General features: G+C 45.4%; 91 protein-coding genes, 4 tRNA genes and 2 pseudogenes (1 of these 97 running past the window's edge). 18 read left to right on the top strand and 79 right to left on the bottom strand.

The genetic code is table 11. The annotated features are described in order from the left end of the window. Positions 1-808, top strand: partial view of a MutS family DNA mismatch repair protein gene (locus HMPREF9446_RS08415; protein ID WP_009125156.1) — the 3' end only. Its footprint begins 1019 nt before the window's first position; the window shows 808 of its 1827 coding nt (coding positions 1020-1827); its start codon lies beyond the left edge, outside the window; the stop codon is at positions 806-808. A gap of 47 nt (positions 809-855) precedes the next feature. On the opposite strand, the gene HMPREF9446_RS08410 is transcribed toward HMPREF9446_RS08415, so the two are convergent. From HMPREF9446_RS08410 to rpsU, 52 genes are all read right to left on the bottom strand, one after another. Continuing rightward, a complete protein-coding gene (locus HMPREF9446_RS08410; protein ID WP_009125155.1) occupies positions 856-1395 on the bottom strand; it encodes a hypothetical protein in 540 nt (179 codons plus the stop codon). A 110-nt stretch (positions 1396-1505) separates the two neighbouring features. After that, entirely contained in the window at positions 1506-1916 is a 411-nt protein-coding gene (locus HMPREF9446_RS08405) for a hypothetical protein (protein WP_009125154.1), read from the bottom strand. A gap of 294 nt (positions 1917-2210) precedes the next feature. After that, positions 2211-2696 (bottom strand): 50S ribosomal protein L17, encoded by a 486-nt coding sequence (rplQ, locus tag HMPREF9446_RS08400; protein ID WP_009125152.1) that lies wholly within the window; start codon positions 2694-2696, stop codon positions 2211-2213. Between the two features lie 3 nt (positions 2697-2699). Next, positions 2700-3692: a DNA-directed RNA polymerase subunit alpha gene (locus HMPREF9446_RS08395; RefSeq protein ID WP_009125151.1), complete on the bottom strand. Its 993-nt coding sequence runs from the start codon at positions 3690-3692 to the stop codon at positions 2700-2702. Positions 3693-3703: 11 nt separating this feature from the next. After that, complete coding sequence (gene rpsD / locus HMPREF9446_RS08390) at positions 3704-4309, bottom strand: 30S ribosomal protein S4 (protein WP_009125150.1); 606 nt, start codon at positions 4307-4309, stop codon at positions 3704-3706. A gap of 112 nt (positions 4310-4421) precedes the next feature. Then, positions 4422-4811 (bottom strand): 30S ribosomal protein S11, encoded by a 390-nt coding sequence (rpsK, locus tag HMPREF9446_RS08385; protein ID WP_002558049.1) that lies wholly within the window; start codon positions 4809-4811, stop codon positions 4422-4424. Positions 4812-4822: 11 nt separating this feature from the next. Next, on the bottom strand, positions 4823-5203 hold the full coding sequence (gene rpsM / locus HMPREF9446_RS08380) for a 30S ribosomal protein S13 (RefSeq protein ID WP_009125149.1): 381 nt from the start codon (positions 5201-5203) through the stop codon (positions 4823-4825). Positions 5204-5237: 34 nt separating this feature from the next. Continuing rightward, entirely contained in the window at positions 5238-5354 is a 117-nt protein-coding gene (gene ykgO / locus HMPREF9446_RS18275) for a type B 50S ribosomal protein L36 (protein WP_002558051.1), read from the bottom strand. 9 nt (positions 5355-5363) lie between these two features. After that, entirely contained in the window at positions 5364-5582 is a 219-nt protein-coding gene (gene infA, locus HMPREF9446_RS08375; RefSeq protein ID WP_002558052.1) for a translation initiation factor IF-1, read from the bottom strand. Between the two features lie 9 nt (positions 5583-5591). Beyond that, a complete protein-coding gene (gene map, locus HMPREF9446_RS08370) occupies positions 5592-6392 on the bottom strand; it encodes a type I methionyl aminopeptidase (RefSeq protein WP_009125148.1) in 801 nt (266 codons plus the stop codon). Positions 6393-6405: 13 nt separating this feature from the next. Continuing rightward, complete coding sequence (secY, locus tag HMPREF9446_RS08365; RefSeq protein WP_009125147.1) at positions 6406-7749, bottom strand: preprotein translocase subunit SecY; 1344 nt, start codon at positions 7747-7749, stop codon at positions 6406-6408. A gap of 4 nt (positions 7750-7753) precedes the next feature. Beyond that, the gene (gene rplO / locus HMPREF9446_RS08360) at positions 7754-8200 is read right to left on the bottom strand and encodes a 50S ribosomal protein L15 (protein WP_009125146.1); all 447 of its coding nucleotides are present in this window, start codon (positions 8198-8200) and stop codon (positions 7754-7756) included. A gap of 30 nt (positions 8201-8230) precedes the next feature. Continuing rightward, entirely contained in the window at positions 8231-8407 is a 177-nt protein-coding gene (gene rpmD, locus HMPREF9446_RS08355; RefSeq protein ID WP_004291222.1) for a 50S ribosomal protein L30, read from the bottom strand. A gap of 9 nt (positions 8408-8416) precedes the next feature. Next, positions 8417-8935 carry a 30S ribosomal protein S5 gene (gene rpsE, locus HMPREF9446_RS08350; protein ID WP_009125145.1) on the bottom strand — a complete coding sequence of 173 codons (519 nt, stop codon included), beginning with the start codon at positions 8933-8935 and terminating at the stop codon, positions 8417-8419. Positions 8936-8940: 5 nt separating this feature from the next. Next, positions 8941-9285 carry a 50S ribosomal protein L18 gene (rplR, locus tag HMPREF9446_RS08345; protein ID WP_039968799.1) on the bottom strand — a complete coding sequence of 115 codons (345 nt, stop codon included), beginning with the start codon at positions 9283-9285 and terminating at the stop codon, positions 8941-8943. 20 nt (positions 9286-9305) lie between these two features. Continuing rightward, positions 9306-9875: a 50S ribosomal protein L6 gene (rplF, locus tag HMPREF9446_RS08340; protein ID WP_009125143.1), complete on the bottom strand. Its 570-nt coding sequence runs from the start codon at positions 9873-9875 to the stop codon at positions 9306-9308. Between the two features lie 15 nt (positions 9876-9890). Continuing rightward, positions 9891-10286 carry a 30S ribosomal protein S8 gene (rpsH, locus tag HMPREF9446_RS08335; RefSeq protein ID WP_004291226.1) on the bottom strand — a complete coding sequence of 132 codons (396 nt, stop codon included), beginning with the start codon at positions 10284-10286 and terminating at the stop codon, positions 9891-9893. A gap of 54 nt (positions 10287-10340) precedes the next feature. Continuing rightward, a complete protein-coding gene (gene rpsN / locus HMPREF9446_RS08330; RefSeq protein WP_009125142.1) occupies positions 10341-10640 on the bottom strand; it encodes a 30S ribosomal protein S14 in 300 nt (99 codons plus the stop codon). Positions 10641-10646: 6 nt separating this feature from the next. After that, the gene (gene rplE / locus HMPREF9446_RS08325; RefSeq protein WP_009125141.1) at positions 10647-11204 is read right to left on the bottom strand and encodes a 50S ribosomal protein L5; all 558 of its coding nucleotides are present in this window, start codon (positions 11202-11204) and stop codon (positions 10647-10649) included. Continuing rightward, positions 11204-11536, bottom strand: coding sequence for a 50S ribosomal protein L24 (rplX, locus tag HMPREF9446_RS08320; protein ID WP_009125140.1), 333 nt, complete (start codon positions 11534-11536; stop codon positions 11204-11206). Before rplX ends, rplE begins: the two co-directional genes overlap by 1 nt. A gap of 20 nt (positions 11537-11556) precedes the next feature. Next, entirely contained in the window at positions 11557-11922 is a 366-nt protein-coding gene (rplN, locus tag HMPREF9446_RS08315) for a 50S ribosomal protein L14 (protein ID WP_005656528.1), read from the bottom strand. A gap of 2 nt (positions 11923-11924) precedes the next feature. Next, the gene (gene rpsQ / locus HMPREF9446_RS08310) at positions 11925-12194 is read right to left on the bottom strand and encodes a 30S ribosomal protein S17 (RefSeq protein WP_009125139.1); all 270 of its coding nucleotides are present in this window, start codon (positions 12192-12194) and stop codon (positions 11925-11927) included. Continuing rightward, positions 12191-12388: a 50S ribosomal protein L29 gene (gene rpmC / locus HMPREF9446_RS08305; RefSeq protein ID WP_009125138.1), complete on the bottom strand. Its 198-nt coding sequence runs from the start codon at positions 12386-12388 to the stop codon at positions 12191-12193. Before rpmC ends, rpsQ begins: the two co-directional genes overlap by 4 nt. A gap of 5 nt (positions 12389-12393) precedes the next feature. After that, positions 12394-12828 carry a 50S ribosomal protein L16 gene (gene rplP / locus HMPREF9446_RS08300; RefSeq protein WP_004291234.1) on the bottom strand — a complete coding sequence of 145 codons (435 nt, stop codon included), beginning with the start codon at positions 12826-12828 and terminating at the stop codon, positions 12394-12396. A gap of 21 nt (positions 12829-12849) precedes the next feature. After that, positions 12850-13581, bottom strand: coding sequence for a 30S ribosomal protein S3 (rpsC, locus tag HMPREF9446_RS08295; protein WP_009125137.1), 732 nt, complete (start codon positions 13579-13581; stop codon positions 12850-12852). Between the two features lie 5 nt (positions 13582-13586). Continuing rightward, a complete protein-coding gene (rplV, locus tag HMPREF9446_RS08290; RefSeq protein ID WP_009125136.1) occupies positions 13587-13997 on the bottom strand; it encodes a 50S ribosomal protein L22 in 411 nt (136 codons plus the stop codon). Between the two features lie 36 nt (positions 13998-14033). Further along, positions 14034-14303: a 30S ribosomal protein S19 gene (gene rpsS, locus HMPREF9446_RS08285; protein WP_009125135.1), complete on the bottom strand. Its 270-nt coding sequence runs from the start codon at positions 14301-14303 to the stop codon at positions 14034-14036. A gap of 20 nt (positions 14304-14323) precedes the next feature. Beyond that, positions 14324-15148 (bottom strand): 50S ribosomal protein L2, encoded by an 825-nt coding sequence (rplB, locus tag HMPREF9446_RS08280; RefSeq protein WP_009125134.1) that lies wholly within the window; start codon positions 15146-15148, stop codon positions 14324-14326. Between the two features lie 6 nt (positions 15149-15154). Continuing rightward, positions 15155-15448, bottom strand: coding sequence for a 50S ribosomal protein L23 (rplW, locus tag HMPREF9446_RS08275; RefSeq protein WP_009125133.1), 294 nt, complete (start codon positions 15446-15448; stop codon positions 15155-15157). Between the two features lie 16 nt (positions 15449-15464). Continuing rightward, positions 15465-16091: a 50S ribosomal protein L4 gene (gene rplD / locus HMPREF9446_RS08270; RefSeq protein WP_009125132.1), complete on the bottom strand. Its 627-nt coding sequence runs from the start codon at positions 16089-16091 to the stop codon at positions 15465-15467. Next, entirely contained in the window at positions 16091-16708 is a 618-nt protein-coding gene (rplC, locus tag HMPREF9446_RS08265) for a 50S ribosomal protein L3 (protein WP_009125131.1), read from the bottom strand. Before rplC ends, rplD begins: the two co-directional genes overlap by 1 nt. Positions 16709-16727: 19 nt before the next feature. Next, complete coding sequence (rpsJ, locus tag HMPREF9446_RS08260; protein ID WP_004291244.1) at positions 16728-17033, bottom strand: 30S ribosomal protein S10; 306 nt, start codon at positions 17031-17033, stop codon at positions 16728-16730. Between the two features lie 85 nt (positions 17034-17118). Next, positions 17119-19236: an elongation factor G gene (gene fusA, locus HMPREF9446_RS08255; protein ID WP_009125130.1), complete on the bottom strand. Its 2118-nt coding sequence runs from the start codon at positions 19234-19236 to the stop codon at positions 17119-17121. A gap of 58 nt (positions 19237-19294) precedes the next feature. Further along, positions 19295-19771 (bottom strand): 30S ribosomal protein S7, encoded by a 477-nt coding sequence (gene rpsG / locus HMPREF9446_RS08250; protein WP_022161689.1) that lies wholly within the window; start codon positions 19769-19771, stop codon positions 19295-19297. A gap of 153 nt (positions 19772-19924) precedes the next feature. Continuing rightward, positions 19925-20326: a 30S ribosomal protein S12 gene (gene rpsL / locus HMPREF9446_RS08245; RefSeq protein ID WP_005825712.1), complete on the bottom strand. Its 402-nt coding sequence runs from the start codon at positions 20324-20326 to the stop codon at positions 19925-19927. A gap of 117 nt (positions 20327-20443) precedes the next feature. Next, entirely contained in the window at positions 20444-20755 is a 312-nt protein-coding gene (locus tag HMPREF9446_RS08240; RefSeq protein WP_009125128.1) for a DUF3467 domain-containing protein, read from the bottom strand. A gap of 1130 nt (positions 20756-21885) precedes the next feature. Next, entirely contained in the window at positions 21886-26178 is a 4293-nt protein-coding gene (rpoC, locus tag HMPREF9446_RS08235; protein WP_009125126.1) for a DNA-directed RNA polymerase subunit beta', read from the bottom strand. 44 nt (positions 26179-26222) lie between these two features. Continuing rightward, complete coding sequence (rpoB, locus tag HMPREF9446_RS08230) at positions 26223-30035, bottom strand: DNA-directed RNA polymerase subunit beta (protein ID WP_009125125.1); 3813 nt, start codon at positions 30033-30035, stop codon at positions 26223-26225. Positions 30036-30140: 105 nt separating this feature from the next. Further along, on the bottom strand, positions 30141-30518 hold the full coding sequence (gene rplL, locus HMPREF9446_RS08225; protein WP_004291279.1) for a 50S ribosomal protein L7/L12: 378 nt from the start codon (positions 30516-30518) through the stop codon (positions 30141-30143). 62 nt (positions 30519-30580) lie between these two features. Continuing rightward, complete coding sequence (gene rplJ, locus HMPREF9446_RS08220) at positions 30581-31102, bottom strand: 50S ribosomal protein L10 (protein WP_009125124.1); 522 nt, start codon at positions 31100-31102, stop codon at positions 30581-30583. Positions 31103-31117: 15 nt separating this feature from the next. Beyond that, positions 31118-31816, bottom strand: coding sequence for a 50S ribosomal protein L1 (rplA, locus tag HMPREF9446_RS08215; RefSeq protein ID WP_009125123.1), 699 nt, complete (start codon positions 31814-31816; stop codon positions 31118-31120). 15 nt (positions 31817-31831) lie between these two features. Further along, the gene (gene rplK / locus HMPREF9446_RS08210; RefSeq protein WP_009125122.1) at positions 31832-32275 is read right to left on the bottom strand and encodes a 50S ribosomal protein L11; all 444 of its coding nucleotides are present in this window, start codon (positions 32273-32275) and stop codon (positions 31832-31834) included. A 57-nt stretch (positions 32276-32332) separates the two neighbouring features. Further along, entirely contained in the window at positions 32333-32875 is a 543-nt protein-coding gene (nusG, locus tag HMPREF9446_RS08205) for a transcription termination/antitermination protein NusG (RefSeq protein ID WP_009125121.1), read from the bottom strand. 12 nt (positions 32876-32887) lie between these two features. Next, entirely contained in the window at positions 32888-33076 is a 189-nt protein-coding gene (secE, locus tag HMPREF9446_RS18270) for a preprotein translocase subunit SecE (RefSeq protein ID WP_009125120.1), read from the bottom strand. Positions 33077-33090: 14 nt separating this feature from the next. Next, positions 33091-33163 (bottom strand) — tRNA-Trp (locus HMPREF9446_RS08195). A 56-nt stretch (positions 33164-33219) separates the two neighbouring features. Then, entirely contained in the window at positions 33220-34404 is a 1185-nt protein-coding gene (gene tuf / locus HMPREF9446_RS08190) for an elongation factor Tu (protein ID WP_009125119.1), read from the bottom strand. Between the two features lie 50 nt (positions 34405-34454). Next, positions 34455-34526: transfer RNA gene (locus HMPREF9446_RS08185), tRNA-Thr, on the bottom strand. A 16-nt stretch (positions 34527-34542) separates the two neighbouring features. Beyond that, positions 34543-34625: transfer RNA gene (locus HMPREF9446_RS08180), tRNA-Tyr, on the bottom strand. A 106-nt stretch (positions 34626-34731) separates the two neighbouring features. Then, a tRNA-Thr gene (locus HMPREF9446_RS08175) sits at positions 34732-34805 on the bottom strand. A gap of 94 nt (positions 34806-34899) precedes the next feature. Continuing rightward, complete coding sequence (hpf, locus tag HMPREF9446_RS08170; RefSeq protein WP_009125118.1) at positions 34900-35199, bottom strand: ribosome hibernation-promoting factor, HPF/YfiA family; 300 nt, start codon at positions 35197-35199, stop codon at positions 34900-34902. A 16-nt stretch (positions 35200-35215) separates the two neighbouring features. Then, on the bottom strand, positions 35216-36100 hold the full coding sequence (locus tag HMPREF9446_RS08165; protein WP_009125117.1) for a tyrosine recombinase XerC: 885 nt from the start codon (positions 36098-36100) through the stop codon (positions 35216-35218). A gap of 72 nt (positions 36101-36172) precedes the next feature. After that, complete coding sequence (gene rpsU, locus HMPREF9446_RS08160) at positions 36173-36364, bottom strand: 30S ribosomal protein S21 (protein WP_005825735.1); 192 nt, start codon at positions 36362-36364, stop codon at positions 36173-36175. A 496-nt stretch (positions 36365-36860) separates the two neighbouring features. Here rpsU and HMPREF9446_RS08155 point away from each other — a divergent pair, with 496 nt between their 5' ends. Then, entirely contained in the window at positions 36861-38648 is a 1788-nt protein-coding gene (locus HMPREF9446_RS08155; RefSeq protein ID WP_009125116.1) for an aminopeptidase P family protein, read from the top strand. 40 nt (positions 38649-38688) lie between these two features. Then, entirely contained in the window at positions 38689-39201 is a 513-nt protein-coding gene (locus tag HMPREF9446_RS08150; RefSeq protein ID WP_009125115.1) for a gamma carbonic anhydrase family protein, read from the top strand. A 45-nt stretch (positions 39202-39246) separates the two neighbouring features. Here HMPREF9446_RS08150 and HMPREF9446_RS08145 read toward each other — a convergent pair whose 3' ends face one another. Then, positions 39247-40467, bottom strand: a complete 1221-nt coding sequence (locus HMPREF9446_RS08145; RefSeq protein ID WP_009125114.1) for a 3-deoxy-D-manno-octulosonic acid transferase — start codon at positions 40465-40467, stop codon at positions 39247-39249. A 54-nt stretch (positions 40468-40521) separates the two neighbouring features. Further along, entirely contained in the window at positions 40522-42048 is a 1527-nt protein-coding gene (gltX, locus tag HMPREF9446_RS08140) for a glutamate--tRNA ligase (protein ID WP_009125113.1), read from the bottom strand. 97 nt (positions 42049-42145) lie between these two features. Here gltX and HMPREF9446_RS08135 point away from each other — a divergent pair, with 97 nt between their 5' ends. Both HMPREF9446_RS08135 and HMPREF9446_RS08130 read left to right on the top strand, forming a co-directional pair. Next, the gene (locus HMPREF9446_RS08135; RefSeq protein ID WP_039968813.1) at positions 42146-44203 is read left to right on the top strand and encodes an HD family phosphohydrolase; all 2058 of its coding nucleotides are present in this window, start codon (positions 42146-42148) and stop codon (positions 44201-44203) included. A gap of 5 nt (positions 44204-44208) precedes the next feature. Beyond that, entirely contained in the window at positions 44209-44976 is a 768-nt protein-coding gene (locus HMPREF9446_RS08130) for a hypothetical protein (RefSeq protein WP_009125111.1), read from the top strand. On the opposite strand, the gene HMPREF9446_RS08125 is transcribed toward HMPREF9446_RS08130, so the two are convergent. The 3 genes from HMPREF9446_RS08125 to HMPREF9446_RS08115 all read right to left on the bottom strand — a co-directional run bounded on the left by HMPREF9446_RS08125 (position 44973) and on the right by HMPREF9446_RS08115 (position 48697). Beyond that, positions 44973-45455, bottom strand: coding sequence for a low molecular weight protein-tyrosine-phosphatase (locus HMPREF9446_RS08125; protein WP_039968811.1), 483 nt, complete (start codon positions 45453-45455; stop codon positions 44973-44975). The genes HMPREF9446_RS08130 and HMPREF9446_RS08125 overlap by 4 nt on opposite strands. Before the next feature lie 81 nt (positions 45456-45536). Beyond that, positions 45537-48008 carry a replication restart helicase PriA gene (gene priA / locus HMPREF9446_RS08120; protein WP_009125109.1) on the bottom strand — a complete coding sequence of 824 codons (2472 nt, stop codon included), beginning with the start codon at positions 48006-48008 and terminating at the stop codon, positions 45537-45539. 140 nt (positions 48009-48148) lie between these two features. Further along, on the bottom strand, positions 48149-48697 hold the full coding sequence (locus tag HMPREF9446_RS08115; RefSeq protein WP_009125107.1) for a porin family protein: 549 nt from the start codon (positions 48695-48697) through the stop codon (positions 48149-48151). Positions 48698-48960: 263 nt separating this feature from the next. Between HMPREF9446_RS08115 and HMPREF9446_RS08110 the strand changes: the two genes are divergently transcribed. The 4 genes from HMPREF9446_RS08110 to HMPREF9446_RS08095 all read left to right on the top strand — a co-directional run bounded on the left by HMPREF9446_RS08110 (position 48961) and on the right by HMPREF9446_RS08095 (position 59236). Next, entirely contained in the window at positions 48961-52941 is a 3981-nt protein-coding gene (locus HMPREF9446_RS08110; protein WP_009125105.1) for a two-component regulator propeller domain-containing protein, read from the top strand. Positions 52942-53022: 81 nt separating this feature from the next. After that, positions 53023-55236, top strand: coding sequence for a beta-N-acetylglucosaminidase (locus tag HMPREF9446_RS08105; RefSeq protein ID WP_039968810.1), 2214 nt, complete (start codon positions 53023-53025; stop codon positions 55234-55236). A 2-nt stretch (positions 55237-55238) separates the two neighbouring features. Next, positions 55239-57419, top strand: a complete 2181-nt coding sequence (locus HMPREF9446_RS08100) for an alpha-N-acetylglucosaminidase (protein WP_009125103.1) — start codon at positions 55239-55241, stop codon at positions 57417-57419. A gap of 65 nt (positions 57420-57484) precedes the next feature. Continuing rightward, the gene (locus tag HMPREF9446_RS08095) at positions 57485-59236 is read left to right on the top strand and encodes a right-handed parallel beta-helix repeat-containing protein (RefSeq protein ID WP_245532259.1); all 1752 of its coding nucleotides are present in this window, start codon (positions 57485-57487) and stop codon (positions 59234-59236) included. 697 nt (positions 59237-59933) lie between these two features. On the opposite strand, the pseudogene HMPREF9446_RS19520 reads toward HMPREF9446_RS08095, so the two are convergent. The 5 genes and pseudogenes from HMPREF9446_RS19520 to HMPREF9446_RS08075 form a co-directional block, all read right to left on the bottom strand. Continuing rightward, positions 59934-60051 (bottom strand): annotated as a pseudogene (locus tag HMPREF9446_RS19520) (IS982 family transposase); the annotation flags it as partial. Between the two features lie 63 nt (positions 60052-60114). Then, complete coding sequence (locus HMPREF9446_RS08090) at positions 60115-63033, bottom strand: glycoside hydrolase family 2 TIM barrel-domain containing protein (RefSeq protein WP_009125098.1); 2919 nt, start codon at positions 63031-63033, stop codon at positions 60115-60117. A gap of 22 nt (positions 63034-63055) precedes the next feature. After that, a complete protein-coding gene (locus HMPREF9446_RS08085; RefSeq protein ID WP_009125097.1) occupies positions 63056-65314 on the bottom strand; it encodes a glycosyl hydrolase family 95 catalytic domain-containing protein in 2259 nt (752 codons plus the stop codon). 45 nt (positions 65315-65359) lie between these two features. Then, entirely contained in the window at positions 65360-66628 is a 1269-nt protein-coding gene (locus HMPREF9446_RS18960) for a sialate O-acetylesterase (RefSeq protein ID WP_009125096.1), read from the bottom strand. A 53-nt stretch (positions 66629-66681) separates the two neighbouring features. After that, entirely contained in the window at positions 66682-68520 is a 1839-nt protein-coding gene (locus tag HMPREF9446_RS08075; protein WP_009125095.1) for a heparinase II/III domain-containing protein, read from the bottom strand. A gap of 270 nt (positions 68521-68790) precedes the next feature. Between HMPREF9446_RS08075 and HMPREF9446_RS08070 the strand changes: the two genes are divergently transcribed. From HMPREF9446_RS08070 to HMPREF9446_RS08040, 7 genes are all read left to right on the top strand, one after another. Then, positions 68791-71952, top strand: a complete 3162-nt coding sequence (locus tag HMPREF9446_RS08070; RefSeq protein ID WP_009125094.1) for a SusC/RagA family TonB-linked outer membrane protein — start codon at positions 68791-68793, stop codon at positions 71950-71952. A gap of 13 nt (positions 71953-71965) precedes the next feature. Further along, positions 71966-73675, top strand: a complete 1710-nt coding sequence (locus HMPREF9446_RS08065; RefSeq protein ID WP_009125093.1) for a RagB/SusD family nutrient uptake outer membrane protein — start codon at positions 71966-71968, stop codon at positions 73673-73675. Between the two features lie 55 nt (positions 73676-73730). After that, positions 73731-74981: a glycoside hydrolase family 88 protein gene (locus HMPREF9446_RS08060; RefSeq protein WP_050797290.1), complete on the top strand. Its 1251-nt coding sequence runs from the start codon at positions 73731-73733 to the stop codon at positions 74979-74981. A 236-nt stretch (positions 74982-75217) separates the two neighbouring features. Beyond that, positions 75218-76990 (top strand): SGNH/GDSL hydrolase family protein, encoded by a 1773-nt coding sequence (locus HMPREF9446_RS08055; RefSeq protein WP_009125091.1) that lies wholly within the window; start codon positions 75218-75220, stop codon positions 76988-76990. 474 nt (positions 76991-77464) lie between these two features. Continuing rightward, entirely contained in the window at positions 77465-77755 is a 291-nt protein-coding gene (locus HMPREF9446_RS08050) for a hypothetical protein (RefSeq protein WP_009125089.1), read from the top strand. Between the two features lie 7 nt (positions 77756-77762). Further along, positions 77763-79028 (top strand): DUF2264 domain-containing protein, encoded by a 1266-nt coding sequence (locus tag HMPREF9446_RS08045; protein WP_009125088.1) that lies wholly within the window; start codon positions 77763-77765, stop codon positions 79026-79028. A 113-nt stretch (positions 79029-79141) separates the two neighbouring features. After that, positions 79142-79639: an N-acetyltransferase gene (locus tag HMPREF9446_RS08040; protein WP_009125087.1), complete on the top strand. Its 498-nt coding sequence runs from the start codon at positions 79142-79144 to the stop codon at positions 79637-79639. A gap of 3 nt (positions 79640-79642) precedes the next feature. Here the strand turns inward: HMPREF9446_RS08040 and HMPREF9446_RS08035 are convergent, their stop codons facing one another. The 11 genes from HMPREF9446_RS08035 to HMPREF9446_RS07985 all read right to left on the bottom strand — a co-directional run bounded on the left by HMPREF9446_RS08035 (position 79643) and on the right by HMPREF9446_RS07985 (position 102211). Beyond that, positions 79643-82072 (bottom strand): DEAD/DEAH box helicase, encoded by a 2430-nt coding sequence (locus HMPREF9446_RS08035; protein WP_009125086.1) that lies wholly within the window; start codon positions 82070-82072, stop codon positions 79643-79645. A 173-nt stretch (positions 82073-82245) separates the two neighbouring features. After that, on the bottom strand, positions 82246-82467 hold the full coding sequence (locus HMPREF9446_RS08030; protein WP_002558131.1) for a DUF2795 domain-containing protein: 222 nt from the start codon (positions 82465-82467) through the stop codon (positions 82246-82248). Between the two features lie 71 nt (positions 82468-82538). Continuing rightward, positions 82539-83093: a cob(I)yrinic acid a,c-diamide adenosyltransferase gene (locus HMPREF9446_RS08025; RefSeq protein WP_009125085.1), complete on the bottom strand. Its 555-nt coding sequence runs from the start codon at positions 83091-83093 to the stop codon at positions 82539-82541. Positions 83094-83141: 48 nt separating this feature from the next. After that, positions 83142-83774 carry a hypothetical protein gene (locus HMPREF9446_RS08020; protein WP_009125084.1) on the bottom strand — a complete coding sequence of 211 codons (633 nt, stop codon included), beginning with the start codon at positions 83772-83774 and terminating at the stop codon, positions 83142-83144. A 35-nt stretch (positions 83775-83809) separates the two neighbouring features. Further along, positions 83810-85312 carry a 3-succinylated cholic acid synthase gene (gene bas-suc, locus HMPREF9446_RS08015; RefSeq protein WP_009125083.1) on the bottom strand — a complete coding sequence of 501 codons (1503 nt, stop codon included), beginning with the start codon at positions 85310-85312 and terminating at the stop codon, positions 83810-83812. A 219-nt stretch (positions 85313-85531) separates the two neighbouring features. Then, entirely contained in the window at positions 85532-88036 is a 2505-nt protein-coding gene (locus tag HMPREF9446_RS08010; protein WP_009125082.1) for a glycoside hydrolase family 95 protein, read from the bottom strand. Positions 88037-88244: 208 nt separating this feature from the next. Next, positions 88245-90458, bottom strand: a complete 2214-nt coding sequence (locus tag HMPREF9446_RS08005) for a glycoside hydrolase family 3 C-terminal domain-containing protein (RefSeq protein WP_039968805.1) — start codon at positions 90456-90458, stop codon at positions 88245-88247. A 74-nt stretch (positions 90459-90532) separates the two neighbouring features. Further along, complete coding sequence (locus HMPREF9446_RS08000; protein WP_009125079.1) at positions 90533-93121, bottom strand: glycoside hydrolase family 2 TIM barrel-domain containing protein; 2589 nt, start codon at positions 93119-93121, stop codon at positions 90533-90535. 32 nt (positions 93122-93153) lie between these two features. Then, entirely contained in the window at positions 93154-96030 is a 2877-nt protein-coding gene (locus HMPREF9446_RS07995; RefSeq protein ID WP_039968796.1) for a TIM-barrel domain-containing protein, read from the bottom strand. A gap of 136 nt (positions 96031-96166) precedes the next feature. Further along, complete coding sequence (locus HMPREF9446_RS07990; protein ID WP_009125077.1) at positions 96167-100225, bottom strand: hybrid sensor histidine kinase/response regulator transcription factor; 4059 nt, start codon at positions 100223-100225, stop codon at positions 96167-96169. A gap of 240 nt (positions 100226-100465) precedes the next feature. Next, complete coding sequence (locus HMPREF9446_RS07985) at positions 100466-102211, bottom strand: cellulase family glycosylhydrolase (protein WP_009125075.1); 1746 nt, start codon at positions 102209-102211, stop codon at positions 100466-100468. Positions 102212-102452: 241 nt separating this feature from the next. On the opposite strand from HMPREF9446_RS07985, the gene HMPREF9446_RS07980 reads away from it, so the two are divergent. After that, the gene (locus HMPREF9446_RS07980; protein WP_009125074.1) at positions 102453-104021 is read left to right on the top strand and encodes a glycoside hydrolase family 43 protein; all 1569 of its coding nucleotides are present in this window, start codon (positions 102453-102455) and stop codon (positions 104019-104021) included. A gap of 133 nt (positions 104022-104154) precedes the next feature. On the opposite strand, the gene HMPREF9446_RS07975 is transcribed toward HMPREF9446_RS07980, so the two are convergent. From HMPREF9446_RS07975 to HMPREF9446_RS07955, 5 genes are all read right to left on the bottom strand, one after another. Beyond that, positions 104155-105957 carry a hypothetical protein gene (locus HMPREF9446_RS07975; protein ID WP_009125073.1) on the bottom strand — a complete coding sequence of 601 codons (1803 nt, stop codon included), beginning with the start codon at positions 105955-105957 and terminating at the stop codon, positions 104155-104157. Between the two features lie 32 nt (positions 105958-105989). Next, positions 105990-107669: a RagB/SusD family nutrient uptake outer membrane protein gene (locus HMPREF9446_RS07970; protein WP_009125072.1), complete on the bottom strand. Its 1680-nt coding sequence runs from the start codon at positions 107667-107669 to the stop codon at positions 105990-105992. 42 nt (positions 107670-107711) lie between these two features. Continuing rightward, positions 107712-110888: a SusC/RagA family TonB-linked outer membrane protein gene (locus HMPREF9446_RS07965; protein ID WP_009125070.1), complete on the bottom strand. Its 3177-nt coding sequence runs from the start codon at positions 110886-110888 to the stop codon at positions 107712-107714. Between the two features lie 347 nt (positions 110889-111235). Next, the gene (locus HMPREF9446_RS07960; RefSeq protein ID WP_009125069.1) at positions 111236-111631 is read right to left on the bottom strand and encodes an L-rhamnose mutarotase; all 396 of its coding nucleotides are present in this window, start codon (positions 111629-111631) and stop codon (positions 111236-111238) included. An 11-nt stretch (positions 111632-111642) separates the two neighbouring features. After that, positions 111643-112785 (bottom strand): acyltransferase family protein, encoded by a 1143-nt coding sequence (locus HMPREF9446_RS07955; protein WP_009125068.1) that lies wholly within the window; start codon positions 112783-112785, stop codon positions 111643-111645. A 427-nt stretch (positions 112786-113212) separates the two neighbouring features. On the opposite strand from HMPREF9446_RS07955, the gene HMPREF9446_RS07950 reads away from it, so the two are divergent. Next, complete coding sequence (locus HMPREF9446_RS07950; RefSeq protein ID WP_009125067.1) at positions 113213-114865, top strand: alpha-galactosidase; 1653 nt, start codon at positions 113213-113215, stop codon at positions 114863-114865. 142 nt (positions 114866-115007) lie between these two features. Here the strand turns inward: HMPREF9446_RS07950 and HMPREF9446_RS07945 are convergent. After that, positions 115008-115274, bottom strand: a pseudogene (locus HMPREF9446_RS07945) (Fic family protein); the annotation flags it as partial. Positions 115275-115343: the final 69 nt, after the last annotated feature.

Genomic DNA, 115343 nt, shown 5'->3' with positions numbered 1-115343 from the left:
TTGGGAACTGCGCCAGATCATGCGCATTGAAGCCTGGAAGAAGCAATATGCCTCCGAATTGCCCCGTTGGCTGACTGCCATCGGACGGATAGATGCTCTCAACGCATTGGCTGCTTTTGCCTATAATCATCCGGATTATATATATCCTGCCATAGTCCAAGAAAAGGTAGGGCACAGCCCCTTCCGCCTCCGGGCCGAGGCTTTAGGACATCCGTTGATGCAACGCGACCGTTGTGTGCGCAACGGCATCGACATGGAGAAACAGCCATTCTTCATCATCATTACCGGAGCCAATATGGCCGGAAAAAGTACCTATCTGCGTACGGTAGGTATCAATTATCTCCTTGCCTGCATCGGCAGTCCTGTCTGTGCCAGCCAGATGGAGGTTTATCCCGCCCGGCTCATCACCAGCTTGCGTACTTCCGACTCATTGAACGACAACGAGTCTTATTTCTTTGCCGAACTGAAACGGCTGAAACTGATTATCGACAAACTGCAGTCCGGCGAGGAACTGTTCATTATCCTTGACGAAATATTGAAAGGGACCAATTCCAAGGACAAGCAAAAAGGTTCATTTGCCCTCATCAAACAGTTCATGGCATTACAGGCCAACGGCATCATTGCTACCCACGACCTGCTATTGGGTACGCTCATCGATCTTTTCCCCGAAGATATCCGGAACTATTGCTTTGAGGCAGATATCACCGATAATGAATTGACATTCTCCTATCGCCTCAGGCCGGGCATCGCCCGGAACATGAATGCCTGTTTCCTTATGAAAAAGATGGGGATTGCCGTTACCGACTAATCCCCACCTCCCAATTTAGTTAAGTCTATAGTTATCTTATCACGAGGTCATGCCATTGTGCTTTTCATCAGGAAAGCGGATACTGCAGCAGCCTCCCCTCCCGTGAAATAAAACACGGTTGTCACCGGAGTGTAAGTATAGGGAACAAACTGGAACAGTTGCACAGCTGCAAATTTGTTGTCTTGCGAAAGCATGATATCCATACGTACATTTCCGCTGGCATCACTCTTTATCTCCGATTCGCCATTCAGCATCTTGTGCTCAATCATTTCTGTCAACTTGCCTAAATGCTTCAAATCGAAGTATATACTCCGTTCTTTTGCCACACTTCCGGTAGGCAAATAGACGATCTCTTTTGATTTCCAAAACAAACGGAAAACACCGAATAGAATCAAAGCCGTACCTGCCACCATCAGTGTCATGCTGACTGTAGAAGACTTGTCATTCATCTCAAAAAGAGATACAAAAAGTAGAATTCCCACTACCAGCATAGTTACTGAAAAAATAAGTCCGGAAACACTGGTACGCTTTACAATATCGGGGTGAGTCGATGCAAAAAGGGTTGCATCAATAGTTTGGGTTGCCATAATTAGAATCTGTTTTAATGAATTTATTTAATATAGAAAATACAATCTTACCCCCTGCACACATCACTCGATGCAAACGGGATAAATAAAAACTGAATTCAATAAAAACACTAAATGATTATTCGCCTTAGCGTGAAAATGTAATATTCACACACAGGTTGACAACGATAGTATGCCGTAGAATCGTAAAGTTTTTCACGATGCAAGGATAGAGCTGCCTCTCGCTGGGCCAGTTTGTCAACCCAATCTTTCAATGAGAAAATATACTCAGTAGTAATAAAACGCTGCACACGGGAAAAAGACAATAATTGCGACTGCCCGGACATACCTGCCAATTCAGCATCCGGCAAATAAGGCAACTGAGGTGCCGATACACAAGTCTCTTCCTGCTGATATACGGCAACGTTTTCAGACATAGGCTTTCCTGCATCTGCTTCCCTATCGGCAAATGTATCGCTTGCTGTCTGCCAAAGGGACAAGACAAGCACCAAAAATCCTATAAGTCTTAAAAATTTAGCCATATCTACCTGCAAATATAACAGTTTCTTTCATAGGATTGTTTTACTCACACATCTTTTAATGTTTGTTCAATGATTTAGGGGAAATATAAAAGAAACGGTCTTCCTGACCTGCTTTCCTCGCCTTTTACCTATTTCCACAGAATCTGGCGGAATGAAGACAGAAATATACCCGGAAAAAGAATAACGGGAAAGAATAACGGGAAAGATAAAAATGGATACTCAAAGAATGGCATAAAAAAGAAGGCATCCGTGACGGGATGCCTTCTTTCTATATATAAAAAAGAATAGTTGAATTTATTCTGCCTTAGCTTCTTCAGCAACAGGAGCAGCAGTTTCTGCAGCAGGCGCAGCTTCAGCAGCAGCTTTCTTTGAACGACGGGTACGAGTAGCTTTCTTAGCAACTTTGTCCTTAGCCATGTTGTCGTTGTAGTCAACGAGTTCAATGAAGCACATTTCTGCATTGTCACCCAAACGGTTACCAGTCTTGATAATACGAGTGTAACCACCCGGACGATCGGCAATCTTCACAGAGATTTCTTTAAACAATTCAGTTACAGCATACTTGTCTTGCAAATTGCTAAATACAACACGACGGGAATTAGTCGTATCATCTTTAGACTTAGTTATCAAAGGCTCAACAAACTTCTTCAAAGCTTTAGCCTTTGCAACGGTCGTAGTGATTCTTTTGTGCTTAATCAAAGAACACGCCATATTAGCTAACATAGCGTTTCTATGAGAAGCAGTACGACCCAAATGGTTGAATTTTTTATTATGTCTCATTTTTTATTCTTTATCTAATTTATATTTAGAAATATCAGTTCCAAACGACAGACTCAGACTCTCCAGCAAATCATCAAGCTCGGTGAGCGATTTCTTTCCGAAATTTCTGAACTTCAGCAAATCAGTCTTGTTGAACTGTACCAAGTCACCAAGGGTCTCTACATCAGCAGCTTTCAAGCAGTTGAGAGCACGAACCGAAAGATCCATATCAACAAGTTTGGTTTTCAACAACTGACGCATATGCAGAACTTCTTCGTCAAATTCTTCATTGCCGTCAACATCGTTGCTTTCCAATGTAATCTTCTCGTCAGAGAAAAGCATGAAATGATAAATAAGAATCTTTGCGGCTTCTTTCAGAGCTTCTTTCGGATGAATGGAACCGTCGGTAGCAATTTCAAGCACCAGCTTCTCGTAGTCAGTCTTCTGCTCTACACGGAAGTTTTCTACCTGATACTTCACATTGCGTATCGGAGTATAAATAGAATCGATAGGAATTACGTTTACGTCGGTACAATATTCGCGGTTCTCGTCAGCAGGAACATAACCACGACCTTTGTTAATCGTAATGTCTATCTGCATAGTTGACTTTGAATCTAAATGACAAATAACTAATTCAGGATTTAACACTTCAAATCCAGTCAGATACTTACCTATGTCACCTGCCTTAAATTCACTTGAATTCTCGATTGTAATACTTACTTTTTCACTCTCGAACTCTTCAACTACTTGCTTGAATCTCACCTGTTTCAGATTCAAGATAATGTTAGTAACATCCTCTTTAACTCCCGGAACACTGGAGAATTCGTGCTCAACACCATCAATCTTGATAGTAGTGATAGCAAAACCTTCCAATGACGAAAGTAGGATGCGGCGCAGTGCATTACCAACGGTAATACCAAAACCGGGCTCCAACGGACGGAATTCGAATTTACCGAATCTTGAATCCGCTTCCAACATTAATACTTTATCAGGTTTTTGAAATGCTAATATCGCCATGAAATTAATTATTATTTAGAATACAATTCTACGATCAAATGTTCTTTAATGTTTTCAGGAATGTCTGCTCTTTCAGGTACATGCAACAATTTACCAACCTTAGAGTTATCATCCCATTCCAACCAAGGATATTTGCTGTGATTAAAGCCAGCCAATGAGTTAGCGATTACTTCCAAAGATTTAGATCTTTCACGAACTCCAATCACTTGACCTGGTTTTACAGCATATGAAGGAACATTTACTACCTCACCGTTCACAGTAATGTGCTTGTGACTTACCAACTGACGGGCAGCAGCACGAGTAGGAGCAATACCTAAACGGAATACGATGTTGTCAAGACGACCTTCAAGCAACTGGAGGAGAATTTCACCGGTAATACCTTTAGCTGTTTCTGCCTTCTCAAACAAATTGCGGAATTGTTTTTCTAAAACTCCATAGGTGTATTTGGCTTTCTGTTTCTCACGAAGTTGAACACCATATTCAGAAGTTTTTCTTTTTCTTGAATTACCATGCTGTCCGGGAGGATAGTTCTTCTTTGACAATACTTTATCTGCTCCAAAGATACCTTCACCGAATTTACGGGCTATTCTTGATTTTGGTCCAGTATATCTAGCCATTTCTTTTAAATATTTAATTGTTTATTCATGAACTCAATTTGTTGCAGCCGCGATTGCAGAGAAGAATTACAATCCAATAACAAAATCAAGTGTCATTTTTATTAAAGGTAAATTAAACTCTACGTCTTTTCGGAGGACGACAACCATTATGTGGAAGCGGAGTTACATCAATGATTTCAGTAACTTCGATACCTGCACCGTGGATAGTTCTAATAGCAGACTCACGTCCGTTACCTGGACCCTTCACATATGCTTTTACCTTTCTCAAACCAAGATCGTATGCTATCTTAGCACAATCTTGTGCAGCCATCTGTGCTGCGTAAGGAGTGTTCTTCTTAGAACCTCTAAATCCCATCTTTCCAGCAGAAGACCAAGAAATAATCTGACCTTCACTATTTGCCAGAGAAACAATAATGTTGTTGAAAGATGAATGAACATGCAACTGTCCATTAGCATCTACCTTTACATTTCTCTTTTTTGCTGCAACTGTTTTTTTTGCCATATCAACAATTATTATTTAGTAGCTTTTTTCTTATTAGCAACGGTTTTCTTTCTACCCTTACGAGTACGAGCATTATTTTTTGTGCTCTGACCCCTCACGGGAAGACCGATACGGTGACGTACACCACGGTAGCAACCGATATCCATTAAACGCTTAATGTTCAATTGAATTTCAGAGCGAAGATCACCTTCAACTTTATACTCTGCACCAATGATCTCACGAATCTTGGCAGCTTGATCATCCGTCCAGTCTTTTACTTTCAGGTCTTTGTCAACACCTGCTTTTTCCAAAATCTTTGCTGAACTACTACGACCTATTCCATACACATAGGTCAACGCAATTTCACCTCTCTTGTTCTGAGGCAAATCGACACCAACTATTCTTATAGCCATATACTAAATTATTTTTTTTGCAAAAATAATAATATTATCCTTGACGTTGTTTATACTTAGGATTTTTCTTGTTAATAACATACAAACGGCCATTACGTCTAACGATCTTACACTCTGGCGTACGTTTCTTTAAGGATGCTCTTACTTTCATATCTTAATTTTATTTATATCTAAATACAATTCTTCCTTTCGATAAATCGTAAGGAGACATTTCGACTCTTACTTTATCACCCGGCAGGATTTTGATGTAATGCATCCGCATCTTACCGGAAATATGCGCAGTAATCTCATGTCCGTTTTCTAATTCAACACGAAACATTGCATTAGACAATGCTTCAACTATAACTCCATCTTGTTCTATTGCAGATTGCTTTGCCATATTAATTTCTTAAATTGCTTTATCTCCTAATACTTCCTCAATGAATCTGAATGATGACAAAATATCAGCTTCACCAGCTCCCACTGCTATTGTATGCTCAAAATGAGCAGCACACTTGCGGTCTCTTGTTCTCACTGTCCAACCATCACGCTCCATTACAATTTGTCGGCTACCCAAGGTTATCATCGGTTCTATCGCAATGCAAAGCCCTTTCTTCAACATTGTCCCGTAACCACGTTTACCATAATTAGGAACTTGAGGATCCTCATGCATCTCCTTTCCGATACCATGACCGACGAACTCACGAACCACTCCATAAGAATTAGATTCACAATGCTGTTGTATCGCATATCCGATATCACCCAACCTTTTACCTTGGACGGCATTCTGTATCCCTATATAAAGTGCTTCTTTAGTAACCTTCAATAATTTGCGAACCTCCTCATTCACTTCACCAACACAAAACGTATAGGCCGAATCACCACAAAAACCATTCATGTAAGTGCCACAATCAACAGAGACGATATCACCCTCATTCAGCACTACATTCTCACCCGGAATACCATGCACAACCTGATCATTGACAGATGTACAAACAGAAGCCGGAAACGGATCGCCATATTGATTGGGAAACCCTTTAAAGGTAGGGACAGCTCCATTATCTCTAATGAATTCTTCTGCTACCTTATCCAGCTCTTTTGTCGTTACTCCCGGCTTGATTATCTTAGCTATCTCAGCCAACGTTCTTCCAACAAGCAAATTACTCTTGCGGAGCAGCTCTATTTCATCTTCTGTCTTAAGAAATATCATTCTTCAAAAAGGATTAATATGCAGCCACATTGCCACTACGTCCTTTAATACGTCCCGATTTCAGCAGACCGTCATAATGTCTCATCAACAAATGACTTTCAACCTGTTGGAGAGTATCCAGAACAACACCTACAAGAATCAACAAAGATGTACCACCGAAGAATTGAGCAAACTCAGCTTTCACACCGAATACACCGGCAAATGCAGGCATAATGGCAACCAAGGCCAAGAAAAAAGATCCTGGCAGAGTGATACGAGACATAATGTCATCAATATACTCGGCAGTCTTCTTACCTGGTTTGATACCCGGGATGAAACCGTTATTTCTCTTCATATCCTCAGCCATCTGAGTCGGGTTTATTGTTATTGCAGTATAGAAATACGTAAAGAGTATAATCATTACTGCAAAAACCAAATTATACCAGAAGCTTGTATGATCCGTAAATGCACGTACGAAACCGCTCGCATTATTTACATTTGAGAACCCGATAAAAGTAATAGGAATAAACATGATTGCCTGAGCAAAGATGATAGGCATAACACCAGCAGCATTTACCTTTAAAGGGATGTACTGTCTTGCACCACCATATTGCTTGTTGCCCACAATCTTCTTTGCATACTGTACAGGAATTTTTCTTGTACCTTGTACCAAAAGAATAGCAGCAGCTATGACAACCAATAATACTACTATCTCAATCAAGAACATCACCAAACCACCAGTCTTGTCAGTCATACGGGAAATCAATTCCTGAAACAAAGACTGAGGCAGACGGGCGATAATACCAATCAAGATAATGAATGAAATACCGTTACCAATACCCTTATCCGTGATTCTCTCACCAAGCCACAAAATAAACATACTTCCAGCCGCTAAAATAATGGTAGAAGTAGCCATAAACAGAGTCCAATCTAATGAAGCATTTAAAGAAGGACCAGCCTGCATTTTAAGATTGAGCAAATAAGAAGGAGCCTGAACCAAAAGAATAAGAATCGTCAGATAACGAGTATATTGGTTCATTTTTCTTCTACCGCTCTCACCTTCACGCTGCAACTTTTGGAAATACGGAACCGCAATACCTAGCAACTGAATCACAATGGAAGCGGAGATATACGGCATGATACCCAATGCAAAAATGGATGCATTGGAAAATGCTCCCCCGGAAAACATGTTTAACAAGGCTAAAAGACCCTCACTTGTTTGTTGATGCAATTGTGTCAACATTGACGGGTTGATACCCGGCAACACCACATACGAACCGAAACGGTAAATTGCTACAAACAATATGGTAATGAGGATCCGTTGTCTCAGATCCTCAATTTTCCATATATTCTTTAATGTTTCAATAGCTTTTCTCATTGAATTAGAGTTTTACTACTTGTCCACCAGCAGCTTCGATGGCAGCAACAGCAGTCTTAGAGAATGCGTGTGCTTGTACATCCAACTTAGCAGTCAAAGTTCCGTTACCTAATACTTTTACCAACTGGCTTGCAGAAATGAAACCGGCAGCAATGAAATCATTCACACTTACAGTTTGCAGATTCTTAGCTTCAGCCAGTTTCTGAATTGTATCCAAGTTGATGGCTTTATATTCTACACGATTGATATTTTTAAAGCCAAACTTAGGAACACGACGTTGAAGAGGCATCTGACCACCTTCAAAACCAATTTTCTTAGAGTATCCAGATCTTGATTTAGCTCCTTTATGACCTCTCGTAGAAGTACCTCCCAAGCCAGAACCAGGACCACGTCCAATTCTCTTTCTTGTTTTAGTAGATCCCTCCGCAGGTTTTAAATTACTTAAGTTCATATTGTAATTCGTTTTATATTCAACAAATAATTACTTAACAATGGTAACCAAGTGTTTAACCTTATCCACCATTCCAAGAATTGAAGGAGTACATTCGTGTTCAACCACACGATTCAACTTATGAAGCCCCAGTGCATCAAGAGTTCTCTTCTGATCAGCAGGAGCACCAATTCTACTTTTAACTTGTTTAATCTTTATAGTCGACATAATTCCTCCTTATCCTCTAAATACTTTTTCCATACTAATTCCTCTGTTCTGAGCAACCATACGGGCATCACGCATCTCGCTTAATGCCAAGATAGTAGCCTTCACCAAGTTGTGCGGGTTAGAAGAACCTTTTGACTTGGCCAAAACATCCGTTACACCAACACTCTCCAATACTGCACGCATTGCACCACCAGCCACAACACCAGTACCGTGAGAAGCCGGTTTGATAAACACCTCAGCACCACCAAACTTAGCAGACTGCTCGTGAGGAACAGTACCCTTCAATACAGGCACCTTTGTCAGATTCTTCTTCGCAGATTCAACACCTTTGGCAATCGCAGCTGTTACTTCACCTGCCTTGCCAAGACCCCAACCGATGATACCTTCTTCATTCCCCACTACCACAATAGCAGAGAAACTAAAAGTTCTACCACCTTTGGTTACTTTGGTTACACGATTAATAGCAACCAATCTGTCTTTCAGTTCTATATCGTTCGTAATCTTAACTCTATTATTAAGTCCTGCCATAATGATTAAAATTTAAGTCCACCGTTACGGGCAGCATCAGCCACCTCTTTTACTCTCCCATGATACAAGTAACCATTACGGTCAAAAACAACAGTAGTAATACCTGCTTCTTGAGCTTTTTTCGCAATCAGTTCACCTACTTTAGCAGCTTGCTCTTTTTTAGGCATTTTATCAGTCATACCCAAAGAAGAAGCGGCAGCCAAAGTCTTACCAGACAAGTCATCGATAATCTGAACATAGATTTGCTTATTACTTCTAAATACACTCATACGCGGGCATTCAGTAGAACCTGAAATTTTATTGCGTACTCTATATTTGATCTTAATTCGTCTTTCTATTTTTGTTGTCATAATACTATCAATTTAAATGATTATTTAGCACCGGCTGATTTACCAGACTTTCTACGAATTTCTTCGCCAACAAACTTAATACCCTTACCCTTATACGGTTCAGGCTTACGGAAAGAACGTATTTTAGAGCAAATTTGACCAAGTAACTGCTTGTCGCAAGATTCCAAAATAATAAGAGGATTCTTATTTCTTTCAGACTTAGTCTCAACCTTCACTTCAGGAGGCAACTGTATAAAGATATTATGAGTATAACCTAAAGCCAGTTCAATGATATTACCTTGGTTAGAAGCACGGTAACCTACACCGACCAATTCCAACTCTTTCTTATATCCTTCAGATACGCCAACAACCATATTGTGAACCAATGAACGGTACAAACCGTGGAATGCATGCTTCTGCTTGGGGTTATCCAACATTGCATTTTCATTCTCTGACAAAACAATATGACCTTCTTCGACGGCAACATTGATAGCAGGATTTACATATTGGCTCATTTCACCTTTGGGTCCCTTTACGGTAACCACATCATCCTTCAGAGTAACTGTTACTCCAGTGGGAATACTAATGGGTAATTTTCCTATTCTTGACATTGCTATTTCCTCCTATTAATATACATAACACAAAACTTCACCACCGATTTTCAGTTCAGCGGCTTCTTTGTTGGTCATTACACCTTTGGAAGTAGATATTATAGCAATACCCAAACCATTAATAACACGCGGCATGTCTTTATAACCAGTATATTGACGCAAACCCGGAGAAGAAATTCTTTCCAGTTTCTTGATAGCGTTAACTTTGTTAACCGGATCATACTTCAAGGCAACCTTAATCGTGCCTTGGGGACCATCTTCTACAAACTTATAATTAAGGATGTAGCCTTTTTCAAAAAGAATCTTAGTGATTTCTTTTTTCAAATTAGAAGCCGGAACTTCCACAACTCTGTGCTTCGCTTGAATAGCGTTCCGCAACCTCGTCAAATAATCTGCTATTGGATCAGTCATATAAAAATAAATTAAATTAATCAGGCCTTCCCTGACAATATTTAAAAACAATAATTACCAGCTTGCTTTTTTTACACCGGGAATAAGACCATTGGAGGCCATTTCACGGAACTGGATTCTTGAAATACCGAACTGACGGATATATCCTTTCGGACGACCAGTCAACTTGCAACGGTTGTGCAAACGGATCGGATTAGAATTCTTCGGCAGTCCCTGAAGTTTCTGTGCAGCTTCAAAAGCGTCAGCAGGTTCACCTGTTCTAACGATTTCTTTCAGCGCAGCTCTCTTCTCGGCATATTTGGCTACTAATTTAGCACGTCTTACTTCACGTGCTTTCATTGATTCTTTTGCCATAATTTATCAATCTTTTTTAGCGTTCTTAAACGGTAAACCGAATTCTTTCAACAAGGCATACCCTTCTTCATCTGTTTGCGCAGAGGTTACAAAGGTAATATTCATTCCGAGAATTCTGGTAATACTATCGATATTAATTTCAGGGAAAATGATTTGTTCCTGAATACCAAGGGTATAGTTTCCCTTACCATCAAACTTACTTTCGATGCCTTTGAAGTCACGGATACGCGGAAGAGCTACACGAACCAATTTCTCAAGGAATTCGTACATTCTTTCACGACGCAAAGTTACCATAACACCAATCGGCATTTTCTTACGCAACTTAAAGTTTGCAATATCTTTACGAGATATGGTTGCTACGGCTTTTTGACCTGTGATAGCACTCATTTCGTTAATTGCCACTTCGATAATCTTCTTATCAGCAACAGCCATACCTAATCCCTGATTGATAACAATCTTCTTAAGTACGGGTACCTGCATTGAAGAAGAATACTGGAACTGTGATTTCAATGCAGGCGCAATACGCTCTGCATATTCTTTCTTAAGGCTAGCAGTATTACTCATTACTTAATCTCCTCTCCTGATTTTTTAGAATAACGCACTAAAGTCTTCTTCCCATTGGAATCAGTACTTACTTTTCTACCAACACGCGTTGCTTTGCCAGTCTTTGGATCAACCGGATTCAAGTTTGACAAATGGATCGAAGCTTCTTGCTTCACAATACCACCTTGCGGGTTCTTTGCATTAGGTTTTGTGCTCTTAGACACCATGTTGATACCTTCAACAATTGCACGGTTTTTATCAACAAGAACCTTCAATACACGACCAGTCTTGCCCTTGTCTTCACCAGCATTTACGTAAACTGTATCGCCTTTTTTAATATGTAATTTACTCATTACTTAAATCTTTTACAATATTAAAGTACTTCAGGAGCGAGTGACACAACTTTCATGTTAGCAGCACGAAGTTCACGAGCTACCGGACCGAAAATACGACTACCTCTAATTTCACCTGCATTGTTCAACAAAACGCAAGCATTATCATCAAAACGTATGTAAGAACCATCAGCACGACGGATTTCTTTCTTAGTACGTACGATCAGAGCCTTAGACACTGCACCTTTTTTAATATCACTTGAAGGGATAACGCTCTTTACAGAAACAACAATCACGTCCCCTACAGAAGCATAGCGACGACCTGTACCGCCTAAAACGCGGATACAGAGAGCCTCTTTTGCCCCACTGTTATCACATACTGTAAGTCTGGATTCTACTTGTATCATAATTACTTAGCTCTTTCAATTATTTCTACCAATCTCCATCTCTTAGTCTTGCTCAAAGGACGAGTTTCCATGATGCGTACAGTATCACCGATATTGCACTCATTCTTTTCATCATGAGCATGGTACTTCTTCGTCTTGCTAACGAACTTACCATATATGGGGTGTTTCTCCTTAAACTTAGCTGCTACTGTGATGGTTTTTTCCATCTTATTGCTCAGCACAACCCCAGTTCTTTCTTTTCTTAAATTTCTTGCTTCCATCAAGCTCATCATTTATTATTAAGTTCTCTTTCGCGCAATACAGTTTTCATACGCGCAATAGTCCTGCGTAATTGTTTGATCTGAGCAGGATTATCCAAAGGAGAAATAGAATGATTTAAAACCATTTGGTTGTAATTAGCTACTTCTGCTTCTACTCTTTCCACCAAATCACTGGTAGTCATCTCTTTAATTTCTGCTATTTTCATACTTCTTACGCATTTTGATTTTGAATATCATAATCACGTCTTACCACGAACTTAGTTGTGATAGGAAGCTTCTGTGCTGCCAAGCGCAAAGCTTCTTTGGCGATTTCATAAGATACTCCTTCGGCTTCGATAATAATTCTACCCGGTGTAACAGGAGCAACAAACCCTTCCGGTGCACCCTTACCTTTACCCATACGTACATCAGCAGGTTTTCTGGTAATAGGCTTATCCGGGAAAATACGAATCCAAATCTGTCCTTGACGTTGCATATATCTTGTCACTGCAATACGCGCAGCTTCAATCTGACGGCCTGTAATCCATTTCGTTTCCAAGGCCTTAATACCAAAAGAACCGAAAGCCAGCTGGTTTCCTCTTTGGGCATTACCTTTTTGACGGCCTTTTTGTTGTCTTCTGAATTTTGTTTTTTTCGGTTGTAACATAATTCCTAAAAATCAAATCAGTTAGCGATTATTTTTCTTTCTTTTGAAGTTCTTTCCGCCATTGCTTCCGCTATTGCTTCCACGACCACTTTCCTTGCTTTGTGTAAAGTTTGGGGCCAATTCCTTCTTGCCATAAACTTCACCTCTACAAATCCAAACTTTAATACCGAGAAGACCGACTTTGGTCAATGCTTCTGCATGACAATAGTCAATATCTGCTCTGAAAGTGTGCAACGGAGTTCTTCCTTCCTTATACATTTCAGAACGGGCCATTTCTGCGCCATTCAAACGTCCTGAAATCTGAATTTTGATACCTTCCGCCCCCATACGCATTGTATTGGCAATAGCCATCTTAATAGCGCGACGATAGGCAATTTTACCTTCAACCTGACGAGCGATGTTATTAGCCACGATAACAGCATCCAACTCAGGTCTTTTAACTTCGAAGATATTAATCTGAATATCTTTATCAGTGACCTTCTTCAACTCTTCTTTCAACTTGTCAACTTCTTGGCCACCTTTACCGATAATGATACCCGGACGTGCTGTACAAACGGTAATAGTCACGAGTTTCAGTGTACGTTCGATTACAATTCTTGAAACGCTGGCTTTTACAAGACGAGCATTCAAATATTTACGAATCTTGCTATCTTCCAACAGAGAATCGCCGTAATTCTTTCCACCATACCAATTGGAATCCCATCCTCTGATAATTCCTAAACGGTTACTTATTGGATTAACTTTTTGTCCCATTTACCTTAATTTTGATCTTCGTTATTACTTTTAGAACCAACGAACAACGTCACATGATTTGAACGTTTACGAATTCTGTAACCTCTACCCTGCGGAGCCGGTCTCATTCTTTTGAGTGTAGCACCACCATCAACAAAAATCTTGGTTACGAATAACTCACCACTCTCAGCTTTACGTTCGTTTTTCTGCTCCCAGTTAGCTATTGCAGAGCGCAGCAACTTTTCTACTCTAGCGGCAGCCTCTTTAGAAGAGAACTTCAAAACGCCGAGTGCTCTGTTCACCTCCATCCCGCGAATCATGTCAGCCACAAGACGCATTTTACGAGGGGAAGTAGGAACATTTTGCAATTTCGCAAAATACATGGTCTTAAGGGCTTCTTTTCTTTTATCAGCCGATATTTTTTTTCTTGCTCCCATTATATTATTACTTTATAATTTCAGATAAATCCTGTTTTATTTTTTCTTGTTACCAGCGTGTCCTCTGAATGTGCGAGTTGGAGCAAATTCGCCCAACTTGTGCCCTACCATATTTTCGGTAACATAAACAGGAATAAATTTATTTCCATTGTGAACTGCAATAGTATGGCCTACAAAATCAGGCGAAATCATTGAAGCTCTGGCCCAAGTCTTAACTACCACCTTCTTGCCCGATTCATTCATGGCAAGCACTTTGTTTTCAAGCTTAACGTTAATATACGGACCTTTTTTTAATGAACGACTCATAATTTACTCAATTAATCAGATTACTTCTTTCTTCTCTCAATAATATACTTAGACGATTGTTTCTTCGGAGCTCTTGTTTTAAGACCCTTAGCATACAATCCCTTGCGAGATCTCGGGTGTCCTCCTGAAGCACGTCCTTCACCACCACCCATCGGGTGATCAACCGGGTTCATTACAACACCACGGTTACGCGGACGGCGTCCTAACCAACGAGAACGTCCAGCCTTACCAGAACTTTCCAATCCATGATCTGAGTTACCTACACTACCGACAGTAGCCTTGCAGGTACTGAGAATCTGACGAACCTCACCTGAAGGTAACTTGATAACGCAGTATTTACCTTCTCTTGAAGTCAATTGAGCAAAGTTACCAGCCGAGCGAACCAAAGCAGCACCTTGCCCCGGGCGTAATTCAATATTGTGAATTACAGTACCGACCGGAATATTCTGAAGAGGAAGCGCATTTCCTATTTCTGGAGCAGCATTTTCGCCTGACATCAAAGTCGCACCAACTTGCAATCCATTGGGAGCAATAATATATCTCTTTTCTCCATCTGCATAAAACAACAAAGCGATACGAGCCGAGCGGTTCGGATCGTATTCAATTGTTTTAACCACTGCAGGCACACCGTCTTTATTTCTCTTGAAGTCAACGATACGAATAATCTTCTTACTGCCGCCACCGATGTAGCGCATGGTCATTTTACCAGTATTGTTACGACCACCAGTAGATTTCTTACCAAATACAAGAGACTTTTCTGGTACTCGTGCAGTAATCTCTTCGAAAGTACCAATAATTTTATGTCTTTGCCCCGGTGTTGTGGGCTTAAATTTACGTACTGCCATTTTTTTTTAAATATTACTATAAAAATCAATAGTATCTCCTTCTTTCAACGTAACAATAGCTTTCTTATAAGCATTCGTACGACCATTGATGATACCAGCACGAGTATAACGGCTTTTGTTCTTGCCTGCATACTTCATTGTATTCACATCAACTACTGTAACGTTGTAAAGAGCTTCAACTTCTTTCTTAATTTCCAGTTTATTAGCTTCAGGACGCACGATAAAGCCGAAACGATTGTTCGCCTTATCAGTAATTGCAGTCATCTTCTCTGTCACTAACGGTTTAATAATAATTCCCATTATTTAAGCCTCCTTTTTACATTAAGATATTGTCGATAGCAGAAAGCGTACTTTCAGCAAGCACAACAACCCCAGCGTCCAATACTCTATAAGTATTTAACCCTGAGATAGTCTGCACATTAGCACCCTTCACGTTACGAGCCGACAAATATACGTTTTTATTTGCTTCTGGTAAAATCACAAGCAGCTTTTTGTCAGAAACTTTAAGATTTTTTGTCATTGCAACGAAATCTTTAGTCTTCGGAGCTTCAAAATTGAAGTCTTCCACTACAATAATCGCGTTGTTCTGAGCCTTATATGACAAAGCTGACTTACGAGCCAGAGCCTTTACTTTTTTATTCAATTTGAAGTAGTAATCCCTTGGTTTCGGACCAAATACACGTCCACCACCAACAAGCACCGGTGAATTCATGTCACCACGACGTGCACCACCGCCACCTTTCTGGCGACCGATTTTACGAGTAGAACCACTGATTTCGCTTCTTTCCTTTGACTTGTGTGTGCCTTGACGCTGATTAGCCATAAACTGTTTAACGTCCAAGTAAATAGCGTGGTCGTTGGGCTCAATTCCGAAGATAGACTCGTTTAACGTAATCTTTCTCCCAGTGTCTTCACCTTTAATGTTATATACGTTAACTTCCATTATTTTTCAATTATTACGATTGAACCTTTGCAACCAGGAACAGAACCTTTAATCAAGAGAAGATTGTGCTCCGCGATTACCTTTAATACTTGCAGGTTTTGAACAGTCACTCTGTCACCACCAAGCTGTCCGCCCATGCGCATTCCTTTGAACACCTTTGCAGGGTAAGAACAAGCACCAATAGACCCCGGCTTACGAGCACGGTTATGTTGACCGTGAGTAGTCTGACCTACACCACCAAAGCCATGGCGTTTTACAACACCCTGAAAACCTTTACCCTTAGAAGTACCAACAACGTCAACGAAAGCTGCGTCATTAAAGAGTTCTACAGTAACAGTGTCACCCAGATTCAACTCTGTCTCAAATTCTTTGAACTCAGCCAAGTGTTTCTTGGGAGTTACTCCAGCTTTTTTAAAGTGCCCCATCAGAGGCTTTGTAGTATGCTTCTCTTTTTTATCCTGGAAGCCCAACTGAACAGCTTCATAGCCATCCTTTTCTACAGTTTTCACTTGAGTAACAACACAAGGACCTGCTTCGATAACAGTGCATGGTACATTTTTACCCTCGGCACTGAAAACGGATGTCATTCCGATTTTTTTTCCTAATAATCCTGGCATTTCACTTAATTTTTAATACTTACACTTTGATTTCTACTTCCACACCACTCGGTAACTCCAACTTCATTAGAGCATCTACAGTCTTAGCTGTTGAGCTATAGATGTCAATTAGTCTCTTGTAAGAAGAGAGTTCGAATTGTTCACGTGACTTCTTATTAACAAAAGTCGAACGGTTTACGGTAAAGATACGCTTGTGCGTAGGGAGAGGAATCGGACCGCTAACGATGGCGCCCGTTGTCTTCACCGTTCTTACAATCTTCTCAGCTGACTTGTCAACCAAGTTGTGGTCGTAAGATTTCAGTTTGATTCTAATTTTTTGACTCATTACTGTCTTTAATTATTAAATAGTTATATAAAATGAAGTTCCGCAGGTTAAGAGTCATTCGCTAACCTACGGGACTTCAAGTTTTTTAAATCAAATCAACACGTCCTTTTACTTCCTCCAACACTGCCTTAGCAATAGAGTTAGATACCTGAGCGTGGTGAGAATATACCATTGAAGAAGTTGCACGACCAGAAGTAATGGTACGTAAAGCTGTTACATAACCGAACATTTCTGCCAGCGGAACCATCGCCTTCACGATACGGGCACCTGAACGGCTGGATTCCATACCTTCTACCTGTCCACGACGCTTATTCAAGTCACCGATAACGTCACCCATATTTTCTTCCGGAGTAACAACCTCCAACTTCATAATAGGTTCCATCAAAACCGGACCTGCCTTGGCACAAGCATTTTTGTATGCCTGAATGGCACAGATTTCGAATGACAACTGGTCAGAGTCAACCGGGTGGAATGAACCATCAACCAAAGTCACTTTCAGTGAATCCAATGGATAGCCAGCCAATACACCGTTCTTCATTGCAGTAGTGAAACCTTTCTGTACAGACGGAATAAATTCCTTAGGAATATTACCCCCCTTCACTTCGTCAACAAACTGCAGACCACCTTGAGTAAAGTCTTCATCAACCGGACCGATGTTCACGATGATATCAGCAAACTTACCACGACCACCGGACTGCTTCTTGTAAACCTCACGCAAATTGACAGTCTTAGTAATAGCTTCCTTATAGTTTACCTGCGGCTTACCTTGGTTACATTCAACCTTAAATTCACGTTTCAAACGGTCAATAATGATATCCAAGTGAAGTTCACCCATACCGGAGATTACAGTCTGACCTGTTTGTTCGTCAGACTTCACTGTAAATGTCGGATCTTCTTCTGCTAGTTTAGCCAAACCATTAGACAGTTTATCCATATCCTTCTGAGTCTTAGGCTCAACAGCGATACCAATTACTGGTTCCGGGAAATCCATAGATTCCAATACTATCGGAGCCGTTTCATCGCACAAAGTATCACCTGTATGAATATCTTTAAAGCCCACTCCTGCACCAATATCACCAGCACCGATTACCTCTACAGGGTTTTGCTTGTTTGAATGCATCTGGAACAAACGGGATACGCGTTCTTTTTTGCCTGAGCGACTATTATAAATATAAGAACCAGCTTCAATCTTACCGGAATAAACACGGAAGAAAGTCAAGCGCCCCACATAAGGATCGGTAGCAATCTTGAATGCCAAAGCAGATGTCTTTTCATCATCATCCGGTTTACGGTCTTCTTCCTCACCTGTATTAGGGTTAGTACCAATAATATTCGGAGTATCCAACGGAGAAGGCAAGAATGCACAAACATAATCAAGTAAAGTCTGTACACCTTTATTCTTGAATGAAGAGCCACACAACATCGGAACAACCGCCATTTGCACAGTAGCATTGCGAAGAGCTCTCAATATTTCCTCTTCTGTGATAGTAGAAGGATCTTCAAAATATTTCTCCATCAAGGCATCATCAAACTCAGCTACCTTTTCAAGCATTTTGTCTCTCCATTCATTAGCTTCGTCAACCAAATTGGCGGGAATTTCCTCTACAGTATAGTCAGCACCCATTGTTTCGTCATGCCAATAGATAGCTTTCATTTTAATAAGGTCAACCAGCCCTTTGAAAGATTCTTCAGCACCGATAGGAATAACAATCGGACACGGATTAGCACCCAGAACGTCCTTCATTTGGCGGACAACTTCGAAGAAATCAGCGCCTGAACGGTCCATCTTATTAACATAAGCAATACGCGGTACGTTATATTTGTCAGCCTGACGCCATACTGTTTCAGACTGCGGTTCAACACCACCTACTGCACAATATGCAGCTACGGCACCGTCCAATACACGAAGTGAACGCTCTACCTCAGCAGTAAAGTCAACATGCCCCGGAGTATCAATCAAGTTAATCTTATAAGTATCGCCTGCATATTTCCAACGAGTAGTGGTAGCTGCAGAAGTAATAGTGATACCACGTTCTTGCTCTTGTTCCATCCAGTCCATCGTAGCCGCGCCATCATGCACCTCACCGATTTTGTGAGTCAGACCTGTATAGAACAGGATACGTTCAGAAGTTGTTGTTTTTCCGGCATCAATATGAGCCATGATACCGATATTACGCGTCAAATGTAAATCATGCTTTGCCATTTTCTAATTCCTTTTACTTTAAGTTTTTAATCGTTAATTGGTTAGTCTCTTATAAGTATTAGAATCTAAAATGAGCAAACGCACGGTTAGCTTCAGCCATTCTGTGCATATCTTCTTTACGTTTGAAAGCGCCGCCTTGTTCATTGAAAGCATCCATGATTTCAGCAGCCAATTTATCAGCCATTGACTTTCCGCCACGTTTGCGAGCGAAGATAATCAGATTCTTCATGGAAATTGATTCTTTACGATCAGGACGGATTTCTGTCGGAACCTGAAAAGTGGCACCACCCACACGGCGAGATTTTACTTCCACTTGAGGAGTTACATTATCCAGAGCTTTTTTCCAGATTTCAAGTGCAGACTTTTCTTCATTCTGCATCTTGTTTTTCACTGTTTCCAAAGCTGCATAGAAGATTTCGTAAGAAGTATTCTTCTTTCCATCGTACATCAAGTGATTCACGAACTTGGAAACTTTTACATCATTGAACACGGGATCCGGCAGGATAACGCGTTTTTTTGGTTTTGCTTTTCTCATTTTCTGAAAGAATAATGTTTTTCGTTCTTGGTTGTTTACTTCTGTCTTCTTCAACTCTCCCTCCGGAGAATTTACTCAACCTTTAGCATTTCCAACAAACTAAAACGTAAGTTATTACTTTTAATTTCTACTTTTGGGTATCAGACTGCCAGATTATTTCTTCTTAGCAGGAGCTGCTTGACCCGGCTTCGGACGTTTTGCACCGTACTTGGAACGTCTTTGTGTACGACCTGCAACACCTGCGGTATCCAATGTACCACGAACGATGTGGTAGCGTACACCTGGAAGGTCTTTTACACGACCACCACGTACCAATACAATAGAGTGTTCCTGCAGATTATGACCCTCTCCCGGAATATAAGAGTTTACCTCTTTCCCGTTAGTCAAACGTACACGAGCTACTTTACGCATAGCTGAATTCGGTTTCTTCGGAGTGGTAGTGTACACTCTCACGCAAACGCCACGTCTTTGAGGACAGGAATCCAAGGCGGGAGATTTACTTTTCTCTACCAACACCTCGCGTCCTTTTCTTACTAATTGCTGAATTGTAGGCATTTTAATTGTTTTTAGTTATATATTATTGTTTATATTAATTCAAAATTACACACTTTTGGGCTGCAAAGATACGAATAAGTTTTGAATAATCAATGCACTACAAGTTTTTTTTCGATTTTATGCTTCTCCCTTAATATTGGGTAACGGTGGAAGCGGTTGTTCATCCGGCATACGAATCGCCCCAAAAGAGCGTTCATATTTGCCTATATTTTCTTCAAGGGCACGCAGCAATCGCTTTGCATGCTCTGGAGCCAACACTATGCGAGACTTCACTCCAGCCTTAGGCATCCCCGGCATCACGCGTACAAAATCAAGGATAAATTCAGAACTTGAATGAGTGATGATAGCAAGATTGGCATATGTTCCCTGTGCCACCTCTTCTTTCAGTTCTATCTGTAACTGTCCGTTATTGTTTTCCTGATTTCCCATTTTATTGATATATTAATGATTCTTGTTTTAAAAGTCACAAATATACCTCATTCTTCCAAACATACAAAGCTACTTGAAAAAAAAAGGTTCATGCCGCCACAAACTCATCTCAAACAATCTTTTACCTCAGTCATAGCGTGCTCAATGACAGTCCTAAACCTTCGTCTATTTCGTTTTCAATGAAAAGACTTCCGCATGCATCTTCTTTATTCAAGGTTCAGTACTAAATAATCTTTCAACACTTTTTCCAGTTGAGTAACAAAAATATATATTGCCTCATTATCAACACACTGAAATCCTCCATTTCCTTAATTTTCTTCCTTCCTCTCTTGGACAAGAAAGCGTTATACGAAAATTCCGTCACTGCCTGCCGGAAGGCTCCTTCAAGAGGAAAATCCCCTGGAATTGGTAGAATAGAATGCCCAAAAACTCTTACCTACATCCACTTCATGCGCTATCCCCTCCTGCCTTCTGAATGTAGAGGCGTGAAACCTACTCCTTTCTGGAACCGCTAATATAAAAGATGTTCTACCACGAACGGAGAGCAGGAACTCTTCATCACTATCGAGGCGGTGTTTCACCACAACGAACCGGTAAGCGTATTGATCGTAAAGAAAATGCTACACTAGAGAGGTAAAGTGAAAGAAACTGGAAGTATATGCAGGCTCCTCCTTCTCCCCTAAGAAATAGAAAGTTATACACATATCGAGAAGCACACTGTTCTCATCAAGAACATCTATACCACTACCCCAAAACCAAATCTACACAGAAAACAGACTGAACACCTTACACCAACCTACAGAGCGTATCGAAACCCGTTACCTAGACACAGCAGCCGTGTTTCATGAAGCAATTCATGATAGATACACTTTCCGAAACACATATACAATAAAAACAGAGTTTACCCTAATCCTACTGTACATAATCTAAAGGAAACGGATTAAAGCAATCAGCTTTCTTTAGATTTTTACTCATTTCTGTAGGATTACTCCTCAAGAGAGATTTGAGAGAGCCTAAATATTTTAAATAGAAATAAATAATAAACTGACTGTATGACAAAAAAAAGGCATCCCGTGAGGGACACCTTCTTTACTCAATATAAAAAATGAATTGATTGTATTAACGTAATGTTATTCTTCTTTTTCATCTACTGCATAATCGAGTACCGTTTTCTTGTTGGCAAGCATACGGTCATACTCTTCTTTGGAACCGACAATAATCTTCTCAAATTCACGTTGTCCGGTACCAGCAGGGATCAAATGACCGCAAATAACGTTCTCCTTCATACCCTCCAAACGATCCACCTTACCATTGATGGCAGCCTCGTTAAGCACCTTCGTAGTTTCCTGGAAGGAAGCGGCAGACATAAAGCTTGAAGTCTGCAAAGCTGCACGAGTAATACCTTGGAGAATCTGTGTAGAAGTAGCGGGCACTGCATCGCGTACCTCAACCGGTTTCAAGTCACGGCGTTTCAGCATGGAGTTCTCGTCACGGAGCTTGCGGGCAGTCACAATCTGTCCGGCCTGCATAGTCTGAGAGTCCCCGGCATCAAGGACAACTTTCTTGCCCCAAATACGGTCATTCTCTTCCATGAATTCCAACTTGTCCACTACCTGTTGTTCCAAGAAACGGGTATCGCCCGGCTCGTCAATTTCCACCTTACGCATCATCTGACGAACGATAATCTCAAAATGCTTGTCGTTAATCTTCACACCTTGCAGACGGTAAACATCCTGTACTTCGTTCACAATATATTCCTGTACAGCCGTTGGACCCTTGATAGCAAGGATGTCAGCAGGTGTAATGGCACCATCGGACAACGGAGTACCAGCACGAACATAGTCATTCTCCTGTACCAGAATCTGCTTAGACAACGGTACGAGGTACTTCTTGACCTCGCCAGTCTTAGAAGTAACAATGATTTCGCGGTTACCACGTTTCACCTTACCCATTGTAACCTCACCGTCGATTTCAGAAACCACGGCAGGGTTGGATGGGTTACGAGCTTCGAATAGTTCGGTAACACGGGGAAGACCACCCGTGATATCACCTGCTTTACCAACAGCACGCGGAATCTTCACAATTACCTCACCAGCTTTCACCTTCTCACCATCTTCCACTACCACATGGCCCCCCACAGGCAGATTGTAAGTACGAATCAACTCGCCGTCCTCAGTCATGATATGGGCAGTAGGCACCTTTGTCTTATCTTTAGACTCAATAATAATGATTTCACGCAGACCGGTAGATTCATCTGATTCCACCTTATAGGTTACGTTCTCAATTACACCTTCGAACTCAATCTTACCACTGGCTTCTGTAATGATAACTGCGTTGAACGGATCCCAACGAGCAATCAACTTACCTTTCTCAACCACTTCACCATCAGCTGCATACAACGTAGATCCATAAGGCACATTATGAGTAGAAAGTACAATGTTCGTATTCTCATCCACAAAACGCACTTCAGCCAGACGACCTACCACTACCTTGGCCGGTTCACCTGCTTCATCAATGACATCCACCGTACGGAGTTCCTCAAATTCCAAACGTGCAGGATTCTTGGCCACAATGCTTGCATTCGCAGCGATATTCGCCGCCGTACCACCAGCATGGAATGTACGCAATGTCAACTGTGTACCCGGCTCACCGATAGACTGTGCAGCGATGACACCAACAGCTTCTCCCTTCTGAACCATACGGCTAGACGCCAAGTTACGTCCGTAACACTTGGCACAGACGCCCTTCTTGGATTCACAAGTCAATACCGAACGAATTTCAACACTTTCTATCGGAGATTCTTCAATCTTCTGTGCAATGTCCTCAGTAATTTCATCACCGCCAGCCACAATCAATTCGCCTGTTGTAGGATGCACGATATCGTGTACCGATACACGTCCCAAGATGCGTTCGTACAGTGTAGCAATAGTTTCATCATTGTTTTTCAGAGCTGTACAAACCAATCCACGGAGCGTACCGCAGTCTTCTTCATTAATAATCACATCATGTGAAACATCCACCAGACGACGGGTCAAATATCCGGCATCGGCCGTCTTCAAGGCTGTATCGGCCAAACCCTTACGAGCACCGTGGGTAGAGATAAAGTACTCCAACACGGACAAGCCCTCCTTAAAGTTAGAAAGAATCGGGTTTTCAATAATCTGGCCACCTTCGGCACCAGCTTTCTGCGGTTTCGCCATCAAACCACGCATACCGGAAAGCTGGCGAATCTGTTCCTTAGAACCACGGGCACCGGAATCCAACATCATGAATACAGAATTGAAACCCTGGTCATCACTTGAAATAGTCTTCATCAGGATGTTGGACAACTCGGAATTTACGTGTGTCCAAATATCGATTACCTGATTATAACGCTCGTTATTGGTAATGAAACCCATGTTATAGTTGTTGATTACCTGCTCAACTTCTTCGTACCCCTTCTGTACCAACGCCTCCTTCTCTTTCGGAATGATGATATCACCCAAATTGAACGACAGACCGCCTTTGAAGGCCATCTGATAACCGAGGTTCTTGATTCCGTCGAGGAAGTCGGCGGCCTTGGCAACACCACACACCTTGATTACGTGGCTGATGATGTCACGGAGAGATTTCTTGGAGATAATCGTATTGATGTATCCCGCTTCTGCCGGAACAATTTCATTGACAATCACACGACCTACGGAAGTATCATGCATCATCTTGTCTATAATGAGACCGTTCTCGTCAACATCCTTGACCACAACGCTTACCGGAGCATGAATATCCACTCTGCCTTCATTGTAGGCGATAAGTGCTTCCTCGGGACCGTAAAACACCAGTCCTTCCCCCTTAGCACCCTTACGCAACTTGGTAATGTAGTACAAACCAAGAACCATATCCTGTGCAGGCACAGTGATAGGAGCACCGTTAGCCGGGTTCAATATATTGTGTGACTGAAGCATCAGCATTTGCGCTTCCAAAATCGCTTCATTACTCAAAGGCAAATGCACCGCCATCTGGTCACCGTCAAAGTCAGCATTAAATGCCGTACATGCCAACGGATGCAGTTGGATAGCTTTGCCTTCAATCATCTTAGGTTGGAAAGCCTGAATACCCAAACGGTGAAGTGTCGGGGCACGGTTCAGCAGTACAGGATGGCCTTTCATCACGTGTTCCAGGATATCCCAGATAACAGGTTCTTTACGATCCACAATCTTCTTGGCACTCTTTACAGTCTTCACAATACCACGCTCAATCAACTTGCGGATAATGAATGGCTTGTAAAGTTCGGCAGCCATCAGTTTAGGAATACCACACTCACCCATCTTCAGTTCAGGACCAACAACGATTACCGAACGTGCGGAATAATCGACACGCTTACCCAACAAGTTTTGACGGAAACGTCCCTGCTTACCTTTCAAACTATCGGAAAGCGACTTCAACGGACGGTTAGCATCCGTCTTCACTGCACTTGATTTACGCGAATTATCGAACAAGGAGTCAACAGCTTCTTGCAACATACGCTTTTCATTACGTAGAATAACTTCGGGAGCCTTGATTTCAATCAGTCTCTTCAAACGATTATTACGGATGATAACACGGCGGTAGAGGTCATTCAAGTCAGAAGTGGCGAAACGGCCACCATCCAACGGAACCAACGGACGAAGTTCGGGAGGAATGACAGGCACGATACGTACAATCATCCACTCGGGCTTATTGCGACCACGGGATGCACGGAACGACTCCACTACCTGAAGACGCTTCAGAGCGTCGTTCTTGCGTTGCTGTGAAGCATCACTTCCTGCACGATGACGCAATTCGTATGACAAAGCGTCGAGATCCAAGCGGGAAAGCAAATCGTAGATAGCTTCCGCACCCATTTTGGCAATGAACTTATTAGGATCAGTATCTTCAAGGAACTGGTTGTCTTTCGGCAACTTCTCTAAAAGATCCAGATATTCTCCTTCTTCAAGTAAGTCATACTGTGCCACCTCGTCGGACAAGACGCCTGGTTGAATCACAACATAACGCTCGTAATAAATAATGGCATCCAGTTTCTTGGTGGGCAATCCCAACAAGTAACCGATTTTATTGGGAAGTGAGCGGAAATACCAGATATGAGCTACAGGCACAACTAGTTGAATGTGTCCCATGCGCTCACGGCGTACTTTCTTCTCAGTCACTTCCACACCACAACGGTCGCAGACAATGCCTTTATAACGGATACGCTTGTATTTACCGCAATGACACTCATAATCCTTGATAGGACCGAAGATACGCTCGCAGAACAAACCGTCACGCTCGGGCTTATACGTACGATAGTTGATGGTTTCAGGCTTTAAAACTTCACCACTCGAATTCTCCAGGATTTCTTCGGGAGAAGCCAAACCGATAGAGATTTTCGAGAAATTACTCTTTATCTTGTTGTCTTTTCTAAAAGCCATAAATTTATATTAATTGATAATTGACAATTAAAAATTCTTTCCGTTTATTCAAGGTTGATGCTTAAGCCCAAACCTCTCAACTCGTGCAGCAATACGTTCAGGGATTCCGGAATACCGGGAGCCGGCATTGGTTCGCCCTTCACGATGGCTTCATAAGCCTTGGAACGTCCAACTACGTCATCGGACTTGATAGTCAGGATTTCCTGCAGAATGTGTGCGGCACCGAAAGCTTCAAGTGCCCAAACTTCCATTTCTCCGAATCGCTGACCACCAAACTGTGCCTTACCACCCAACGGCTGTTGTGTAATAAGTGAATACGGACCAATGGAACGTGCATGCATCTTGTCTTCAACCATGTGACCGAGTTTCAACATGTATGTCACACCAACCGTAGCCTGCTGCTCGAATGCCTCACCGGTACCTCCGTCATACAACGTGGTCTTACCGTAACGGGGAAGTCCTGCTTTGTCTGTCCACTCGTTCAAATCATCCAAAGATGCACCGTCAAAGATAGGAGTGGCAAACTTCACGCCCAACTTCTTACCGGCACGACCCAGAACAGCCTCAAAAATCTGACCGATGTTCATACGTGAAGGCACACCCAACGGATTCAACACAATATCCACCGGGGTACCGTCAGCCAAGAACGGCATGTCTTCCTGACGTACTACACGTGAAACGATACCTTTGTTACCGTGGCGACCGGCCATCTTATCACCCACACCGATCTTACGTTTCTTGGCGATGTAAACCTTCGCCATCTGAATGATACCTGCAGGTAGTTCGTCACCGATAGTGATAGCGAATTTCTTACGCTTCAACTCGGCATCAAGTTCTTTATATTTCTTGATAAAGTTCATTACCAAGGCACGAATCAAACCATTGGTATGCTCATCTTTAGTCCAATTACTCAACTGGATGGCTGTGAAGTCCAAATCACTGAAATCTGACGCAGAGAACTTGGCACCCTTAGAGATGACATCTGCACCCATATAGTCTTTCACGCCTTCTGAAGTATAGTTCTCGGTGAGCTTCAACAGCTTGTTCACCAACACTTTTTTCAATTCGCCTACCTTAGCGTCGAATTCATCGTCAATCTTCGGCAACAGCGCTTTGTCCGCCAGTTTGGAACTGCGTGTCTTGATGACACGTGAGAACAGACGCTTACCGATAATCACACCCTTCAAAGAAGGAGAAGCCTTCAAGGACGCATCCTTTACATCACCTGCCTTGTCACCGAAGATAGCACGAAGCAACTTTTCTTCAGGAGAAGGATCGGACTCACCTTTCGGAGTAATCTTACCGATAAGGATATCACCCGGTTCAATGCGGGCACCTACCCGAACAATACCGTTCTCGTCAAGATCTTTCGTGGCTTCCTCACTCACGTTAGGAATATCGGAAGTCAACTCTTCCATACCACGCTTCGTCTCACGAACCTCCAAAGAATATTCTTCTACATGGACTGAAGTCAAAAGGTCTTCACGAACCACACGTTCATTCAATACAATAGCATCCTCATAGTTATATCCCTTCCACGGCATGTAGGCAACCAACAAGTTCTTACCCAAAGCCAATTCTCCGTCTTCGGTAGAATAACCCTCGGTCAGAATCTGCCCAGCCGTCACACGTTGACCTTTTTCGCAAATTGGACGGAGGTCGATAGTCATGTTCTGATTGGTACGACGCCACTTGGGAATACTATATTCTTTTAATGCAGACTCAAAGCTTACGAACTCTTCCTCTTCCGTACGATCATACAGAATGCGGATAGTAGTGGCATCTACGAATTCAACCACACCGTCACCCTCTGCAGTAATCTGCGTGCGGGAATCACGTGCCAACTGACGTTCGATACCTGTACCCACCACCGGAGCTTCACTCTTCAACAAAGGAACTGCCTGGCGCATCATATTTGATCCCATCAATGCACGGTTAGCATCGTCATGCTCCAAGAACGGAATCAAAGAAGCAGCAATAGAGGCAATCTGCTGAGGAGATACATCCATCAGTTCTACTTCATCCGGAGTCACCACCGGATAATCGGCATCCTGACGAGCCTTTACTTTATCACGAACGAAAGTACCGTCATCATTCAGCGGGGCATTACCCTGAGCGATAATCTTGGCCTCTTCCTCTTCGGCAGTCAAGTAAACCAATCCTTCGCCAGAAAGATCCACCTTGCCGTTTGCTACCTTGCGATAAGGAGTTTCAATGAAACCTAATTCATTAATCTTGGCGAACACACAGAGTGAAGATATCAAACCAATATTCGGGCCTTCAGGAGTCTCAATAGGACAAAGACGGCCATAGTGTGTATAATGCACGTCACGCACCTCGAAACCAGCACGTTCACGTGACAAACCACCAGGCCCCAGCGCAGACATACGACGTTTGTGAGTAATCTCAGCCAATGGGTTGGTTTGGTCCATGAACTGTGACAAGGCATTCGTTCCGAAGAAAGAATTGATAACGGAAGAAATAGTCTTGGCGTTAATCAAATCAATCGGAGTGAAAACCTCATTGTCACGAACGTTCATACGCTCACGGATAGTACGTGACATACGTGCCAAACCGATAGCAAACTGATTGGACAACTGTTCGCCTACGGTACGTACACGACGGTTGCTCAAGTGGTCAATATCGTCCACATCTGCTTTCGAGTTAATCAACTCAATCAGATATTTGATAATTTCAATAATATCTTCCTTGGTGAGGACACGCACGTCCATATCGGTTGTTAAGTTCAACTTCCTGTTAATACGGTAACGACCTACATCGCCCAAGTCATATCTCTTTTCCGAGAAGAACAGGTTGTTGATAACCTCGCGCGCACTGGCATCATCGGCAGGATCCGCATTACGCAACTGACGGTAGATGTAAAGTACAGCTTCTTTTTCCGAGTTACTCGGGTCCTTCTGCAAAGTATTATATATAATAGAGTAGTCAGACTGATTCGGTTCTTCCTTGTGTACGAGGATGTTCTGAACGCCCGACTCTAATATGATGTCAACATGCTCCGGCTCAATAACAGTTTCACGGTCAATAACCACTTCGTTACGCTCGATAGAAACAACTTCACCGGTATCTTCATCTACAAAATCCTCAATCCATGTCTTCAAAACACGTGCAGCTAACTTACGACCTACAATCTTCTTGAGATTCGTCTTGTTCACCTTCACGTCTTCGGCCAGATTAAAGATTTCAAGAATATCCTTATCATTCTCGAAACCAATGGCTCTCAACAATGTTGTTACGGGCAATTTCTTCTTACGGTCAATGTATGCATACATGACATTGTTAATATCCGTAGCGAATTCAATCCATGAGCCCTTGAACGGGATGATACGGGCCGAGTACAACTTGGTACCGTTAGCATGAACGCTCTGCCCGAAGAATACACCCGGTGAACGGTGAAGCTGAGATACAACCACACGTTCCGCACCGTTGATAACGAATGTCGCTTTATCCGTCATGTAAGGGATGGGTCCAAGAAATACATCCTGGATAACCGTATCAAAATCTTCGTGGTCGGGATCGGTACAATATAATTTCAATTTAGCCTTTAAGGGTACACTATATGTAAGCCCTCGCTCTATACATTCATCAATGGTATAACGCGGCGGATCAATATAGTAGTCCAAAAACTCAAGAACAAAATTATTTCTTGTATCGGCAATGGGGAAGTTTTCAGCAAATACTTTATACAATCCCTCGTTCCTACGCTTCTCGGGTGGGGTATCCAGTTGTAAAAAGTCTTTGAATGACTTCAATTGTACTTCCAGGAAATCCGGATATTCGAGCGGATTCTTAGTCGAAGCAAAATTAACTCTTTGATTTACAGTATTTGAAGACATCTGTTAATGGATTTGTAGAACTTAATTTGAAATATATACACAAAAAGGTAAAGAACCCTTTTCACGAAGGGTTCCTTACCGAATGACCTGATTTACAGGTAAATGTTATTTAAGTTCAACTTCAGCTCCAGCTTCTTCCAATGTTTTCTTCAATGATTCTGCTTCGTCCTTAGCCAAACCTTCTTTTACTACGCTCGGAGCACCGTCCACCATATCTTTAGCTTCCTTCAAGCCAAGACCGCAAGCTTCCTTAACGGCTTTAACTACCTGAAGTTTTGCTGAACCAGCGCTCTTCAATACTACGTCGAAAGAAGTCTTTTCTTCTGCGGCAGCAGCACCACCAGCTGCAGGACCAGCAGCAACAGCAACAGCTGCAGCAGCAGGTTCAATACCGTATTCTTCTTTCAGGATGGTTGCAAGTTCATTAACTTCTTTTACTGTCAAGTTAACTAATTGTTCTGCAAAAGCTTTCAAATCTGCCATTTTTGTATGATTTTTAATTGTTTAAATACTAAATAAATTGATAATAAATTTTGGTCCGAAATTTACGCTTCGGGACGTTCACCAAGAGTCTTGAGAACTCCGTGGAGGGTGTTACCACCTGATTGCAGAGCAGAAATAACATTTTTGGCCGGTGATTGCAACAAGGCAACAATTTCGGCAATAACTTCGTTCTTGCTCTTAATACTAACGAGAGCATCCAATTGGTCAGCACCAATATAGAAGCCTTCTTCTGCATAAGCAGCTTTCAGTCCGGGGATTCCGTTCTTTGATTTATCCTTGATCAACTTGGCCGGAGCGTTCGCAACGTTGCTGAACATTACGGCTGTTGTACCTTTCATTGAATCATAAAGCGGAGAATAATCCTCTTCCAGGCTTTCCAATGCTTTGTGAAGCAGAGTGTTCTTAACCACCATCAACTTGATGTCAGCCTTGAAACATTCTCTTCTCAGCTCGCTTGTAGCAGCGGCATTCATAGCAGTAGTATCTACCAGGTAAAAGTGACCGTATTCCTTCACTGTAGCAGCAATCTGCTCAATAATCGTACTTTTATCTTCCTTTCTCATTATTACTCCGTTTTATTAGATTTCTTCTACTGTTTTCGGGTCAATCTTGATGCCCGCACTCATCGTGCTAGAAAGATAAATACTCTTAATATATGTACCCTTGGCTGCAGTCGGTTTCAATTTATTCAAAGTAGAGATGAATTCTTTCGCATTGTCACGAATTTGATCAGCACTAAATGAAACTTTACCGATAGAAGTATGAACAATACCACTCTTGTCAACCTTGAAGTCGATCTTTCCTTGTTTTACTTCTTTCACAGCTTTAGCAACATCCATAGTTACAGTGCCACTCTTCGGATTAGGCATCAATCCACGAGGACCGAGCACACGACCGAGCGCACCAATCTTACCCATGATAGACGGCATAGTGATGATCACATCAATATCAGTCCATCCACCCTTGATCTTTTCAATATATTCGTCAAGACCAACATAGTCAGCTCCGGCTTCTTTTGCAGCAGCTTCAGCATCCGGTGTACAAAGCACCAAAACACGTACAACCTTACCAGTACCGTGAGGAAGTGATACAACACCTCTCACCATCTGGTTAGCCTTACGCGGGTCAACGCCCAAACGTACGTCGATATCCAGAGAAGCGTCAAACTTAGTAAAAGAGATTTCTTTTACCAACTGAGAAGCCTCTTTGAGAGAGTATGCTTTCCCTGCTTCAATTTTTTCTGCAGCCAACTTTTGATTTTTTGTCAGTTTACCCATTCTAATTGAAGTTTATTAGTTATTAACCGGGAACTCCCCTTTTACAGCGATACCCATACTACGAGCTGTACCTGCAACCATCTTCATGGCAGCTTCTACAGTGAAACAGTTTAAGTCAACCATTTTGTCCTGAGCAATCGTACGAACCTGTTCCCAAGTAATCTCGGCAATTTTCTTACGATTAGGCTCAGCAGAACCACTCTTTTGCTTCGTCACTTCCAATAACTGGATAGCCACGGGAGGAGTCTTGATTACAAAATCGAAAGACTTATCTGCGTAGTAAGTGATAATGACAGGAAGGATTTTCCCTGCCTTGTCTTGGGTTCTGGCGTTGAATTGCTTGCAAAACTCCATGATGTTGATTCCCTTGGAACCCAATGCAGGTCCTACCGGGGGTGATGGGTTTGCCGCGCCTCCTTTAATCTGTAATTTGATTAGTCCAGCAACTTCTTTAGCCATTTTCTAATTGATTTATATATAAACATTAATGAAGAATACTACAGCGTAACACCTGCACTATTCTTTTTCAACTTGCATAAAGCCCAATTCAAGCGGAGTCTTCCGTCCGAATATCTTAACCATGACTTTCAGCTTCTTCTTCTCGGTGTTCACCTCTTCAATGATTCCACTGAATCCTGTGAACGGACCATAATTCACCTTTACAGTCTCGCCGACTACATACGGGATATTCAAGTCTTCACCTGCTTCCTGTAATTCGTCAACTGTACCAAGTATGCGATTCACTTCCGACTGTCTCAAGGGGACGGGTTTATCCGATCCACCCAAGAATCCTATCACATTAGGAGTATTTCTCAAGTGATGAGCGACCTCACCTACCAGAGCAGCCTCCACCAAAACGTAACCAGGGAGATAACTTCTCTCTTTCACAATTTTTTTACCATTGCGAACCTGATACACCTTTTCGGTAGGAATCAATACCTGAGACACGTAATCACCAAGGTCGCTGTTTTTAATATCAGCTTCAAGGTATTCCTTTACCTTAGCTTCTTTTCCGCTAATAGCACGCAGTACGTACCATTTCTTTTCAATCTCAGACATTTCTCCTTAATTTTAATGTGGATAAATAAATTCCATTAAATTCTGGAAACAGAAGTCCATCGCAAATACCACCAGCGCAATAAGCAGGGAAGCATATAAAACAACTACTGCACTGTTAGTAAGTTCAGAATACGTAGGCCACGACACTTTATGAACAAGTTCGTCGTAAGTTTCTTTAAAATAAGCTACAATCTTCTTCATTTCAAAAATATTAGCACGGGAGGAGAGGCTCGAACTCCCGACACCCGGTTTTGGAGACCGGTGCTCTACCAACTGAGCTACTCCCGTTTGAACATAATCAGTTCCCGATAATCACCGGGAACTGATTAAGATATATTTGGTTATTAGTCGTAGATTTCAGTAATCTGACCAGAACCCACCGTACGACCACCTTCACGGATAGCGAAACGCAAACCTACGTTCAATGCTACCGGATAGATCAGTTCTACGTTGATTTCCACGTTATCGCCCGGCATTACCATCTCAGTTCCTTCCGGAAGAGTGATTTCACCTGTACAGTCCATAGTACGCAGGTAGAATTGAGGACGATATTTGTTGTGGAACGGAGTATGACGACCACCTTCTTCTTTTTTCAAAACATAGATAGAAGCTTTGAATTTAGAGTGAGGCTTAATCTGACCCGGTTTACAAAGAACCATACCACGTTTGATTTCGTTCTTGTCAATACCACGGAGCAGCAGACCTACGTTGTCACCGGCTTCACCTTGATCCAACAATTTGCGGAACATTTCAACACCAGTTACAACTGATTTCTTGTCTTCACCCAAACCGAGGATTTCAACTTCGTCACCTACATGGATAATACCAGCTTCGATACGACCAGTAGCTACGGTACCACGACCTGTGATTGAGAATACGTCTTCAACCGGCATCAAGAACGGTTTATCAACATCACGCGGAGGCAGAGGAATCCAGTTATCAACTGCATCCATCAGTTCCATAACTTTGTCTTCCCACTTTTCAACGCCGTTCAATGCACCAAGAGCTGAACCTTGAATAAACGGAGTGTTGTCACCATCAAATTCGTATGCAGAAAGTAATTCACGCATTTCCATTTCAACAAGTTCCAACATTTCGGGGTCATCCACCATGTCGCACTTGTTCATAAATACAACCAGTCTCGGTACGTTTACCTGACGAGCCAACAGGATATGCTCACGAGTCTGAGGCATCGGACCATCAGTAGCAGCAACTACAATGATAGCACCGTCCATCTGAGCAGCACCAGTAACCATGTTCTTTACGTAGTCAGCGTGACCCGGGCAGTCAACGTGAGCGTAGTGACGGTTAGCTGTTTCATACTCTACGTGTGAAGTATTGATAGTGATACCTCTTTCCTTTTCTTCCGGAGCGTTATCAATCTGATCGAATGATTTTACTTCAGAAAAACCTTTTTTGCCCAACACTGTAGTGATAGCAGCAGTCAACGTGGTTTTACCGTGGTCAACGTGACCAATTGTACCAATGTTTACGTGCGGTTTGGTACGTTCGAATTTCTCTTTAGCCATAGCTTTACTTGTTATTTATTTGATTAATAATCAGCTTTTACATCATTATGAGCTGTTACCGGGACTTGAACCCGGGACCTCTTCCTTACCAAGGAAGTGCTCTACCGCTGAGCTATAACAGCAAGGAGAATAAGAGTGTGGGCAAAGATGGATTCGAACCACCGAAGGCGTAAGCCAGCAGATTTACAGTCTGCCCCATTTGGCCACTCTGGTATTTGCCCATTATTCCATAAAATCAAAAATCACCAATGAAAGAATAAAAAAGAGAATGAAAACGGACTCATTTCCTAACTTCATTTTTAATTCTTAATTTTTCGTTCTTCTTCGAGCCTCTTGTCGGATTCGAACCAACGACCCCGAGATTACAAATCACGTGCTCTGGCCAACTGAGCTAAAGAGGCAAACTTAAAAAATGCAACCGTAACGTTCATAGTGCGAGCGAAACGGCTGCAAATTTAGACATTTATTTTTTACCCGCAAAATTTTAGCGGAAAATTATTTGCTCCGTTGTTTTTCCTTGTACTTAACCAGCTGTTTTTCCAAAGCTTCCAGACACAAATCTATTGCTTCTTCAAACGTATCACAAACCTTGTTTGCATAAAGCTCATCATTGGGAACCAACAATTTCACCCCTGCATCTTTATTTCCGGCTGTTTCTGGCTTTACTACCTTTAATGACACCTCTACTTTCTTTATATCATCGTAATACTTCTCCAACTTGGCTACCTTTTTCATAATAAAGGCTTCCAATTGCTCTGACGCATCAAAGTGAATCGCTTGAATTCTTACATCCATACTTACCTCCTTTTCTTTAAGCCCGAGGGTGGGCCTGATTATACACTTTTTTAAGTTCTTCAAAAGTAGTATGCGTGTAAACTTCCGTAGTCGCCAGACTCTCGTGCCCGAGAAGTTCTTTTATAGAACCCAAATCAGCACCATTGTTCAGCATAGCCGTCGCAAAGGTATGCCTCAACACGTGAGGGCTTCTTTTTTTTACAGTCACTACCTTCGAAAGGTTTCGTTTCACAAGGTATGCTACGATACTACGGTAAAGTCTTTTTCCATTCTCCCGGACAAAAAAAGCATCCGAGCGAACCGGAATCGTTTCATTCCGCACATTGACATATTCTTGCATGGAAAACTTCAACTCTTCATCAAAAGGTATCAGACGCTGCTTATTTCTTTTTCCCGTCACCTTAATGAGAGAAGCGGAATAATCAACATCTTTGTCGTCTAACCCTATTAATTCCGAAAGCCGCATGCCCGTAGCATAAAACATTTCAATAATCAAGTGGTTTCGACAACCTTCAAATCCCTCGCCAAAGTCCGTATCATCCAAAAGCTTATCCATTTCCCCTTCTCGCAGAAACACAGGTAGCGGTTTTTTCTTCTTAGGACCCGTTATTTTCCGCAACGGATCTACCGCAACCTCCCCTCTCCTCAAGAGAAACTTATAATAAGCACGGATAGAACTTAGCTTTCGGTTTATCGTACTAGAAGCACAACCTCTGTCCATCAAGGAAGCAATCCATTCACGAACCAGTTCCGCATCTATGTCCGACGGAGTTAAATCTCCCAACATTTCTTTCCCGAAATCCTGCAGTTCAAGAATATCCGACCGATAGTACTTGACCGTGCCTTCGGAGTAATTCCGTTCATACAGAAGATAATCAAGAAAAGAATCTGTCAACAACATATCGCTACATATCTAAATCATGCAACGAATGTATGAAAAAGAATTCAATAATTCAAAGGAAATTACGAATTATTAATCTTCTACTTGCTGAAGTTGTTGAACGTAAACGGCACGTTCTTTCTTAAGTCTTTTAGTTACAGACGGTTTATCAAACTGCTGTCTGCGTCTCAATTCCTTAACTGTGCCAGTCTTTTCAAATTTTCTTTTGAACTTCTTCAGCGCTTTTTCAATGTTTTCGCCTTCTTTTACAGGTACTACAATCATTTTCTTTCTTTTAAAATGTTAATGTTTAAAAATCTCACGATTAAATTGAGCCGCAAAATTACACATACTTTCTTTATTCACAAAACTTTCGGCAAAAAAAACAATATAATTATCCGCATAACCTCCTAAACGGGAATTTAGTGCACTACAGATTTACACCAGGTTCACCTTCAAACTGCCAACATACCCGTCATCCTAAGTTTGTCGGAGCTTCCGCCCGCTTATACATGCAAGAAGAAGAGGTTCTCCAGCAACTCCAGGATAGCAAGCCCTGACGAGTGCGGAAATCTCGGCAAACTATCGAATTATCGTTCAAGTGCAATAAGAATAATATGGCACGAGCCATGAAGGTTAAATAAAATACAGATTGCCTGCCGGATTATTGAAGGAAAGTAAGTAACTTTGGAGAACTAAAAGAATCTATATCACTATAAACAGTATGAAATATAATAGAGCTGAACAATACAATAACCAAACAATATAATATATAAGTAGTATGAACCAACCAATCAATCAACGTATAGATGCTCTACGAGCATTACTAAAAAGAGAAGGTATTGACGCTTTCATTATCCCCAGCACCGACCCGCACTTAAGCGAATATGTAGCACCACACTGGAAATCAAGGGAGTGGATATCGGGATTTACAGGTTCGGCAGGCACAGTGGTTATCACAGCCAAGAAAGCAGGACTATGGACAGATTCCCGCTATTTTCTTCAGGCTGCGCAACAACTAGAAGGCAGCGGTATAGATTTATACAAGGAAATGTTGCCCGAAACACCCAGTATTCCGGATTTTCTAAAAACCAATCTAGAAGCCGATACGATAGTAGGAATTGACGGGAAAGTATTTTCTACGGCCAAAGTCATGGCTCTGCAAGACGATTTAGTCCAAAATAGAATCACTATCAAAAGTATCGACGACCCGATGGCTGAGATATGGACCGACAGGCCATCCATGCCTGAGGCGCCGGCTTTCATCCACGAAATGAAATATGCCGGAAAAAGCTGTCCGGAAAAATTAGCAGCCATCCGGCAGGAAATGAAAAAGACAGGAACGGAAACATTATTGGTATCGGCATTGGACGAGATAGCATGGGCATTAAACATACGCGGCAATGACGTGCATTGCAACCCTGTAGTGGTCAGCTACCTACTAATCACTGAAGAGGAGGCGCACTTTTTCATCCAGCCTCCAAAAGTAACAAGGGAACTTTCTACTCATTTAAAAGAGGCCGGCATCGACATCCACTCTTACGAAGAGATTGAATGCTTTTTAAGAAATATGCCCTATAACAGCATCATGCTTGACACCGCCAAGACAAACTATGCCGTTTATTCAGCCATTTCACCGGATTACTGCCAGATTATCGATGCATGTTCACCGATAGCCCTCCTCAAAGCCATCCGCAACGAACAGGAAATTGCAGGCATTCATGCCGCTATGCAACGCGACGGAGTAGCTTTAGTGAAATTTCTGAAATGGTTGGAGGAAGCAGTGCCTACAGGCAAAGAAACGGAAATCAGCATAGACAAGAAACTGCACGAATTCCGTGCGGCACAACCTCTTTATATGGGCGAAAGTTTTGACACCATCGCAGGATACAAAGAACATGGCGCCATCGTCCACTATGAGGCTACTCCGGAAACAGATATCCCGGTACTTCCCGAGAGTTTTCTTCTACTAGATTCAGGAGCACAATACTTAGACGGTACTACCGACATCACCCGTACTATCGCCTTGGGCAAACTGACCGAAGAAGAGAAAGCAGACTACACATTAATCCTGAAAGGGCACATTGACCTGGCTATGGCCGTATTTCCAGAAGGCACACGAGGCACCCAACTGGATGTACTGGCCCGCATGCCGATATGGAAGTACCGTATGAACTTCCTACATGGAACAGGACATGGCGTAGGTCATTTCCTTAACGTGCACGAAGGGCCTCAAAGCATCCGTATGAACGAAAATCCGGTAACTTTACAAGCAGGAATGGTTACGTCTAATGAACCAGGTGTCTATAAAGCAGGCAGCCACGGAATACGGACGGAAAATCTCATATTGACTGCCCCTGCCGGAGAAGGCATGTTCGGCAACTATCTGAAGTTCGAGACAATCACCCTTTGCCCTATCTGCAAGAAAGGTATCATCAAAGAGATGCTGACGGAAGAAGAAATAGGGTGGCTGGATGAATACCACCGGAATGTTTATGAGAAACTGTCACCCGACCTGAACAATGAGGAACGGAAATGGTTGAAAGAAGCATGTAAAGCATTGAAGTAATCATTAAATCATTAGGACAATCATTAAATCATAATTAAGAATGGCATTAATAAAATCAGTAAGAGGATTCACTCCCGAATTCGGAGAGAATTGTTTCCTGGCAGACAATGCAGCCATTATCGGAGATGTAAAAACGGGGCGTGACTGCAGCATTTGGTTCAGTACCGTACTTCGCGGCGACGTTAATTCTATCCGTATTGGGAACGGGGTAAACATCCAAGACGGAAGCGTATTACATACTTTATATGAAAAATCAACTATAGAAATAGGGAACCACGTTTCCGTAGGACATAATGTAACTATCCACGGAGCCACCATCAAAGATTATGCCTTAATAGGAATGGGCTCTACCATTCTTGACCACGCAGTGGTGGGAGAAGGGGCTATCGTAGCCGCCGGTTCTTTAGTATTGAGCAATACCGTGATAGAACCCGGAAGTATTTGGGGAGGGGTTCCTGCCAAATTTATCAAAAAAGTTGACCCAAAACAAGCCAAGGAACTAAACCAGAAGATTGCACACAATTACCTAATGTATTCTGACTGGTATAAATAAGAAAAATGTCTCAAAGTAGCATCGATTCTACTTTGAGACATTTTTTTAGAAGTTTATCATACTCAAAATCTTATCCGTAGCTCCAGCATTGCCGGTTACATAATTCCCAGCATTCATTCCCACTTCATGCAGGAAAGCTTCATCCGCCAACATACGGTCAAGCAACGTTTTCAGTTCTTCATAATCCTTGATGGAGAAAGCGCCTTTTGCTTCCAACAACTGAATAGCCTCCTGAAATTTTTGGTACTTAGGCCCGAAAACAACGGGAATACCATAAACGGCGGCCTCCAATGTATTATGAATACCGACACCGAATCCGCCACCGATATAAGCAATCTCACCATAACGGTAAATAGACGAAAGCAGACCGAAACAGTCTATAATCAAACAATCAGCCTTACGTACATTCTTCTCGTCGGCACGGGTATAACGTACATACGGACGTTTCAGTTTACGGATAATCTCTACCAGATGATTCTCATCAATGACATGCGGGGCGATAATCAACTTTAACTCAGGATGCTGGTTGAAATACTCAATAAACAAATCTTCATCCGGCTGCCAGGAACTTCCTGCCACAAAAGTCATGGTGTTGTCCTTGAAAAGTTCCACTAACGGCAGATCTTTCGCCTCTTCGCGAATCTGAAGCACACGGTCAAAACGGGTATCACCCACCACCGTCGCACGGTTAATGCCAATCTTGGACAAATAACGTTTGGAACGTTCATTCTGTACAAACAGATGATCAAAGTCCCTCAAGACATTACGATATGTGCCGCCATACCACTTGAAGAAAACCTGCCCACGACGGAATATGGAAGAAACGCTATATACCGGAATACGGCGCTTATGCAATTCATCCAAATAGTTTTTCCAAAACTCATACTTGATAAAGAACGCCATACACGGATTCACAATATCCAGGAACTTCTTTACATTACGAGGCTTGTCAAAAGGCAGATAACAAACCACATCCGCCCCCCTGTAGTTCTTACGGACCTCATAACCCGAAGGTGAAAAGAAAGTCAGCAGAATACCGTAATCCGGATATTTGGCACGGATTTTCTCGATTAGCGGACGTCCTTGCTCAAATTCTCCCAAAGAAGCGGCATGGAACCAAATATAGCGCACATCCTTCTCCAGTTGCTGACGGAGAAGTTCATACACCACCCAATGGCCCTTCATCATTTTGCGAGGCTTGCGGCTAAACGGAGCAGCCAGATGCACCAGAATGTCATAGACAGCGATTGCCAGGTCGTAGAACATACTTCTTTCAGAATTAAGAATGAAAAATGAAGAATGAAAAATAAAAGTTCCTCATTATTTTAAGGTCTCGATAGCACGTTGAATACGAGCCAGTGTTTCTTCCTTACCAATCAGTTCGGTAATATCAAACATGTGCGGTCCTTTGCACTCTCCTACTACCGACAGACGGAAAGCATTCATTACATTGCCCATGTGATAACCACGCTCCGTAATCCAGCCAATAACAATGTCTTCAGAAGGTTTGGACGAGAAATCATCCATGCCACGCAGCACGTCCATCAGTTCATTCATGATACGGGGGGTATCTTCCGACCAACGTTTCTTCACATCCTTCTCGGCATATGCTTCAGGCGCCACGAAGAAGAAACGGGTCTGCTCCCACAACTCTTTCACAAAATTGACACGGCCTTTCACCAGAGACACTACTTTAGTAAGGAACTCATCGCTATATCGGTCTGCATCTATCCCATTGGTTTTCAACACAGGGCGAAACAGAGCAGCAATCTCTTCGTCCGGTTTCATCATGATGTACTCGTGATTAAACCAGATACCTTTCTTATAGTCAAACTTTGCACCTGACTTGCTGCAATGGCTCAAGTCGAACAGTTTTACCAGTTCATCCATCGACATCAATTCCTGGTCATTGCCCGGATTCCACCCCAAAAGTGCCAGAAAGTTAATGACAGCTTCGGGCAGATACCCCGACTCACGGTATCCCGAGGAAACATCTCCTGTCTTGGGATCATGCCATTCCAAAGGAAAAACAGGAAAGCCGAGACGGTCACCGTCACGCTTGCTTAACTTGCCGTTGCCTTCAGGTTTCAGCAGCAGAGGCAGATGGGCAAAAGCGGGCATGCTATCCGCCCAGCCAAAAGCACGGTACAGCAAAACATGCAACGGAGCGGAAGGCAACCACTCCTCACCGCGAATGACGTGTGAAACTTCCATCAGATGGTCATCCACAATATTCGCCAAGTGATAGGTAGGCAATTCGTCCGCCGACTTATAGAGAACCTTATCATCAAGGATGGAAGAGTTGATAACCACTTCACCACGAATCAGGTCATTGATATGCACGTCCTCATTCGGTTCTATCTTGAAACGCACCACATACTGCTTGCCGGCTGCAATCAAGGCATCCACTTCTTCCTTGGAAAGAGTCAATGAATTGCGCATCTGCATACGGGTAGAAGCATCATACTGGAAATTAGCTATTTCAGCGCGCTTGGCTTCCAGTTCTTCCGGAGTATCAAAAGCGATGTACGCCTTGCCTGCATCCAATAACACCTGTACATACTTCTTGTATATCTCGCGGCGTTCCGACTGACGGTAAGGACCGTGATTCCCACCGAAACTCACTCCTTCATCGAAAGGAATGCCCAACCACTTGAAAGATTCCAAAATGTACTCTTCGGCACCGGGCACAAAACGGTTGGAATCAGTATCTTCTATGCGGAAAATCAAATCTCCTCCATGCTGACGCGCAAAGAGATAGTTATACAAAGCTGTGCGCACACCACCAATGTGCAACGCCCCCGTAGGACTCGGGGCAAAACGGACTCTGACTCTTCTTTCTGTCATAATCTACCTTACTTATAAATAAATTAGACGGCAAAATTAAACCTTTTTTTCCACACTAATGTTTTTTTTTGTACTTTTCGCAAAAATTTCAACTGATATGAGTTATTTCAAGACTAAAAAGAAATTCTCTTTTAGAGATTTGCTCTATAAAGCACTGATATTTGCCGGTACGGTGGCGGTTATTGTCTATTTTCTGCCACGAGACGGCAAATTCAACTACCAATTCGACATCGACAAACCCTGGAAATATGGACAGCTGATGGCCACTTTCGACTTTCCCATCTATAAAGATGACCAAGTAGTGAAGCGTGAGCAAGACAGCATACTTGCCCGTTTCCAGCCTTATTTCCAGTTGGATAAAACCATAGAGAAAGACATCATCAAGAAATTGAGGGACGATTACCAGACCGACCTGCGTGGTGTATTGCCCTCCACAGACTACATCCGGTATCTGGAAAGAAAGTTCTCGGAAGTGTATCGTGCCGGAATCCTTTCGACAGAAAGCCTGGCCAAGCTACACAAGGACAGCACCTCTGCCATCATGATCATCGACGACAAACTTGCCAACCAACAAAGCGCCGACAAGCTATATTCTGTAAAAGATGCCTATAACTACATCCTTACCGCCGACACCCTGCACTACCGTCCGGAAATCCTCCGCCAATGTTCATTGAATGAATATATATTCCCGAACCTGACTTATGACGAGCAGCGCACGGAAACAGCCAAGAAGGAAATTCTGGACAATTACTCCTGGGCCAACGGCATTGTCCTCAGTGGACAGAAAATCATAGACCGCGGTGAAATTGTCAGCCAAGAGACTTACAATATCCTTGAAAGCCTGCGAAAAGAGTCTATCAAGCGCAGTGAATCCATCGGGCAAAAACGTCTAATGTTAGTAGGGCAAATCTTGTATGTAAGCATTTTCATCCTGTGCTTCATGCTTTACCTCGAACTGTTCCGCAAAGATTATTACGAACGCAAAGGACGCCTCTCCCTACTTTTCACCCTCATCATGTTCTATTGCGTAGTAACGGCGCTCATGGTGGAAAACAACATATTCAACGTATATATCCTGCCCTATGCCGTATTGCCCATCATTATCCGCGTGTTCCTTGACTCGCGCACGGCATTCCTTACACAAGCTGTCACGATACTGATCTGCTCCATCTGTCTGCGCTATCCGCACGAATTCATCCTGTTGCAACTCTCGGCCGGATTGGTGGCTATCTTCAGCTTACGGGAACTCTCGCAACGTTCGCAGCTGTTCCGCACGGCGTTCCTTGTCATACTGACTTATGCGGCTGTCTATTTTGCCTTTGAATTGATTACAGAAAATGATTTGTCGAAAATCAATGGAAGCATGTACACCTATTTCATCATCAACGGCGTGCTGCTCCTGTTCACTTACCCGTTACTCTTCCTGGTGGAAAAGACTTTCGGTTTTACCTCCAACGTAACCTTGGTGGAGCTATCCAATATCAACAACAGCCTGCTGCGCCGCATGTCCGAAACGGTCCCCGGAACCTTCCAGCACTCCATGCAGGTAGCCAACCTTGCTGCAGAAGCAGCCAACAGCATTGATGCCAAAAGCCAGTTGGTGCGTACCGGAGCTCTGTACCACGACATCGGGAAGATGGAAAATCCGGTTTTCTTCACGGAAAACCAATCAGGCGTCAATCCGCATAAAAACCTCAGTTACGAGCAAAGTGCGCAGGTAGTCATCAGCCACGTGACAGACGGCATCAAATTGGCGGAAAAGAACAACCTGCCCAAGGTAATCAAGGATTTCATCACCACCCATCACGGACGCGGAAAGACGAAGTATTTCTATATCTCCTGGAAGAACGAGCATCCCGGAGAAGAGCCCAATGATGAACTTTTCACCTATCCCGGCCCGAATCCGTTCACCAAAGAACAAGCCATCCTGATGATGGCAGACGCCGTGGAAGCAGCCTCACGCAGCCTGCCCGAATATACGGAAGAAAGCATCAGTAGCCTGGTAGATAAGATTATAGATTCACAGGTAGCGGAAGGTTATTTCAAGGAATGCCCCATCACCTTCAAGGACATCGCTACCATAAAAAGCGTGTTTAAAGAGAAGCTAAAGACGATTTACCATACCCGTATCAGTTATCCCGAACTAAAAAAATAAAAACTATGGAAGTGACCGCTAAAGAACAAAAGAGAGCCGAACAGCTGCTGCAAAACCAGCGGACAGGTTTACACCAAATCGAGAGTTTCAGCTTCATGAAGCGTTACCATCAGGCGTCCCACAAAGGTACCACGACATCGAAGGACAAATACGGTCCCGGCATTCTGACCCTGCACCTGAAAGGGAAAGGAGACAAAGTTGTCTATCTGCCTCCGTTCCGCCACCCCTCTTCCGTCATCCGCTTCCTGGTTTCAAAGGGAGTGCCTTTCGACAATTATGTACCGCAGGAACCTACGGTTGCAGAACCTGTTACGGAAACCTATCGGCGCCCGTCCCTTTATATGTTTTATTTCTTCGTACTGTTCCTCATGTTTCTGATATTAGGGTATTATTCCATCAGCGGTGACGTATGGTGGGGATTTATTCCGGCCATCATTTCCTTTGGATTAAGCCTCTTCTTCATCAACATGCTGATGACCCGTTTCTGTTATCTGACACTGGACAAAGATGCGCTGGTTGTTCACAGCGTGGGCAGGAGCATCCGCTATCCCTATACGGACTTGCGGAAGGTCAACTTCGACTTTGCACGTGAACAAGCCTTTACCCATGTCATGGAACTGCTGGACAAGGATTACCGCTACCGCTTGTTCTACATCGGCAGAGTATCAAGAAAGAAATTAAATGAAATTGCCGAACGGCTGAAAACATCCGGCATAGATGCCACATGCAGCCTAAACGACCACAAGCGGTTCTACCAAGACATCCGGCACTAACTCAGTTTCTCCAACAGACCTGTACAGGCATCCTCCAGAATATCGAGTACATACTCGAAGCCTTCGGCACCACCGTAGTAAGGGTCGGGCACATGGTCTGCATGGATAAACTTAGTGCAATATTCCGTCATCCGGTGTATCTTGCTCCATGCCTCTACGGAAGGAGCAAGATCTTTCAAATCGTCAATATTGCGATCATCCATGCCGATAATCAAGTCGAAGTTATAAAAATCCTCCGTACGGACAGGACGTGAACGATGGGTCAGTTCATATCCGCGACGGGCGGCATGGGCACGCATACGGCTGTCAGGAAGCTCCCCCTGATGATAGGAGAGAATTCCGGCAGAATCTATCACAAAGTCATTCTCACGTCCAGCCTGTTCTATCAAATATTTCATTACTCCCTCCGCAGAGGAAGAACGGCAGATATTTCCCAAACAGACAAAGAGTATTCTTGTTTTTTCGTTGTTTTCCAACATATTATATCTTTTATAAGTACTTATATTCAATTTTCTCACACGATCCGTTATCCTATCCATGTCCCTTTTTGCCATCAGATCCTACATGGGATCTACATCATAATAAACCAGCAATGACTTAAAACGGTCTTCGGACAACATCTCTCTCTGCACCCGGAGCAATAGTTCACGGGCACGTGCCATAGGGGCGTTCATTTCTATTTTCACGATGATTTTCCGGATGAACAAAGTCTGTACACGGGCTACAGGAGGTTTGTCCGGCCCCAACACCCGGTTGCCGAACACAGCACGAAGTTTGCCCGCCATCGTCTGCGCCATCAGGTCAAGCAAAGTCTCGTTCCTGTTTTTGAGATAGACATATACCAGCCGGTAATAAGGCGGATAATGGAACATCTGGCGCTCCGCAAGCTGTCCGCCTACCATTCCTTCATAATCATTGGAAATGACTTGCGGAATGATGGGATGGTCAATGCTCTTGGTCTGCAGCACCACCCGTCCCCTTTTATTTTTCCGCCCGGCACGACCTGCCACCTGCGCCATAAGCTGATAGGCCCGTTCATAGGCACGGAAATCCGGATAGTTCAACATGGTATCCGCGTTCAGAATGCCCACTACACTGACATGGTCGAAGTCCAACCCTTTTGAAACCATCTGGGTTCCGATAAGTATATCCGTCTTCCCCTGCTCAAAATCAGCAATAATCCGTTCATAAGCCGAGCGTGTACGGGTGGTATCCAAGTCCATACGTGCCACGGTTGCCTCAGGAAACAAGGCTTTGATATCATCTTCTATCTTCTCCGTACCAAAACCGCGGTTACGCAAATCCACACCTTCGCAAGCCGGGCAGACACGAGGCACCTGATACGTATATCCGCAATAATGGCATGTCAGCTGGTTCAACCCCTTGTGATAAGTCAGGCTCACATCACAATTCTTACATTTCGGTACCCACCCGCAGGTATGACATTCTATCATAGGGGCAAACCCCCGTCTGTTCTGGAACAAAATCACCTGTTCCTTCTGCTCCAGCGCCTCACGGACATGTTGCAAGAGCAAAGGAGAGAAAGGACCGTTCATCCGTTTCTTCCGGTGCAGTTCCTTGATATCTACCGGAATGATTTCCGGTAATTGTATTTCTTTATACCGCTCCTTCAACTCTACCAGCCCGTATTTTCCGGAAGTGGCATTGTACCAGGTTTCGATGGAAGGGGTGGCAGTGCCCAACAAGGTTTTGGCACCCTGCATTGCCGCCAAAACAATAGAAGCGTTGCGGGCATGATAACGGGGAGCCGGATCTTGTTGCTTGTAGGTATTCTCATGCTCCTCATCCACAATCACCAGCCCCAAATCTTTGAAAGGCAAAAAAATAGAAGAACGTACCCCCAGGATGATGTCATAGCCTGTTCCCGAAAGTTGTTTCTGCCAGATTTCCACCCGCTCGGCATCTGGAAACTTGGAGTGATAAATCCCCAGCCTGGAACCGAATACACGCCGAAGGCGCTCCGTAATCTGGGTGGTCAAGGCTATTTCGGGCAGAAGGTAGAGTACCTGCCTGCCTTGGCGGATGGTTTCTTCAATCAGATGGATATAGATTTCCGTCTTGCCGCTTGAAGTTACACCATGCAGCAGACAGACATTCTTTGTCTTGAAACTTTCCACTATTTCATCATGTGCCTGTTGCTGATGCCGATTCAGAGGATTCAGTGGGCTCAAAGACGGGGACACATGGGAGGAACCGTCTCCCAAACGCCCCACTTCCTGTTGATAAACCTCGAATACTCCCTTGTCTATCAACCCATTGAATACGGCAGGAGTAGCAGAGGCACGCAACAGCAGTTCTTTCTTCGTGACTTCCTTCCGCATTCCACCCAGACAGCCGGACAGTTCGATATATTTCATCAGCAAATCCAGTTGCTTGGGAGCACGGCGTTGAAGTTCATCAAAGAAAAAATGCAGACGACGCTCGTTGCTTGCTGCGGCAGTCAACCGCACACGGGTTTCGGTTTTAGGCTTGTAAGTACGCCGCAACTCTTCCTTCACGAAGATAGCCTCCTTGTCAAGCAAAGATTTCACCACATTGAGAATATTCTTAAAACCGGTATCCTTCTCTAGTTTTGTCACACACTGTTCGGGTTCGACAGAGAGCAAGTCAAGCACTCGCTGCTCCCGTTCCGGCAACGGTTCCGTAGCTTCAAAATCCGGATTGTACTCTACGATAGTCTCACTTTCAAGCTTCAGGCCTGAAGGCAACGCCGCTTTATAGACGTCACCTTGTGTACAGAGGTAATAATCCGCCACCCATTCCCAGAACTTGAATTGTCCGGGCAACAAAATGGGATGAGCGTCCAGCAGGGCCGTCACCTCTTTCACCTCATATTCTTCCGGTTTCAAATAATGAACGTTCTGCACAATCCCCGTATAGTATTTCTTCTTGCCGAAAGGCACTACCACACGGCAACCAATCTGCACATCTCCCGCCATTTCCTCGGGCAGGGAGTAAGTGAAGTACCTGTGCAAAGGCAAGGGCAATATGACATCTACAAATTTTTCCATCGTGGGACAAAGATAGTGCAAAGATACGAAAAATCCTTGCTTGCCAATGTTCCATACAGAGAACCTTCAACAAACAAAAACCTCCTTGCCACACACTGCAGCAAGGAGGTTTATACTTATAAAGTTATTCTATTTTTCTTTTAGAACAAATATGCGGCGGAAACTTGCCAAGTCTTGTTCTTTGCACCGATGGCGTTGCCTACCTTGAAGCTGTCACCCAACGGTATCTGATAGTTCACACCAATCTGCAAATGCTGGATCAGTTTCACACCGGCTCCCAAGTTCAGTCCAACCTGGGCTTTACGGTCAACCGCATCTTTTTTCTTCAAGTCGAAATAAAAATCAGGACCGGCAGCCAGATAAACACCCAGCATGCTTCCCAAGCCGATGGTATATTTCAAGTTGACAGGCACTTCGAAACCCTGCTGCTTCAGTTCATTCTCTCCTTTCTGAGAATAAAGCAAGGCACCATCCACTCCCAAGCCTACAATGGGAATCGTTATCTCAGCCATCGGGCCGATGAAGAAGCCGGTAGAATTCTGTTTATTTCCATCAATTCCACCATCCCAGTCTATCTTCGTCATATTCACACCACCTTTGACACCCCACTTGATAAGTTGGGCTTGAGCAGGCATAGCCATAAACATACAGCATACGGCTATCATGAAAGCACTAAAATTCTTTTTCATAATTCATTGTGTTTAAAATTACGGGACAAATATATGTAAAATCTTCCTAAAGAAACAATATATGTAGAAAATTGTTCGATTATGCCCAAAGCCTGCCTACATTCAAAAAAGAAAAGCAAATATCCAAAGGGTACACAAAAAAGTAACATCGAATGTACGCAATCTCCCCCTTTAACGACATGGATTTATGTATTTTTATAACGAAAAGTATTACTTTTGCCCTTATCAAATGCTCAATCAAAGAGTAAAACACCCTTAATGCTATGAAAAAAGGTTTGCTGCTATACCTGTTTTTAGTCGTGTCTCTCACGCTTCAAGGAAATGTCTATTTCAAACATATAGGCAAGACAGACGGATTGCCCCAGATCTCGGTCATGTCCATCTGCCAGGATGAGTTAGGGAGAATGTGGTTTGGTACCTTAGAAGGGCTGGGCTGCTATGACGGCAACTCTATGACTGTCTATAAACCATCGTCAGAGCCCACCAGAAATTTTCTTGGAAATGAGATCCATAATCTTGTAAGTGACAAACAAGGAAATATCTTCTTTACTTCGGACAATGTGCTTATCCATTATGACCTCCACAAAGAGCAGTTCTCGCCTTTGCAGCGGAAAGTCAACTGCCTCCATGCACAAGGCCATACCGTATGGGCGGCAACACAGGATTCCGTCTTCAAGTGGAATCCGGCCAAGAAGCAGTTTGCCTTTGTCTATCGTCTCAAACCAAGCCAATATATAACCAGCCTTTATTCAGATACCAACGATTGCCTATGGCTCGGTACTTCAAGAGGGCTGTACCGTATAGACAACCTGGCCACCCCTACGCCGGTCTGTGTCATAGCCGAAGTCAATGTCCATTCACTTTATAGGGATACAAAAGGCAGGATGTGGGTAGCGGCCTTCCGCCAAGGCATGTACAAGATAGAAAACGGAATCAGCCAGAAATTTGTCATAGAGAAGGATTTTGCATTATCCAACAATGATGTACGGTGCTTTGTAGAGGATAATGAAGGCTCCATCTGGATAGGAACCTTTAATGGTTTGAACAAGATAGACACAGCAGGAAACGTGTCATATTATAAAAAGGATACGCAACCCGGCAACCTGAAACACTCCTCCATATTCTCACTCTATAAAGACTCGCAGGGTACCATTTGGGCAGGCACCTATTATGGGGGTGTACAATACTTCAATCCCCAAATGAATTTCTTCAGACATTATTCCGAGAATGCCAACAGAGCAGACTGCCTCAGTTTCTTTTTTGTAGGTAATATGGTAGAAGATAAAAGGGGAGACATCTGGATTTGTACAGAAGGAGGAGGGTTAAATTATTTAAACAGGAAGACAAGGCTATTTACTCACTATTTTACAGAAGGTAAAACTAAAGGAATATCTTTCAACAGTTTAAAATGTATAGAATACGACAAACTTCGCGATTGTATCTATGTAGGAACTCATAAGCAAGGCTTTTTCTGTTTTGACATCCCTACCAGAAATCTAAAATATCACACGAAAGAAATGGGGACATCCCTTTCTAAAATAACCTTGCGGGGAGACAGCCTTTACATACTCTCCAGCAAAGGAATGCTTGTGAAAAACTTGCAGACCGGAACTACCGGCTATCTGTATCCATCCATTCAAGAAACGCGCGGAGGGGGATCTTCTTTCCTGATTGATTCAAAAAAACACATCTGGATAGCCCAACATAAGCAAATAGTCAGGATCAACATGCAAAAACCCGAGGAAAAATACATCTATAAGTATGGAGAAAAAGGTTTAGGAAAATTCCAGGTACTGGAAATGGCGGAATATCCCGACGGTACCCTATACCTGGGAACCTACGGCACAGGCCTGTATAAGTTCAATCCCCGGGAAAACAGTTTTGAACAGTGCGCCGTTTCCAATATCCACTACTGCTATGACTTGGCAGTAACTCCGCACGGCTATCTGGCCATTTCCAATGAAAAGGGCTTGCTCATCTATCATCCCGAGACCCGGGAAATGAGGATGCTTGACGCCGAGAGCCAATTGCATTTATCAGCAATCAACGACGGGTGCGGTTTGTTGATTTGCCGTAATGGAGAAACATTCGTCGGAGGCGCTTCGGGCATGACCTCCTTCATGAACACTTCCCTCCTTACGCCCTCACCTCAATACAACCTGTATTTTTCATCCCTGGCGGTCAATGACAGATTGATTTCATGCGAAACGCCCAACCACATATTGAGTGCGGCGCTGCCTTTTGCCAACCGGATAAACCTGGAATACAATGAAAACAACATTTCAATCACCGTTGCCTCCAACAGCTATATAGACAACACCGACAGAAAAATCTACGAATACCGGCTGGAAGGCTTCAGCAAAGAGTGGAGCACCAGTTATAACAACACGATTGTATATACCAATTTAGATCCGGGCAAGTACAAACTTATCGTACGCGAGAAGCAGCAAGGTTCACTCGACGACGTACACTCCATCGAGTTATCCATTGTGGTCCACTCTCCCTGGTGGGCCACCTGGCTGGCATACCTTATCTATACAGGCATCGTGGCAGCCATAGTCTATGTCCTCCTGAACAACTGGCAAACCAGGATGCAACTTCGCGCCTCTCTGGCACAGGAAAAGCTTGAAAAAGAGAAGAATGAAGAGCTCATACAGGCCAAGCTCCAGTTCTTTGCCAACATTTCACATGAGTTCCGTACCCCTTTGACATTGATAATCTCACAAATCGAAGCCCTGCTACAATCCGGCAACCATTCCCCGTTCTTACGGACACGCCTGCAGAAAATCTATAAAAACACCTTCCAGTTCAGGGAACTGATATCCGAGTTGCTTGATTTCAGAAAAATGGAACGAGGCAAGTTGCAACTCCACGTATGCCAGCTTGACATTGTAGCTTATCTAAAGCAAATCCATCTGGACTTTACCGACCAGGCACAGCTGCAGAACATACATTTCGACTTCCAGACAGATGCAGAAAGCCTGATGTGCTGGTATGACGGACGACAACTGAGAAAAGTATTCTCCAACCTACTGTCAAACGCCTTCAAGCATACTCCTGAAAAAGGTAAGGTAGAGTTGCAGATTCACGAAAAGGAAACAACGGTCGAAATCAAAGTAATAGATACGGGTGAAGGCATTCCACAGGAAGCGCTGCCATACATTTTCGACCGTTTCTATCAAGTAGATACCGCAGTCTCCTCTCCAGGCAGCGGCATAGGGCTGGCCCTGTCAAAGGGAGTGGTGGAACTCCACCACGGTAAAATCAGCGTACAAAGCGCCCTGCAATACGGGACCATCTTCACCGTCACTTTACCCAAAGACAATCTCTTCCAAGAAGACAACTATGTAACGTTTGCCACCCAAGAGACATCCGGTTATGACTATGCCGTCCCTTCCGAAGAAAACACCGGGACGGAAAACCGCACGGAAAAGACGGAAGAAGAATCCGGAACGCAAGAGAGTCCCACGGACAAAGATTGCATATTAGTGGTGGAAGACAACGAAGAGCTATTGCAGATACTGACTTCCTTATTATCCCCGCTGTACCGGGTAAGCATTGCCATGAATGGCAAGGAAGGATTGCGGAAAGCAATGGAAGAACGTCCGGAACTTATCTTGAGCGACATCATGATGCCTGAAATGTCCGGCATCGAAATGTGTTCCAAAATCAAAAACAATTTTGAGCTATGCCATATCCCCGTTGTACTGCTGACGGCCTTGACTTCCGACAACAAAAAGATGGAAGGCCTGCAGTGCGGCGCCGATGACTACATCGAGAAACCGTTCAACAACAAAATGTTGCTGGGACATATCGCCAATATCATACGCAACCGGAAACTTCTGAAACAGAAATTCGGAAAGGATATCTCTGCCGGTATCCCGGCAGAAACAGAAATACAGGCATTGGCCTTAAATCCCATTGACGCCAAATTCCTGACCAAACTGGAAGATATAGTGAAGGAGCATTTGGCCGATCCGGCTTTTGATGTCAACATGTTGGCCAAAGAATTGGCCGTAAGCCGCAGTTCACTCTACAACAAACTAAGAGCTTTAAGCTGCATGACGCCCAATGAATTTATCTTAAACAGCCGTCTGAAGCATGCCGCAGAACTGCTGAAAAGCAGTCCGGAACTGCAAATAACTGAAATAGCCTACCAGACAGGATTCAACTCGCTACGCTATTTCAGGCATTGTTTCAAAGCTTGCTTTAACCAGACACCCCAAGAATACAGAGGCTGTTAAAAATAAAGAACGTATATGGCATATTCGCATTATTTTCTCCATATTTGCAAAGATAATATTCATTTCCTTAAATTTATTATTATGAAGAAGAAGCTACTGCTACTCGGCACATTCAGTTTATTGGCGACCGCAACCATCCACGCACAGGAGTTCCGGCTGCAACCCACTCCCCAAAAATATATTTCACAGGATGACTCCATCAGCATTCCCCTGCAATACCAACTGCTGTCCGGAAACTCTCTGAGCACCGGGAACACGTTGCCCCTGCTCCGTTCGCTGATGCCGGGAGAAGCCCCCAAGGCCGGCTTCCGCATATACATCGGCACCCAAGACGATAAAACGGTCAAGAACTACCGGAAACGGATTCCACAAAAGCCGGAAGGCTACTTTCTGAAAATAGATAAAGACCGCATCATCATTGCCGGAGCCGATGAACGGGGAACTTATTACGGTGTGCAGACACTTGCCCAGCTGCTCACCCTAGACAAGCTGCCCCTCATCGAAGTGAGCGATTATCCCGATGTCCCTTACCGAGGTGTGGTAGAAGGATTCTACGGTACCCCCTGGAGCCAGGAAGCCCGCATGCGCCAGCTGGAGTTCTATGGACGGAACAAGATGAACGTCTATCTTTACGGACCCAAAGATGATCCCTATCACAGCACCCCGCACTGGCGCAAGCCCTACCCTGCCCAAGAAGCCGAACAAATCAAGCAGCTTGTGGACAAGGCCCGCGAAAACAATGTCATTTTCTACTGGGCCATCCATCCGGGACAGGACATCCGCTGGAACGAAGAAGACCGTTCGCTGCTATTGCAGAAATTTGAAAGCATGTACCAATTGGGTGTACGCGGGTTTGCCGTCTTCTTCGACGACATCTCCGGCGAAGGGACCCAAGCGAGCAAGCAAGCCGAATTGCTGAACTACATCGACAACCACTTCGTGCAGCCCAAAAAGGATGTCGCTCCTTTGGTGATGTGTCCCACGGAATACAACAAATCCTGGTCAAATGTAAAGGGAGGTTACCTTACCACCCTTGGAGAGCAGCTGAACAAAGATATCCAAATCATGTGGACCGGAAACAAAGTAATCGCCACCATAGACAAGCCTACCTTGGAATTCATCAACCCGCTGATCAAGCGGAAAGCCTACATCTGGTGGAATTTCCCCGTGTCCGACTATGTGCGCGACCACCTTCTGCTGGGTCCCGTTTATGGCAACGGGCTCGATGTCAAGGATGAGATGTCCGCTTTTGTCTCCAATCCGATGGAACATGCCGAGTCCTCCAAGATTTCCCTCTACAGCGTGGCCGACTATACCTGGAACATGGAAAAATTTGACAGCAACACTTCCTGGAAGCATGCCATCAAGGACCTCATGCCGCTCCATGCCGAATATCTGGAGACATTCGCCATCCACAATTCCGACCTGGGCAAGAACGGCCATGGTTTCCGCCGCGAGGAATCCACAAACATACAGCCCGCCCTCTCCGCGCTGCTGAAGAATTATCAGGAAAAAGGAGAAATAGACGAAACGGCCTACCGGCAGGTGGCCGAAGAGTGCCGCAAGATTATCACCTCCGCCGACATGCTGCTCGCTTCCGGCAATGAAAACCGTCCGCTTATAAATGAAATCAGCCCCTGGCTCTCCCAATTCAAACTGGTAGGCGAATACGGAAAGGCGGTACTGGACATGATCCGCCTGCAACGGCAGGAAAAGGCTTTCCTCCCGAGCCATGCACATGCGCAAGCACTGCAAACCCTGATGACAGACAATGACGCCCGCTATCCGCAAGGAGTAAAAAGCGGAAGCGGACAACTGATGCCCACTTTCGACGCCTTGTTCGAAGCCTCCACACAACAATACAACCGGCAGTTCCACACCGCCTTGAACGCCCGTGCCATCTATTCACCCTATACATTGGAAAGCAACGTGGCGCAGCTTGCCATGCTTCCCACACAGCAAAAGGGAAAAGAAGGCAGCGTAGCCCCCTCCAACGAAGTCATCAATTGGCAGGCAGACGGATCCCTCACCCTCTCGATGGACCGTCCGCGCGTCCTCGCCTCTTTAAGGATCGATTTAGGAGCACCGGAAGAGACTTATGCCCACTTCAGACTGGAAACCAGCCTTGACGGCAAAGAATGGCAGCATGCAGACCTGCAGACCGCATGGAAAGGACACACCCTGCAGAAGGTGAAAGTGGAAGGACGGAAAGTATTGAAGATAAGGCTCACCAACATTTCAGGCAACGAGCAGAAAGTATATTTCAAGACGTTCAAACTTACAGAAAAAGAATAACCATGAAACGACTGCATCTATTTTGCCTATTGCTCTGTATCGCCCTGACGGCCGGTGCCTCACCTGTCAAGGGACTGATAGAGCGAGTGGCACCGGGATCGTCCGGCAAGTTTATCATTGAGCAAAAGCCTTCCTCAGGCATCGATTTCTTTGAGCTGGACCAGAAAGGAGAGAAGATAGTCATCCGGGGAAACAATCCCGTCAGCATTGCCGCAGGCCTGAACTGGTATCTGAAATATTACGCCGGCATTCACCTGTCATGGAACAAGATGACTGCCGAACTTCCCGGCGTGCTGCCGCCCGTAACCCGTAAAGAAAGGCACGAAACGGCTTCCGTCTATCGCTATGACCTCAATTATTGCACCTTTTCCTATACCATGGCATTCTGGGACTGGGCACGTTGGGAGCAGGAACTCGACTGGATGGCGCTGCACGGCATCAACCTTTCGCTGGCATTAGTCGGTACAGACGCCGTCTGGCGCAACATGCTTTCCAAGCTGGGCTATTCCAAAGAAGAAGTGAATGAGTTCGTGGCAGGCCCCGCCTTCCAGGCATGGTGGCTGATGAACAACCTGGAGGGATGGGGAGGACCGAACACCGACTCATGGTACGAAGACCGCATCGCACTGCAAAAGAGGATTCTGAAACGCATGCGGGAATACGGCATCCATCCCGTACTGCCGGGTTACTCCGGCATGCTGCCCCATAATGCAAAGGAAAAGTTAGGAGTGAATGTGTCGGATCCCGGCACCTGGTGCGGATACAACCGTCCTGCCTTCCTGCAACCTACCGACACCCGTTTCGGGGAAATAGCCGCCCTGTACTATGAAGAGATGAACCGCTTGTACGGCAAAGCCGACTTCTACAGCATGGATCCTTTCCACGAAGGCGGCAAGGTGGCGGGAGTGAACCTGGACGCAGCCGGACAAGCCATCTGGCAGGCAATGAAAAAGAACAGCCGGAATTCCGTATGGGTAGTACAGGCATGGGGAGCCAATCCACGGGCACAAATGATAAAGAATGTCCCAAGGGGAGACATGCTTGTACTCGACCTCTATTCCGAAAGCCGCCCGCAATGGGGTGAACCCGAATCCTCCTGGTATCGGGAAAACGGTTTCGACGGACACCAATGGCTCTATTGCATGTTGTTGAACTATGGCGGGAATGTAGGCTTGCACGGCAAGATGCAACACGTGATCGATGCATACTACAAAGCTTCAAGAAGTTCCTTCGGAAACACTTTGAAAGGAGTAGGAATGACAATGGAAGGGTCGGAAAACAATCCCGTAATGTACGAACTGCTTTGCGAACTCCCCTGGCGTCCTTCCACATTTTCCAAGGACGAATGGCTGGAAGGATACATAGCCGCCCGTTACGGAAAATGTACGCCACGCTTGCGGGAAGCCTGGGTGTTGTTGGGGAACTCCATCTACAACTGTCCTCCACGTTCCACCCAGCAAGGCACGCACGAATCCATCTTCTGCGCCCGCCCTTCCCTGAAAGCCTATCAAGCTTCATCCTGGTCGGAGATGTCCGATTATTACCGTCCCCAAGATGTCATCCGTGCCGCCGGACTGTTTCTGGAAGAGGCCGGACAGTTTAAGGGAAACGATAACTTTGAATACGACCTGGTGGACATCACCCGCCAGGCAGTAGCCGAAAAAGGGCGTCTGATCTATAAAGTAATCCAGGCAAGCTACGAAGCCGGAGACAAACCGCTGCTCCGCCAAGCCTCCGACCGTTTTCTCGAACTTCTCCTGCTACAGGACCGCCTGCTCGCCACCCGCCCCGAATTCAAGGTAGGCCGTTGGATAGAGCAAGCCCGCAACCTGGGACATACCCCGGCCGAGAAAGACTGGCTGGAATGGAATGCCCGTGTACAAATCACTACCTGGGGCAACCGTACCGCTTCCGACCGGGGAGGATTGCGCGACTACGCCCATAAGGAGTGGAACGGTCTGCTGAAAGACTTCTATTACCTCCGCTGGAAAACATGGCTTGACCGCCTAAACGACTTGCCGGACCGTGACCCGGCTTCTTCCATAGATTATTATTCATTGGAGGAACCGTGGACCTTGCGGCACGACACCTATTCCTCCACAAAAGAAGGAGACTGCGTGGAAACGGCAAAAGCAGTACAACGCCAGTTGTTTTCACCGGAAGAGACAACCCATATCAACTAAAACCAAAACCTAATCTGAGTCAACCTGAAATGAATTTAAACAAAGTAGCATGCCTCTGCCTCCTCATGGCAAGCTGCCTGAGCAACCTAAACGGCGCCGAACGCACCTATGACCTTGCCCAAATGGGCTTGAAAGCTGACAGCAAGAAGAATGCCAGCCCCATCCTGCAACGAGTCATCAACCGCATCAAGGCCGAATGTAACCCGGAAGACAGCATTATCCTGCGCTTCACGGAAGGGAAGTATTTTTTCCATGAAACAGGATCCGCAGTACGCACCTATTACATCTCCAACCACGACCAGACCAACCCCAAGAAAGTAGGCATCGAGTTGGAAGGTTTCAAGCATTTTACACTGGAAGGCAACGGCGCCGAGCTGATCTTCCACGGACGAATGCTGCCACTGGCACTGCTCCATTCAGAAAACTGCACCTTGCGCAATTTCAGCATTGACTTTGCCAATCCCCACATCAGCCAGGTCCGCATAGTAGAGAATGATGCGGAGAAAGGGATAACCTTTGAACCTGCCCCGTGGGTAAAGTGGCGCATCTCCAAAGACTCCGTTTTTGAAGCCTACGGAAAAGGATGGGATGCCCGTCCGTCGTCGGGCATCGCCTTTGAAAAAGAGAACCGCCACATCGTTTACAACACCAGCGACCTGTTCTTCTCCACCAAAGAGGTGACCGCCACCAAAGACGGCATCCTCACCGCCCCACACTGGAAAGACAGCCGCCTCATCCCCGGCACTGTGGTGGCCATGCGTACCTGGTACCGTCCCGCTCCCGGCATTTTCCTCCACCATAACCGCAATACCGTACTGGAGAATGTAAAAGTACATTATGCCGAAGGCATGGGACTGCTTGCCCAATTATGCGAGAACATTACCCTGCAATCCTTCGGTGTCTGCCTAAAAGGAACGGACGATCCACGCTACTTCACTACCCAGGCAGATGCCACACATTTCTCGGGCTGCAAAGGAAAGATCGTCTCTTGCAACGGTTTGTATGAAGGGATGATGGATGATGCCATCAACATACACGGCACCTATCTGAAAGTGACCAAACGGATAGACGACCATACTCTTATCGGACGCTATATGCACAACCAGTCCTGGGGATTCGAGTGGGGTGAACCGGGTGACAGCATCCAGTTTGTCCGTTCCAAGACCATGGATATCCAGGGGCGGCCCAATAGCATAACCGCCATTTCCCCGGCAGACCGAAGTGAAACGGCAGGTGTCCGCGAGTTCAAGATTACTTTCCGCGATCCCATCGACCCGCAGATCAGCGAACAGGAAGGATACGGAATCGAGAACCTAACCTGGACACCCGAAGTGGAATTCAAAGGAAACATCATCCGCAACAACCGGGCACGGGGTACCCTGTTCAGCACCCCGCAAAAAGTAGTGGTAGAGGACAATCTCTTCGATCACACCTCCGGAGCCGCCATCCTGCTATGCGGTGACTGCAACGGCTGGTATGAGACAGGTGCCTGCCGCAACGTCGTCATCCGCAAAAACCGCTTCGTCAATGCATTGACCAATCAGTTCCAATTTACCAACGCCGTTATCTCCATTTATCCTGAAATACCCGACCTGGACGGACAACAGCGCTATTTCCACGGAGGCAAAGAGGGCAGCATCCTTATCGAAGAGAATGAGTTCGATACCTTCGACGCCCCTATCCTCTATGCCAAGTCGGTAGATGGCCTGATATTCCGCCACAATGTCATCAAGAAAAACAATGAATACAAGCCTTTCCACTGGAACCAAAGCCGCTTCCTATTGGAGAAGGTAAACCGGGTGAAGATTGTGGAATGACCCTAAGAGTAACTCCGGCAAACAACAGGAAGAGAAAACACTTGAAAATGCAGGGAAACTGATGCAGCCGAACTATGTGCCGGGAAAGGGATGTTACGGCAATATTCAAGAATTACCCCTATAATTACAGCACGAGGGTGTTCGAAAAGTCAGATAGCCCCTTACTGTTGCTTACAGTTAAAAATGAAAAGATGAAATTGCCATTATCCCCTGATAAAAAAGGTAATAATTTCAAATTTATTGAATGATATTTCTTTGCTGACCTATAGTTTGTAAGTCAACAAAGTAAGGAGCTGACTACCATGAATTCCGTCTCTTACTAAATAATAAAGAATAAATTATTATTTATCAACATCTTACAACAACTCACACGCCCACCCTGCAAGTACATCGAAGTTATATTTATTAGCGTCAATTTCAAGCGAAACTCAACCATGGCTATCGGGATATCACCAGTTTTATCCCTCTGCCTAATACTGAATACTGGAAAGCCTTATGCATAATACCTTGATACCTAATACAAAACTTTATCCCACGTATCTGGGCTCTCCGGCACACGTACGTAAACCGGAGAGCCCACGTGCCTATGCCGGAGAGCCCAGATACGTGGTACGAAGTTTTACCTAAAGGCAAATGATAAAACAGACAAGGCAAACGCGCATTCCTGCCTATCCTTTTGCGAGTTTCACCAATATATTCCGGACGTCGGACAACATATATTGACACATATATCCGCGTCACTCATCCGGTTGGGTTTGTCAACAAAAATCGTCTGCCACACAATACATCTCTGTAACTTTAGCCTCTGAGAACATAGTGGTAGTCGTTTAAATGTTATAATTGAGCACTATAAAATTAACACCTCTATCGTTATATTCTTAATATTCATCTGTAATCGTATAAACAATAAAATAACATCCGTCTTCCTTCGGCTTAAATTGGAAACAATCCAGTTTAGTCACACTCCTGCCTTTATCAACTTGAATATTCTTTATTTTTTTACGCTCTACAGTCTTTCCTTTATCATTTTTCAATTCAATAGTCAGATCCACAATACGCTCATCACCCAGATTAAAGATAACAGGAGTAATCAAGTCAGCCGGTCCATAAACCACATCTACATTATCACTGGCTGCCCAAATCCTATTAAATACTTGTTTATTGGCATAGAAAGCCAGTTTAGGCACTCCTACCGCATCTACCAAAGGCTTCTGATATGTAAACATATTGGCTCCCGACTCCAAGCTACACCATGAAAAGCCATCATATCCCAACAAGGTTTGTTTTTTCATGGACTCCCATGCAGAGAAAGCTTGAAATGCCTGACTGATACGCCATTCTTCCACATTAAGCTTACGGCCTATACTACCCTCTTCATACCCCCACTCATAAGATTGTACCTTATACCATGGCTCCTTTTTCACCAGTTCCCAATTAGGTTGTGCAGCAGACTCTTCGTGCTCAAAGTTAAAATAGCACTTGTCGTTGGCAGCCAAACAGGAAGCCGCCCAACTATGCGGAGCTTTCCGCAAATACGACCAATCAGCTCCATACCCACTATAAGCATCTTGGCTTCCACGAGTCATTAGTCTTTCCATCAATACAGGAGTAGGACTCATTGGATTACCTTTGTAATCTTTAGTCCCCTCATAATTACCATAATGCGTATGCTGCCAAAACGAAGTTGGCGAAATCAACCGACTGGTGTCAGCACTGCTAATCGTATGAAAGATGCGTTCCATATAATCATTGGAATCAGAAATATCGTGTTTTTTAAAACGGTTAGGATGATTACTTGCCTCCCACATTACTATAGACGGATGGTTGTAAACCTGCTTCACAAATTTTGGGTAACCTTCAAAGTCCACGTTCCAAGCTTCTCCTTCCCGAATCCATCCGGCAGTCTGCCACAATAAATATACTCCGAGCTGATCTGCAAATTCTGCATAGCGTGGATCATTTATACCATCTATCGTATCCTTTTCGGCATGCACATGGATACGCAACATATTACCATTCATCTCCTTTATCATCAGTAAATCCCTTACTACCGTTTCGTCCGGTACACAACGATTAGTTTTGGCAACGGTCTCTATCGGATATCTATATCCCAGAATCTGCGCACCGTTCAACATCTCAGCTTTATTATTGACATATAAATTCCCGTTTTTTTGCTCAATAGTTCTGATGCCGGTAGTCAATACATAATCATCAATGGCTTCTCCTTGTTCATTTCGCAGAATGACTTCTACCTTGTACAAATTAGGGGCTCCGGTCTGCCATAGTTCAGGTTGTTCTATCGGCAAATTCACAACCACCATATTATCAATGGCAGAACGGATTTCAACCTCCTTTTCTATAGACACAACTTTCTGCCCCTCCACAGGATACCAAGGATAATAATTAACTTCCACCTTTCCTTTACAGCTATACACCCCCGGGTACTGAAGCACTATCCGATTAACCTGCAATGCACGTTTTTCATCAATGGAAGCCGTATGTACAAATACATTTTTTATCATGCAACGATCGGTCAATATCAATTCCGTACGTCCCAATTGCCATCCGATATAAGGATCCGAAGGAGTATGTAACATTGAGTGCCCGGCTTTATACGGTTTTACACGGACAGCTATTATATTCTCGCAGTTTGGTCTTAAATATTCGGTTACATCCAAATCATAAGGATGCCGGTTGTTTATCACAGCTACCGGCTGTTCATTTACCCACACTTCCCCTCCGGGATCCAAGGTTTCCAATTTCAAGATAGCTCGCCCAAAATCCTCCACATATACTTTCTTTCTTAAATAATAACTTTCTTCTTTTTCTCTAATTCCTCCATGTACAGACGGAAGTTTAACGGTTTGCCAACGGCTATCATCATACACTAAATCCTGCCAACCATCTATAGGCAATATCTCTTCAAAATCCTCATCCAAAAGAAGTGCTGTATAAAAAGGCGTATGCTGGTTAGTACTGTCTTGTACAAAGTTAAATAATAGAATATCATCAACAGAGGTTTCACCTTGACGGGATGAAAGTCTAATACCATCTATTTCATGTTCCAACGTATCGTCTGTAGGGCATTCAATGGTCGGCTGCCCGTCAATAGTCACAAAAAAACGATGATTGGACAGATCGCCATATACTTGCAACCCTACTTTCGAACTATCTCCAACCTTACCATATTTTTTATATTGACCAGATCGCGCCACTATTTCACCGGCTCCCAATTCGATTGATAATAAAGTTTGATTTCCTTTTTTAAAAGCCAATGCAAAGTCCGGGCTCAATGTACTCAAAGTAGTACTGAACTTAAAGCGCCAGTCTATTTTTTCTATCCCCCTTTCCACAATACAATTTTTCAATTTAAGATTACCGTCAACAATCGAAGTACCGGGAGTATTAGTCCACAAAGCCCACTGTTTCGTCTTGTCTTTCAATTGCCCCGGTCTATACCCATATGCTCGCCAATCTACTAAACGTAGTGTACGCCGAATATTTGTCAATGGCTGCGGTTTTATTTTCTGTAATACCTCCTCTGCTTTTTTGATAGCCAACAGCGGTTTATCCAACTGCTTATTTCCCCAAAAATTGGAGGAATAAGCGGCATACTTATCTAAAAAATCAATACGTTGATCTATATTCATCCACTCTGTTTCACCATGAAAATCAGTATCACCATTTGCTTTCACATCAGAAGTAAAATATCGCATCTCAAAAACTGTACTATTTTGCGCCTTTACATACAACGCAAAAAACACTAACAATGCAATTATATAAGCTATTCTTTTCATACTTTATATATATAAATATTCATTATTCATTAAATTGAAACATTTCTATTACCTGCCCGATTCCCATCTCTTTCTCCTCTACCTTGTTTGTAAACGGATTAAAGATTCGCAACTTTCCTCCCTTTTCAGAGCGAACAACTATCCTGTTCACTTTACCGTCTTTGTAATCCGCGCTGACAATGAAAGCACCCATGGCTCTCATATTACGGAAGGAAGCATTTCGCCAAGATTCGGGAATGGCAGGAAACACCCTTATCGTACCGGTATGACTTTGCAAAAGCATCTCCTGAATTGCCGAGGCACAAGCAAAGTTACCTTCCAACGTAAAGGGCCGGTATGTAAAGCCGGAATATCCTTTCCTTAACTGGTCACCGTTCAAATGGAAGCTGTTCGGCGAACAAAATGCCTTGGCAAAAATATGCAGTGAACGGGCTGCCGCATCACCGTCAAAGACCCTGGCCTGCAGATTGGCAAGCCAAGCATATGTATATCCTACCCAGCCTCCTGTGCCCATTTCCTCAAAATGATGGATAGAACGTTTGATAAGATGTTCCGCCTCCTTGCCTTGCGATACATCCAACAAGCCCAAAGGATGGATAGCCAACATATTGGACAAATGGCGATGGGTATATCGCAGCGGATAACCGGGAGCGATGGTCAGTCCTGTGGCATCCCTCGCAAGATCGGGCCATTCAGAACGCTGCCCGTTCCAATGCTTCGCTTCATCGGACAAGCCCAAACTCTCAGCCATCTCAGCGGCGGCTTTATAAGTAAACAGAATACAGGCAAGGTCATAATTGGTGGTTTCCTTAAACCAGGCATCTATGCGGTTGTCGTTTATTTCCGGCGAACTGGACAGCGGCAACTTGCGTTTTCCATTTTTTCCCTTCACTGAAACATTTTCAAAATAACGCGCCACTTCTTTCACCCAAGGATAAGCTCTCTCTTTCAGAAATACATTGTCCGCCGAATACTTCCATTGCAGATAAAAATGGTGCGCCAACCAGCCTCCTGCCGTGGGCGAGTGTGAATATTGGTTCCAACCACCGATATTTCTCCCTTCAAGAGTGGCAATGCAAGGCACGTTCATTCCTTCCACTCCAAAGAAGCGGCGGGTAAACGCCTCACTGTTATCTTTTATTCTCCAAAGCCAGTCTGTAAAGACTTCCGATTCCTCCAAATGATTGGACGCATACCCCGGCCAATAGCTCAGTTGGGTATTGAGGTCATTATGAAAATCGCCACGCCAAGGCGGTGTCTGCCCATTGTCGGCAGTCCATACAGCCTGCAAGCAAATAGGAGGAGCATCCTTACGTGAAGAGGAACCAAATTTATACATTTCCAGATACCATTGGCGTTCCAGCACCGAATCGGGCAGGCTAATCTCACAGCGGTTCCAATACGCTTCCCACCATGCCACATGTTCCTTATAGGCTGTGGAGAATTCTTTCACACCTGTCCGCATTATTTTTCCAGCAGATACCGGTTCACTATACCAGGTACCGGTGGTGGTCAGGCAGTAACTGCCCTCCAAAGTCTGCGCATCCGGAGTATTCCACCGTAAGGCAATCTCGTAAGAGACATTTCCATAAGCTTTCTGCCGATAGCTGATTTCTCCCGTCCCACGCACAATTTTTCCATTCTTATATCCCAAACGGGAAAGGGAGTTCCGGCTTTCCTTCTCCCCTTCCGCCAATTCGAATCCGGGTGACCGCAGGTTGACGGATAAGGTATCAGGCAAATTGGAGAAGTGAAAATAACCCCTTTTATCAACCGCGCTGTTGAAAAAACGCCCCACAGCACCGTTCTTCCAAGTAATCGTGCAAACGGCAGTATGCACATCCAAATCTACACTCTCCACCTCACCCAACTTGGCGACAGGTATTTCAATGGCACCTGCAGGAATCTTGGTCGGAGCAATGTCTTTTCCTGTACGTGCGTCAATGATATCATATACAGGCTGTATATTCCCTTTCTCCACCGCATCGCAGACAAATTTATAGCTATAATCGGAACCGCTGAACTCCTTCACGGGACGCAAGTCCCACAAATCGGCACGATCAAGCGCCAGACGCAAGTTCCCGTCTTTTTGCCAGATCAGTGTACCCGAGATGCCGTTGCCGAGCGGAATAGCCTCATCCCAACGTGTAGGTATCCGGAGAAAATGCAGTCCATGTTCCTTAAACACCTGCTTTCCGCTTGCTTCATCCACCAGAGACAACACTAACAAAAGCATTATCAACCGGCACATACTGTTCATTTTAAATAAAGAATCTTTCATGTTTTATTTATTGATATTAAAATAAAGGAACAAACTATTTATTCACTACAATAAGCCCACACGTTCTATCCACATATCCGCCATGCGCCTATGTCCTGCCGGCGTTGGATGAAGTCCATCCCAAATCCAATAAGTATCCTTGGAAGTAGGACAGGTTTTCAAAAGTTCATCAAACATTGTATTGTAAGGAAGATATATGGCATGATAATCATGCGCAATCCGCTCTACAATCGCAGCGCAACGACGAACCATACTGTCCCGTTCCGCAAAGTTTTTGCTTTTCCGCATATTACCGGTATTGGCTACAAAAGGCGCCGCCAATATAATTTTCAAATTCGGATTAGCCTTCAACGAGCAATCCAACAAAGCACGATAACGCCTCTCCCAAACCTCAAAATCAAAAGCTTTTCCATTTCCGCTTCTCAAGTGATGATGTATATCATTCGTACCAATCAAAACAGAAAGAACATCCGGATTCATCTCAATGACATCTTCCTTCCATCTTTTTTCCAGATCCAACAGGGTATTCCCACTGATACCCCGATTAAAAAAATCGTACTCTTTTTCCGGATAATTGCCTTGATAGTAACTGGCGCATAAATACATATAACCACTTCCATAAATATGATTCATATCTCCAAGGCTACGTTCAGATGAGGGTTTCGGACTACATACATTTCCCCAATTCCCATCCGTAATAGAGTCACCTATGAACAGCACACGCAACCCACTTGTGTTTTCCAGGACTTTTTGTGCATACCGCTCTCCCAGAACAATCTGACTGTCTGTACAGAAATGAGGATCTGAATAGTCAATCAAGGGCATCAATCCTTCGGAAGAAACACAAGCCGTATTCGGTATAAAGTCACTGATATGACTAATCATTTCATTGAAAGCACGAATGTTTTCAGATGCTTGCCCGTTGGGAGCCCAAGACGCTATTTCCCCCGCAACAAAGAAGAGACCGGGTAAATTCGACTGAATAGAAGAGCCGCCACGTGCATTGACTACAAGCCCTATTTTACGTCCTGTTTGGATTGCCATCGTTTTGGCAAAGCTATAAGCGGGACCTACCCCCTGCATTTTCAGCTCCTTTCTGATGGTTGAATAACGGTTAAGCGGATTTGTTGCCTTTTCGAACTCATTCCGGTCGTTGAACAAGTACACATCAGGGATAGCACCAGAGGTCTCTTCTGTTAAAGTCCCGCGCCCGGCCATATTGGACTGACCGATGCAGAGATACAAATCGTAATCTTGCGCCCGAACTCCTTGGAACAGCAAAAGGAACAATAATAAATTGAAAATCTTTTCCATACTTGAATATTTTACATGAAAGACACTAATATTTCATGGCATCAACCATACAATCATAACTTCTTACTGCTCATGCGCACTGTTACCTTGCCCTCCGTACCTTTGAACAAGCACTCCGCCTCAAGCATCGTGATGCCCTCAATAGGTTTCTCTCCTTGATACGTATTTTTGGCAGGATAAGTCTTGAACACAGCACCGGCAGGAGCAATTATCTGCATATAAAAATGCTTGCCGTCGCGCATCAAATGAGCTTTATTGCCTTTCACCTCCACATCGGCCTTGGTGGCAGCCACCCACGACACCTTGGAACGCGCATCAAGTAATTCCACTTCATCTTCCACTTCCATCGTACGGTCATCCAAGAGCGTAAACTTGCGGTAGGCACTTTTCGCTTTCTCCTTGTAAACCTCACACAAATTCAGCCTGGCAAAAGGTTGCCTGGCTTCAGGATGCTCCTCGCAGACAAAGGCGTGTCCGGCAGCATACTGCAAACTGTGGTCTATGTTGATGACATTGTGTGAGAAGTTGTTGTTACGGAAATACTTCCAACGCTGTCCGCCGGGCTTTCCGTCCCAGAAGCCGGGTAAATCGTAGTCATCGGCTCCGAGGTCTTCCGTCCAAAGCACCCCGTCGCTCTCTATAATAAACGTACCGCAATCCATGTGCTGGTGTGCCTGATTGGGCAAACCGCCTTTGGCAACCAAATAGACAGCACCTTTCTTGCTACGGTTCCCATTGAACACCACTATGTCATTGATCTTATTATGATATACCTCCATGGCAGGCACGGCATCCGCTCCTCTGGAAGAGGCGTCATCAAACCAAGGCAGGGAAAGGAAGAATAGCTGGTCGAACAATTCGGCTCCCTGCAATGTCTTGGCTACTTCGTTCCGGTTCCATGCAGCCACTTCGGGCTGACGGAACATTTTGCTATAGAGGAAGTAGGCAGGACCGCCGAAAGACTCATGCCCGATGCCTGCGTTTCCGAAGTAGAACGGATGCCCCGACGGTGTAAGCGTGCGTATCTGGTAAAGTGCCGTGCGGGAAATACCCGGCAACTCCGCAATCTTTCCCCTGTCGCCACCATTGTCCGTCACTGCCTTCAAATACATGGCCAGGTAGCGGTTGGTATATCCCCAATAAGCCGGTCCTTCGTAGCACACACCATCCGGTGCAAACAGTTTCAGGCAGTTGGGCATGTACTTGGCGGCATTCTCCAAGATCATTTCGGTTTCCTGCGGATAATCCTCGGCCACGGCGAGCGCACCCAACACCATACCGGTGTTGCACACTACATTCCAATTCGTTTCCCGCTTCGCCCAACTTCCCGGACCTCCCTTTTCGTATTCACGCAGCACACGGTAGATGGCATTTTTATAGATACTTGCCTTGATTAATTGTTTGGTGGCATGAGGAAGTTCTGCAAAAAGCCAATCGTAGGCGATAGCTACGGCAGCAGTCATCTCTGCGGTATCCAAGTAGTGAGCCGGATGCCAGTCGGGAAAGCTGCATACCCACACCAAGGTTTCATTGGCAGCATCCAGATATTTACGGTCGCCATAAAGCCGATAGGCCAACGACAAAGTTCCCAGACGATAGACGTATGCGCGCGAAGTCCACAATAAAGCGCCATATTTATCCATCTTATAAGGCAATTGCGGCGCTTCCATGATAGAATCGGCCTGATGCCTCAGATAGGAAGCCAGTTCACCGGCCAGTCCATCGGTTTCGATAAGACGTTTCACTTCGGAAGTCTCAGTTCCGGTAAACAACAGGCGGGGATGTTCCGGTAACCATTTTTGCTGCCCCCATATACTACAAGCCCATAGCAGCATGAACAAAAGTATTGTTCTCTTCCCATTTTTGAGTGTTAAAAATGCAAATCCATTCATATCTAATATCAATTTAAGGTCATTTCATCTTGAAAACATTTTCATTGATCACGCAAAAATAGGCATATAAAATAGAAGAGATGAATATATATTATCTTTTTGATGGGAGCTTTCCGTCCAATGAATAAAATTAAAAAAAACACCTCACCTAATGAAGGTTAAATATTTAAGTTTGTATTTTTCCTCCTCTTAAAAACACAAATACAGCCCATCGGTAACAATATATCACTATAATTTTGCCGCAACAAAACCTTAAAATAACATTAAGCTATGTATCAACAAAAAAAAGAAAGGTGCATGTTTCATGCCAAACTATCCAAACTTTTAGTTGGAGGAGCCATCTTATTGGCAACCGGTCCAACGTATGCAGCCGGAAACAATTATTCCGATTCCAATTTCACCGGTTCCTCACCCATCGTGCAGCAACAAGGACGTACCATTACAGGTACTATAGTAGATGACAAAGGAGAGACAATTATCGGTGCCAATGTAATGGTAAAAGGAACGACCAACGGTTCCATTACCAACATCGACGGTCAATTTACTTTGAACAATGTACCTAAAGATGCAACCCTCGTTATCAGTTTTGTTGGTTATAAAGAGCAGAGTATAAAAGTGGGTACACAAAGTAACCTCAATATCACTTTGCAAGAAGACAGTGAGTTGATAGACGAAGTGGTAGTAGTGGGATATGCTTCCCAAAAGAAAGTAAACCTCACTGGTTCAGTATCTTCTGTAAATATGGCAGACATCGCAGAAAAACGCCCGATCACAAACCTGTCTGCCGGTTTGGCCGGTATGGCAGCAGGAATTTCGGTCACTTCAAGTAGCAACAAGCCTGGTGACGACAACGGTTCCATTTTAGTACGTGGACAAGGAACCTTGAACAATTCAGCCCCACTCGTCATCATCGATGGTGTAGAAAGTAACATCAATTCAGTATCTCCACAAGATGTAGAAAGCATGAGTGTACTGAAAGATGCCGCTTCTGCTTCTATCTACGGTAGCCGCGCTGCCAACGGTGTTATCTTGATTACCACCAAGAAAGGAAAAAGCGGCAAGGTCAACGTAGATTATACCGGATATGTATCACTTGAGTCTATAGGCAGAACCATTGACCCTGTATCCGACTATGCCACTTACATGGATTTAATGAACGAAGCCTATCAGAATAGCGGACAGCCTGCACGATTCACCCAAGAGACGATTGATGCCTGGCGTAATGACAAGGGACAAAACCCTTTGATTTATCCTAATACGAATTGGATTGATGAAGTTTTCAGTACTGCTGTCGCCACCAATCACAACCTATCGGTAAGCGGTGGGAATGACAAAATCTCTTTTTACAATTCCTTTGGCTACAACAACAATCCGGGCGTAATAGAGAATGCAGGTTACGAACGCTACAGCTTCCGTTCCAACGTAGAGGCTAAAGTGACTCCGTGGTTAACATTAGGCACCAAACTTGGTGGTTATCTTGCCAATATAGATCTGGGACAAGACATGATAGACGATGTTTTCACCTATGGTGTAGCAAGTACTCCAGGACTCGTACTCCGTCACGACGGACGCTTCGGCGGTATGCAAAACCCAGAAGATGACCCACAAGCCAACAACCCTTTACAAAAGCTCTATCGTGAGGTAGGTAAAAAACAAGAGCGTAACATCAGAGCACAGTTCAACGGTACCCTGACCCCACTCAAAGGTTTGAGTATCGCAGGTTCGTACTCTTATGAACTGACAGACAAAGACAACAGTCGGAAAACCAATCTGCTGGATTTATGGAATTTCAATACTGAATCTGTTGTATCAAAAGACGCACGGCGTAACTACATAAAAAATGATAACCGCAAAATAGAGCGGATATTCATGGACGCCGTCATCCGCTACGAAAATAAGTTCTTCAACAACAAACTCGACCTCAACATTCTGGCAGGAGCCAGCCAAGAAATGCGCCGCGACCGCAGTTTCAGCGCACAAAAATATGACTGGATCGACTCTTCTGTGGATGTCATAGACGGCGCTACCGGAGAATCAACCACTTCCGGCTCACATTCGGAATGGGCCATGCGTTCTTACTTCGGACGTATCAACCTGGGATGGGACAACAGATATCTGTTGGAAATGAACCTGCGCGCAGATGCCTCCTCCCGTTTCGTAGAAAGCAAACGCTGGGGATATTTCCCTTCATTCTCTGCAGCATGGCGCATCGACCAGGAAAACTTTATGGCAGGTACACGCAAATGGCTGGATGCCTTGAAACTCCGAGCATCTTATGGTGTATTAGGCAATAACTACCTAGCATCCGAATATATGTGTGTCCCCACATACGCCAAGGCCAACTATGTGCTGAACGATGGAATGGTAATAGGTATGGGACAATTAAGCCTGGCAAATACCAACCTAACCTGGGAAAGTACCGCAGTAACCAATTTCGCCGCAGACTTCGGAGTATTGAACAACCGCCTCAACGGTACGTTGGAATATTTCTACAAGAAGACCTCTGACATCCTGATAGACCTGCCCGCACCTCTGGTTCACGGTAGTTCCTCATTGCCGACCCAAAACAGTGCAGAGGTTGTCAACAAAGGATTTGAAATAACCCTGAACTGGGCAGACAAAGTCAATGACTTCCACTATAACGTCGGCGCCAACCTTACTTTCGTCGATAACAAAGTTACCAAGTTCAAAGGGAATGAAATGAGTATAAAAGGCAGCACGATGATTTTGGAAGGATATGGCATCAATACACAATACGTACTGATAGCCGACCGCATCATCCAGACACAGGAAGATCTGGACTATGTACAGTCACTTATCGACAATGCTCCATTGGATGCAAACGGGAAGAAGATAAATCCCTTCCAAAAATACAAACGTCCGGAATTGGGTGACGTGCTCTACAAAGATACCAATAATGACTATATTTTCAGCGATGACGACCGGGTAGCCAGAGGACATGGCGATACTCCTCGTTTCATGTACAATTTCACAATAGGATTTGACTACAAGGGTTTCGATTTCTCAACCGTACTGTCCGGTACAGGTAGTCAGAAAGTGCAATACCAAACCATGCGTTCATCCAATGTGGCATACGGTAACCAAATCAGCCAGGAAATAGCCGACGGATGTTGGCATGAAGGAAGTACAAATGCCATTTTCCCAAGACTGATGAAGAGCGACAGTCGCAATACCCGAAGCAGCACCATCTGGGAAACGGACAAGTCCTTCTTCAAGATACGCAACATTCAGGTAGGATATACCCTGCCCGACAAATGGGTAAAGGCTACTACTTTGAACCGCGTACGCTTGTTCTGCAGTTTGGAGAACTTCTTCACGTTCACCGACTTCGCAGGTATGGATCCAGAAACTACCACATTCACCTACCCGACTATGCGACAGGCATCTTTCGGTCTTAACGTTTCATTCTAAATATTGCAACAACATGAAAAAATATATCTTACTTTTGACCACTATGGGCTTGATGACCAGCTGCTTTGACTTGGATCAATACCCACATGACAAACTGAGTTCCGAAACCTTCTGGAAAACGGAGACTCACGCCCATCAAGGAATGATGAGTGTATATAACCAGATGAAAAGAGAAAACGCTTTCGGTACCTATTTCAGACGTGACGGCTTAGGAGACATCGCCTGGGATGACTCTTCCATGTCTCCTGTCAATTTAGGAACCTACACAGACCGTTCCAACGTCATCCAGAATATTTGGAAAGAACTTTATGAAGGTGTAGCACGTGCCAACATCGTACTACAGAACGTTGACAATGTAGATATGTCAGAAGAGTTGAAAACGCAATACAAAGGCGAAGCCCGATTCATGCGTGCATTGTACTATTTCCATCTATTGGACTATTATGGAGGGGTACCCTTGTATGACGAAACAACTATTGTCAGCAACGAATACATGACGATGAAGAAACCGCGTTCCACTGCCGAGGAGACTCGCAAGTTCATTTTAGATGACTTGGATGCGGCCGTCAATGCTTTGCCCGTTCACTGGCAACAAAGCGAATATGGTCGTGCTACCCGAGGTGCAGCCGTAGCCTTAAGAGGAAAAGTGAAACTATACAACAAAGATTATGTCAGCGCAGCAGCAGACTTCGAGGAGATTGTAAAAGACCCTCAGAACCGAGGCTATGGATATCAGTTGTATCCCGACTATGCCAAACTTTTCACTCCCGAAGGCGACACCAGTAGCGAAATGATCTTTGCTATCCAGAATATGAGTGGTACGGGCACTGAGTACGGAATGCCGTTCAGCCTTTATCTGGGCAGCCGTTCTTCTTACGGAAGCGGATGGAATAACTGCATCCCCACAGACCTCTTGGTAGATATGTACGAAAACCGTGATGGCACAAAATTCAACTGGGAAGACCACTTCCCCGGATTCACGACCGACAAAGCCCTACAGGAAAGCATCTTCAAGGCAGAACTGAACAACGGTATAGTTTCTACGTATCCAGCCCAGAAGGATAAAATAAGAGCCATCTACGAAAACCGTGACCCACGTCTGGAACAAACCATTATTACTCCTTACGCCCAATACTATGGATGCAACGGTACCACTCCCAAAATGATGGAATTCGTTCTCGCATCCGGTACCAATGAAAACAATGGCTATATCCGTAACAATCGCGGCTGGTATGACTACTTGTGGCGTAAATTTGTACCGGAAGGTGATATGAACGGAATGATATCCAACCGTGAGCATACTCCTATCAATTACCCGTTGATTCGTTATGCAGACGTATTGCTAATGCTTGCCGAATGTTACAATGAACAGCCCGGAAAGCAGGATGATGCAGTAGCCTTGATAAATCAGGTTCGCCAACGTCCTTCTACCAATATGCCTGCCTTGAACAGTGGCAAACCCTGGTTGGAAGCACACACTAAAGATGAAATCTTCGAACGCATAGTTCAAGAAAGAGCCATTGAACTGGCCTGTGAGGGACAGCGTTTCAGCGATCTGAGAAGATGGGGGCTTGGAGAAAAGAAACTGAACTTCATGTATGATGACATCTTGGGCAAAGACCGTTACAAACGCGTCTTTGAGATACGCGACTATCTGTGGCCTATCCCCGCAGTAGAATTTGAACGAAATTCAGAATTGGGACAACAAAATCCCGGTTGGTAATGAAATATCTGAAACAATAAAATTATAGAATATGAAGGTAAACAAAATTCGTTTTATGGCAACACTCCTGTTCACTTGCGCCTTGGGTACTACCCAGGCGCAAGAAACAGAGAAGTCATTCATTCAGGAAAACATGGAATTTGCCGCCAAGCAATACCAACTGATGCTGAAAACGCCCGCACAGGGAAAAGAGGGGAAAGGTATCATGCCTCACAGCATGCGCAAGGATGGCACAGTTTCTAAAGGCAGCATCTATCTATGGACGGCCGGATTTTTCCCGGGTAGTTTATGGTATATTTCCGACTTCCTTGGTGACAAAGCCCTGCAAGACTCCGCACGGGTCTATACCCAATATATGGAGCCTTGCAAGACTTTCACCGACAACCATGACATCGGCTTTATGATGTATTGCAGCTACGGTAACGCCAACCGCTTTGCACCGAAAGACGGTTACGAGGATATTCTGACCGAATCGGCCAAATCACTCTGTACCCGTTTCCGCCCCAAAGCAGGCGTCATCCAATCGTGGAACGGCTTCCGCTCTTGGCACGGTGACAAAGTGTATGACTTCCCCGTCATCATAGACAATATGATGAACCTGGAACTATTGTTCCACGCCAGCAAGGTCACAGGCAACGATGAATATAAAAAAGTAGCCATTTCACATGCCGAAAAGGTAATGAAGAACCAGATACGCAAAGACTACAGTCATTTCCATATCATCTATTATGACAAAGAAACGGGTGCTCCCATCAAAGGAGAGACTTCCCAAGGCTATTCGGACAATTCCTGTTGGTCAAGGGGACAATCGTGGGGCATCTACGGATTCACTCTGTGTTACCGCGAGACAGGCGACAAGCGTTTCCTGAAAACCGCTCAAGGCATGGCCGACTACTATTTGGACCATCCCAACCTGCCCAGCGACAAGGTGGCATGGTGGGACTTCAATGCCTGGGAGGAAGGTTATGTGCCCGGTGTACGTTCCAGAGCAAGCATCACTCCGGTCATCTACCGTGACGCCTCCGCCGCAGCTTGCACCGCCTCGGCGCTAATAGAATTAAGTACTTATGTGAAAGGCGCCAAGAGCAAGAAGTACTTGGAAGGAGCCAAGAAAATACTGCACTCGTTGGGCAGTGCCGCCTATCGCGCCAAACTAGGCGAGAACGCCAACTTCATCTTAATGCACAGCACAGGTGCCATTCCTCACGGTGGTGAAATAGACGTGCCTCTGACTTATGCAGACTACTATTTCATAGAAGCTCTGCACCGTTACAACAAAATATTGAACAACGAACCATTATTCTAATCTAATCTTAGCAATTTACGCTAAATCTCTATAAATTTGCCTTTGCCATTTCCCCGATACCATGAACTGTGTTAGCGGGGATATGGCAGAGGCATATTTGTAAAAACCTAAGCTATTGAATCCATGAAACGATTGGATTATCTCATTCTGCCGCTATCAGTCATAAAGGTAGAATATTGATTTCAAAGAGAACCTTGAATAGCCTCAATTGCGTATATGATTACTCAACCAATAGAATGATGAAAAAAAGACATGTATTATCATTATTACTTTTCCTTGTAGGCGGCCTGTGCATGAAGGCTCAAGTCAAATGGGTAAATCCGCTAGAGCAACCCTTCCCGGTGGTCCGCGGCAGAGCATGGCACCATGAACTGCAAGGAAGCTATGCCCGCCTCCCCCTGAAGGCGAAGGACAAAGTAAACAAAGCAGTCTGGAACTTGTCCCGACAAAGTGCAGGACTTTCCATCGCCTTTTACTCCGACTCACCGGAAATCAAAGTGAAGTATGTTGTAAATGGAGGGCTCAGCATGGCACACATGCCTGTTACCGGTGTCTCGGGCGTTGACCTCTACGCCACAGACAAGAATGGCCAAAGCCGTTGGTGCGCCGCCAAATATGCTTTGGGAGACACCTTGGTTTATACTTATAGCGGACTCACCTACGAAGGCGGTTCGGGCAGAGGCTATGAATATACATTGTTCCTGCCTCTTTATAATTCGGTTTCTTTTCTCGAAATCGGGGTGAAAGATAATGCATCCATCTCCTTCATCCCCGTCTCCGAAGAAAAGCCGCTGGTAGCCTACGGTACTTCCATCGCCCAAGGAGCCTGCGCTTCACGGCCCGGCATGGCCTGGACGAATATCGTAAGCAGAGACTTGCAGCATCCGGTCGTCAACTTAGGTTTTTCCGGAAGCGGCAAACTTGAAAAAGAACTCTTTGAACTGTTGGCAGAGACAGACGCTATGCTCTACATCATAGACTGCATGCCCAACATGATCTCCCCTGCTGATACTGCCGTTATCGTAGAACGTATTCTGACCGGAGTAAAGATACTTCGTGCCCGCAGCCATGTACCCATATTGCTGGTAGAGCACAGTGGATATACCAACGAATATACTTCAAGCCGTGCAGCGGCTTCTTACAAGGCAGCCAACCATAAGTTGCGAAAGGCATATAATGCTTTGATACAGCAACAAGTATCTGACATTTACTATCTGACAAAGGAAGAGATAGGGTTATCAATGGACGCCATGGTAGAAGGAGTGCATCCCAGTGACTTGGGTATGCAACAATACGCCGATAGCTATGTAAGAAAAATCCGTGAAATTCTGAAAGAAGAAACAGGAGACACACCGACATGCATTCCCTGCAAGCAACAAAGAGACCCTTACGACTGGCAGGCAAGACATGAACAGGTTCTGAAGTTGAATCGTGCAGATCCGCCTGAAGTAATTCTTATCGGCAATTCCATTATTCATTATTGGGCAGGCGAACCGCTTGCCGACATGCAACGGGGCAAGCATGCATGGAACCGCTTGTTTGCAGGGACGAAAGTCCGCAATCTGGGCTTCGGTTGGGATAAGATTGAAAACGTGCTTTGGCGTGTCTATCACGGAGAGCTGGACGGATATAAGGCGAAAGATATCTTCATGCTGATTGGAACCAATAATTTACAATTCAATACAGACCGTGAGATTGTAGAAGGAATTGCGTTTGCCGCCAAAGCTATACGTGAAAGGCAGCCTTCGGCCAAACTGCATATCGTAGGAATCTTACCCAGAAAAGGACAGGAGCAACGAATCAAGGATATAAACGCCAAACTGCAAAAAGAATTGATGAAGACCGATGCGGTTTATGTGAATCTGACTTCTCTCTTTATCAAGGAAGACGGGCGCATCGACCCGTCTTTATTCAGTGACGGACTTCACCCGAATGAGAAAGGGTATGAAAAGATTGCGTCTCAACTCTATCATTACCTTTACAAAGAGAATTTGAACACCGATTTTTAGAGCGTATGATAGGAATCAGGAACACAAACTTTATTCAAGGCTTGTGAATATCCGTTCGCAAGCTTTGAATATATGTTCGCACGCTTTGAATATCCGTTCGCGCACTGCGAACAGAGATCTCACTTAACTCCGCGACTTTTTAGTCTTAACTTCAAAAGGTTTTTCTTTAGCTTTCCTAAAAGTTTCCAATAGATACCCGGCAGACGGGAGATATAGTACCTGCAAGTTCAAGTTGTTGACAAAATCATACGGAGATCCACTCTTTTCATATTCTTCTCTTTATAAAGCTATACGAAAAGAAAGTGTTAAAAAGCAAAGGACACAAACATTCTCCCATCATAAACACGAAAATACCCCCCGGCCAATGCCTTTCAGTTTAAATTTGCAGCAGAAACCTTAAAATTAATATGTATCAACGAAACAAGAAGTATTTATTTGTAAAACCGTAACTTTGTAAGCAAAACAACAAAAGCCATGAAATACCTATATTTATTAGCCATTACCCTGTTATCGCTCTGCGGATGTGAAAAAAAAGACGGGCCGACGTATGGAGTAGGAGAACCTAATTTTGCCATCATCTTGAATGATCTTTCCGGACAGAGTTTATTACCGAATCCTCCAGAAGGCACTACAGGAACCACCTTAGAACTTGAGCATGAGGTAAAGTATGAAGTTAATGGAACTCTGCATACCATTGAAGGGAAAGAAGGTTTTGATGATTGCTTGTTTGTGGAATTGTATAAGAGTAACTTAAACATCAAATAAGAAGACCATGAAACGATTGAATTATCTCATTCTACTGCTGATAGCGGTAATGATACTGCCCGCATCTTCCTTGCAGGCCAAAGGTAAAAAGGACAAACCCTCCAAAGAACAACAAGTGACCACCGGCGCCGAAGACCGTGCCACATGGGTAAAGTTGATGTGGAAAATATCCTACCCTGTCGTCCACAATCTGGCAGAGGGGACCTTGCGCCGGAATATGCCGATAGAAACACGAAGCGGAAACACCCGGGGATATGACGAGGTTACTTACCTGGAAGCTGTAGGCCGTACATTGGCCGGGGTCGCTCCATGGTTGGCACTGCCCGATGATGACACAGAAGAGGGAAAGCTCCGCAAACAAATGCGTGAGGAAGTACTGAAAGGGCTGAAGAATGCAGTTGACCCTAATTCTCCCGACAAACTGAACTTCACGAAGCAGCCACAGCCCATAGTAGATGCGGCCTATCTGGTACATGCTTTTCTGCGTGCTCCCAAGGCATTATGGGAACCACTGGACGACACCACCAAACAACGCTATATCGAATCACTGAAAGCTCTCCGGAACCGGACGGGGGCATACAACAACTGGCTTATCTTTACCGGTCTGAACGAATCGTTCATTAACTGGGCAGGAGGCGAGTGTGATCCTTTCCGCCTGAAAATAGCCAAAAACAAGATAAGGGAATGGTACGTGGGTGACGGATGGTACAGCGACGGTCCCAAATTCAGCATGGACTATTACAATGCCTACGTGTTGAATCCCATGTATGTAGCCATGTTGGAAACTCTGGCCGCAAAAAAGAGAGCCAGCCAGAAAGAGGTGGATGAAGCGCTTCAACGCATGATCCGCCACTCCGAATTCTGTGAACGTATCATTGGACCGGACGGAACTTATCCGGCTTTCGGCCGTTCCGTGACTTACCGCACCGCCGCTTTCCAGTCCTTGGCGGATGTTGCACTGCGTGAAAAACTGCCGGCACATGTCACTCCCGCACAAGTACGTTGCGCACTGACCGCCGTACACCGCAATATGTACGAAGGGAATCAGAATTTTGATAAAAACGGTTGGCTGGTCCTCGGCTTCAACGGACATCAGCCGGAAGCCGCCGACGGATACACCTCTACCGGAAGTCTCTATATGGCAACGTTAAGTTTCCTGCCTTTAGGACTTCCCGCCGACAATCCTTTCTGGACCGACGCACCTGCCGACTGGACTACCAAGAAGGCATGGAAAGGGGAAAATCTGCCCAAAGATTACAAAGTGGAATATTGATTTCAAGATAACATCTTATTATTCTCAGATTAATTTGGCACTGTATCGGCATACAGTGCCAAAATTTTATCATTACCTTTGCAAAGAGAATCTGAACACCGATTTTAGAGTATATGATAGAAATCAGGAAGACACTACCCACAGAGACAGGCATCCTCATGGATATCTTTGAGCAGGCGAAACGCATCATGAGGAAAGATGGAAACATGAAACAATGGACGGGCAATTATCCTTCCATTGACATCATTACCCATGATATACAAAACGGCAACAGTTATGTGTGCATCGACGAAAACGGGAAAATCGTCGGGACTTTCGCCTTTATCCCCGGAAAAGACCCGACCTACACATCAATCTATGAGGGAGAGTGGCTGGAAGACACGCTTCCCTACGGTGTCATCCACCGGCTGGCAAGTACGGAGGACAGCAAAGGGGTAGCCAATGCCTGCTTGCAATGGTGTTATACCCAAATCCCGAACTTACGTGCAGACACTCATCGTGACAATCACATCCTTCAGCACATACTGACCAAACACGGTTTTCAATATTGCGGAATCATTTACCTTGCCAACGGGGATGAAAGACTGGCGTACCAGAAAATAGAACAGTAAGAATTAAAATTTCTTTTTCAATTCCGCCACATCCATACCCGTAAAATAGTCCTCCACAAAGTCCCAACGCTGTTCATCCGTCAGTTTGTCTGTTCCGAAAAAGAAGGTAAACAGTTCAATCTGTTCCTGGAATATCTGCTCGTTCATGTCCAGAATAAGATTACGGTAATCATCGGAAAGAGCAAGTTTCTCCAAAAGGTCAGGCTCATTAAAGCGGACAGAGACACAAGGTGTACCACCGCCCTCTGCACTGAACGAGAGACAATCGAGCATGGAAAGCAGGTTAAGAAGCATATTCAAATCGGAGAAAGGCGTGCAAAAGAATGTCAGCCTGTCTCCTTCACTGCCGACAATACGTTGCGCAAACAGTTTCTGATAACGTGACAAAAGCAGGTCGAACCCTCTTGTCACAGTGAAAGACAACTCATTAGAGTCCTTCTTCTTCACACTGCTGATATAACTTACGCTACGTCCCTCTTCCGTACGGCTCTCCAGCAAAGAGCCGATGAAACGTTTGGCAGACCGCACATCCATGTCATGCTCTGCAAAAACGGCACGCAGCTCTTCTTCATCAAATTTACCCTTACGCTTGACAAGGGCGTTTTTCAGCATGGCTGTCAGATCTCTAAACAAAGCATCTATACGTTCACGGATGGATGCCGCATCTTTCTTCAGCAAAACTTCATGTTTTCCTACAGATACGGCACGTGATCCTTCCCACAGCGTCCCGTTATTCAGCTTCTGCTTGAACTCCTTATAGCCCAGTTCCGGGAAACGCTCTTCCCAAAGATCCTCCAGGCGGGCCCTATAAACTCCTTCCGCACCTTTGACAGCAGTCAGATAGTTTTTGAACTCATGGGCAAAAGCATCTCCTGTCTTGTCCTGAACATATCCTTCGGTCAGTAAATTCTTGGGGCTGACTTCCAGCAGATGTTTACCATAACGTTGTGCCAAATCATCTTCCAACCATAACAGGGCGGTCTTGATCAGTTGGCCCAGCTCTGCCTCGTATTCCAGCTTGTTCTTTGTCCGCGGCAGTTTCACCACAAATTCAAAATCAGACAGAGAAACCATTATATCCGGTTTGTTGCCTTTCATCCTATAGACTTCCATCAGCTTCCGCAGGATAAGCACCAGCTGCTCCTGGGCAATACTGCCCGATTGGTGCAGGCGCTTCATATAGTAAAAATCCCTTTTATGATAATCGGTCACGGACAAGCCTTGAATATCCGCATCACGGGCAGCACGCCCTATCTCCTGGATATAATCAACAAAAGTACTTGACGGAGCTACATGATAGATACGGTCAATATCACTGATATCCACTCCCATGCCAAAAGCTTTTGTAGCAACAATCAGCTGCTTGGTACCGTCTCTGAACTCCTGCACGATCGCCGCCTTCTGTTCCTTGTCCTTCTTGCCATAGTAGGAAGCCACCAAGTGCCAGTCGCCCGGCTTCACCCACGTCTTCAGCCGCATGTCGATGCCGCCGGCAAAAGGATAATAAAGCAGCGTCTTATGCCCGTTCAAGAAGTCGTCTATCCTTGCAGCCACTACACGTTGTTTGGCCTTGTCGTAGGTTTCCCCCTCTTCCATCTGCATCTGGCGGATATCAAAACCTATATTCCGCCGTTTCACCGTACCCACATAAAGCACACACGGCTCCATCTGCAAGGAACGAATCGTCTCGAATACCATATCATTTCCCCCCTTCGGGTTCCAGACAGCCGTAGCTGTCAAGGCAAACAATGGGAAAGAGTAACCGAGGCTCTGTTTCAAAGCAGTCAGATAACGCCCCAGGAACCAGTAATCCACGCGGAATTCCTTCCCCCAGGTAGTGACGGTATGCGCTTCATCAACCACTACCAGCCCGATACGACGTTCACCCACAAAATGCTTGATATCATAAGAGAGGAGCAATTCCGGCGAGAGATAGAACAAATCAATCCCGCCCTCGCGCACCCGACGGTAAACTTCTGACTTCTGCTCCGGAGAAAGATCGGAAGAAGCGTATGCCACACGCGTATAGCCCAAATCCTGCAATCCTTCCACCTGATCCACAATCAGTGCTTTCAAAGGAGAGACAACGATGGTCAGCAGATTGTATTCTTTTCCCAGATAAATGGCAGGAAGCTGAAACAACAAAGATTTTCCGGAACCGGTAGGAGCAGTCAACAAGATATTGTCCACCTGTGCCGCACCTGCCCGGGCCTTCTCCGCCTCAAGAATGACATTCTCGATCAATTGCCCTTGAGAAATGCAGAGCTTTTCTTTCCCCTTGAATAAATCATCATATATTTCAAGATTACGGAACTGATTATAACCATAAACCTCTTTCAATAGTGCGCTTACACTTTCACGGCAGTTGTCGGGCAAATGCCGTTCTTTCAATTCCGGTAACCGTCGTGTTGTATCTTCCTGTATATCTGTCATAATTATGTGTTATTAAAAAAACATGCGAGAATTACTACAAATATAAGGTAGAATAGTTCTTCACGCAAATGCTACTGCAAAAAAGAACGAAATAAAAAATGGACGATTGAACAATCAATCGCCCATTCTATTCGTCTTCAGCCTTTAGCTCAAGGCTTTTTACCAATCTGTCGCTAATACTCTTCTTCATTAAAGAAGAAATCCTCTTTGCTCGGGTAATCAGGCCAAATATCTTCAATGCTTTCATAAATCTCGCCTTCATCTTCCATTTCCTGTAAGTTTTCAATCACTTCAAGCGGAGCACCCGAACGCATGGCATAATCAATCAATTCATCCTTAGTTGCCGGCCAAGGAGCATCTTCCAACTTTGATGCTAATTCCAATGTCCAATACATATCTATAAGTATTAAAATTGTGAATATTAAGTCCTATTTTCTATTTTTCGGCAAAAGTATAACAATTTATTTCACTTGCAACTATTATTCCAAAATATTTCATCTTTTTTCTCATCCTTATTGATTTTCCTCGACAAGACAAACAAATAATCGGACAAACGGTTTACATAAGCCAATAATTCAGAGGATATTTCCACCTGTTCGGCAAGGGCAAGAATACGACGTTCGGCACGACGGCAGACCGTACGGCAGATATGACAAACCGCCGCTCCACGGCTTCCCCCCGGAAGGACAAATGATGACAGCGGGGGCAGAAGGGCATCCATATAATCAATCTCCCGTTCTACCGCTTCCACCATTGCCGGAGTAATGATACTGGCCTCATACAATTTAGTCTTTTCCTGATCGGTAGCCAAATGGGAACCTACCGCAAAAAGTTTATCCTGCACCTGCTGCAGGAAATTCCTGTCCCGTTCATCGGGCAGATAGGTAATCAACAGTCCCAAGTTGGAATTCAACTCATCGACAGTACCATACGCCTCAAGGCGGATATGGGTTTTAGACACACGGGTACCCCCCACAAGAGAAGTAGTCCCTTTATCTCCGGTTTTGGTATATATCTTCATATCAGCCAAGCATTAATCAATATTCATATCATCAACGCCTAAAGATAATCAAAAGTTGACAATATAGTCTTGTTTTATCTTTGTTTTATCAAAGAAGAGAATGCCAAGGTCGTAAAGGTCGAACGAGATACCTGTCCTCTCATCCTGCTTCATGCGTTTCCAAAGAGCAGACATCTCCGGAGTATAGCGGATCCCTTCAATTACAAAAACCGATTTGCCGGTAGTACGGGCAACGCAGATGCGGAAAACCTCCTCCATAAACACCGGATGACGGTAGTCGTGCAAATAGAGGAAATCCACAGGCACACCGGCTTCAAGAAACAGGTCCGGCAATCCGGAAGCCGGAATATAGTCAGCCCCCTCCTTTCCGGCCTTCAGATAAAGGGAAGAGGCGGCAAGAGTACCGGCATCCACAATGGTATCCGGCTGGGCATAGTTCACCAGGCGGAACAGGAAACGTTTGATCTTTTTCGATTCATACTTCCAGTTTCTATCCTTTTCAAACACCAGGCTTTTCTCCTTCCCGGCCAAGTCCTTATACTTATAATAAGGTGTATTTTCACAGATAACCTGAGTAATCAGATTGAAGGCAAAGGGTGAATGCACTCCGTAGCCGCAACGATGGCGGAAACGGAGCAACCAGATGAAAGGACGTTTCAAAGCAAGAGTCATACGATTCATACCGCTATATCTGTTTTTTCAGTCGATAATTCCTATTATTGTATCTTTCCCGGGATCGTAATCCTATCGGAAGAGAAGTTTTCCGTCACGGTCAGTTCCACCTGGTCTCCTTCAAAACGGAGGGTGACGCCGAGCGCACTGATCCAATTCACATAATGCGCCTTGAGCTGCAAAACCGCAGGCGACTGCCAGGCATAACTTCCCGCTACCCAGAACGGGCCTTCTATCCCCTTGAAGCTGCCTATCGGCGTAATTGAATAGGGCGGATAAGCGCTGACCGCTGTCTTCAGCCACTGTTTATAGCCGAACGGAAGCTCATAAGCGGCGCCATTTTTATCCGTAACCGCCAGCTTCACTTCTTTCTGCCCGAAGTGAAGGCTCAGAGATTTCCAGCCATATTTATTGGCATCGAGAACAATACTCCTGCCTTCATATTTCATGGCAGCGGACGAAGCAGCCTTGCCTTGAACAAAGGGCAGTGTATAGGCACTCTGTTTCTTTTGCAACTTCTTGTAGTCTTTGCCCGCCGCCAACACTTCATCACCCACTTCGGGCAACAGGCGGTTCCATACCAGTCCGCGTTGGGTACGGCCATTTATCAAGGTACATTCAGTGATGACAACCACCATATCTTTCTCCGGGATTATCAGAATATATTGTCCCAAGGCACCATCGGCACGCACGGCACCCGGATAGTCGCAAAGCCACATCTGGTAACCGTAATCTTCATCGCCGGCCTCCATCTGCTTGCTCATCATTTGTTCAACCCAGGAAGCGGGAAGCAATTGTTTCCCTTCCCATACACCATGATTCAGCAATAGCAAGCCGAACTTAGCCAAAGACTCGCTTTGGATATGCAATCCCCATCCACCGGTATTATAACCTTCGGGACTTACTTCCCAGGCAACCTCCGTGATATTCATCGGAGTAAAAAGCTTCAGTTTCAGGTAATCCAGCAAAGTCATGCCCGTCACCTTCTGCACGATGGCCGAAAGAACATAACTGCAGATGGAATCATATTCAAACTTCTTGCCGGGAACTTTCACAGGTTTGGCAAGATAAGTACGTATCCAGTCGGGAGTAAGATTGCGCATATTCCAATCGGTGGTAATACCGGAAGTCATGGTCAAGAGATCACGGACAGTCATGTCAGCCAGATTCACAGAAACGGAATCGGGAAGCAGCTCCGGAAAGAAAGCACCCACACGATCCGTCAGACGCAAACGGTTGTCAGCAACAGCCAGTCCTACAGCAGCTCCTACAAAAGTCTTGGAACAGGAATACATGGTATGACGATATTCCGGCGCAAAGGGTGCCGGATAGATTTCTCCGATGACCTTGCCGTGACGGAGTACCATTACACTATGGATGTCAGTCTTCGGCAATGCGGTCAGAGAGTCGAACAAAGCAATAATAGCCTTGGAGGGAACACCCTCCGCTTCGGGCGTGGAACGCTGCAATTCATTTACCTGTGCATGAACCGACAATGATAACAGCAAGCCCAAAAACAACGGGAAGAAGGCGAGTCTATTTTTCATGCTATAGAAAATATTTGTTTAACGTACCCATACCTGGTTCCCTTATTCTATCCGTTATCCGAAACTTGTCGAAGAATCTCATTCCCTCTTGTATGACCCAAGGAAGAGACACTTCGACAAGTTCAGCATGACAGATAGTCTAAAAGTACAATCCAGACATGTTATTTAGTTTATATGCGCTGCAAATGTACAGCATTCGGGTACGAAAGACAAATAATCTCAAAAAGAAAAGAAAGTGATTCTGCCCGTTTCACCTTTTTTCAAATTCAAAGGAAATGTTTCTCCGGTATATTCATGAGTCTCTTCTCCGGTTTCAACCTTTGCACGAGCAATGCCCGCAGGCATCTTTATCGTAAATTCTCCCGGAACAAGCGCTGTGACAGCCGCTTCCGTCGCCTTGCCATTTTTCCAGTGCAGGTCAATGGAAGCACCGCCGCGTACACGCATCCCACGGAAATTGCCACAGTTCCAACTGTCCGGCAAGGCAGGAAGCAGATTGACAAAACCTTCATGGCTCTGCAGGAGCATTTCGCCGATTCCCGCTGCACCCCCATAATTACCGTCAATCTGGAAAGGTGGATGCGAACAGAACAAATTGGGGAAAGTACCACTGCCGTGGCGTCCTGTCTGCAGGTCGATGGCAGGATGCAACAAGCTTTTGAATAGTTTCCAAGCACGGTTACCATCTCCCAGACGAGCCCAAAAGTTTACCTTCCAGGCACGGCTCCAACCCGTACCGCCATCTCCACGGCGGTTCAAGGTCATCCGACAGGCATCTGCCAACGCAGGGGTGGCAGTCGGTGAAATCAAATTGCCCGGGTGCAAACCATACAGATGGGAGACATGGCGATGGTGCACCTCCGCCTCCTTATAATCCTCCAGCCACTCCTGCAGATACCCTTCTTTGCTGATTTGCATAGGCGGGAATTTCTTCAGGTCCGCTTCAAGTTTCGCAGCATATTCCGCATCACACCCCAACAAGCGGGCAGCGGTAATCACATTGGTATAGAGTTCGGTAAGCAGTTGCACATCCATGGTAGGCCCCATGCAGATACTGACGGGAGTCACACTGTCGCCCGGCACATAGAAACTGTTCTCCGGTGAAGAAGTGGGAGCGGTCACCAACCAGCCATGAGAAGGCTCCTCCACAGTAGTGGAACTGAAGAAGCGGGCGGCACCCTTCAAAACGGGATATATACGGCGCAGATAATCCTTGTCCTGCGTATAAAGATAATGTTCCCACAAATGAGCGCACAGCCAGGCACCCCCTGTATTGGTCGCCCCCCAGGAAGGATGTTCACCGGGAGCTGTATAGTTCCATACATTAGTCATCATGTGAAGCACCCAGCCCTCAGCCTCCTTACCATAAAACGTACGGGCGGTTGCCTCACCTGAAGGGACAAGGCGTTCCATCAGTGTTGTCAGCGGCTGGTAAAGTTCGGACAGGCCGGCCTGTTCCAGCGGCCAGTGGTTCATCTGGACATTGATGTTCGTATGATAGTCACCGTTCCAGGGAGTCAGCAAACTATTCGCCCAAAGTCCCTGCAAATTGGGAGGCAGACTACCGGGGCGGGTACTGCTGATAAGCAGATAACGCCCATAGTTATAGTACAAGGCAGCCAATGCGGGAGACTCTTGCCGAGTAAAGCGAAGAATACGTTCATCGGTGGGAAGAGTGTCATCCGGTGTGGAAGGCAAGGTGAGGGAAACACGGTCATAAAGGGAACGATGGGCAGCGGCATGAGACTTTAAAGCCGTGGCTTCTGCCGCCATGCCCCGCATCCGCATTTCATTCTTTATTTGCACCCCGGCATTCTTCAACAGACTGTCACAAACTTCCGCATAGCGGCTTCCGGGAAAGTCCGTACCCTCTGCCGCATAAGAGGTGGTGGCGGAAAGTACGAGCCAGGCTTCCTGCCCGTGCTTCAGGCTGATACCGTTTTCCGGATCGGCAGCTACTTCTCCTCCGTCCGAAACAAGTTGCATAGCCACCCGGTATTTCATCCCTTCCCGGCCGGGGCTGCCGCTTTCCAAAGTACCGTCCATCAGAAGGGCGTTCCCTTTGACGGTAACCGTGCCATGTTCCGCACGTCCCAGGCGGGCAGAGAAGTTCAAAGCCCCTTTACTTCCGGCAGTCAGATGGACAAGCATGACATCCCGGTCACGGGAAACAAAATACTCACGACGGTAGTCCACGCCTTCCAGTGCAAAAGCCGTATAAGCCACCGCATCACGCAAATCGAGACAGCGGCGGTAACGGGAGGTCCCGCCATCAAGAGCCAAGGATTCGGATTTGGAGACCGAAGTCTGAGATTGATAGGCAAAGTCTATGTCCAACGTGCCCAACGTCTGGTACGTTCCATACCTTCCATCGGCTTCCTGCTTCTTCGGGACAAAACTGCTATACATCAGTTCCTGTGCTTCACGGTTCTTCCCCTCAAACAGCAGCTTGCGGATGGCAGGCAAGCTTTTAGAAGCATCGGGGTTACTATAGTCCGCTTCCATTCCACTCCACAGGGAGATTTCATTCAAGACGATGTGCTCCCGGAGGACCCCTCCGTCGGGCATCATTCCCAAACGCCCGTTGCCCAAAGGAAGGGTCTCTTCCCATACGGAAGCAGGCTTGGTATAATAAAGCCGGTGGTTACAACTGTCAATAGGAGCATCGGCTGCACGGAGCGGCAAAGTGACCGCAAACAGCAATAAAGTGATAAGTTTCTTCATTTGATTACAGATTCGATTAGATGTCACAAATATACGAACAATAAGCAATAAATAAAATTTCAAACAAAAAGTTGATGATAAACTTATTGTCAACACGTTGTGGCTTTACAGTTTCTTTCTCTGTTGTACAATGAAATTGTAGCTGAAGTAAAGCGGCACCGCATGACATCTACAATAGCTATACTGTATTTCTCCACTGATTATGAAGTTATTTCATCTCAAATGAAACTATGCCCCGAATGTCCGCGGAGGATGCGCAGATATAAGCCTTGAATTTACCCGGTTCGCACTTCCACGAGGAAGAAGCCTCATCATAGAATTTCAAATCATCCGGAGTGACAGTGAAAGTTACATTTTTCTCCTCACCCGGTTCCAAAGCTATCTTCGTAAAATGTTTCAGTTCCTTTACCGGACGAAGTACGCTGCACTTATCATCACCAACATAGAGCTGTACGACTTCCTTTCCGGCAACATCGCCCGTATTTTTCACGGCAACCGTTACGGCCAGTGTACCATCAGCGGCTAGGGTCTTGGAAGATGCCGACGGCTTACCATAAGTAAAGGTCGTATAACTCAGTCCATGTCCGAAAGGAAAGAGAGCCGGAATCTTTTGGGTATCATGCCAACGGTACCCCACTAAAATATCTTCCTTATACTCTTGCTTAATGCTGTCTCCCGGATAACTGAGGGCATCAAAAGCATGCGCCCCGCAGTCTGCCAGCTTGGCAGGAAAAGAAAACGGCAGTTTGCCGCTCGGATTTACCGCACCGCTCAATACGTCGGCCAAAGACTTTCCACCCATGGAACCGAGATACCAGCCTTGAACAATAGCCGGTATCCGTGCCACCCACGGCATTTCTACCGCATTACCGCTAAGCAGTACCAAAACAAGGTTCTTGTTCACACTCAGCAAATCCTCAATCAGTTCATTCTGTCCGAAAGGCAGGCCGTATTCCAGACGGTCACCACCTTCACAGTCCTGAAAATGGTTCTTGTTCAACCCGCCTACCATGATCACCAGGTCTGCCTTCTTTGCCATTCCTACCGCCTCGGCACGAAGAGAGTCCATGACATTCTGCGGAATCTCATCCGCACGGCCATACATCGGACGCCCTGCGGCATACCCTTTTGCATAGTTCACCTTATTTCCATAAACGGCACGCAGACCGTCCAACGGAGATATCATGGTCTTCACCTTCAGTTCGGAGGAACCGCCTCCCTGGTTCAGCAGACGGACGGCATTATCACCCACCACAAGGATATTCTGATACCGGGCAGCATCCAACGGCAACAACGGGCTACCCTTCTTCTGCACCGGAGCATTCTTCAACAAAACAATACCTTCATTCCCGATCTCGCGGGCGGTAGCGTAATGCTCCTCCGTAGCCACCGAACCGTATGGCTTCTGACGGTTCATCGCTGTGCGGAATATCAGACGAAGAATACGGGATGCCTTGTCGTCAATAGTAGATATGGGCACTTTACCTTCCTTCAACATCTTGAGATAAGGCTGCGCAAGATAATAATCATTATAGGTAAAAGCACTCTCGGAAGTCAGTCCGTTGGTATAAGAGCCCATTTCAATGTCCAAGCCGTTGACAGCAGACTCGTAAGTATCATGGGCACCGCCCCAGTCGGTTATGACACACCCGTCGAACTTCCAGTCGCTTTTCAGAATCCTGTTCAGCATAAAATCGTTGTGGCAGGCATGCCAGCCGCGTATCTTGTTATAAGCCCCCATAATGCTCCAAGCACCTCCTTCCTCTACCGCAGCCTTGAAAGCGGGCAGATAGATTTCGTACAAAGCCCGGTCACTCAGGTTCACGTCAATATGGCCACGCCATAGTTCTTGATTATTCAAGGCATAATGCTTGACACAGGCTGCTACACCGTTCTTCTGCAATTCCCGGATATAGGGCACACACATCACACTTGCCAGACAAGGGTCTTCACCCATATATTCAAAATTACGCCCGTTCATCGGGGTGCGGTAGATATTGACACCGGGTCCCAACAGGACATCTTTCTTGCGATAGCGCGCCTCTTCACCGATAGCCTTACCATACTTGGCGGACATTTCCGGATTCCAGGTTGCAGCCAGACAGGTGAGTGCGGGAAAAGCGGTTATGCTGTCATTGGTCCAGTTGGCATATCCCCAGTCATTCCAGTTGATTTCGGCACGCACACCGTGTGGACCGTCACTCATCCACAATTCTGGAATGCCGAGACGGGGCACACCGGCACTGCTGAATTTACTTTGCGCATGGCAAAGCGCAACTTTCTCTTCCAGCGTCATCCGGCTGAGGGCATCCTTTACACGTGCTTCAATGGGTTGGGTATCATCTAAATATACAGGAGTCTGCGCCGAAAGGGTTCCAATCGAACAGACTGACACCAAGGCTGCAAAAAGTTTCTTCTTCATGTTCATGGTTCTTATCTTTCAAAAAGGTTATAGTATTTATAAATCTGTGTCATCCACACCTAAAATTCAAATTATCATTTGGCCCTGATGGCAGTTGCCGCTTTCTCTAATCCACCTGCCGTCGCTATCAGCTTAATGCTGCCGGGCCGGCCGTTATTCTGTATCACAACCAGGCACTTGCCATAAAAGGCCTTGCGGTGATTGTCTTTAAATCTTTCCGTGGAGACGGGACTTCCGTTGTCCACCCCCGCAATGAATCCGGCGCCTTCTACGGCAAAGGTAACATCATTTTCAGCATCCGGACAAAGAATTCCATCTTTATCGACAATCTCTACCGTCACAAAGCTCAAGTCCCTACCATCTGCCTGGATGGCTGTGCGATCCGGAGTCAGACGGATTCGTGCCGGTTTGCCGGCAGTGCGGATTTCCTGTTCCGCCACCACTTTGCCCTCTCTACGCGAAACAGCCTTTACCGTACCCGGCTCGTACTTCACACGCCACATCACATGGAAATCATCTTTTCCCTTGCTACGTATGCCCTGAGACTTGCCGTTTACGAAAAGTTCCACCTCATCAGCGTTGTTGTAGTATGCCCAGAGGTCGATATCCTGTCCCGGAGTCCAGTTCCAATGCGGGAAGAGGTGCAAAACGGTCTTGTCAGGACGCCACTCGGACTGATACATATAATATACGTCCTTCGGGAATCCTGCCAGGTCAACGATGCCGAAATAAGAGCTTCGGGCAGGCCATCCATAGGGAGTAGGCTCACCGATATAGTCGAAACCGGTCCAGACATACTGCCCGCTGATAAAATCATTGTTCTTCACATGACGCATAGTGCCTTCATGACGGTTACCCCAAGGTACATGGCAATTATCGTAGGAAGAACAAGAGAATGAAGCATCAAAGAAAGGTTTGTCCCAACGCTCGGGCCAGATGAACATGGAATCACTCGGCATGCGGTAATAACCGCGCGTCATCAAGGCAGACACACTTTCCGTCACGATAAACGGCTTTCCGGGAAAGTTTTCAGGTACCCCGGCAAACCAGTCGTCATGGTAATTGAAACCGATAATATCCAATGCTCCGGAACGGAACAGATGATTGTTGGGATTCGGCTCGTTGCAACCTGCCGTCACGGGACGCGTCGGGTCAAGCGCTTTCACCATATCCGCCAGCTTCCGGGTCAACCGGGAATTGACGGACATCTCACCCTCCTTGGCCAACATGTCTGAAGCTTGTCCGAAATTCAATACCAAGTTGGCTTCCTCCAAGCTGAGCGTATCAGCCTTGGCATCTGCCCATTGTTCCAGCACTTCATTGCCGATACTCCACACAAAGACAGAAGGATGGTTACGGTCCCGCAGAATGAGATCCGTCAAGTCACGTTCATGCCATTCGTCGAAGTAACGGGAATAGTCATGACGAGTTTTCTTCTTACGCCACATGTCAAACGTCTCATCCATGACGATGAAGCCCATGCGGTCACAAAGATCGAGCAGCTCCGGTGCAGGAGGATTATGCGAACAGCGGATGCCGTTACAGCCCATCTCCTTCAATATCTCCAACTGACGCCGGATGGCGCGTATATTCACGGCGGCTCCCAGACAACCAAGGTCATGATGCATACATACACCGTTGATCTTCACTTGTTCACCATTCAGAATAAACCCTTTCTGTTCGTCGAAGCGGAAAGTGCGGATTCCCAAAGGAGTGCAATAAGTATCCAATACCTTACCGGTAGCCTTATCCTGGAGAATAGTTTCCACCTTATATATATAAGGCGTATCAATGCTCCAAAGGTTGGGATTTTCCAACAGGATTTCCTGTTCCGCCTCGTCCGGAACAGCCGGCATCACCCGATGTTCCGATACAGCCTCTCCCACAACGTCTCCGTCAGCATCTACCAACCGGGACCGTAAAATAACGTCAACATCCAAAGGAATAATCTCCTGTTCGAACACAGCGTATGTACCGTCGTCCTGCCGCACGGAATCCGGCTTGTGCAGTTCTACATCATACTGCAATTGGGTACATATCCTCAAACGGGCACTGTGCTTAGACACTTCCTCGGCCGTGACGTAAGTTCCCCATTGTGCCACATGTACCGGATTCATCTTCGTCAGCCATACATTCCGGTAAATACCGCAGCCGGAATACCAGCGCGAATTAGGCTGTTCGGCATTATCCACCCGGACAGCAATCACATTCTCCTCGCCCCATTTGATAAACGGGGTCAAGTCATAGCTGAATGAAACATAACCGTACGGACGAGTTCCCAACTTGCGACCATTGATATAAACGGTAGAATTCATGTATACACCGTCAAAATCAATGCGCAGCCGTTTGCCTTCATCCACCTTGTCGGGAATGAAAGCTTTACGATACCATCCCACACCGCCAGGCAATGCACCTCCTCCCGTGCCGGAAGGGTTATCCCTGCTGAAGTCGCCTTCGATAGCCCAGTCATGCGGCAAATCCAGCTTACGCCAGTCCGCATCATTGTAATCCGGATGAATTGCAGCTGTGTCATCACACAGGCGGAACATCCAGCCTGCATTGAAATCCATCCGGCGGGTATCTGCCTCCTGCCGTGGAGCAGAACAGGCTCCTACACCCAAAAGCAGCAACCCCGATATAAATAGAAACAATTTATTTTTCATGGTATTGAAGAGAATCACTTTTCAACTCTCATTTACAATTTCACTGTTTGTGTTGTTCCATCATACTTCACTACTACACCTTTTACCTTCAAATCGAATGGCTGGGGCTTGTCCTTACTTACCTTCACGACATTGAACGTACGCTCTTTCAGCATGCCCGGGAATTCACCCTTGCGGGCACCTACCGTCAGTGTGCCCTCCGCCTCCTTATAAGTGAAAGGAATAGTGGCATATTGCCCCTTCTCGTAGTTATAATTCACCCCTTCATCTTCGTAGAGAGTGAATGCACCGTCCTGTCCAGCATACACATAGAGAGTGATTTCCGAAGCCGGTTTTTCATCACTATACTGCATATCCGGACCGTAAGGAATGATAGCTCCCTCACGCACAAAAAGCGGTATGTGTTCATAAGGAGCATCCACTGTCAGTTTCTGTCCGCCGGATACATACTTGCCGGAGTAGAAATCATACCATCCGCATATAGCCGGGAAATACATCTCACGGCTGCGTGCACCGTACTCATAAACCGGTGCAACCATCATGGCAGGACCGAACATAAACTGGTCACCGATATTGTTGACCTGTGCATCTGCCGTAAAGTCCATCACCAACGGACGCATGATAGTATAGTCATTCAAATAAGTCATGCCTGCCAAGGAATAGATATACGGCATCAAGTTGTAACGTAGCTTCGTATAGTAAAGAATGGAGTTGTAGGCCGGATGTCCTTCCGGAGCAATGTTCCATACTTCACGGAACGGATACTGGCCATGCGCACGATACAACGGACAGAAAGCTCCGAACTGATACCAACGGGTATTCAGTTCCCTCCATTCCTTATAATCCGCATTTTCACGTCCTGTTTTGTCAAATTCCGCCTGGCCGGCTACATAGCGGTTTTCCACACAGAAACCACCGATATCCATTGTCCAATAAGGAATGCCACTGACCGCAAAGTTCAGCCCGGCCGAAATCTGCGCTTTCATATCTTCCCAACGGGTAGCGATGTCCCCACTCCATGTAGCGGTAGAATAACGCTGGCAACCGGCAAATCCGGAACGGGTCAGCAAGAAGACACGCTGGTCGGGCTCCACGCCACGCTGTCCGTCATAGATAGCCTCGGCATTCATCAAAGCGTATGCATTGAAGAATTTTGCGGAAGGACCGAGTGCCGTAGGACCGCAAAGATCCTTACGATATTGCAAATCCGTACAATCGCGCACGTTCGGCTCGCTGGCATCCATCCACCAGGCATCAATACCTAACGAAAAGAGCTTTTCATTCATCTGTTTCCAGAAAAGTTTGCGTGCACCTTCCGCGTACGCATCATAGAAGGAGCCGATGTAACCGGGACCGATCCAGTCACGGATGCTGTCTTTGATAGCCTGCTGATACATCCATCCATTCTTGTCAAACTCTTTATAATGCTCTGTGTTTGCATAGAACTTGGGCCAGACTGAAATCATAATCCGTCCGTTCAAGGCATGGATAGAGTCTATCATCGCTTTCGGGTCGGGAAAACGCGCCTTGTCAAACTCATGGCTGCCCCATGCATCCTCGGGCCAGTAGCTCCAGTCCTGTACTATGTTGTCGATAGGAATCCGACGTTTACGGAATTCCTTCAATGTACCTACAATCTCATCTTGCGTCTTATAGCGCTCACGGCTCTGCCAATAGCCCATCGCCCATTTCGGCATAATCGGTGATTTTCCGGTCAGCGTACGGTAACCGCTGATGACCTCGTCCATATCATCTCCATATACAAAATAATAATCTATCTCATCGTTCATCTCACTCCACCAAGCCAGTTTGTTCTGTTCCGCAGCGGACACGGGAGTGAGGGCGCGCAGGCCGCAATAGGATACATAACCGTCCGGAATCCACTCTATTTTCAGAGGAACCCGCTTTCCGGCTTCCAGATTAACGGCAAACTTATAACTGTTTGGATTCCAGGCTGTACGCCAACGTTCGGGTACTACCAACTCATTATTAATATACACCTTCGTATATCCCGCATAATAGAGGATAAAGCGGAACAGGCCGCTTTCCGACGGTTCAATCTCTCCTTCGTAAGTCACCCGAGAGCCCATGAACGGGAACCCGTCCGGCAAATTGACCACTTTACTCAGATGCGCCTTGCGGTCCAGGTGCTCAAAATACAGAGAATCTTCCCGGCGTACAATGGTTTCCACACCGGCTTTGGCAGCAGGTACATAGGTCCCGGTCAAAGCCCCTTCCTTACCCTCTTTATCATACAGTTTGAAAACAGCACCCAATTGTGAATAATCGCGTGAATCACCGAAACGGCACAAGGAATAGCTGTCCCAGAGTACCCCGTAGTTTTTGTTGGACACAATGAAAGGTACGGATACCTTCGTATTATACTGGAAGAGTTCTTCATTTTTTCCTTTATAATTAAACTCGTCCGCCTGATGCTGCCCCAACCCGTAGAAAGCCTCATCATCGGCAGAGTGGAATATCTGGCGTACGGAATAGCCTTTCGTCCCCTCCACCTCGACCGGCGTAAAACTCCTCCGGTCTTCCGCCAGTATCCGTTTGCCGGTCGCATCCGTAAAGCATACCTCACCCGTAACCTTCGACACGGTGGCGCAAACCTGCGAAGTCTTCACAGCCACCTCATCTCCTTGTTCATCTACCTTGAAATCCGTCTTGCCCTGTCCGGGAACGATCATGAGACTCCGCTCTTTGGAAAAGTCTTTTTCCGGAGTGGCCGATACATGAATCAGTTTTTCACCCATTACCTCGATACGCACCTTGCGCACATCTGTCGGCTGCCGCTGTTTAACTTCTACAATCACACCGTTCCCGGTTTTCTGATACCCGCCTCCGGCACATGCCGCAAACATGAATCCTGCAAGCAAATAAGCTGAAGTGTTTTTCAATTTCATATCAATGGTTTTTAAAGTTATTTCTCCGAGTGTAAAAGTAGAGGCTTTCACTCAAAAAAAGCCCTTCCGATGTTGAAACGAAAGGGCTCATTTGATTTCAAAAACGACAATATGTTTCTGTCATGGGTATCTTTTGTTATTTCCCCTCCCTTTCCTGATAAACAGAGGGTAAAACACCGAATTCATCCTTGAAATATTTACTGAAATATTTGGGATTATTAAAGCCTAGCTGGTACGCTATCTCGGATACGTTCTGCTGGCTTTCGCGCAACAGTTGGGCAGCTCTTTTCAGACGGATAATACGGATAAACTCTATCGGAGTTTTTCCCGTAATCTGCAACAGTTTCTTATACAGATGCACCCGGCTCATGCCTAATTCATGACTCAATTCCTCCACCGACAAATCACTGCGGGAAATATTCTCCTCCACATACTTGATGGCATTTTCTATCAATTTCTCATCCAATGAGGTGATGACGATTTCACTTGGTTCCGGATCGATACGGGTACGCAACTTGCTTCTACTACTCAAATCAATCAGCTTGCGCATACGTAATATCAGTACTTCCATATTGAAAGGTTTCGTCACGTAGTCGTCTGCACCGATTGTCAAGCCCTCCACCTTGTTTTCTACAGATTGCTTCGCCGTGAGCAAAATAAAAGGAATATTCCGGGTACATTTATCCGTCTTTACCAGACGGCACAATTCGTTACCGTCCATTTCGGGCATCATCAGATCGCTGACCACGAGGTCAGGCATCAGTCCGGGAATCATCTTCCAAGCTGCCGCCCCGTCGGAAGCCGACTGCACAGAAAAATACAAACTCAGACTGTCCTTCATGAAAGCGATGAAATCCTCATTATCATCCACAATCAGTACCAACGGCTTCTTTTTGTCCCCGTCCTGCATGGTTTCTTCCCCATTTTCAGTTTCCGGTACTTCCAATGCAGCCGCATCTTCTGCCGCAGCTTCTTCTGACAAGGGGGTGGCAACGTTTACCACCGAATGCTTCACCGGAATATCCACTACGAATACACTACCCTGGCCTGCATTATCGAACACACGCACCGCACCGCCATGCAACGTAACAAAATCACGCACTAAGCTCAATCCGATTCCGCTTCCGGTAGTCCGGTGACCTTCACCTTCGTGTTCCGCCTGATAGAAACGTTCGAATATACGCTCTTTATCCTCGTCCTTCACACCGATACCCGTATCGGATACTTTAATTTCCAAAGTTTCCGGGGAGCCTTTCAGCACTTCCAAGGAAACATCCACCCTTCCTCCGTCCGGTGTGAACTTAAAAGCATTCGACAAAAGGTTCATCACAATCTTGCCCACCTTGTCTTCATCGAACGCCATATTCAGCGACTCTACCGCCGAAAAGAAAGTAAGATGAACGTTTTTCTTTTCCGAAAGCATTAGGAAAGAATTGCAAATATTCTGTACGTAAGCTACAATGTCGCCTTCGGAAAGTGTCAGGTGAAGCCCGGCCATCTCATTTTTACGGAAGTCGAGCAACTGGTTCACCAAATTCAACAGGCGCAAGGCATTGCGGTGCATCATCTTCAGTTTGTCCAACTGTTTCCCATCCGCCGGTTCCTTAATCATGCTTTCCAACGGAGATATGATCAGTGTTAGCGGAGTACGCAGCTCGTGGCTGACATTGGTGAAGAATCGGAATTTCATTTGATTGACTTCCTCCGTCTTTTGGGCATCCTGCTCCATCTGACGAATCCTGAATTTATTGCGTTCACGGCGTTGCACCGCATAGAGAGCCAAAAGCAGACCACCAATCAGCAGGAAAATATAGCAGGCGTATGCCCACGGCGTCATCCAGAAAGGCGGCAGAATGACAATCTTCAAACTAGCCTCAGCCGTTCCGGCATATCCGTCACTGTTGGTAGCCTTCACCTTCAGGATATAGGTACCGGGAGCCAGATTGGTATAGGTGACACGATGCATATCGGACATGCTCGCCAGCCAATCGTCATTGAACCCTTCCAGTTTATAGAAATACCGTGTCTTTTCGGGCAGCACATAATTGTCGGAAGCAAACAGCACGGTAAATGCATTCTGTTCATAATCCAGCACCACTTCTTTAGCCTTGTTCAGAGCCTCCGACAATATCACCCGTCCCTTATATTCCTTGCCGACCCTTACCTCTTCATTGAAAAGCTGGAAACCGGTAAACATTACTTTCGGCAGAGTACGGTTGTATTTTATATTGTCCGGACGGAAACGGTTCAAACCGTACAATCCGCCCACCACAATTTCACCCGTGTGCAGGCGTTTAAGGGAACGCTGGTTGAAGTCACAACTCTGCAGACCGTCCTTATCATTATAAGTATAGCAACGAAAGGAGAGTTTTCCGGTCTGGCTATCCACCGACAGCATGATATTTATCAACTCGCCGCCTGTGCTTACCCAAATACCTTTCCTGTCATCCTCCTCGATACCCAATATGAATAGTTTAGAGAAGTCCGGTTTAAGAGGTACTTCATATAGTTCGTCCTGCTTCGGGTCATATACATTCAATCCTTCACGAGTCGCTACCCAGACCAACCCACGGCTATCCTCATACACCTGATTGATAGTCTGGTTGGAGAAATGCGTCTTTCCGGAATGCGTACCCGTGAAATTAGTTATTTCCTTTGTAGCAAGATCCATAAAAGCCATTCCTGCAGATGTACCGATAATCAGCGTATTATCACGCCCCATGGCAAGAGAGGAAATATAATCTGAAACCAGGTTGGAATTGCCGGTGGAATAGGTGGTGAACATCCCCGTCCGGGGATTCAGGCATTGCACTCCTCCCCCCAAAGTACCTATCCATATATTCTTATCCTTATCTTCTGCCAAAGCCCAGATATTATCATAGACCGATGACTGGACCGTTTCCTTTTCGCTGCGGTAACGGATAAAACGATTACCGTCATAGCAGTTCAAACCACCCCAAAAGGTTCCTGCCCACAGCCTGCCGCTACTGTCCAACAGAAGAGAAACTACCACATCGCTCGACAAGGAACGTGAATCTGCCGTATGCGAGAATATCTTCTGTTCTCCGGTCACCGTGTTCCAACGGATCAGCCCGCTACCATTCGTTCCCAGCCATACAATGTCTTCCCCTCCGTCTTCCACACAGTTGATATCCCCTACATCGGCCATCCCGAACTTAAAAATACTCTCGTTGTAATAGGAAACGCCTTTTTTATAGGTTCCTACCCACATGGTACCGGCAACGTCTTCATAAAGTGACGTTATGGTATTATTTGACAAGGTGCGTTCGTTGTTGGGATCATTCGCCAAATGCGTATGCTGCCGGTTCTTGTCAATCACATCAATGCCATCCTGGTCACGTCCGACCCAGATATTGCCATACTTATCCTGCGCCAAGGCACGCACTATATTATACGTGTCGCTTCTTGGAGAGCGCAGTTCCCACGTTTTCCGGGGGAGATCGTAAATCCACACACCTATGACGCTATACACCCATACTCTTCCGTCACGGTCCGCAAACAGGTCGAACGTATTCACCTCATCTGTCTCAAGTTCTGCCGGGATATCACGGTTGACCCATTTCAACTCCAGTTTTTCCTTATCTATACAGGACAGAGTACCATCATCATAGGCCATCAGAATACCCTCATCACATTCTACCATGGATGTAATTCCACCTCCGGATAACTCTTCAAGGGAAAGTTTTACCCTCTCAGCGGCTTTCATGCCTGTCTTATAGCGGTAAACACCCTTACCGGCCATAAAAAGCCAATAGGCCTTTTCCGTATCAATATACACTTTAGAAGGCACTCCGTCAATCCCGATGTTCCACATCCACGCCCCGACATTACGGTCAAAAGAGTCTGTCCCTGAATTATAGATAGCATAGCCTGCTCCCGTAAGAATCCACAGATTACCTGCACCGTCTTCCTGTATGGTTTCAATGTAATTATCAGGCAAAGACTTCATATCATCTTTCTGGCTACGGTATATCTTGACATCGTAACCGTCATAGCGGTTCAATCCGGATGCCGTACCAAACCACATGAAACCATTTGAATCTTTATAAATGGCATTGACCTGATTATTGGAAAGTCCGTCTTTCACTTCCAGATGTTTAAACATGTAGTCGTGCGAGACGGCCGGAAAACAGATGGTACAAACCCACAGAATGAACAGTTGCAGTCTTTTCATACTATCAAGATAAAGGGATTACTATTTTATCGCAAATGAAACAAAAAGGGAACAGAAAAGCAAGGCAGCCTCTTGTTTTTTTATCATTGAATATCCCTTGCTTGTTTCACAATCACATGAAATGGAGGGATACTCCTCACGGATACTCCCTCCTAAACCAATCAAAAACCTGTTTTTACAATCTTATCCCTTTATAAAATAACTTATTTACAATTCTATTTCTGTTATTATCTTCTCCCATCAGTAAGGATACTTTCCGTCTCCGGCCCCTTTCATGATACCATCAATGATATGACTGTCAGTGGCAATTCCCGTACTACGATTTATTTCATTTCCAGTCTCCCAATGGAAGGGCACGATACCGTGATTCTTCGCTTCACGGGTCACCACCTCATTCCAGTAACCGCGCGACTTATCGTGAGCATCCTGGTTTTCGGGTACCATACGCTGCATTGCACTGTACTCACCGATGATTACAGGTACGCCCTTATCTACATAATGAGCCTTCATTTTCCGGAACTGTCCTATCACGTCACTTTCTTCACCCGACGTAGCATTATGCTCCGAACCACTGACATGATAATCTGTACCCCAGTACCAGAACACTTTACCCCAACCCGCATCTTCTTCCATCAAACAAAACTGGTAAGGATCATAATAATGAACTTCCACCATCAGACGATTCTCCACCACATCCTCCGGTAAAGCGTAAATGCCACCGACAGCATCGTCTATTCTAGTTCCCGGCGCCTGCACAATCAAACAACGGGTGGCATTATTACCTCCGGTAGCACGAACTGCATCCACGAAAGTCTGTTCATACTTCATAATAGTCCGGATATCTTCCGGGTCCTTAAATGTATTGCCTGTACTTGTGGTTTCGTTCATTCCCGGTTCGTTGCAACCGGCAAAAAGCAGATGCTCGTCATACTCATTCAGTTTTAAGGCAATCTGAGTCCACAGGGCCTTCTGCTTGGCATCAATCTCTCCATTATACCCGCCGAGAATGTGGTCTTCCAGCCAACCTCCGTCCCAATGGATATTGACAACGACATACATATCATTGGAGACGCAATAGCCCACCACCTCACTCACACGCTCCAACCACGCCGGATCTATTTCATAAGAGGCCTGGTTGATGATATACGAATCCCATGCACAAGGTATACGCACGGCATTGAAGCCCATCGCTTTTAACCCGTCTATATATGTCCTGCTCACTTTAGGATTTCCCCATCCCGTTTCACCGCCGGGCACCTCCATCGTATTTCCGATGTTGATACCGGCATATATCTTGGAGGCCAGTGTCCGGGCATCACTGTTCATTCCGGCACTTTCTCCTTTGGCCTGCTTCACGGTAACGGTCTCGGTCAGGTTGCCTAAAACAAAGGAAATATGCCCCTCACGCTCCGCCACCACATTCTTAGAAACGGTGAATGTAAATGTTTTCTCCACCATAGCCCGGGTATCGGCAACCGTTATCCAGTTGACATCGGGAGTAGCCGTCACCTCACCGTTTGCCGTCAGTTTCACGGAAAGAGTACCGCCTTCAGCCGGCATATCGAAAGATAGGGATTCCGAATCAATAATCAACCCGTCGGCAGCGGTCTGGGTAACAGTGAACTCTCCGGCTTTACTGCCGCCTGCCATCACCATAACCGTGGCGCTGCGATTCTCAGTAGCGACATTGGCATCTACAGCAACGGTATATTTGAAAACCGTACTCGAAGCGGAAGGTTCAGCAGTTACCTTGCACCAGTCCGGTGCACTACTGGTTACCTCCACCGCCATATTCGATTTGATATTCAAAGTTCTCGTACCTCCCGTCTTGGCAAAAGCCATTCCGTTCGCCAAAATATTTTCGGGAATAGTCACTTCCGGAGTTGCCGTACCGGAATTGTCATCCGAACATGATGCAAAAAAAGGGAAAAAAGAGAGTGCCAGCAGCACCAGGCAAGTCTTAAACAGATCAACGGTATTCCTCATGATGTTTTTACGTATTAAAAATTAATGGTTAAATCAGTGATAGCAAAAGTAGCGCAAAGGCAGCACACACAGCCATCCATATGTTAAGCGGAACGGTATGATTTGTTGCCTCACAGGGTTAAAAAGTAATCATTGAATGACATCGGGCAACCCCTTCTTGTCCGGTCAAAGAGAATCACTTATTTTTGTGTGTATAAGGTTTCCCGAATATCTGACAAACTATTTAAAATACAATGTACTTATGAGAAAGATGACGCTATTTTTGGGACTGGCCCTAAGCCTGTCCTGTCTTTCACAAAACAAACAGGGATATCAGAATCCTGTCATACCAGGTTTTCATCCCGATCCGAGTGTCTGTCGTGTGGGGGATGACTTCTATCTGGTGAACAGCAGTTTCCAGTATTTCCCCGGTGTGCCCTTGTTTCACAGCAAAGACCTGATTCATTGGGAACAGATAGGGCACTGCCTGACACGCCCCTCACAACTGCCCCTCCATGACGCCACTACTTGGGGAGGCATCTACGCACCGACCATCCGCTATAACGACGGTACATTTTACATGATTACCACCAACGTTTCCGATAAAGGCAACTTCATAGTCCATACCACTAACCCGCGCGGCGAATGGTCAGAGCCCGTCTGGCTAAAACAGGGTGGCATTGACCCCTCCCTTTATTTTGAAAACGGCAAATGCTATTTAGTCAGCAATCCCGATGCAGGCATCTTCCTGTGTGAGATTAACCCGAAAACCGGCGAACAGCTCAGTGAATCCAAACGCATCTGGAACGGTACGGGCGGACGCCACCCGGAAGGCCCACACCTCTATAAGAAGGATGGCTGGTACTACTTGCTGATTTCGGAAGGCGGCACGGAATACGGACACAAGGTTACCATTGCCCGCAGCCGTACGATAGACGGCCCGTACGACAGCAACCCTGCCAACCCGATTCTGACCCATATCAACAAGAATGCGCAGAACAATCCGATACAAGGTACGGGACACGCCGACCTTGTACAGGCTTCCGACGGAAGTTGGTGGATGGTATGTCTCGCATTTCGTCCTCAGACAGGCTCTCACCATCTGCTGGGGCGCGAAACATTCCTCGCTCCTGTACGTTGGGATGAAAATGCTTGGCCGGTAATAAACGGAGACGGCACCATAGCTTTGCAGATGGATGTCCCCACCCTCCCACAGCAACCTCCAGTCGAAAAAACTGTCCGCACAGATTTCAAAGACGGAAAGTTAGGAACCGAGTGGGTACATATCAGGAATTACCACCCGGAGAACTACACATTCTCATCCGGCAAGTTACGGCTGAAAGCCACTCCCGTAAATCTGGACAACAGCAAGGAAAGTCCCACATTCGCAGGCCGCCGCCAAGAGCATATCAATTTTACCGCTACCACCTCCCTGCAATTACAGAAGGCCACCGCAGGAGATGAAGCCGGCTTGACGGTCTATATGTTCGAACCAGCCCACTATGACCTTTTCGTCAAGCAACTGGAAAACGGGAAACAAGCCGTCGTGCTGCGCTATCGTCTCGGTGAAATGACCCACATAGAGAAAGAGATTACGCTTCCTAAAAACGAAGTGCAGCTCCGTGTGAAGGGAAACAAAGACTCCTATTCATTTGAATATGCCACGGACGGAAAGAGTTTCAAGGAATTAGGACGCATGAACGCCTGTTACATCAGTACCGAAACTGCCGGAGGCTTCACCGGAATCATGTTAGGAATGTATGCCTCATCCGGTTCCAATATTTCCAAGGCATATGCAGAGTTTGGTTATTTCGACTATTCGGAATTATAGGCAACCGACAACATTTTACACCTGACAGCTAAAATAATAAAAGCATAAGAGGATGTACCCCCTACGGTACATCCTCTTATGCTTTTATTCAGTTAAAACCGCCTATTTACCAGTTGGGCATCACCATCACCAATTACAATACCTTCAGACTATCTATCGTCACTTTCACAGCATCCAGATCGGCAATGTCACTGACGATATCAAAAATATCGATGACAAAGACAATGGCTCCATTGACAGCCGCTTCCGGCTTATAGGTAACGGTATAGGTACCGTCACCCTTAATTTTCACATCAGCCACACCGCTGTAGGAAGGCCACCAACCGGAAGCCGTATACATAAGTCCGGCATTATATTCTTTGGTCAGTGCATCTCCACTCAAGCCACTGATACTAAAGGTCAACTCCATGGAATAATCGAATGTCAAAGCTGACAGATCTACGGGAGAATTGTCCTTGGTACTACCATACTCGTTATAGAGTTCAATACGGAAATTATTCTTGTCAGTCTCCAAATGGCCGAATACCAACTTGCCGTTATCCACTGCCACTGCCTCAGGCTCAGGAGTAGAAGAACCTCCGGCTGCATTGGGAATGAAGTGGTAAGCCACATATTCTTCCTTGTCACCGTTGCGCACGCCTAACCACATGCCGGTCACATTTCCTGCTATAGTCTCCAGGCTGAGGATACGCAACTGATTATCCGAATTTGCAAAGAACATAATGTCACCACCACCAATATGGTAGGAAGGCACGCCATCCTCAAAAGTATAGACTCCCTTATCGTCCAATGTATATGCACCGCTTTTTACAGTTCCATCAGGCAAAGCAAACTTGTAGGTCATGGCTTTAGAGTCCAAAGTCATAGAAAGTTTGTCAAGTTCAGCAACCGGAGTGGCCCAATCAGGATAGTTGCCCGCCGTGAAGTTGTTCATTAGACTACCGTCCAGATTTGCCCAGTCGAAAGGAACATCTGCAGACATATTCCACTGAATAGTAGTGCTTACAGTCTGGGATACGGCATCTTTCCATCCGTCCGGCAATGTAGGTTCCGGCTCCGGCTGTTCTTCGGGTACGTAGTTATCGGCAAACTCCTTGGAAACAAAATTCCATATCAGCCACCAGGCACCCTCACTGTTGTCACGCATCACCGCCACACGCAGATGGTTCTCATCCAACTCCAATATCTTCAAATCTCTCCTCCAGTTTGTACTGCGGTCACTCCAGCTTGGAGTGTGTAACAGGTCACAGTCGGTAAAAGTAATGGTATGGCTATCCGTATTCAGCATAAAAGTTCCCTCGCTATCCTCAGTACCCGAAACCGACTCCGAATGTACCCGCACATTCGCTCCACCTTTCAAGTCAAAGGTCATTGTACTGGCCCAAATGCCATCATCTCCAGTATGCCCCTTGCCCGGATCCCAATTGGCAGTCCAATTGTTCCATTCCGTAGTGGACGATGGATCGGCATAGGTCAACTCGCCGGCCGCATAACCGTAGGAACCATTATCGAAGATCCAAACTTTCTCGCTATCGACGCCACCGGTAAGAAATGACCATAACTCATTGTCCACAAACTCTGCACAGAAAGAACTGACCTCAAATGTAGCAGGTTCACCGTAAACCACACCGCCACGTGTCTCCACACCGAACGTCACTGTATATGTCCCTTCAAACGGAATCTTCAACGTCACCTTCTTCTCCTGGCTACGTCCTTGCGGATGTTCCCACAAAGGAGTGTAGCCAGCCCCTAGTTTACTTTCCAGATAAATGATGTTCGGATTTTCAGAATCATGGGTAATGGTATAAGCAATACCCTCTACCAGGTCATCAGTGGTCAGCCCCTTGTCGCCCAAGTCATATTCATCAGGAGAACAGGCGCTGAATATCGACAGTACACTTGCCATAAGCAAGCAGATATAATAGTTTAATTTCATATCTTAGATTTTTTATTTGTTACACATCCGTTTTACCAACCGGCATTCTGTTTCAGTACACCGTTTGAAAGGTTAATCTGGTTGTATGGAATCTGGCATAAACCTCTCGTCGCCGTAATCTTACTGCCTTGAATGGTCACGACATCTTCCACTCCACCGCTGAGCAAGGTACGAGTCTCGGCAATCTCGGCAGCGGCAACATCCACGCCCTGGCGAAGCAAGTCCCAATAGCGCAGACCTTCAAAGGCAAATTCATACATACGTTCTTTCAAGATGTTCTCTTTCGTCGCTGTCACACGCTTGCCGGTATCACCGCCGAAAGCACGGTCACGTACGGCATCCAGATAAGCCTGTGCATTAGGACTACCAAGTTCAGCCGCCATCAGCAACACATCGGAATAGCGAACCACGACAAAATCCTGGTATTGGCTTATCTGGTACTCGCCTGCGCCAATTTCCTTACCCATCACCTCATTGACCTCACTCCAAGTACCATCATCGGCCTGCTGCCAGATGGCAAGCGGAGCATATTTCTTGATACCATAACCGGTATATTCGCGCTGGTCGTTATAGAGTAAAGAGAAGTTGTCACGGTCGGCAATGCCCTCACTTGTATAATCAATAATAGAGGCAGCGGCGCGAGTGTCACCGGACTGATAACTGTTCACCAGTTTCGGACTCACTGTACAGGCACCCCAGCCTTGTCCGTACGGTACGGTAATCAAGTTACGGGGAGCGATCATCACCTGCCAGCGGTTACCGTCGGCATTGCCGTTATAATCGGATGTATAGTTGAATTTCTGTGCCAGCACTGTCTCTACATTGCCACGCCCCGCATAAGTATCTGTTTTGGTATAGCTGCCGTCAGCATTAGCTGTCCAGGTAACGGAAGCGGCCGGCCATAGATTCTTGAACTCTTCCACCAAGTCAAATTCTTCAGAAGCAATCACATCTTCCACTGCCGCCAATGCCTCCGCTTTAGTAAGGTCGGCAGGCTCTTTACCATAATAGCCGGAATAGAACAGGTAAACACGCGCCAAAAGAGCTTCAGCCGCATACTTTGTAATATGTCCGTCGTTGGATGCAGCCTGTGCCTTGGGATAAGCATTCGCAGGAATATTCTCCGCTGCATATTTCAAGTCACTGATGATGAGTCGGTAAACTTCATCGGGAGCAGCCTGTGCAATGTTGTCGGTAGTGGGAGTATCCAGCAGAGGAATGTTTTCCCACAGACGAACCATATCGAAATAACAGAGTGCACGGATAGCATGTGCCTCACCAAGATAAGTACCCTTCGTGGCTTCACTGGTCCAGTTGATGCCATCGGCGCGTGAAATCAACTCATTACAACGGTAAACGGCCGCATAATAGTTTTTCCAATCCGTTTCATACAAGTTCAAGTCCGATGAAGACTGCGCCTGATCAAAGCGGTCAATCACCTGGTAGTTGCGTCCGTCGGCAACTCCCGTGGCACCATAACATTCGTCCGCCATCATCTCCGAAGCCAGATAAAAGCCCACCCCCTCACTGGAGGTAGTACATTGCCAACCGTCGTAACAACCCACCAAGGCACGATAAGCGTCACTTTCCGTCTTGTAATAGTTTCCGGTGGAAGATTCCGTCTTAGACTCTACATCCAGGAAACTGTCTGTACAAGATGCCAGCCCGAGGCTGAACAATCCTAAAGCCAGAATATTTAATTTGAATTTCATGATTTCTTGTTTTTAGTTTATGAGTACTGGTACTCTGTTCAATTAAAACTTAAGGTTAACGCCGAAAAGTATGGTGCGCGGACGAGGATAGTAACCATAGTCGATACCCGTCACCCAACTCTTGCTGTTGCTGTCCTGAGGGCCGTAACCGATTTCGGGATCCATGCCATCATATTTGGTGAAAGTAAATGCGTTCTGCACTTGTATGTAAGCACGGCACTGGGAAATGGCCTTGCTCTTCCACAACCGGGAAAAGTCATAGCCCAATGTAATGGCACTGATACGCAGGAAGTCACCGTCTTGAATGTAAAGATCGGAGAACTGCCAGTTGATATTGGTATCGGTCACGCGCGGCATACGGTTACTGGTACCTTCACCCGTCCAACGGTCAAGGATAGCTGTAGTATAATTGGCCTTTTTATTGGTATGGTTGCGGTAACTCTGCACAATCTTGTTGCCTACAGACCCGTTGGCATTCAACGAAAAATCAAAACCTTTATAGTCAAAGCCTAAATTGAAACCATAAGTAAAGTCCGGCATACCGTTACCCAGATCCACCTTATCACTATCGTCAATCACACCATTACGGTCCACATCAACATACTTCACGTCACCTGGCTGTACATTACTTTGCAACACACCGTTTCCTGCCGCAATCCAGTCTTCTATTTCCTGCCGGTTCTGAAAGATACCGGCGGTCTTATAGCCCCAGAAGTAACCGATGGCATGACCGTTGGAAGCACGATAAAATTCGGGAGAGTTGTCATACAGTTGGTTCGTACTGCCATGGATAATGCCATCCTCGGTAGGAATGTTTCCAACCTTATTCTTATTATACGTACCGTTCACTCCGATATTGTAATGGAAGTCCTTTCCTATCCCGTCGTTCCAAGTCAGAGCAAGTTCAACACCTGTATTCTTAACGTCACCACCGTTGATGTAAGGAGCCCCCGTACCTGCAGTGGCAAGGATAGGAGCCTGTACCAACCAGTCCTTGGTGTTTTTCACGTAAAAATCCGCATTCATGCCCAGACGGCTGTCAAGGAAACGTGCATCAATACCTACATTGTATTGTTCGGAAGTTTCCCATTTCACGTTTTCATTGGCCAGACGACTGGGATAAGCGCCCCATACATGATTGGCAGAACCGAGGCCTGTACCAAACAGATAATTGGTAGTGGAACTCTTGATGGGAGCCGTGTACTGGTAATTGTCGATGTTCTGGTTACCGACTTGTCCCCAGCTGACACGAAGTTTCAGGAAGTCGAGCCACTCACGGGTACTTTCCATAAATGCCTCGTTCGTAAGGGTCCAACCAGCCGATACGGAAGGGAAATAGCCAAAGCGGTGACCGCTGGCAAATTTGGAAGAACCGTCGGCACGCACAGTAGCATTGATCATGTATGTCTCTTTCCAATTCCATCCCAAACGGGCAAAGTAGGAAACAGTCCTGGTCTCATCGTTCGGCTTTCCTTCGGCACCCAGTCCCTGTTCGGTAGTGGTAGCGGAACCATTGTTGACAAAAGCATGGTCCCAATCATCAAAACCTTCTTTCAGCACACCGCTTCTCGCGCCTACATAGGTACCCTCATAACGGCTAGATTCCATACCGACCAAAGCATTGAACGCATGATCCCCCAAAGTCCAGTCATACTGTGCAGTATTGGTCCATACCAATGTCAAACCGTGGTTCATATTCTGGTTGACTTTGGTGTTTTCTGTATTCTTCGTATAGATATCAAACTGATAAAGCGGAGTATAGCTGCGGTATTCACTGGAGCCATACGTAGCGCCAAACACCGTGCGGATTTTCAAGTTCTTGACCGGAGTCAGTTCTGCATATACATTACCGGTGAAAGTAGCAGCCTTATTCTCGTTATTGGTATTTGTCATCATGTAACCGTAAGGATTGCCGTCGGCATTATACCAGTCGCTGTTGCTGGTATCATTGTAAGGATTGTCATACAAATTATTGTCACTATATACAGGGCTCAACGGAGATGTGGCAAATGCACCGCGTAAAGTATTGCCGTACAAGTCGCCCACACTGACGCCGTTGTTTTTCTTATAGACAAAGCTTACTTGCTCACCCACTTTCAAGAGGTTCTTGATGACTTGATGGTCAGAGTTGATACGGAAGTTGTAACGCTCATAATTGGATACGTCCGAACCACCCACAATGCCTTCCTGCTGCATATATCCCAAAGAAAGCGCATAGGTAGAAGTAGCCGATCCACCGGTGACGCCCAGTGTATAGCTTTGAGTTTTGGCGTTATCCTTGAACATGGTGTCAATCCAATCAGTATCATAGACATTGCCATCGGCGTCATAAATAGATTTAAAACTGCTCCAATCATAGACACCGTTGCCACTATTCAACGATTGCTCATCCATAATGGTCATATACTGCCGTGCATTCAGCATATCAGCTTTACGGGCTACATTCTGGATGCCGTAGTAAGCGTCCAGCGAAACCACCGCCTTGCCTTCCTTACCCGATTTGGTAGTAATCAGCACCACACCATTAGCAGCCTGCGCGCCATAGATGGCAGCCGAAGCAGCGTCTTTCAAGACATCTATACTTTCAATGTCAGCCGGGTTCAAAGTAGAAATATCACCGCCTACACCATCAATCAGATACAAGGGAGCGGAATTACCGACAGTACCCAAACCACGGATAGTCACTTTCATGTCAGCTCCCGGCTGACCGGAAGTAGAAGTGATGTTCACACCCGGTGTCTGCCCCTGCATAGCCTGTAGCGGGTTGTTGGTATTCAGTTTAGCGATATCATCACCTTTCACCTGTACGGTAGCGCCCGTTACCAGCTTCTTTTTCTGAACACCGTAACCTACAACCACCACTTCGTCCAACATTTCCGAATCCTCTTTCAATACTACATTGATAACGGATGAAGCCCCCACCTGAATTTCCTGGGTCTGATAGCCGATATAAGAGAATATCAACGTCTGCCCCTGCTGAGCGTCCACAGAGAACTTACCGTCCATATCGGTAATACCTCCGGTAGCAGTTTCTTTTACCTGCACACTGACACCGATCAACGGTTCATTATCCGTAGCCGATGTCACAATTCCCGTAATGGGCTTGTTTTGAGAAGGATTAGCCTGAAGGCTACTGATTGCGGGTACTAAAAGTAACAGTACCCATGCAATGCGGCATAAATGCTGATTTATGCACTTTTCCAAAAATGCTTTTCTCATTGTACATTGTTTAATGGTTAATATCAAAGATCTTATTGCGCCTTTTATTCATGCAAAAGAAATCCACTGCAAATGTATGAATGAGAAGAAAAAGAGTACCGTGAAATTGTTATGAAGAGGATATGGATAAGTTAAAATACGTTTCCGAAATGTTACTAAAAAAGGTATAATTTGTTTCTACCCCCTCTCAGTACACTCTGAAAAGGGGTAACAGAAAAGCTATTTGCCCATAAAATGTTCTCCAGACAAGATAAGCCTAAACTTTACAGGGAATGAAAAAGCCGGTGGTGGTACTTGCGGTACTTGCTGCATTCATGGCAGGATTTGACCACCTCCTCCGTTACAAGCTACTCGTATAAATAAAACATCCGGTCCATCAACCGCCATTTTTCCGCCGAAGTAGCTCCCGGACTGGCAACCTGAAAAATGGACATATAATCTTCCCATTCTGCCTGCCTGGGCAATCCGGCCAGTTTTTCCATCGCCGTGTCCCACTCAAAATCAAGTGGTGTCTCCACTATCATGAAGAGGCGGTTCTCCAGAATATAAATCTCCATTTCAAGAATACCCACTTCCCGGATACCCGCAATGATCTCAGGCCAAGCCTCTGCCTGGCTATGGCGCTTCATATACTCTGTTATCAACTCCGGATCTTCCTTCAGATCCAATGTCTGGCAATATCTTTTTACCGGCCCGCTATACTCCTTTACCCGGTAACCGGCCTTGCTATTCATAATCTCCATTTTATTTCGTCTCAACGTTTAGCCAAATATCTACGTACCGGCTCGTCATACAATTTCAAGCACAGGTAAGCAAACAATATATTCCATGCATAGACACATAAGGCAACTTGCCAAGTCTGCTCCAGCGTGAAAAGCTGGTTCTTGATCAGCCATGCATAGAATAAGTACATGAACGGATAGTGTATCACATAAACCGGATAGGATATATCTCCCAGGAACTTACATATCCGGGCCGACTTCTTGTCGGTAGCAGTTCCCGACGCACCGATCCAAAGAATCACGGGAAAAGCCACAAGTACACAGAATGCTTCATAGACACCGTTGGTGCAAACAGGTTCAGCACCTTCCAGATAAGGCACCGAGAACAAGGCAATCAATAAAACGGAACATATCCAGAATGCCCCCCTCAGTGGAATAGGCTTGAAATTGCGCGACAGGAGCATACCCATAGAGAAAGGGAAAAGCATTCTCAACAATCCGCCGACAAAATTTACTCCATCCAACGTCCAGCCTACCCCCATATTGCCGTAACCGGAAACATCAAAAATGGCAAACAGCGCCAAGGCTGTTCCCGACAACGCCGTCAGTACCGCCAATGCCTTATTGGATAAGCGGCGGATGAACAAAGCATAAAGGATATTACCTATATACTCGAAAAACAAGGACCAACAAGGACCGTTCAACGGGAACATTTCCCCATTACCGCGGACCTCATAGCCTACCCCCGGCATGGCAGGTATAAAGAATATCGAACAAAGCAATGACAGCATCACCATCAATAAGGGCACCTGTGTTCCATCCCACTGCACGCATCCTTGGATACAGAACGTGACAGCCCCCAACACTACTCCCAGCACCACCATGGGATGAAGCCGTATCAGACGCCGCTTGAAGAAGTCCTTCATGGTAAAACCCTTGCCCCAACGGTCGTCATAGGCATAACCGATAACGAATCCGGAAAGGATGAAGAAAAAATCCACAGCCAGGTATCCGTGATTGAAAGTTTCAATAATGCCACCGCCGGCAAAAGCATATCCCTCGAATACGTGGTACCATATAACCATCAGGGCGGCTACGCCACGCAGTCCGTCAAGAAGGTCATAATGCGGTTTCGTGTCTGCGAAAATAGTTTTAGGGGGTTGTGTGTGATCCATAAGATTAATTTTAATTATGTAGGTTTCTGAATCTTCATAAGAAGTTGACAAAAGTATGAAAATTTATCAAGGTGGGAAAATAATAGGCTATTTATATGAATGATTATCCGCATTCATCTCCCTAGCCGGCTATCTGCATGGCTCATCCTTGTTCGTCCATCGTATCTGCCAGGTTCACTCCCATACTGATATGGCATTAAAAGGCTTTTAATATGATATTGAAAGGCTTTTAATCACATCTCCCCTATACAGTCTTCCCGGCAGGCTTATACACGCATCCAGCCTCCCTGTTGCACTGATATGCCGTAATGTAGAAGAGCCGGACGGAGGGATAATATGGCGGATAATTATTTTATTCGTAAATTAAATCCGTGAAAACAATAACATTGATTATATTTGCAACAGAACCTCCAACAAACGTTTCAACATGATAAGAAAAACCCTACTGGGCATAGCGGTAGCAGGACTTTGCTCCATCGCATGCGCCCAAAACACAAACCGCGTATTCGAACCGCCCGTAATGGGCTGGAGTTCGTGGAATACCTACCGCGTAAACATCAATGACACTTTAATCATGAGGCAAGCCGATGCCATGATCGAAAAGGGACTGAAAAATGCCGGATACCGTTACATCAACGTGGATGACGGTTTCTTCGGCGGACGAGATGAAAAAGGCATCATGCAACCTCACCCCACCCGTTTTCCCCGTGGGATGAAGGTCGTTTCCGACCATATTCATTCGCTGGGGCTGAAAGCCGGTATCTACTCGGATGCCGGCAGTAACACTTGCGGCTCTATCTGGGACAAGGATATGAATGGCGTAGGTGCCGGCATGTACGGACATGAGCGTCAGGACGCCACCCTCTATTTCAACGACTGGAATTTCGACTTCATCAAGATAGATTACTGTGGTGCCGGGCAAGAGCTGAATCTGGAAGAGGAGAAACGTTACACCGAAATCCGGCAAGCCATCGACCAAGTGGGCGCCGGGCACGTATCCATCAATATCTGCCGCTGGGCCTTTCCCGGTACGTGGGCACGGAAGTTGGCACGCTCATGGCGCATCAGCCCCGACATTGCTCCAAACTGGAAATCGGTGAAATACATCATCGGCAAGAACCTGTATCTTTCGGCTTATGCCGGAGAGGGGCACTATAACGATATGGATATGCTGGAAATCGGCCGGGGACTGGCTCCCAATGAGGAAGAAGTACACTTCGGCATGTGGTGCATTCTGGCATCGCCCCTTCTTATCGGCTGTGACTTGACAACCATTTCCGAAGCATCGCTCAATCTCTTGAAAAATGAAGAGCTCATCGCATTGAACCAGGACCCGCTAGGATTACAGGCATACGTTGTGCAACATGAGGGTGAAGGGTATGTACTGGTTAAGGATATCGAGAAGCGCCGGGGAGCAGTGCGTGCCGTCGCCTTGTATAATCCATCAGACACGCTATGCAGTTTCTCTGTTCCGATGCAGTTGCTGGAACTGGCCGGCAATGTAAAGTTGCGCGACCTGGTTCAACGGAAAAACCTCAAGCCCCTAAAGGACGGCGTCCTTGAATACACGTTGAATCCGCGCAGCGTACTAATCTTGCGCGCCGAAGGAGAACAGCGTATCGAACCGGTACGTTATGAAGCCGAATGGGCCTATCTGCCTTGTTTCAACGACCTTGGCAAAAGTCCCAAAACAGCAGCTTATACTCCTATACAAGGAGCCTCAGGCGGAATGGGGATAAGCCATATCGGCGGAAGCATGGAGAACCATGCCCTCTGGTCGGTCTATAGTGAAAAAGGCGGTAAATATATGATGAACATACATTATATCGGAAAGCCCTACAGCCAATTAGAAATCAACATGAACAATGACAAGACAATATGTTTCGATCAATTGGAAACTGAAACCGGGAAACACGCCAGCCTGACATGTTATATCAATCTACAGCCGGGCTTCAATTCTCTCCGCATGGGAAGTTCCTACTGCTGGGCCCCCAATATAGACTGTTTCACGCTCTTGCCTGTTACAGACCCAAAGACTGCCCCGGATATTTCTACTGAAAAGAGTAAAGCGGTAAACTGAAAGAGCTGGAACACAGTAATGCGGAACTGCATCAGGAGATTGCCGAACGTGACAAAAACATTGACACTTTGATTTCTCAACTAAAGAAAAGATGTACAAGCAAAAAACAAGCAAAACCGCAATCTGTTATACCAAATAAGGACTAAAACAGAAAGCTAAATCCTTTCTTTTGCGAAGCATTGAACCGCTTAATCTCCAGAGAGAGGGATTTCTTTAACTGACCAGCCATAAAGTCCAAGAATGACTGATTGGTTTCTTCTTTCTGACACTGGCGCAGGGAAAGTATATATTCTTCCCTGTCCTCTTTGAATATCTTGGCTGGGAAAAGGTGATAGCAAAATTGGATGTAGTTCATCAGCAACCGAGCCGTTCTGCCGTTACCATCCACCCACGGATGAATCATAACTAAAAACCCCTCAGATTGTTACGTTGACCCTACAAAAGTGGGTCAACGTAAAAACCTGAGGGGGTAAAATTA

The organism is Bacteroides fluxus YIT 12057 (assembly GCF_000195635.1).
Taxonomy (GTDB): domain Bacteria; phylum Bacteroidota; class Bacteroidia; order Bacteroidales; family Bacteroidaceae; genus Bacteroides; species Bacteroides fluxus.
Note: the sequence above shows the minus strand (reverse complement) of the source record. Positions and strands in the feature narration are given on the sequence as shown.

Bases quoted from the DNA above. Each gene is read 5' to 3' on its own strand.
- HMPREF9446_RS08410 (WP_009125155.1), bottom strand. From the start codon at position 1,395: ATGGCAACCCAAACTATTGATGCAACCCTTTTTGCATCGACTCACCCC.
- HMPREF9446_RS08405 (WP_009125154.1), bottom strand. From the start codon at position 1,916: ATGGCTAAATTTTTAAGACTTATAGGATTTTTGGTGCTTGTCTTGTCC.
- rplQ (WP_009125152.1), bottom strand. From the start codon at position 2,696: ATGAGACATAATAAAAAATTCAACCATTTGGGTCGTACTGCTTCTCAT.
- HMPREF9446_RS08395 (WP_009125151.1), bottom strand. From the start codon at position 3,692: ATGGCGATATTAGCATTTCAAAAACCTGATAAAGTATTAATGTTGGAA.
- rpsD (WP_009125150.1), bottom strand. From the start codon at position 4,309: ATGGCTAGATATACTGGACCAAAATCAAGAATAGCCCGTAAATTCGGT.
- rpsK (WP_002558049.1), bottom strand. From the start codon at position 4,811: ATGGCAAAAAAAACAGTTGCAGCAAAAAAGAGAAATGTAAAGGTAGAT.
- rpsM (WP_009125149.1), bottom strand. From the start codon at position 5,203: ATGGCTATAAGAATAGTTGGTGTCGATTTGCCTCAGAACAAGAGAGGT.
- ykgO (WP_002558051.1), bottom strand. From the start codon at position 5,354: ATGAAAGTAAGAGCATCCTTAAAGAAACGTACGCCAGAGTGTAAGATC.
- infA (WP_002558052.1), bottom strand. From the start codon at position 5,582: ATGGCAAAGCAATCTGCAATAGAACAAGATGGAGTTATAGTTGAAGCA.
- map (WP_009125148.1), bottom strand. From the start codon at position 6,392: ATGATATTTCTTAAGACAGAAGATGAAATAGAGCTGCTCCGCAAGAGT.
- secY (WP_009125147.1), bottom strand. From the start codon at position 7,749: ATGAGAAAAGCTATTGAAACATTAAAGAATATATGGAAAATTGAGGAT.
- rplO (WP_009125146.1), bottom strand. From the start codon at position 8,200: ATGAACTTAAGTAATTTAAAACCTGCGGAGGGATCTACTAAAACAAGA.
- rpmD (WP_004291222.1), bottom strand. From the start codon at position 8,407: ATGTCGACTATAAAGATTAAACAAGTTAAAAGTAGAATTGGTGCTCCT.
- rpsE (WP_009125145.1), bottom strand. From the start codon at position 8,935: ATGGCAGGACTTAATAATAGAGTTAAGATTACGAACGATATAGAACTG.
- rplR (WP_039968799.1), bottom strand. From the start codon at position 9,285: ATGACAACAAAAATAGAAAGACGAATTAAGATCAAATATAGAGTACGC.
- rplF (WP_009125143.1), bottom strand. From the start codon at position 9,875: ATGTCAAGAATAGGAAAATTACCCATTAGTATTCCCACTGGAGTAACA.
- rpsH (WP_004291226.1), bottom strand. From the start codon at position 10,286: ATGACTGATCCAATAGCAGATTATTTGACGAGGTTGCGGAACGCTATT.
- rpsN (WP_009125142.1), bottom strand. From the start codon at position 10,640: ATGGCAAAAGAATCAATGAAAGCACGTGAAGTAAGACGTGCTAAATTA.
- rplE (WP_009125141.1), bottom strand. From the start codon at position 11,204: ATGAGTAATACTGCTAGCCTTAAGAAAGAATATGCAGAGCGTATTGCG.
- rplX (WP_009125140.1), bottom strand. From the start codon at position 11,536: ATGAGTAAATTACATATTAAAAAAGGCGATACAGTTTACGTAAATGCT.
- rplN (WP_005656528.1), bottom strand. From the start codon at position 11,922: ATGATACAAGTAGAATCCAGACTTACAGTATGTGATAACAGTGGGGCA.
- rpsQ (WP_009125139.1), bottom strand. From the start codon at position 12,194: ATGATGAGCTTGATGGAAGCAAGAAATTTAAGAAAAGAAAGAACTGGG.
- rpmC (WP_009125138.1), bottom strand. From the start codon at position 12,388: ATGAAAATAGCAGAAATTAAAGAGATGACTACCAGTGATTTGGTGGAA.
- rplP (WP_004291234.1), bottom strand. From the start codon at position 12,828: ATGTTACAACCGAAAAAAACAAAATTCAGAAGACAACAAAAAGGCCGT.
- rpsC (WP_009125137.1), bottom strand. From the start codon at position 13,581: ATGGGACAAAAAGTTAATCCAATAAGTAACCGTTTAGGAATTATCAGA.
- rplV (WP_009125136.1), bottom strand. From the start codon at position 13,997: ATGGGAGCAAGAAAAAAAATATCGGCTGATAAAAGAAAAGAAGCCCTT.
- rpsS (WP_009125135.1), bottom strand. From the start codon at position 14,303: ATGAGTCGTTCATTAAAAAAAGGTCCGTATATTAACGTTAAGCTTGAA.
- rplB (WP_009125134.1), bottom strand. From the start codon at position 15,148: ATGGCAGTACGTAAATTTAAGCCCACAACACCGGGGCAAAGACATAAA.
- rplW (WP_009125133.1), bottom strand. From the start codon at position 15,448: ATGGGAATTATTATTAAACCGTTAGTGACAGAGAAGATGACTGCAATT.
- rplD (WP_009125132.1), bottom strand. From the start codon at position 16,091: ATGGAAGTTAACGTATATAACATTAAAGGTGAAGACACTGGGAGAAAG.
- rplC (WP_009125131.1), bottom strand. From the start codon at position 16,708: ATGCCAGGATTATTAGGAAAAAAAATCGGAATGACATCCGTTTTCAGT.
- rpsJ (WP_004291244.1), bottom strand. From the start codon at position 17,033: ATGAGTCAAAAAATTAGAATCAAACTGAAATCTTACGACCACAACTTG.
- fusA (WP_009125130.1), bottom strand. From the start codon at position 19,236: ATGGCAAAGCATGATTTACATTTGACGCGTAATATCGGTATCATGGCT.
- rpsG (WP_022161689.1), bottom strand. From the start codon at position 19,771: ATGAGAAAAGCAAAACCAAAAAAACGCGTTATCCTGCCGGATCCCGTG.
- rpsL (WP_005825712.1), bottom strand. From the start codon at position 20,326: ATGCCTACAATTCAGCAATTAGTAAGAAAAGGACGCGAGGTGTTGGTA.
- HMPREF9446_RS08240 (WP_009125128.1), bottom strand. From the start codon at position 20,755: ATGGGAAATCAGGAAAACAATAACGGACAGTTACAGATAGAACTGAAA.
- rpoC (WP_009125126.1), bottom strand. From the start codon at position 26,178: ATGGCTTTTAGAAAAGACAACAAGATAAAGAGTAATTTCTCGAAAATC.
- rpoB (WP_009125125.1), bottom strand. From the start codon at position 30,035: ATGTCTTCAAATACTGTAAATCAAAGAGTTAATTTTGCTTCGACTAAG.
- rplL (WP_004291279.1), bottom strand. From the start codon at position 30,518: ATGGCAGATTTGAAAGCTTTTGCAGAACAATTAGTTAACTTGACAGTA.
- rplJ (WP_009125124.1), bottom strand. From the start codon at position 31,102: ATGAGAAAGGAAGATAAAAGTACGATTATTGAGCAGATTGCTGCTACA.
- rplA (WP_009125123.1), bottom strand. From the start codon at position 31,816: ATGGGTAAACTGACAAAAAATCAAAAGTTGGCTGCAGAAAAAATTGAA.
- rplK (WP_009125122.1), bottom strand. From the start codon at position 32,275: ATGGCTAAAGAAGTTGCTGGACTAATCAAATTACAGATTAAAGGAGGC.
- nusG (WP_009125121.1), bottom strand. From the start codon at position 32,875: ATGTCTGAGATTGAAAAGAAATGGTACGTACTGCGTGCTATTAGCGGA.
- secE (WP_009125120.1), bottom strand. From the start codon at position 33,076: ATGAAGAAGATTGTAGCTTATTTTAAAGAAACTTACGACGAACTTGTT.
- tuf (WP_009125119.1), bottom strand. From the start codon at position 34,404: ATGGCTAAAGAGAAATTCGAACGTACCAAACCGCACGTAAACATTGGT.
- hpf (WP_009125118.1), bottom strand. From the start codon at position 35,199: ATGGATGTAAGAATTCAAGCGATTCACTTTGATGCGTCAGAGCAATTG.
- HMPREF9446_RS08165 (WP_009125117.1), bottom strand. From the start codon at position 36,100: ATGTTGTTGACAGATTCTTTTCTTGATTATCTTCTGTATGAACGGAAT.
- rpsU (WP_005825735.1), bottom strand. From the start codon at position 36,364: ATGATTGTAGTACCTGTAAAAGAAGGCGAAAACATTGAAAAAGCGCTG.
- HMPREF9446_RS08155 (WP_009125116.1), top strand. From the start codon at position 36,861: ATGAACCAACCAATCAATCAACGTATAGATGCTCTACGAGCATTACTA.
- HMPREF9446_RS08150 (WP_009125115.1), top strand. From the start codon at position 38,689: ATGGCATTAATAAAATCAGTAAGAGGATTCACTCCCGAATTCGGAGAG.
- HMPREF9446_RS08145 (WP_009125114.1), bottom strand. From the start codon at position 40,467: ATGTTCTACGACCTGGCAATCGCTGTCTATGACATTCTGGTGCATCTG.
- gltX (WP_009125113.1), bottom strand. From the start codon at position 42,048: ATGACAGAAAGAAGAGTCAGAGTCCGTTTTGCCCCGAGTCCTACGGGG.
- HMPREF9446_RS08135 (WP_039968813.1), top strand. From the start codon at position 42,146: ATGAGTTATTTCAAGACTAAAAAGAAATTCTCTTTTAGAGATTTGCTC.
- HMPREF9446_RS08130 (WP_009125111.1), top strand. From the start codon at position 44,209: ATGGAAGTGACCGCTAAAGAACAAAAGAGAGCCGAACAGCTGCTGCAA.
- HMPREF9446_RS08125 (WP_039968811.1), bottom strand. From the start codon at position 45,455: ATGTTGGAAAACAACGAAAAAACAAGAATACTCTTTGTCTGTTTGGGA.
- priA (WP_009125109.1), bottom strand. From the start codon at position 48,008: ATGGAAAAATTTGTAGATGTCATATTGCCCTTGCCTTTGCACAGGTAC.
- HMPREF9446_RS08115 (WP_009125107.1), bottom strand. From the start codon at position 48,697: ATGAAAAAGAATTTTAGTGCTTTCATGATAGCCGTATGCTGTATGTTT.
- HMPREF9446_RS08110 (WP_009125105.1), top strand. From the start codon at position 48,961: ATGAAAAAAGGTTTGCTGCTATACCTGTTTTTAGTCGTGTCTCTCACG.
- HMPREF9446_RS08105 (WP_039968810.1), top strand. From the start codon at position 53,023: ATGAAGAAGAAGCTACTGCTACTCGGCACATTCAGTTTATTGGCGACC.
- HMPREF9446_RS08100 (WP_009125103.1), top strand. From the start codon at position 55,239: ATGAAACGACTGCATCTATTTTGCCTATTGCTCTGTATCGCCCTGACG.
- HMPREF9446_RS08095 (WP_245532259.1), top strand. From the start codon at position 57,485: ATGGCAAGCTGCCTGAGCAACCTAAACGGCGCCGAACGCACCTATGAC.
- HMPREF9446_RS08090 (WP_009125098.1), bottom strand. From the start codon at position 63,033: ATGAAAAGAATAGCTTATATAATTGCATTGTTAGTGTTTTTTGCGTTG.
- HMPREF9446_RS08085 (WP_009125097.1), bottom strand. From the start codon at position 65,314: ATGAAAGATTCTTTATTTAAAATGAACAGTATGTGCCGGTTGATAATG.
- HMPREF9446_RS18960 (WP_009125096.1), bottom strand. From the start codon at position 66,628: ATGGAAAAGATTTTCAATTTATTATTGTTCCTTTTGCTGTTCCAAGGA.
- HMPREF9446_RS08075 (WP_009125095.1), bottom strand. From the start codon at position 68,520: ATGAATGGATTTGCATTTTTAACACTCAAAAATGGGAAGAGAACAATA.
- HMPREF9446_RS08070 (WP_009125094.1), top strand. From the start codon at position 68,791: ATGTATCAACAAAAAAAAGAAAGGTGCATGTTTCATGCCAAACTATCC.
- HMPREF9446_RS08065 (WP_009125093.1), top strand. From the start codon at position 71,966: ATGAAAAAATATATCTTACTTTTGACCACTATGGGCTTGATGACCAGC.
- HMPREF9446_RS08060 (WP_050797290.1), top strand. From the start codon at position 73,731: ATGGCAACACTCCTGTTCACTTGCGCCTTGGGTACTACCCAGGCGCAA.
- HMPREF9446_RS08055 (WP_009125091.1), top strand. From the start codon at position 75,218: ATGATGAAAAAAAGACATGTATTATCATTATTACTTTTCCTTGTAGGC.
- HMPREF9446_RS08050 (WP_009125089.1), top strand. From the start codon at position 77,465: ATGAAATACCTATATTTATTAGCCATTACCCTGTTATCGCTCTGCGGA.
- HMPREF9446_RS08045 (WP_009125088.1), top strand. From the start codon at position 77,763: ATGAAACGATTGAATTATCTCATTCTACTGCTGATAGCGGTAATGATA.
- HMPREF9446_RS08040 (WP_009125087.1), top strand. From the start codon at position 79,142: ATGATAGAAATCAGGAAGACACTACCCACAGAGACAGGCATCCTCATG.
- HMPREF9446_RS08035 (WP_009125086.1), bottom strand. From the start codon at position 82,072: ATGACAGATATACAGGAAGATACAACACGACGGTTACCGGAATTGAAA.
- HMPREF9446_RS08030 (WP_002558131.1), bottom strand. From the start codon at position 82,467: ATGTATTGGACATTGGAATTAGCATCAAAGTTGGAAGATGCTCCTTGG.
- HMPREF9446_RS08025 (WP_009125085.1), bottom strand. From the start codon at position 83,093: ATGAAGATATATACCAAAACCGGAGATAAAGGGACTACTTCTCTTGTG.
- HMPREF9446_RS08020 (WP_009125084.1), bottom strand. From the start codon at position 83,774: ATGAATCGTATGACTCTTGCTTTGAAACGTCCTTTCATCTGGTTGCTC.
- bas-suc (WP_009125083.1), bottom strand. From the start codon at position 85,312: ATGAAAAATAGACTCGCCTTCTTCCCGTTGTTTTTGGGCTTGCTGTTA.
- HMPREF9446_RS08010 (WP_009125082.1), bottom strand. From the start codon at position 88,036: ATGAAGAAACTTATCACTTTATTGCTGTTTGCGGTCACTTTGCCGCTC.
- HMPREF9446_RS08005 (WP_039968805.1), bottom strand. From the start codon at position 90,458: ATGAAGAAGAAACTTTTTGCAGCCTTGGTGTCAGTCTGTTCGATTGGA.
- HMPREF9446_RS08000 (WP_009125079.1), bottom strand. From the start codon at position 93,121: ATGAAAAATAAATTGTTTCTATTTATATCGGGGTTGCTGCTTTTGGGT.
- HMPREF9446_RS07995 (WP_039968796.1), bottom strand. From the start codon at position 96,030: ATGAAATTGAAAAACACTTCAGCTTATTTGCTTGCAGGATTCATGTTT.
- HMPREF9446_RS07990 (WP_009125077.1), bottom strand. From the start codon at position 100,225: ATGAAAAGACTGCAACTGTTCATTCTGTGGGTTTGTACCATCTGTTTT.
- HMPREF9446_RS07985 (WP_009125075.1), bottom strand. From the start codon at position 102,211: ATGAGGAATACCGTTGATCTGTTTAAGACTTGCCTGGTGCTGCTGGCA.
- HMPREF9446_RS07980 (WP_009125074.1), top strand. From the start codon at position 102,453: ATGAGAAAGATGACGCTATTTTTGGGACTGGCCCTAAGCCTGTCCTGT.
- HMPREF9446_RS07975 (WP_009125073.1), bottom strand. From the start codon at position 105,957: ATGAAATTAAACTATTATATCTGCTTGCTTATGGCAAGTGTACTGTCG.
- HMPREF9446_RS07970 (WP_009125072.1), bottom strand. From the start codon at position 107,669: ATGAAATTCAAATTAAATATTCTGGCTTTAGGATTGTTCAGCCTCGGG.
- HMPREF9446_RS07965 (WP_009125070.1), bottom strand. From the start codon at position 110,888: ATGAGAAAAGCATTTTTGGAAAAGTGCATAAATCAGCATTTATGCCGC.
- HMPREF9446_RS07960 (WP_009125069.1), bottom strand. From the start codon at position 111,631: ATGGAGATTATGAATAGCAAGGCCGGTTACCGGGTAAAGGAGTATAGC.
- HMPREF9446_RS07955 (WP_009125068.1), bottom strand. From the start codon at position 112,785: ATGGATCACACACAACCCCCTAAAACTATTTTCGCAGACACGAAACCG.
- HMPREF9446_RS07950 (WP_009125067.1), top strand. From the start codon at position 113,213: ATGATAAGAAAAACCCTACTGGGCATAGCGGTAGCAGGACTTTGCTCC.